This window comes from Mycetohabitans sp. B8, assembly GCF_021991875.1.
Lineage (GTDB): Bacteria > Pseudomonadota > Gammaproteobacteria > Burkholderiales > Burkholderiaceae > Mycetohabitans.
In genome coordinates this window covers 570325-666522 of sequence record NZ_JAHLKR010000016.1, presented here as the reverse complement: position 1 = coordinate 666522, position 96198 = coordinate 570325, and the positions used below count along the sequence as shown (strand labels likewise).

Sequence of the window (96198 nt, the reverse complement as noted above, 5' to 3'; positions counted from 1 at the left end):
CCAGAATACAAACTCCATTATACGATGCCTGTGCGGCCCTCCCCACCGGCGACGCGGGACAACACCCGCGTCGCCGGTGGGGAGGGCCGCACAGGCATCGTATAATGGAGTTTGTATTCTGGAGAGTCGAATGAAAATCGCGAAGAACACCGTCGTTTCTGTCGCCTACAAGCTGTCGGATGCGCAGGGCAACCTGATCGAGGAAAGCGACGAACCGATGGTCTATCTGCACGGTGGCTATGATGGCACGTTCCCAAAGATCGAGGAAGTGCTAGAAGGCCACGAGGCGGGATTTTCGACGCAGATCCAGCTCGAGCCCGTCGACGCGTTCGGCGACTACGATCCTGAACTGGTCAAGATTGAACCTCGAGAACGCTTTCCCGAGCCGCTCGAAGTCGGCATGCAATTCGAGGGGACGCCCGAAGGTGGGGACGATGAGGTCGATACACTGATCTACACGGTGACGGATCTCGCTGAGGACAAGGTCGTGCTCGATGGCAATCATCCATTGGCCGGCATGGCCTTGCGCTTTTCGCTGACGGTCAGGGACGTGCGTGAGGCCACTGCCGACGAGGTCGAACACGAGCATGCGCATGGCGCCGATGGACTCGAAGTCATCGATCTGAACGAGGATGGCGGCCAGGACGATGACGGCTCGTCTCCGGCGGCCGGCAAGACGCCGACGCTGCATTGATCGTGCCGGCATTGCACTGACTGGCTTGACCGGCGACGTTTACCCCGGTGTGCGGTGGGATGTCAGTTGGCGTGTTGGCATGCGTCAGGGCGGACAGGGGCGGGTCCAGATCGCGGCGCGCCGGCTGACGTGTGTCCTGACGTCTCGGTGTGGGGCCGCGCTGCAGGTGTATTGTCCGGCATGTCGTCATTTGACGAGTCGGCTGGCGTCGTGGTTCTGCCCGGCATCCATAGCCCGTTGGTTGGCGTCGTGGTTTCGCCTGGTATCCATAACCCGTTAGCCGGCGCCGTGCCCTCGCTCGGCAGCCACGGTCCGCTGGCCGGCGTCGCGTCCGATCCGCGCTCGGGTGCGGCGGTCGCGGCGCCTGGCGGCTGCGCCGCCGCGCTGGCGCCGACGTTGCTCGGTGACCATACCGAGCCCGGCGGGCCGGACGCGGGCGGTACTGCCGCGAACCGTGCTGCATCCGGCCATGCACGTTCGCTGACGTGGAACACCGGCCAATGTGCCGGTTGGGCCCGGATATCGAGCCACTGTGGATAATGGCCGGCTCGCGCGATCGCGATTCGGGTGAAGTTCTTGATACGCTCGCCGCGGTCATCGTGCAATGGTTGGTCGATTCGCACGTGCGGCAACATGTCAGGGCTCGCGCCGTGAATCAGCACGACCGCGCCGCTGAAGCTGCGCGACAGCTCGACCAGCGTCCGCTTGAATTCGATATACCCATCGCGCGGCAAGCCGCGACCCCATCTCAGCCAGGCAAAGCGCTCACGTTGCTCGTAGCGCTCAAAGTGGGGATCGGCGTCGATCAATACGCCGATCGCCTTAAGCTTGCGGCGCTTTGCATATTCCCCGGCGTGTCGCAGCCAGAATGCATTGGCGACCGCCCGATCCTCGAATTCGCCGTTGCGTCCGCCGGCACTTGAATAGTGATTGTTGCTGTCCGGCACGTTCAGTGTCACGAAGGCGATACCCGCTGTTTCCCAGCGCAGGTTCTCGCCATACTGTTGGAAGCGCGGCAGCTCGCCTTGCCGCACCACATGCATTGCCCTGCTGCCGAGCGAGTGCGGCTGGTCGAAGAACGTCTGACGCACGAAGTCGAGTCGCTCGACTGGATCAAAGCCCCCGGCGGACTTGCCGTCGCAGTCCTCCCAGTCGTGGCGGCCCGGTATCACGACGAGGGGTACCGCGGACGTGTCGAGCAGCGCGCGGCGCGCGGCGAACAGCGCGTCGACGCACGGCTCGCCCGGCCGGCGCAGCGCGCCGTCCCATACCGCGAACTGCAGCCTCGGCGTGCGTCGCAGCATGTCGAGGAGCGCCCGTGTGGCTGTGTCGCTTGGCAGCGACGGCGGCAGGCCCGTGATCACGGCGAAGCGCACGCTATCGACCACGGACGCACCAGGAGCCGCCTGTGCGCCCGGCCCACGCACAGCAAGCAGCACGACTAGCGCAGACGCGAGCGTGCGTATCGCCACCGCCGTGCAATGCTTTCGTGCGTGATGGGGGGGCATGCGCGGTGAGCGCTCAGCGGGACTCACGATCCGCGCGTTTGGCAAGCTCGCGCAGTTCATACAGCAATTCGAGTGCATCACGTGGGCGCAGCGCATCTAGGTCGAGCTCGCGCAACCGCTCGACTGCGGCGTGGGGCGCTTCGGGCCGCGCCTGCGGCGTGGCGAGCTCCGCCGCGCCTGCCGGTTGCTCGCAGCGCGGCTCGCTCGTTTCATCGATCGCGAGCGACGCCGGGGCAAATAAATCGAGTTGCGGCGCTGGCTGGCCGGCCGTTTGCTGTTCGAGCAGCAATAGGTGACGGCGGGCTGCGCGAATTACCGGCTGCGGGACGCCGGCCAGTTGCGCGACCTGTAATCCGTAACTTTGGTTCGCCGGACCTTCGTTGACCGCGTGCAGGAACACGATCCCATGGTCATGCTCAACCGCGGACAGGTGCACGTTTGCTGCCGTCGGGCATTGTGCCGGCAACTGCGTGAGTTCAAAGTAGTGCGTGGCGAATAGCGTATAGCTCTGGTTGTGCGAGATCAAGTGGCGCGCGATGGCCCACGCGAGCGCGAGCCCGTCAAAGGTCGATGTGCCTCGACCGATTTCGTCCATCAACACCAGGCTGTGTGGCGTCGCATCATTCAGAATCGCGGCGGCTTCGGTCATCTCGACCATGAACGTTGAGCGGCCACCCGCGAGGTCGTCGGAGGCGCCGATTCGTGTGAAGATCCGGTCCACGGGACCGAAGCAGGCCCGCTTTGCCGGCACATAACTGCCGACATACGCCATCAGCGTAATCAGCGCCGTTTGCCGCATGAACGTCGACTTGCCGCCCATATTCGGCCCGGTGATCAACAGCAGCTTGCGTGCCGCGCCGAGTTGGCAATCGTTCGCGATGAACTGTTCGACCTGGGCCTGGACGACCGGATGCCGTCCTTGCTCGATCTCGATACCGGCCTGTGCGTCGAACGATGGCGCGACCCACTCCAGCGCACGTGCGCGGTCGGCGAGTGAGGCGAGCACGTCGAGCTCGGCCAGCGCGCACGCTACGCGCTGGCAATCGCCGATGTGGGGTAACAACGCCTGCAATAATGCGTCGTACAACGCACGTTCGCGCGCGAGCGCGCGTTCTTGTGCTGACAGTGCCTTGTCCTCGAACGCCTTGAGTTCCGGCGTGATATAGCGCTCTGCATTCTTCAATGTTTGGCGCCGCCGGTAGTCTTCCGGCACTTTGTCGGTCTGCCCGCGCGTGACCTCAATATAAAAGCCATGAACCTTGTTGTATTCGACACGCAGATTCGCAATGCCGGTGCGGGTGCGTTCGCGGTTTTCTAGATCGACAAGGAACTGTCCGCAGTTCTCCGAGATGTCACGCAACTCGTCCAATTGAGCATCGTAGCCGCGGGCAATGATGCCGCCGTCGCGCACCATCGCGGCGGGCTCGGCCGCGATCGCCCGCTGCAGCAGGTCGGTGCATTCAGGCGGAGCATACAGCGATGCATTGAGCTGCTGCAACGATGCCGAGTGCGCGATGACCGGCGCGATCCGCTCGCGCAACTCAGGCAGCTTGCTGAATGTATCGCGCAGGCTGGCCAGATCGCGAGGCCGTGCGCTGAGCAAGGCGAGTCGGCCTGTGATGCGCTCGACGTCGGCGATCTGCCGCAATGCGTGGCGAAGCGCGTCCAGATCGTTGCCTGGCGGGCCGTCGAGCAATGCGCCAATCGCTTGCTGGCGGGCACGCGCGACAGCTGGATTGCGCGGCGCATGGTGCAGCCAGTGGCGCAGCAGGCGGCTGCCCATCGACGTGCAGCATGCGTCAAGCAGTGAGAACAGCGTCGGGGAATCCGTGCCGCGCAGCGTTTCGGTCAACTCGAGGTTGCGCCGCGTTGCCGGATCGAGCCCGATGTACTCGGACTCGTGCTCGATCTTTAGCGAGCGGATGTGCCGCAGCTGCTGCCCCTGTGTTTGTGCCGCGTACAGCAGCAACGCGCCGGCCGCGCCACATGCGGCGCCCAGCGTTTGCGCGCCGAATCCGTCGAGACTGGCGACCGCCAACTGTTCACATAGGCGTTGCGTGCCGGAGGCGGGGTCGAAATGCCATTCAGGGACCCGTGTTAGCGTGCCCACGCTTGTGGGCAGTGTGAGCGCTTGCGCGGCGCTTTCGCTCACTAGCGTCTCGGCTGGCCGGATGCGCTCGATTGCGGCCGCCACCTGGTCTGCGCCGACCTCGGTCAGCCGCAGTGCGCCACTTGCCAAATTCAACCACGCGAGCCCGACCCCGGTTAACGTGCCGCGACGGTTGCGCGCGGGCGCGAGTGCGAGCAGGTACGCGTCACTTTTATCGGCGAGCAGCGCCGCGTCGGTCAGCGTGCCGGGTGTGACGATGCGTACGACCTTGCGCTCGACCGGGCCCTTAGAGGTGGCCGGATCACCGATCTGCTCGCAGATGGCCACGGACTCGCCGAGCTTCACGAGCTTGGCCAGGTACTGCTCGAGCGAGTGATGCGGCACCCCGGCCATCTTGATCGGGTTGCCTGCCGACGCGCCGCGCTGCGTGAGCGTCAAATCGAGCAGTCGTGCCGCTTTTTCTGCGTCCTCATAGAACAACTCGTAGAAGTCGCCCATTCGGTACAGCACGAGCGTGCCGGGGTGCTCGGCCTTGATGCTAAGGTATTGGCGCATCATCGGCGTATGGTTGCCGATTTGTGCGAGGGCAGCCGGTTTCGGCGCTTGGCCGTTGCTCAAATCCACGTTGGATTGGCTCCCGGGCGATTCGGGGTGGTTCCGCGTGTGTTCACCAACGGGCACGTTTTCCATCAGTCATGCAAGCAGTCTGTCAAATTTCAGAATATCGACCGTACGGCGGTTTCCTGCCGTGGCGACGCGACCTTGAAGACGCTAGTTTACGTGTATTACGCCGGTTAGTGACGACAAAGCCCTAATCCGTTTGGGCAACGTGCGTGTGTGAGTGCGATGGCCGCCGGGCGGTGCCGCCCGTAATCCTTGGGATCGACACGTTCTCGATCGTGATATCGACGCTAGCCATGAACGAGGCGAGACTGAATAGGCGGCATACGCGTGGCCGCGCATACTGTGCATCGCGTTGCTCGCACGGATAGGGCGAATAGATTCCGTCGGAAACATCGGTACGCCATCTCGCGTCCGCCGCCGCGACGCACATCAAGGTGATTTTCTAGCCGCGCCGGTTCACCGCTGCACGATGATGCCGCCGTCGAGCACGATCGGAGGGCGGCTGCGCAGCGGCATGGCGTTGAGCGGCCCGGCCAGGTTCGTTCCGGCCCGCTCTTTTGGCTGCTTCGTCCAACTGGGCCATGAGCGCGTGCAGTATGTCGGGCGGGACAATGCCGCGGTGTTCGGGATTGCCGGCAGTGCGTTCTTGCCACGTCTTAAAATGACCGACGCGCACCGCAGCCTTATCTGGCGTCGGTGCATGCAGATGAAGCACCCATTTTGGCGCCTTTGTGAGAGAGCCAAGCCGTTGATTCAACTCGTTGGCCCACTCCGGCGACAGGCTGAGCTCATATTCCAACATATAGTTTTCATGCACGGTGTTCTTCGCGACTTTCGTCCAGTTATGCCCGCCCGTTGCCGTTATCCCGCTTGCATCCCAAAGAGCTTTGAATGCACTGAACGAAGGTGCGAGTAGGCATTCGATCGCGTGCGCCTGCTTGAGCAGTGAGTCGATCTCGTGGCTGATGCGCTCCAGATGCCCAATATCGGTATCCGTGACCGTGAGCAGATGACTGAGCCGTTGACGCAATATTTGTTTGGACTCGTTGTCCAGGTCCAGCGATTCGAGTTCGGCTTCTTTCTGTTCGAAGTCCTGCTGGCGTGCGCGAGCCACTGTGGTCATGCCAGTGCATTGCTGTTGGGCTAGGCGAAGCTGTGTAATGTACTTGTCGGTCGTATCGCGTGAGTCAAGGGCCACATCGGCAGCCGTTATTGTCGCAAAGGCGTGACTCATTTCATCTATCAAGCCCTCCATTCCTTCGTGATGTTGATCCATTTGTTTTCGCGCGTCGGCCGGAATGTCATCGGGAAGCTGTTTTTTAAATGCGTCGAATTCGGCGCGTTGCCGCTCAGCCGAGGTGGGCATCGTAGCGGCATTGTCCATGCGTGTGGGCTTGGCTTTACGCGCTTTTTTCTTCTTGCCTTTGGATTTGGACGTTTGCGCGGGCTGTTTGCTTCGCTCCGGTTGGCTATTCTCCAGCCAGTCGTGATCGGCCGATTCGGCATCGTGCGCGTACACGATGGTTTTAAGTATCGTCTGGATCCCGGCCTCGATATCCTGCACGGAGCGATCGGCAAAGTACACAGCCTTGAAAGGCTGTAGCCATCGCCTGAGCAACTCAATTTCGGCTTCCTCGTCGCGTTTGCCGACGCTGCTCCGGGCTGCGCTGACACGGCGCGCCGACTGGCCGGGCCGCGAGACTACGGGTTGTTCTGCGATCCATGTCTGCAGCTTTTGGCTGGCGGCATGCGTGTGGGTGGCGATGCCGTCGAGCATTGCCGTGCAAAATTCGGTATCCTGGTCCGGCTTGTCGTTCTTTTTATCCCGGTTGGCAGCGACGTGCTCCAATAGCGCCGACGCCACCTTGGTTTCCTCGATCAGTCGCAGGACGAACTGCTGTTCGGCTGCAGCATCCAACAGGGGCGGGCGCAGTGGGTTTTCCCATAGCGAGTTCATGATCGAACATAGCAGCGCCGCGTAGCCGGCGCTCCATGTCTCGAGCGAAAGTCCTTCATATCCGTTTGATGCCCGATGGGCGTCGTTTCGCGCGCCGAGATGATAGGCGTGCCAGTACTGGGTCACCATCAGTGCGTTGTGCCGTATCGTGCCAAGGCGGGCGTTGCGATAGCGTCCCATTGACGGTTCACGATTGCCTTGTCCGCGCTGCATCCTTGACGGGGGACGTTGGCTCGTACGCTGAGGCAGTGCAGATTGAGCTATTTCGTCCAATGCAAGTGTCAACTCCTTCACGCACGCCGAGTTCCTTCACGCACGCCGAGTTGTCAGCGAGCCATATTTGTAGCTTAGACCGTAAGGGCGTCGGCAACCGGATGTTGCTGTATGGTGGTTGCCCCTTATCAGAGGCGGCGGGTTTGGGTTCGGCATGCGATGTTTCGGCAAGCGAAAAATTGGGCAGTTTCCAGTGACCATCGAGCGTCCGAGGTGGTGTGGACGAACTGAGGGAAAACGATTTTGTCCAAATGTGAATCGATGTCTGGTCGATTTCTTCCGCTGCGCGGCGGATCATCTCTTCTTTGCCCATGTGCAACGACGTTGCCGCAAAGGGAGGGCGAAACGGATCGGCGCTTGCCATGGCTTGCCCAACCATTGCTTTCCAAAAGGTTGGCGGCAGTTCGCCAAGTAAACGTTGTGCTGCGATCAGGTTTTGTCTTCGCGCCCGCAGCGCACTGATATGCTTGGTTGAGGGCAGCCGGCGATGTTCGTTACGCGGGATGAAGAGGGCGGTATCGAGCCGATATCGCGAAGCGCCGGATTGGGCGTGGGCGCGCGATTGGCCGTGATGCGACCCGGCGTCTGGGTTGAGGGTTGAGCGACGCGGGGTGGAGGGCTAGTGGACTGCGTTGCGTCAGCAAGCGAGTGTCGGCGAATCGTCATGGTTTAGGGGCTACGGCGTGGGCGGCGCGACGTTGAAATACGGAAGCATCACTAGGATGTAGCATGGATGCTTTTCGCGCAGTCGATATCCGAAGCGGTTGGCCAGGTCGCGAACGGGCACTTTTTCGCTCCGGCGCAACGCGCCGAAAGCAGAACGCCGGAAGCAGCGGGTGTACGCGCACCCGCGACTGTTCCCTCTATACGGTTCAGGCCGCCGTTCCCACCCGGCTGTACGGCTTCAAGATCTGCACCATCTGCGCATACTGCTTCGGATTGCCGGCGACGATTTCATGCTGGTACAGGAAGTTCGAATCCCCTGTGTAGTTGCCGATTAACCCCCCCGCTTCGGTGACGAGCAGGCTGCCGGCCGCGACGTCCCACGGTTGAATGCCTTGCTCGAAGAAGCCGTCATAGCGGCCGGCGGCCACATACGCGAGATCTAGCGCGGCTGCGCCCGGCCGACGCAGGCCGGCGCACGCACGCGTCATTTCGTTGAATAGCTTTAGGTACGCGTCCAGGCCGCTCTGATCGCGGAATGGAAAACCGGTGCCGATCAGTCCGTCGGCCAGGCGGTCGCGCCGTGACACGCGGATGCGCCGGTCGTTGAGGAACGCACCGCGGCCACGTGATGCGGTGAATAAGTCGTTGCGTGTCGGGTCGTAGACTACCGCCTGCGTGACGACGCCGCGATGTGCAAGCGCGATCGACACACAGTATTGCGGGAAGCCGTGGATGAAGTTCGTCGTGCCGTCCAGCGGATCGATGATCCACAGATACTCGGATTCGCTGGCGCTAGCCCCAGACTCCTCAGCGAGGAACCCATGGTCAGGGTACGCAGTGTGCAATATCTCAATGATTGCCGCCTCGGCTGCCTTGTCGACGTCGGTGACGAAATCGTTATGCTGCTTTTGGGTCACTTGTAGCAGGTCGATGTCCAGCGACGCGCGGTTGATGATTTGTCCGGCACGGCGCGCGGCCTTGACAGCGGTGTTGAGCATCGGATGCATGAGCTTTTTCCTTGGGCACGAGGCAACTGTTGCGGCGCGATACCGCGCGGCCAGAGCTGACGAATTGATTAAGAACGGCGCGCGCCCGCACGTCGGTCGTGCAGCGGCATGATGAATAAATTATTTTATCAGCAAGCGCCACTGCGCGTTGGCGCATGTTCCGCGTCGCCGCACTCGCGATACCATTGAAGTCCTTGGTCATCGAATTTGAACCGTGAATCACAGTGTCACTCCACTCGGCCCGTCTCCGATAGACCCGTCTTCGATAAGCCCGTTCCCGGCAGGTGCGTCTTTAGCAGGCTCGTCTCCAACAGGCTCGCGCTCAGCCGGCACGCCTGTGCGCATGCGCGGGGACTCGACGTCTTTGGCGGGCGGCTTTACGTCGGTGCGCTTCGTGCTCGTCGAGCCAAGCCATCCCGGCAATGTCGGCGCGGCGGCCCGCGCGTTGAAGACGATGGGTTTTTCCCGGCTTGTGCTGGTTGCCCCACGGCTCGAGGCGGTACGCACCGATCCCGACGCGCAGGCGATGGCCAGCGGCGCCACCGACGTGTTGGCGGCCGCGCATGTCGTGCCTACGCTGGCCGATGCGTTGGTCGGTGTTCACTGGTCCGTCGCGCTGACAGCGCGCGAGCGCGAGTGGGGGCCGCCGACGCTAGCGCCCCGCGCGCTCGCGTTGCGTGCCCGCGGCTTAGCGGCGGCCGGCGACATCGCATTGGTGTTCGGCAACGAGCGCACGGGGCTGTCCAATGCTGACGTCGAGCGCTGCAACGCGTTAGCGCATATCCCGGCCAACCCCGCCTACAGTTCGCTGAATCTCGCGCAGGCGGTCCAAGTGCTCGCTTACGAACTGCGGCTGGCGCTATTAGACACCGCGCAGCAGACGCCGCCCGCCGGCGTGGCCTCGTCGCTGGCGTCTCACGACGAAATCGAGCGCATGTTCGTGCATCTGGAGAATGCGCTGATCGCGCTGGATTTCCTCGATCCCGCCAGTCCGAAGAAGCTGATGCCGCGGCTGCGCCGGTTGTTTGCGCGGGCCGGCCTAGAGCGCGAGGAAGTCAATATCGTGCGGGGTATCGCCAAGCATATTCTGCTGAAATCGCAGGGCTTGCGTAGCGACGATCGGTAGTTGCCGCGTGTCGGATCGGGAGCGCTGCCGGCGCGAAATCTCAATACAATGACCCGCCTATGCTCTGTGAGTTGCCATGTTCGACAGACTTCGCGAAGACATCGCCGCTATCCGCCAGAAGGACCCTGCTGCGCGCAGCATGTGGGAGGTACTGACCTGTTACCCTGGGTTGCACGCGTTGCTGTTCCACTCGGTCGCGCACCGTTGCTGGCAGGCGGGGTGGCGCTGGCTCGGGCGTTTCGTGTCGCATCTGGGGCGGTTTTTTACCGGTATCGAGATTCATCCGGGCGCGACCATCGGCCGACGAGTATTCATCGATCACGGGATGGGTGTGGTGATTGGTGAAACGGCCAAGGTGGGTGACGATTGCACGATCTATCAAGGTGTCACGCTAGGAGGCACGTCGTCGTCGCGCGGCGCCAAGCGGCACCCGACGCTGCAAGCTGGCGTGATCGTCGGCGCGAACGCGCAAGTGCTCGGTAGTTTCACGGTCGGGGCGGGCGCGAAGATCGGATCCAATGCCGTCGTGGTGAAGCCGGTGCCCGCCGGGGCGACGGCGGTCGGCAATCCGGCCCGCGTGATCGTGCCCAACGTGCCATCGCCTGGCACTACGCCCGTCAACAATGGGGCGGGCAGCACGCATGAAGACATGCTACTGAAACAACCCTTTGCTGCGTATGGCATGACGCCGAACGCTGACGACCCGATGTCGCTAGCCATTCACGGACTCATCGATCACGCCGCGCAGCAGTCGGATCGGATCGACGAATTGGTGGCAGCGCTCGAGCGCCTGGGCGCGCGTTTGGAGCAATTCGACGGGTGTCAGACGAGCATCGCGGACCTGCGCAAACTCGGCGAGGTCATTCAGAACAAGTAGCTCGCGTCGTGTCGCCGCAGACATCGAGCGGCAGTGCGCGGATGCCGTCTGCGTCAATCTTCAGATAGCCGCCACGCGGCGTACCGTGGTCCAGCTCCCAGTCCGGCAGTACCCAGCGCGCGGTGCCATGCTGGTGATGGCAAGCGGGCAAATGCGTGTGGCCATGGATCATCGTGCGGGTATGCGTCGCGGCGAACAGGCGTGCGAGCGCGTCGGGTGTCGCGTCGTACCGCGGTGACGGCTGCACCGGTCTGGCGAGGCTCTTGTGCCGCATGCGCTCGCCGACCCTTTCACGCCAGCGCAACGGCAGCGCGAGAAATAGGCTTTGCGCGATTGCAGTGCGCGCGATGCGGCGAAATCGTTGATAGCCGACATCGGCCGTGCACAGCGCGTCGCCATGCGTGAGTACGATGCGCTGGCCAAAGGCGTTGATGACACAGGGATCGGGCAGCGGCATTGCGCCTGCAGCCACCATGAAGCGGCGGCCGAGCAGGAAATCGCGGTTGCCGTGCATCACGTACAACGCGATGCCGCGTTCGGACAGCGTATGCATGAGCTCGGCGATATGTCGTGCAAACGGCGACGCAAGCATGTCGTCGCCGATCCAATACTCGAACAGGTCGCCGAGAATGAATACCGAATCGGCGTCGCGCGCGGTGACGCGGATGAAATGCTCGAACGCATCGACGGTGCGCGGCAGCGCCTCGCTCAGATGCAGGTCCGATATCAGCAGCAGCGCGCGCGATGCGGTGCCGTTATCAGCAAGATTCAACGCGCGCGTTCCAGTCTTAGACGATAACGGCCTTTTCGATCACGACGTCTTCCAGCGGCACATCCTGGTGAAAGCCGCGCGTGCCGGTGCGTACCGCTTTGATTTTGTCGACCACGTCCATGCCTTCGACCACCTTGCCGAACACGGCGTAGCCCCAGCCTTGCGGCGTCGGTGCGCTGTGATTCAAGAAGTCGTTGTCGTTGACGTTGATGAAGAACTGGGCGCTCGCCGAATGCGGATCGTTGGTGCGTGCCATCGCAATCGTGCCGACCTCGTTCTTCAGTCCGTTGTTCGCCTCGTTGTCGATCGGCGCATCGGTTTGCTTTTGCTTCATGCCGGGTTCGAATCCGCCTGCCTGGATCATGAAGCCGTTGATCACGCGGTGGAACACCGTGTTGTCATAGTGGCCCTTTTTCACATAGTTCAAGAAGTTATCGACCGTCTTGGGCGCCTTGTCGGCGTTCAACTCCAGCTTGATGACGCCGTGATTCGTGTGTAGTTCGACCATGTTCGTTCCTTGTGCGTGTCGGTTGGGTGAGGATGAATTTCGGTTGCGCTGCAGCGGCGTGCTTACTTGGACACCACTGTGGCCGATTGGATCACGATCGGCTTTTGCGGCACGTCCGAAAAGCTGCCGCGCGTGGTGGTGGGCGTCGCTTCGATTTTCTTGACGACGTCCAAGCCGGAAACGACTTTGCCGAATACTGCGTAGCCGTGGCCGTCAGGATTCGGGTAATCGAGATTCGGATTGTCCACCGTATTGATGAAGAACTGGGCGCTCGCCGAGTTCGGGTCGTTGGTGCGTGCCATCGCGATCGAGCCGGTCGTGTTCTTCAGTCCGTTACGGCTTTCCAGCGGGATCGGCGCCCGCGTGGGCTTTTGCTCCATCCCCGGCGTGAAGCCGCCGCCCTGAATCATGAATCCGCGAATGACACGATGAAAAATCGTGTTTTTGTATTGGCCCGATGTCACATACTGGATGAAGTTATCGACCGTGCGTGGCGCTTTTTCCGGATACAGTTCGACGCGAACCTCGCCCATCGACGTTTTGAACAGCACGTTCGGATGGCTTGCGCCCGCCTGGCTAGTTCCGGCATTGGATTGCGCATGCACCGGCGCTGACGTGATGAGCGCCGCGCCAAGCAGCGCGGACAGCAGCAGTTTCATGTTTCGGTTCCTGTGTTGGGGGCATCGGTTGAAAAAACACCTCGTGCGCTGCGTGCAGCGCAACACGCCCGCGACGGCGCGGGCTGGGCGGATGGATCAAGGTTGTGTCGTTTGCGGCGCCATGTAGGGCGCGAGCGCAGGCGCCGCGCTGGTGCCCGGGACGATCGTTGGGAAGTTCGACGTCGCGTCCTGCGGTGGCGGCGTGGTTGGCACCGCTACCGCGCGGCCGGCCAACGCATCGCCGTCGTCATGCGGTGTATCGGCGGCGTCAGACCGTGCGTTAGCTGCGCCAGGCCGTGCGTTAGCTGCGCTAGACCGTGCATCGGCGGGCGCCGGCGAGCTCACCAGTTGCCCAATCTGCCGGCTGCGCCGCGCCGAATACGCATCACGTGGATCAAGCGCGCTGGCGCGCTTGAACGACTCCGCCGCCAGCCGCAGATAGAGGTCGCCCAGGTTGGCTTGCGCGAGCGCATAGCCGGGACTGGCGCGCACCGCCGTCTCGAGCGCCACGCGGGCTTCATCCAGTTCGCCGCGCTTCGCATACAGCGCGGCCAGGTTATTGTACGGCTCGGGCAGTTCCGGATAGGTCTGCGTGAGCGCCGTGTACGCGGTCATTGCGTCGTCGTCGCGGCCCAACTGCGTGAGCACATTGGCACGCTTAAAGCGCGCCTGCGCATCGCGCGGGTGCGAGCGAACGCGCTCGTCGAGTTGTGCGAGCGCGCCCGCCCAGTCGTGCTGTACGATCGCGGCGTTGATTTCGGGCGTGCCGTCGGCGACGGCGGGCGAAACCTGCGCGTGCGCTGTGCCGGCGACGACCAACAAGCTCATTGCCGCAAGCGCGATGCGACCGCGGGTCGTGTTCATAGGCTCTTTTCACGGTGTTATACTTCAGCCCATTCTAACAAAACGTCCGGCTGTTCCGAGAACAAGAACAGTCAACGGTCTTCGCGCCACTCGCGGTCGCATCTGACCCAGTCGACTCCCCGAACGCATCACGTCGGCGGCCGTGCGGCCGTATGGCGCCCTCGCGCGAAGCGGGTGGCGTACCGTGTGAGTGTCGCGGCCGGCTGCGTTTGACGGCGCTCGGCGCACGCAACGTTTTTCTATGGATCAGCTCCGTCTATACAATACGCTCAGTCGCAACAAAGAGACCTTCGTTCCCCTGCACGACGGCGAAGTCCGCATGTACGTGTGTGGTATGACCGTCTACGACTATTGTCACGTCGGTCATGGTCGACTGATGGTCGTGTTCGACATGATCCAGCGATGGCTGCGCACCCTCGGCTATCGTGTCACATATGTGCGCAACATCACCGACATCGACGACAAGATCATTCGTCGCGCGGTGGACAACGGCGAGCCGATCCGCGCGCTGACCGAGCGCTTCATCGAGGCGATGCACGAGGACGAGGCGGCGCTGAACATCCAACGCCCGGACCATGAGCCGCGCGCCACGCAATTCATTGCGCAAATGCTGGGCATGATCGACGCGCTCGAGCGCAACGGCTATGCGTACCAGGGCCGTGATGGCGACGTCAATTATTCGGTGCGCAAGTTTGCTGCATACGGCCAGTTGTCCGGCAAGTCGCTCGAGGACCTGCGCGCGGGCGAGCGCGTTGCGCAGAACGACGCAAAGGAGGATCCGCTCGATTTCGTGCTGTGGAAGCGCGCCAAAGAGGGTGAGCCGCCCGACACCGGCTGGGATTCGAAATGGGGCCGGGGGCGGCCGGGCTGGCACATTGAGTGCTCAGCAATGAGTTGCGCGTTGCTCGGCGAGCGGTTCGACCTTCACGGTGGCGGACAGGACCTGCAATTCCCTCACCACGAAAATGAAATTGCGCAGAGCGAGGGCGCGACCGGCCAGCATTTTGTCAACTATTGGTTGCACAACGGGTTCGTCAACGTCGATAACGAGAAGATGTCGAAATCGCTTGGCAACTTTTTCACGCTGCGCGACGTGTTGCAGCGCTATGACGGCGAAGTGATCCGAATGCTGATCCTGCGCGCGCATTATCGCTCGCCGCTGAATTATAGTGACTCTCACCTGGATGACGCACGCGCGGCGCTCACACGGCTCTATACGGCGCTCAAGGAGGTCGCGCCGGATGATCGCGCGCTGGACTGGAGCGAGCGTCATGCGGCGGCATTCCGTGCCGCGATGAACGACGATTTCAACACACCGGTTGCGTTCGCGACGTTGTTCGACTTGGTCACAGACTTGAACCGCACCGGCGATCCCGCGCTGGCGCGCCAGCTCAAGGGGCTGGCCGGCATACTGGGCATGCTCGGGCGTGATCCGCGCGAGTATCTACAGGGGCGCGCGCCCGTTGCGGATGGGCTTGCGCAGCTCGATGCCGCGCAGATCAACGAACAAATCGAAGCCCGAGCGCAGGCCAAGCGCGCGAAGAACTATGCTGAAGCAGACCGGATCCGGGCGGCATTGCTCGATGCCGGTGTCGTGCTCGAAGACAAACCGGGCGGAACGACCGAATGGCGACGCGTGTGAAGCGCGGCGGCGTCGGCATGAGTCCGCAGTCAGGAGGCGAGATGGCAACGGCCAAAAGGGCGGCGCGCAGCACTGAGGCGAAGGTGCCGCCGGATGCGACGGCAGCGGCGGCAAAGCGCGGCGCTGCTCGTACGCATGTGGCGTGCGCCAATGGGCTTGACGAAGACGCTGCGCCGCGCCAAGTCACTCTTGCAGCCTCGAACGCGGAGTCGGCGCGCAACGCGCGTGCGTTGGCGCCCAAGACCGAGCCGGTGTGCAACGCGCGTGCGTCGGTGTCGGGGGCTGATCCGGCGAGCAGGCCGCGTTCGCCCGTGCCGGATGTTGGCCCGGCGCGCAAGGCGACTGCCCCAGCATCCGAGGCGTCGGTTCCGGCCGCATCGCAGGAGCGGGGGGCCGCCGTGTCGCGACCCGAATATTGGGACCGTGCGTGCGCGGACCTGGTCCGTCGCGATCGGATACTGAAAAAGTTGATTCCGCAGTTCGGGCCCGTTCACTTGATGGCGCGCGGCGATCCGTTTGTGACGCTTGCCCGCTCCATCGTCGGCCAACAGATCTCGGTCAGTGCTGCGCAGGCGATATGGGCGCGGCTCGTGGCCGCATGCCCGTCGATTGCGCCGTCGCGCATTGTGAAACTTGGGCAGCCGCGATTGCTCGAGTGCGGATTATCTAAGCGCAAGTCGGAGTACATCCTCGACCTCGCGCAGCATTTTACGTCCGGCGCGCTGCATATCGCATCATGGGTGTCGATGGATGACGAGGCGGTCATTGGCGAGCTCACGCAGATACGCGGAATTGGCCGCTGGACCGCCGAGATGTTCCTGATTTTCAACCTGATGCGCCCGAACGTGCTGCCGCTGGATGACCTCGGACTGATCCGTGCGATCAGTGTCAATTATTTCAGCGGCGAGCCGGTCACGCGCAGCGAAGCCAGGGAGGTTGCGGCGAACTGGGAGCCGTGGCGTACTGTCGCGACATGGTACATGTGGCGCAGTCTGGAACCGCTGAGCGCGCAGGCTTAACCCGCGCCATCGGGCGCGAGTCGGGCATGGTGGCGCAATGCCCGCTTTCGGCATCGCATCGGCAACTATCAAAACGCCGATGCGATAGTTCAAAGCCGGTTCCGGTAGTGCAACACGCGGTTAGAATACGCGCTGCCGGATAGTTCAAGGATTCAAACAAATGAAGACCACCTTTCTGGATTTCGAGCAGCCGATCGCGGAGCTCGAAGCAAAAATCGAAGAATTGCGCTTCGTGCAGGATGATTCGGCCGTCGATATTTCGGAAGAGATCGAGCGGCTGTCCAAGAAAAGCCAGCAACTGACCAAGGACCTGTATGCGCACCTGTCGCCTTGGCAGGTGTCTCAGATCGCGCGGCATCCACAGCGCCCCTATACGCTCGACTATGTGAACGAGTTGTTCACGGATTTCCACGAATTGCACGGTGACCGATCGTTTGCCGATGACCTGTCGATCATCGGTGGCCTGGCACGCTTCAATGGTCATCCGTGCATGGTGATCGGCCAGCAGAAAGGACGCGACACGAAGGAGCGCGCGTTGCGCAACTTCGGCATGTCGCGCCCGGAAGGCTATCGCAAGGCTGAGCGACTCATGCGGGTGGCCGAGAAATTTAACTTGCCGATTTTCACGTTCATCGACACGCCGGGGGCGTATCCGGGGGTGGGCGCTGAGGAGCGGGGTCAGTCCGAGGCAATCGGTCGCAATCTTTATGTGATGGCCGAGTTGAAAGTGCCGACGATCGCGACGATCATTGGCGAGGGCGGCTCCGGCGGCGCGTTGGCCATTGCCGTCGCCGACAGCGTGTTGATGCTGCAATTCTCGACCTATTCGGTGATTTCGCCGGAAGGGTGCGCGTCGATCCTATGGAAGAGTGCGGCAAAGGCGCCCGAGGCGGCAGAGGCGCTGGGCTTGACTGCGCACCGGCTCAAGGCGCTCGGCCTGATCGATAAGATCGTCAACGAGCCGCTGGGCGGTGCACACCGGGATCCAAAAGGCATGGCCGCGATGCTGCGCCGGGCGCTGGCCGACTCGCTGCGACAATTCCAGGGCATGAGTTCAAACGATCTGTGTGCCCGCCGCTTCGAACGGCTGATGAACTACGGCAAATACAAGGCCGGCCCGCTCGGTCATTAACGGCGCGGTGCGGCACGCGCCAGGTGGCATCCATACGGGTAAGCGGATGACGAGTGCAGACGAATCATCGGTCGAGCGTCTGGTTCTCGGGGCGGTGGCAGCTCAGGCCATGGCGCTGCATCGCGGTGAGTCCGTTGCGATCGCTTTCAGCGGGGGCATCGATTCCACGGTGCTGCTGCATGCGGCGACCCGCGTGCTGGGCGCGCGCCGGTGTATCGCGTTGCACGTTCATCATGGGCTCAGTCCTCATGCCGATGCCTGGCGCAGCCATTGCGCCGACGTGGCGTGCCGGCTCGATGTCGTTTTCGATTGCCGTGCCGTCGCCATCGCGCGCGCACCGCAGCACAGTGTCGAAGCCCTGGCGCGTGACGCCCGCTATGCAGCGCTCGAGCAGATGTGCGCGGCTCATCGCGTGCGCGTGCTGTGGCTTGGCCATCACGCGGACGACCAAGCCGAGACCGTGCTGTTGCAATTGCTACGCGGCGCGGGGCTGCCTGGGCTCGCCGCGATGCCGCCGCATCGCTTGCTGCCGAACGGGCTCATCCACGTGCGGCCTTTATTGTCGGTACTGCGGGCTTCTCTCGACGCGTATGCGCGTCAGCATGCACTGTGCTGGATCGACGATGAATCCAATGCAGACACCCGGTATGCGCGCAATGCGATGCGGCGGCATGTGACGCCGACACTGGCCGTTCATTTTCCCGGGTATCGCGACGCGCTGGCGCGAACGGCCCGACATGCCGCCGCCGCGCAGCGTCTGCTCGAGGACTTGGCCATGATCGATCTGCGTGCATGTATGTTCGCCAGCCGGCGTGCCGCCGTCGTGAAGCGATCCGATGCACCGGTGTCCGCGGGACCCACGTTATCGCGGCGTGCGCTGGTTGAACTCAGTCATGAGCGCGCGGCAAATCTGCTGCGTTTCTGGATGCGCAAGGCGGGGCTGGCGACGGCATCCGCGGCGCGCGTCGACGAAATACTGCGCCAATTGCATGAGGCCGGCGACGATGCAGCGCTGCGGATCGAGCACGATGAACATTGCCTGCGCCTATATCGCAACCGGGTCTGGTGGGAACGTCGGGAGGACGAGGTGATCAGCCATGACGCGATGCCGCCGAGCGCCGAGTTGCGATGGTTGGGCCAGTCGGTCTGGCGGCTGCCGGCATGGCGGGGATCGATTGTTTTCGTGCCGTGTGGTGCCGACGATGAGCAGGGGGTGCAGCGCAGCGTTCTCGAATGCGCGCCGCTCACGGTACGCGGCCGGCGCGGCGGCGAACGCATGCGCTTGCGCGCCGGCGGGCCACTGCGCACGTTGAAGAACCTTTTCCAAGAGGCGGCGGTGCCGGCCTGGCGACGCGATGTCCCGCTGTTGTTCGTCGGCGATACGTTGTTGTGGGTGGCCGGGCTGGGCGTCGATCCCAATGTTGCGGGCGGCGGCCGGATGCGGATCGAATGGCGCCCGGACATACTGCTTGCGTGACCCTCGGTCGCTGGCGCCCGGCGCGTGCGGCACGCATTTTCGCTTGTCAAGCGCACCGGCATACGGTAGGGTTACCGGTTTGCTCGTCTGGCTTCCGTTGATTTTCATCGATCGGACAGGCGCGCATGCGCTGGCGGCGCCGCTTCTCGTTTGTGCCCCTTTCGTCGAACGACCCCGCGTGCGCGCCGGCGTGGTTTCCCCTCTAGTTCATAACGACAATGGCACTCATCGTCCATAAATACGGCGGCACCTCGATGGGCTCGGTCGAGCGCATCAGGAATGTCGCGAGGCGCGTCGCGAAGTGGCATAAGGCGGGTCACCGGTTGGTCGTCGTGCCGTCCGCGATGTCCGGTGAAACCAATCGCTTGCTCGCGCTTGCGAAGGAAATTTCGGCGCAGCCTAGTCCGCGCGAACTCGACATGATCGCTTCGACGGGCGAGCAGGTCAGCGTTGGCCTGTTGTCAATCGCGCTACAGGAAGAAGGCGTCGACGCGATTAGCTATGCAGGCTGGCAGGTCGCGGTCAAGACGGACAGCGCGTTTACGAAGGCTCGCATCAGCGCGATTGACGATCAACGCGTGCTGGCCGACCTAGAGGCCGGCAAGGTCGTCGTCATCACGGGTTTTCAGGGCGTGGACCCCAACGGTCACATTACCACGTTGGGCCGGGGGGGCTCCGACACGTCGGCAGTCGCGATCGCGGCCGCGATGCGCGCCGACGAATGCCTGATCTACACGGACGTCGACGGCGTGTACACGACCGACCCGCGCGTTGTCGAAGAGGCGCGCCGGCTTGATCGGGTCACGTTCGAGGAGATGCTTGAGATGGCCAGCCTCGGTTCCAAAGTGCTGCAGATCCGTTCAGTTGAATTTGCCGGCAAGTATCGGGTAAAGACGCGGGTGCTGTCGAGCCTGACTGATCCGTTGATGCCGCTGGACGACGAAATGCGTTCGGGTACCCTGATTACCTTTGAAGAAGACGAGAAAATGGAACAAGCTGTTATTTCCGGCATCGCCTTCCAGCGTGACGAAGCACGCATTGCGGTCATGGGCGTGCCCGACAAGCCAGGCATGGCCTACCAGATCCTCGGGCCGGTCGCCGACGCCAACATCGACGTCGATATGATCATCCAGAATACCAGCGTGGAGGGGAAGACCGACTTCACGTTTACCGTTGGCCGTGGCGATTACCAGCGCGCGATGGACATTTTGACCCATCAGGCCGACGGGCATGTGAACGCGCAGACGGTGCTGGGCGATCCGAAGGTGTCGAAGGTATCGGTCGTCGGCGTCGGCATGCGTTCGCACGTGGGGATTGCCAGCAAGATGTTCCACACGTTGTCGGACGAGGGTATCAATATCCAGATGATTTCGACCTCCGAAATCAAGATCTCGGTGTTGATCGACGAAAAGTACATGGAGCTCGCCGTGCGTGCGCTTCATAAAGCGTTTGGACTCGACCAGACGTGATGGCGCGGTGGCTGTCGCATCGGCGGCTGCCGATCGTGGCATGCTCATTGTAGTGTCTTATGAATTGACGTGATCGTGTAGAGCCGCTATTATCTTGCCTTCGTCGCGTGGACTCCCTACGCGAGCGAAGTTTCGGGAGACGTGGCCGAGAGGTCGAAGGCACTCCCCTGCTAAGGGAGCATCTGGGCCAAAACCCGGATCGAGGGTTCGAATCCCTCCGTCTCCGCCAATACTTCGGTATAGGGTGGTGGAAACCCCGGTTCTTTACGGAGAACCGGGGTTTTATTTATCTGTCGCCTGTTCCGACTGCTAGATAAACCCCAGGCGTGTTACACATGGGCTAGTGAAGAGTCGGATAGCAACACATCTGACGCGGCGCGGCGGCGTCTACTATCTGTGCCGCGGCATTTCCCAAGACCTGATCGACGAACGACACGTCAACGACCACCAAGAGGCTTGACGAAGTACAGCCGAAGTATAGCTGCACGCAAAGCCCGTCCACGGTAGCCGCACGCGCTGGATTCAGCGTGCCACGGCCTATTGCATCGAACAGGACTTACGACTTCCATCGCAGAAGAAGACGGTCGAGATGTCCGTCAAGGGCCAGGTGATAGGCGAGGATGGCAAGACTGGCGCGCGTGGCGGTCTCGTCACCAACGGTTAATTGCTCGCTAACGTGCTCTTTGCCGGCACGTTGTCTGGCGTTGGCAGGGCGATCCAGCAGCCTTCTTCCATTGTGAATTCTGGTGGCCCGTGTACTAGATGGGCATTTATAGAAGCGTTTTGCTCGGGGGCAACTGTCTTGACAATGCGACCATAAGGACCTTATTCAATAAACTCAAAAAGTTTAACTATTTTTACAAATTTCGCAATACTACATAGGTGACTGCACGTCCTCCTCGTTTTACAGGCCAGATTTGGCAAAGCCTAGATCGACGTCGCCGACCAAGCGATGAGGTGTGTCAAAAAATGCGTACATCAGCTTCAGGAGCTGATGATGATGCATAGTCAGATCATCTATTGTGTAAAGTGCAGGGTTTGCGCTAAAATCAATTTGTAATGGAGATTTATGAGTTTGATTATATAAGGTAATCCAAATATCGTCGACTTGGCGATTTCTTAGGTCATAAGTTTTTGATGGATGTTCTCCAAAGTCTGGCCTATGGTCGGGTGGCATAAAATTAATGGATGGGCCGTATAGTCGCTGATTTTTGGGCAATCTAAGTGCACGGCGTAGGTCCTGAGTTCGGTAACGTTGATGAGCCAATATTTCTCGAACATTTTTGGCAGTTTGTTCTCTTAATGCCGATAGGCTCATATCGGGCTGTACAGTCAGTCGAATCGGTAAGCTATTACATACTAACCCAGGGATATGCCGATCTTCGCCAAAGCGAGCTTTAAACACCTTACCTATTACCAGGTCTTGAGAACGGGTAAATTGATGAAGATAAGTGGCCACTGCAGCCGTGATAAGTATGACAAGATCGCGGGCGGGAAGGTCTTTTACGTCGGGCCTATCTACATAAGCTGTTTGATTTAAATAGTCGTTAGAGGCTGGAGCTTGCAAACTTGTAAAGCTTACTGGCTCAGGTAAATGGGCACAATATTTTGTCCAATATGTCTCGTCTTCTGTGTATTGTGAAGAAGTTCTATACGCAGCATCATTTGCCAATAGCCTTGAAATTGGTCCGAAGGGACACGCATTTAAGGCTACGTCTTGGACCAACATGCTATAGATTTGCGCTACGCGCTCTATAATTAGGGAGCGGCCAAAACCGTCAATTACAATGTGATGATACTGGTGGTACCAAAAAAATTGATTTGCTGCAACCTTAATCAGCGCATAACAAAAAAGTGGGCCATGCAAAAGGTTGAACGCTTGTTGGCATTCCGTTTTCATCCAAGCCATAGCGCTAGCGTGTGGGTTGTCTTCGGCACTGACATCGATGATTGGCATGGACCAAACAGGGAAGCCTACCTGCTGTTGAACGTTTTTGTCGTTTTCAATGAATTGAAGACGAAGCGTTTCCGCTTCCATCACGACCTGCCGTAAAGCTTTTTCAAATAAAATGGGATCAACTGCGCCATTGATTTCTGTAAATTGAGCAATATTAAACTGAGAACTGTCTAAGGAAGATTTCTGGATCTGCCACATGCCAAGTTGCAGTGGGGTTAATGGGTAAACCGGTAAATTTATATGAGAAAGTTTGTTTTCCATAAAAAATATTTTATATTTTAAAGGTAAATTTAATGAGCTTGTTAATAAACATAGGAAACTCAACAAACCACCTGAAAACCCCGGTTAAGGGCGCCAACTGTCATAACTTGACGGTGTTCAGCCGACGCTTAAAGCGATTTTTGCTGTCCGCGAGTTAAATGGTCGGCTACACAAATACTGCAACAGGCTTCATGCTGAAGGGCTACGACTGCTGTCGATGCGACGCTATCTGAAACAGTGTGGCATCACTGCGCGAATCATTTGCGAAGATACCGCAGTGTGCATGCCTAGTTTGCCGGCTTGGACAATTTGCGCATTCGTTTTGAGCAGCGACTCAATGTTCATTCCACGCTCCTTTTGCTTTATCTGCTCACCAATTCGCTGATGACTTGATTGGCTAGTCTGAGCTACTGAGGTCTTTATCTATTGCCCTATCTCCAGGTAAGGCGCTTTATTTACGATCTTTGCTTTGGCGGAGATAAAATCAATATGGGGCATTTGTAACCCCATCCCGATACCAATGTAAGCGCCAACTGTACTTTCATTTAACAATGAATTTTTTGACCAATCCACTGTATTGGTATAATCTGCGCAGCCAATTGCAAACTCCATGGCAATCGAGCTGTGCTCAAAATTTCCAAATAGACTCAAATACTTATTTGTCACATCGATGCCACCGATTATGATTTTTTCAGTAATGTTATTTTTGATAATTAGTCGATTGTTTCCCGTGGAGCAGCATTGCATAAAGCGCTGAATCTGACTGCCAAAATTTTCTTTTTGCTCAGCGTTATTGCATAGAAATATAATGCCGTCAAAGCAAAACTCTCCATCTAAGATAAAGCTTGGTTTTTTATTGATAATATTTATTAGCGATGCTTCGAGGAATTCGGTTGCAGAATAGGGGAAGCCAGCTTCCATCACATTTGAGTTATTTACAACCAAAATTTCATCGCCAAATTGACAAGAAATTTTTTCGCCTTGCGATTCAAGCTCAACACACTGTGTTGAAAGCATATTTGCATATGCATCCGAGCGCCTTTTTAGTGTATCGGCAAAGTGCAACGATAAAAGTTTAGATAGGGCATAGTCAATTGTTTGCGGCGAACAGTCTGACTTAACCATTGAAAGATGAGTCACTGTAGATTTACAGATATCCCACAAATTTTCTAATTTTTCATATTTTGAATAAGTGGTAATCAAAAGAAGCGCGGTATTTTGAGGGTTTGAAAAATCAAAATCATCAAAATTTACTGTCTCAAAACCATGTTTTTTTGCAATCTTTGCACTTGCAATTGTATCCGTAACAATCGGTATGCGACGTGCGATTAATTTCTGAAAATAGCGCTCAGCTTCCATTTGTTCCTAAACTCGTCAATTTTCGCTGCTCGTAAAAATAAGCGTGCAATTTATAAATTTAACACGCTAGTCACAACTGATATTAATGTCGTGTATTGAGAATTTTAATTCAATCGCAAGACGTGAAGGATGTGAGCGCAAGTTGGAACCTTTGCACGAAAGGATTGATGATTTGTCTTTGGTGCCAGCCCCGATCATATTTTAAATTTGATTTAAAAATAAGCTTGGCCAAGTATCAGATGTTGTATTCGTTTGAGCATTCGTCCCCAAAAGACCCGTTCAAACTTTTGGTGGATGCATTTTCCAACGAATTGCTCGACTAAACAAACAACAGGATCACGCCCTTCCGGAAGCCCACACATTCCAGAAATTTGTTTGCGAACTACGAGTAGTTATGACTGTTGTCATCGAGCCTCAAATGAATTTACTGCTCTACTACATCAGAGGATAAAGTCACGTCGAGTAAAGGACGATAGTGACTGTTTAGGCTTCGACTGCCCCTACAACCCGTGCTCGTGATGAGATGAAATCGATATGCGGCATTTCCAAACCCATGCCAATGCCAATATGTAAACCTAACGTGCCTTCATTAATCACGGAATTCTGATTCCAGTCTACAGGCTCTGGGTAGTCGACGCAACCAAGCGCGATCTCCATTGCCCTTAAGCCTTGCTCAAGCTTGCTAAACGTGCTGACAAACTGTTCCGTAACGTCCACTCCACCAATTAAAATTTTTTCGGCAATGCTGTCTTTAAAAAAGATAGTGTTATTTCCGGCGGCACAATTTTTCATCAACGGGGTGAGTACATTTCCAAATTTTTGCTTCAGTTCGGCATTGTTACAAAGATAAATCATGCCGTCGAAACGAAATTCACCATTGACAATAAAACTTGTTTCCTTTCCCGCAATATTCACAATGGATGCTTCAAAGAACTCGGCGACTGAATACATCCAACCGGGCTCCATTTTGTCTTCATTGTTGGCGATCAGCACGTCATCACTAAATCTACATATGAATTTTTGTCCTTTCGAATCAAATTCGATGCAGTTTGCACACAGCATATCCGCGTATGCGTTCTTGCGCATGTTGAGCGTGTCTGAAAAAGGCGCGGTCAGAAGCTTGGCCATTGAATAACCGATTGTTTCCGCCGAGCAGTCAAATTTAGCTAATGCCAAATGCGCCACAACAGCTTTTGCTGTATCCCACAAATCTCGTAGTCTCGTATGCGTTTCGTAGGTGGTGATCAGCAGGAAAGCAGTGTTGGAAGGCGATGAGAAATCGAAATCATCAAAGTCAACTGTGGTAAAGCCATGCTTCTTGGCGATTTCCGAGCCAATCGTGCTATCAGTCACAACTGGTATCCTGCGTGCAGCGAATGCCTGAAAATAATCGACAGCATGCATATTACCATCCTATGAATTACTATATAATCATTTGGCTGGAGAGCGAGACCACTCTCCAGCCGTTACACTACCGCACTTGCTTACCAGTAACGGTTTTGTGCGGTGCGACGTTCTTCAATGCTTACCGGACGTACTTTCACTTGTGCTTGGTTCATAGTAACACCTCGTTAAGGTTGTCATGGAATACCTACCAGCTCTTTGCCGGTTAGGCAGTTATAAGGTATGACAAAGATTGCAAACTTGCAAGGCCTGAGATCCATATAGTTGTGGCGATCAATTCCTGTTGATAGGATTTTTCTTTTTACTATAAATTCTGTTCCAAAAAAATTAAATGCTTAACACTTTGTTTAATCTGTCGGAATAATAGGGTCTTGCAAACAGTATAATTTCTAAATATTAACCTTAAATTCAGAATAATAACCATGCGTAGGCTATGGGAATAAACCTTCCCAGTTGAGGAAGACACACGGACGATATGACAGAATTGTTCGCTGAGCGTACGTGACGCGGCCGTGTGCGGTGCAGCGCGCGAGCACCGTGACTACGGCGGCGGCTCAATAGCGCGTCGCCTCAACCCCGGCGTACGTATCGAGAAACGCGCGTTTCGCGGTTTTCCATTCGGCCTGATAGCGCGGGTAATCCTGGTCGGCCGCCTCCAAAATCTGCTTTATCGTTAGCAAACGATCGTCGCAGGGGGCGGCACGCTGGGTCGCAGCGTCCGTCGTCGTTGTTCCGTCGTCATCGTCGCCGTCGTTATCCAGCGCATGAGTTGCCGTGTCAGCAGTGGCGGTCGGCCACTTGACCTTGCGTTCGTCATGGAAGAAGTCTGCGGCAAACGATCGTCGATCGCCGATCGCCGACATTGCCCAGCACGGCGGCAATGACACCCCAGCCGTCGATTGGCTGTCCTTCATCGTCGAAGACTTTCTGCGCGCAGAAGATTTTGCCGGCGCGCGTTGACGTTATCCAGCACGCCAGTCTCGCGAAACGCATGGACGCCGTGCGTGAAGCTCGCTGCCAGGTAGTTGCGAGGCAGCGGTACGCCGTGCTTATTGACGACGAAGGCGGCGAGCCACCGTTGGCCATTCATGCGCTGGATTTTGCGTTCGCTGAGGTCATTGTTGGACAGAATGCCTTGCAGCACGAGGCGGGCTAGGTCGTCCACGTTGGCCACGCCCACGTAGACGCCATGCAGAAACGCATGCTGCTCGGTTGGCGCAAATTCTGTGCGATGCCAGCGGAGCGTGGCCTGAGGACACGGTGGCGCAGCGGACTGACTTTGATTTGCGGAGTATTTTCTCTCGCCGTCGGGGCGGTCGGGATATTGAAGGTTTCCAGGTCGCGCCAAAACCGCAGGACGCGCACAGGTTCGTCGTTCGTCTTGTTCAAGGCCTGCCTCGCGTAGATCCGGGGTGGGGGGCGTGGTGATGACAGGCATGAATGGGTCAAGGACCTGACGCCACATTCAGGCGACTCGCAGGATGCGCGTTGATGTGCAGCATTTCCAGTACCGCTGACAATGGCGCGCATTCGCTGAACTGACTAGCAAGGGCATCCTGCAATGGAAAACACGCTGCAGGGCCAGTTGAAGTGCTGGCGCCGGTATTGGCATCAGAATCCCGAAACCGGCTTCGAGAGCGTTAAGACGTCCGACTATGTGGCGAACCTCCTCCGGACGCTCGGACTGCAGGTGCATCGCGGCATCGGCGGAACGGGTCCCGTCGCCAACCTGGCCGTTAGAGACGAAAAGCGGGCTATCGGCCTGCGTGCTGATAGGGATGCGTTAAACATTACGGAGCATGCACCCGTTCGTGAGCATGCTTCGTGCACAGCTGGAAAATGCATGCGTGCAAGCACGTTTGCAACGTGCTCAGGCGGCATCATGGCCAGTGAAGATCATTTTGTCATTCATGGCAGGGCGCGCGGTACGATTGATTCACGTCACGGCGGCACGTCGTCGTGCAGAATTCTGACGGGAATCGACTTCGCGGCTGGCACCTTGCTTTGCTTGGCATGATGCCACAGTGGCAGTAACACATTGCACTCGGGGTAGTATCCGGCAATGCAGCCGGGCGGCACATCGTAGGCATGCACGCGCAGACCGCTAAGGCGCCGCTCGACGCCATCGTCCGCGAGGGTCTGCAGCGTGATCCTATCATTCTCACGCAGGCCGCGACGGCGGATGTCGTGTGGGCTCATTAGCACGACCATTCGCGAGCCCTGAATGCCGCGGAAGCGGTCATCGTGTGCATAAATCGTTGTGTTGAACTGGTTGTCGCTGCGCAGTGTCATGAGCCGCAGCGCATCCGGCTCGCGCCGCAGCATGTCCGAGTCCTTGTCGAGCGCCGCGGGCACAAGGAATTCGGCTTTGCCCGATGCCGTGGCAAAGTGCCGCTCGCGTGCCGGCAGTGGGCGCGGGAAACCACCCGGTTGACCCATGCGCCGCTCGAAGTCCTTGAACATGTCCGGATACGTTTGGGCGATCTCGCTGCGTACCAGCGCATAATTGTCACGCCACGCGTCCCAGTCGGGCCCCGCACGCGGGTCCAGCGTAGCCTTCGCTATCCCGGCGACGATGTAAGGCTCCGAGCGCAGCTTGTCGCTGGCCGGCTGCGCATAGCCACGGGAGCCGTGAATGCATGCAGTGCTGTCTTCGATCGACACGGCTTGCTCGCCGCTTGCCTGCCGGTCGATTTCGATGCGGCTCAGGCAGGGCAGCACATAGGAAATCGCGCCCGGCAACAGGTGGGAGCGGTTCAATTTGGTGGCGACGTTGACCGTGAGCCGCAGTTTGCGCCAGGCCGGCTCGATGCGCGAGCGGTCTGGGCCGGAGCGCACTAGGTTGCCGCCGAGGTTGAGCACCGCGTCGATCTTGCCGGCGAGCATGGCCTCAAATGTCTCGACGGTGTTCAGTCCTTTTTCGCGAGGTGGGTTGAACGAGAACTGCTTGGCGAGTCGGTCCAGCGGCGCGAGTTCCGGCTTCTCAGTGATGCCGACCGTGCGCTGTCCCTGCACATTCGAGTGCCCACGCACCGGTGAGGGCCCCGCGCCCGGCTTGCCGATGTTGCCGCGCAGGAACAACAGATTGCATAGTAGACGCACATTTTGCACACCCAGCCGGTGCTGCGTAAGGCCCATCCCGTAGTGTGCGATCACCGCGTCGGCCTTCATGTATTCGGCCGCCGCTGCCTGCAGCGCGTCACGCGTCAGCCCGCTGGCCGCCTCGATGTCGGTCCATGCTGTGTTGCGCAGATAGTCGGCGAACGCGTCGTAGCCGCTCGTGTGCTGTTCAATGAACGACACATCGATCGCCCGCGGTGCGCCGCTTTGCCGAGCCTGGTCATCGGCGTCGATCACGGCCTTGCAGATGCCGACGATCGCGGCGCTGTCACCGCCGTTTTTGACCTGGTGGTACTGGGTGCTGATCGACGTGGTGGCCGGGGTGAGCATTTGCGCGGGCGACTGCGGATTGGCGAAGCGGATCAGTCCCGGTTCGCGTAGCGGATTGAATGTAATGATCGGCACGCCACGTTTGCGCGCGTGCTGCAGCGGATGCAGCATACGCGGGCTATTGGTCCCGACGTTCTGGCCGAAGAAAAACATCAAATCAGTCTTTTCGAAGTCCTCGAGCGTGATGGTGCCGACGTCTACGCCGATGGCTTCCTTGAGGCCGACGCTGCTGCTTTCGTGACACATGTTCGAGCTGTCTGGCAGATTGTTGGTGCCAAAAAGACGCGCGAACAGTTGCAGCATGTACGATGTTTCGAGCGACGCCCGCCCTGACGTGTAGAACACCACCCGCGCGGGATCGAGCGCGCGCAATTCGCGGCCGATTTCATCGAACGCCTGCTGCCAACTTACTTCGACGTACTTATCCTGCGTGCGGTCGTAGCGCAACGGCGCAGTGAGGCGGCCCGCTTCTTCCAGATCACGGTCATGCCAGGTAGCCAACTCGCTTATTGTGTGAACGTCGAAGAAGTCCGGCGTCACGCGCTTTTTCGTCACATCCCACGCGGTGGCTTTCACACCGCTTTCACAAAACTCGGCTAGATGCGGCCGCGCAGGCTTTGCCCATGAGCAGCCCACGCACATGTAGCCATTGGGTTTGTTCTGATGGATCAGCAGACCGCTACCCTTGAGCGCGACTTTTTCCTTCGTAAGAATATTGGCGACCGCCTTCAGCGAGCCCCAGCCACCCGATGCATAGGGGTAGGCTGCGGGTTTGAATTCCGGGGCGTCCGGTGTGTCTGACATGATCGATCTCGCTATGCACCGCCGGTGCGATGGGTTGCAAAGCAGCGCAATATGGCGATGCCGGTCAACGCGCCTAGCAGCGCCGTGGCGATCGAGAAGGTGACGGCTGTATCGAGCGCGATGCGTGCTGGCCGGTGCGCCCCGAGTAGTTGGATGCGCCGGCGCGTCATTGCGGCGCCCAGGCTCGCCAACTCGGCTTCGAGCACACGTTCGACACGCGGCAGCAACACCGTTTCTTCGTCGGCGACGTGATGGATCACAGTGCGCATCAATTGCATGAAAAGACTGTCGTAAACAGCGTTTTCCGGTCCCATGCTACGCAGTCGTTCAATCGCCTGCCGTATCGCGTCATGCTCGGGCTTGCTTTTCTTCAGCACGTCATTGTCCGGATCGACGCGTGCGAGTGCTGGGTAAAGAATTTCCTCCTCAAGCTGTGTGTGGATTTCCAGCGCGGTACATGCGGTGCGCACGATCGCGCGCTTGTGCCACCAGGGCGAGTTGTGGCGGTAGCGGTGAAAGGCCGCCAGCACGTGGGTGTGGTCGGCGCGGATCGCAGTGGTAACGGGCAGTGCCGCAAGCGAGGATAAAGCCATAACACCTCCTGGTTACAAAGCTTCATGTATGGCGCATTTGCCATGCCTAGCCGCATGAGCTTGGCGCGGTGAGCGGGCGACGGCGTCGTGGCGGCGACCTTGTTGAAGCCGTGCCGGTGTCCGGGCATGGGCGTTGCGGGATAAGCGAGGCCAGCGCGAGTACACCCGTGCGGCGTATTCCTTAAGAGTTCGATGAAGGAGGCTCAATATGGCACGCAAGACCTTGGAAGACTTGTTTATCCATTCGTTATCTGACATCTACAGCGCGGAGAAGCAATTGACACGCGCGCTCGGCAAGCTAGCGCGTGCTAGCACGAATCCAGAGCTCGCACAGGCCTTCGAGACGCACTTGCAGGAAACGCATGAGCAAGTCGAGCGCATCGATCAGGTGGTCGAGAAATGCGGCATCAAGCTGAAACGGATCAAATGCGTGGCAATGGAGGGGCTGATTGAGGAAGGCACGGAACTGCTGGACGAAATCGAGAAGGGGCCAGTGCTCGATGCAGGGCTGATCGGTGCAGCCCAAAAAGTGGAGCACTATGAGATTGCGTCTTACGGCACGCTGTGTGCGTTCGCAAAGCATCTCGGCAAGGATGACGCGGTGCCGTTGCTCAAGGCCACCCTCGATGAGGAGAAGGCGACGGATCAAAAGCTGACGCAGTTTGCCGAGAAGGTCGGCAATCCGCAGGCTCGCCAAGCCTAAAGGAACCGTGTCACACGTCGGCGCCATGCGGCCGTTGACGCGTGGCAGAGCTCAGACTTGCCGGCTGGGAACGGACGTTTCGTACCCGCAGGCGATGCGGTAGCATCGGACGGCAGCTGGCCTTGCGCGTTGGGTTTGGGGCGTGCCGGAACTATCACAGCGAGCGAACAGCAATACTGCACCATTCGCTGAAACTGCCCCGCCACGGCAATACTGCGAGCCCTCCGTGCGCGCTGGCATGCGGAAAGGCGCTTCTTGCATGAGCAAACTGCGTTTGAACGTCAGCTAGATCGATGTAGTACAGCACACGCTGGCGTCCGTCGGCCGGCGCTTCGGCAAATTGGCGCAGCAGCAGTCGCACCAGCGCGTCCTCGTCCGGGAAACTGTAGCCGACCAGCACGACGACCCTGGACTCGCGCAGCAGCCGCACGGCCTTTGGGAACAGCGCCTGGAAATAGGGCTGGTCGTAGTCTTGAGCGCGCGATGGCAGCATGATGTCCGGCGGGTTGCTGCGCAGTACTTGCGTGTCGCGGCGACGGTAGTCAACTTCAAAATGACCCTCACGCCGATAGATCTCAAACCCTCCATTGAGTTTCAGCAAATAACCGCTCGCAAAGGGCACCGCCACCGCCCGCCCGTGCGTCTCGCCACACCAGGCGAATGGCGTGAAGCCTCGATATAACTCGCGCGAACGGGCACGTCGGAGCGCTGTATCCACCATCGCCTCGATCACGAAGTCGTAGTTTGTCGTCAGGAAATTCACGCCGATGCGGGGTGCGGGCCGCTCGCCAGCCGATGTCGCGCTCGCATGCTCCTGCAGCGCGGCAAACAGTGAACTGATCGCCGTCTGGGCGTCGCTGAGTGGCTGGCCGAACGATAGCGTGTCGCCGACCAGCGTAGGAGGCTTGACATGCTGATGGAACTTGCGAAGTACCGCGTAGCGCAATTCACGTTCCACCAGCTCCAAATAGAACTCGTCAACGTAACGGTTGCGGATCAGCGGATACTTTTTCAACATGCCCACCTGATAGACGATGTCTAGAAACGCGGATCGGCCCAACCCGACGGTGCGATCGATATGCATCATCCGTAGGAAATCTTCCAGGAACGGAGATTCGCTCGCCCAGTCGTCGCCAGTAAAGTCAAACAGATCGGTGCCGGTCGGATAGCGGTTGTCCCATGCATGGGAAAAACCGGCGCCAAGTACGAACGTCACGTTGCTCACTGCAGGATCGCCGTGCCGCGCTAGCGCATGCACGGTCTGCGCAAACTGAATCGGCGCCTGCTGGGCTCGTGACGGGGAGGGCGGGTTGGTGCGTTGGCGCGTGTTGCGTTGCTTGTCGATGTGTTCCGTCATGGGCGGATGAGTCGGGGGACAATGTCCGAGGTCGGGTGGCGTGCTATCGAGCTGCGCCCGCCGCCGTTTTCGTTGCATGCCTGGCGGGGTGCAATACTCGTGCCCGACGTGCCGGGCACGCCCTTTTCGCGCAAGCGTGAATGTCTTTTGTTCTTACGATTGCCGCATCGTGACGGCAGCTTTGCCGAATGGGGACGAGGCTGACGCGCGCAGGAGCGCAGTCGTGTCCCGCGCGCGGATATTGCCGACGGGCGGGACGAATGCGGGTGCGGCTGATAGGCACAAACGAGGCGTGCACGGGTATGGCTCGCGCTTGTCGATGGACAACGCGCGGCGCTTTGCGCTGCCATAACACCGCGCCGAGCCTGCGGGGGGGCGCTGGGCATCTTGGGTGGGCGGCATAGTTTGGGAGCTCGAGCACTCGCGCTCAGGCATTGGCGAGCCGGACGCGGCATGGGCCCGGGCGCTGCGATTGGGACGAAGGGTGGCGCCCGCATGAAAGGCGCGGAACAGCACACCGCTTCAGCGCGATTTGCCTCGGGTGCTCTTGCGGGCAACGGCGGCAAGCGCGATGTCCTTGGTCGATGCCGGGCTCTCGCTATTCAATTGCTCCATCCACGATAAGGTGTCCGCGTACGCGAGGAACTGCTGTAGATATCCGGGTGATAATTCGCGCATCAACAAAAGCGACCGGTGCACGAGACTGCTGGAATTGAGCGGACCGGCATTTTTCGGCACTTGGTTCAGCGATTGCCGAAGCTGCTTTTCAATGCGGACCCTGGCCCAGGTCTTTCTAAAATAATCCAGCGTGGCCGGCCCCAGTTCAGGCACGGGGTGCGGCGCGGCGGCAAGGGCACCGGCGTCGCCGTGCGCGGGTTTGCGTGCAGCAATGTAGTCGAGCAACGCCGCGAGCGTAGGGTTCCCGGGCTCGCGTGATGCCGTTGCGGCCTCTGCGTCGCTGGAGCGCAGAGCCGCCCGCTCGAGATCGGCGGCATACGCATCGAGCAACTCGCCAAGCCGGCGTTCCAGATGACGCCGCACCGCGCCGACGTGACCGGCCGTGCGCCGCTGCAGCGCGTTGATGAAGCGGAAGCGCACTGGGTCCAGGCGATCGGCGCCAGATGCTCGCCATGCGTCGAGCTGGGCTCGCGCATGCGTTTCGCTACGGCTCACGGCGTTCACCGTGGGTGGCGGCGGGCTTTGGCACGGCGGCAATCTCCACGCGCCGGTTCCGGGCCCGTCCAGCGTCATCGGCATTCGAGCTTACCGGCTGTTCGGAGCCGAACGCGGCGGCGAACACCGACGATGCCGGCACGCCTTCCGAGATGAACGCACGCGTCACCGTCAATGCGCGCTGGGCTGACAACTCCCAGTTATCGGCGAAGCGACGATTGCCCGCGTGGACTTGCTGGTCATCGGCGAAGCCGCTCACCATCAGGATTTCGTCTCGGGCGCCCAGGTACGCGCGAAGCGGCTTGGCAAGACTTTTCAACAGCTCGTGGCCTTCGGGTTGCAACTGGTCCGAATTAAGCGCGAATAGTACGCTGCCGCTGATGCCGATACGGCCGTTGACCAGTGTCACGCGTCCGGCGGCCAGCGGCCCGGCCAATGCCTGTTCCAGCGTCTTGCGGCGCTGTGTTTCCATTTGCCGCTGTCGGACTTCGTTCTCAAGCTTGGACGACAATTGCAGCTGCATGCCGATGACGCCAACCAGAATCAGCACGAACGCACCCAACACTACCGACATCATGTCGGCAAACGCGGCCCAGATGGGCGCCGCCGCGTCCACGCCGCCGTCGATGTCGTCGTTCATGGCGCTTCGGCTCCCGCACAAGCCTGCTGCGTGGCGAGCTGTTGCAACTGCTCGACGATCTGCTTCTGCGACATCATGCTTAGATCGATGACTTCCCGCGCCTGCGCGACGTAGTAGGCGAGCTGCTCGTCACTGCGCGTCAGCGATTTGGCGAGCGCCGCTTCGATGCGCTGCAGATGCTCGACCAGCGTATCGTTGGACGCGCCAAAGGACTGGACCGCTGCGCCGAACGCTTCGCCCAAGCTGGCCATCTCGACCGCGCTGCCGGTGAGCTGCGCCGCGGTGGTCTCCAGCTGTTGCGTGCCGGCTCGGACCTCGTCGGTGAACCGGTTGCCGACGCGTTCCAGCAGGCTCGCCGATGTCGTGACCAGTGCGTCGATGGCCGAGCGCTGCTCGTTGGACGCATGGTTGACCGCGTCGAGTAGCGTCGCCAGCGTTTCGAGCACTCGGCCACGTTCCTGCAGAAACGCTGTGTCGCGCTCGAGGCTATCGGACAGTTGCTGGCGCAGCTCGGCGATCACCTGCGCTGCGGCTAGCGGCGCCTGCGACGCGGCCTGCACGAGCTTACCGATTTCTGCGATCGTCTCGTGTGCCTGCTCGTTGGCCTGCGCTGAGATCTGTTGTGCTGTCCGCGCCAGCGTGTCGCAGATCTGTTGCTGCTGCGCCGCTGCGTGCATGCTGGTTTCATCCCATTGATGGCGCAACGTGGCGGCCATGGAAGTCAGCGCCGTGGTCCAGGTGGCCAACCGGTGCTCGTCCTGCGACTGCAGTTCGGTACGCAGCTGTGCCTGCGATTGCTCCATTGCATCCAGCGACGCCATCGAGCGCTGCACAAGCGTCGCAACGGCCGTTTCGAGCGCGTGCTGATGGTCCGCAGCGCGTTGCTCCGCGGACTGCTCCTGCCGCGTTAGCGTCTGCTGACAAGTCTGGGCAAGCGTCGCCACATTGGCTTCCAGACGTGCCGACAGCGTTTGCAATAGGGTCGCGGCGCGTTGTTCGGCCTCCTCTGCGAATCGGTCCGCCGAGACGCGAAGGTGCTCGAGCAGCGCGTCATTGGATTGCTGATGGTCGGCCAATGCCTCGCTCCAGACCGCCGCCACGTTGCGCGTGGTCGCGTCCAGGCTCGTGGACAGCGCATGCAACTGCTGTTGCACGGCGCTGGCGACGGTATCGTGCAGCGATGCCGTATCGCGCGCTAGGCCGGCCATCGTCGCCTGGACGACCGGCTGCAGCGCTGTACCCGCAGCGCGGGCGCTGTCGGCCACGCATTCTGTCAACGATTGCGTCACGGATGAGGTGAGGCGCGCGTGCGCGTGCTCGACCTTGTCGAGGAAGGCTTGCTGCCCGGCGAGTTGTTGCTCGCTCAACGTCCGTGTCTGCCGCTCGATGTGCGTGATCATTGTTTGCAACTGGTTGACCAGTGCAGGCAACGCATCGGCTTGCCGCTGCAAGACCTGCAAAGTCGTCTCACGCTGGTGAGCGCTCGAATGGGCGCGCAATGTCGTCGCAATGGCGGTATCAAGCTGCTGTGCGGCCTCGATGCGCTCGCGGCGGCACAGGGCGGAAAGCAGGCCCAGCATGGCAGATGCCGCCACGCCCGCAATCGATGTGCCGAACGCGAAGCCCAGTGTGCTGACCGGCGCGGCAAGCGACGCCCGGACAGCGTCCAGATCGGTCGCGCTTTGCAGCGCGGCGCCGGTGCCGCGCAATGTCGTCACCATGCCGAGCAGGGTGCCCAGCATGCCGAGTAGCACCAGCAATCCCACCAAGTAGGGCGTCAACACCGGGCCCGGCAACGCGACGCGCTGGCCGTCCAGCCGCAGGCGCACCGCACTGCGCAAGCCGGTAGGCAAGGGTGCCAGCCAGGATTCCAGCGTCGGCAGGGGGCCGGACAGGCTGGCCACGGCACGCGTCAACGTGACAGTGGCCTGTTGGTGACGGCGCAATTCCAATGCACCCGCCAAATAACCGGAGCCGATCAGCAGCGTGACGGCCGAGGCCAGCAGGTTGGAGCCAAGGTAGCCGGCGCCGATCCAGGCTACGACGGCCAGGCCGGCCAAGAAGACAACAACGTTAAGGCGATAGCGGGTCATAGCATGTTGGTTAGCGGGTACGGTAGGCCGACAGCAGTCCCTGCACCGGTTGCAACCGGGCATCGAGTTCGGCGATTAGCACGCTGCGCATATCGTGGCGAAATACGTCCAGCCAGTTGCCAGGCGCGCCCGCAGGCGGCGGCGCGCCAGTTTGAAGCGGAACTTGCGTGCACGCCTGCTGTTGCATTTGCGCCTGTGCCGGCGGCGCGGGCGGATGCGCGGCGTCGCGCAAGCGGGCAAAATGCGCGCCGAGCAACGCGGGCACGTTGGCCAGCAGGTGATGCTCGCGTGCGGCCAGTGCCTGCTCCATGACGGTATCGACCGCGCACAGCCGCGCCCAATCCGGCGCGCGCATCGCTAGCATCGCGCGCAGCCGCCCCCGCAGCGCACCGATAGCCGTTGCCATCGCGTGCTGCACGCTGACGTAGCGGTGGCGAAAATCGGCGTAGTCGGGCACGGTGTCGCCGCTCGCTCCGCGCAGCGCTGCGGGCGGGGCCGTGTGGCGCGCTGCGGTGGCGAAGCCGCAAGCGGCATCGATGCGGCAGATTAGCGACATGCGCACGGCGGCAGTATGCGCCGACGCGTCATTGCCCATGTCCGCTACGCCGGCCGCGTCCGATGCGACGCCGTACGTATTGGCGTTGAGCGCGGTTGACAACGCAATGGCGTCGGTCCAGCCGAGCCATTGGCTCAATTGGTTCGGCAACGATTGTCCGGACTCGGCTACATCGAGTTGCGCGAGCCGCGCAAGTAGACGAACGAGCGTCGGCGCGCCGGACGCCGTTGGCCGGGGGACTTGCACCATACCACCAGAGTCAAAAAGACAGCAGTTTACACGTCTGTGGGATACGCGGGCTGCATCCGGTTCCCGCCTGTCATCATCATCGACGGATTGGACGCCGCGCTGGCGGCGCGGTGCGATACGGCGCGAGCACGCTACGTGGGCGCGGTCATCGCCCGGTAGTGAGGATCGCTGATGGCAAGCCATTGCCGGGAAATCCTGTGGGGATTTGCGTCGGCACGTCAGTTAAAAGCGTCATCGGGCGAGCACGGGCACGTGAGCCGGTGAGATCGTGACGCTGCGCGCACCGCGCGACTCGACGGAGGTAACGCCGGTACTGAGCAGCAAAGCGACGACTGCCTGATTGTGCATGACGCGGTGATCGTTACCGTGCGGCGGTCGGATTCAGCGCTGCAATCTCAGATCGGTCGCTCCATTAAAAAACAGTGGCACTGGTTCGGCGCCAGGTTACGCGCCAAAGCGTCGGAGCGCTGCTGCTGAATGATCGTTGGCGTAGCGCAATGGCGATTCAATGATGGGCGAGACAATCGAGCTGTTTCATATCATGCGATTGTGCGGGGGGCGCCTGGCGCGCAGCCGTATTTTTCTGTGAGGCAGCCCAGCCTCTGCAGGTCAACGCTTGGCGGTGCTCACGGCAATTTGTCGCATTGAATAAAGGGAATTCGCTTGGATGCTTTCCGGCTAGTGCTTTATAGTGGTTGCTACCTTAGGTGTCAAAGCAGCATATGGCAGTTGGGCACGACGCTTGGATACGTGGTGAGTCGCAGCCAAGTGATGAGATGATTTGCCAGCGAACGGGCGCATCGCAGCGCAGTAACCGTTTTGGCTGAATACAAACGAAGTCTGGAGGGAAGAGAATGAAGAAGTACCCCAGCTTGAGCATCATGGCCTCGCGCCTGCGCGGCACGTCTAATTTTCCTGTTTTATTCTGTTCCCAAACTTTGTCCGCTTAACGTACAGCGAGACGGCTTTGCTGTGAGCGCGTTGTGCGTCATCACGACGTCTTGCTTTCAAGATGGGCAGGTGTTGAGCGCCGTTGTTTGAGGCAATCAATCCTTCGTGTAGCGCGCTCAGTTGGATGGTCGCGGGTGTAACACTGCCCTAACCAAACGTGATTACCCATTAATGGAAAATGATTAGTATAGCTTATCAAGATGAGTTTTTCTATGTTGTTTTCGTCGATTTTTCGACGGTTAATGAGGCCAAGATCGCTTTCGCTTCAGCATTCGAATTGGGAAGTGCAGTGGTTCTAAGGCATGTGCTCACCTTTCCCACCTTATCTCCTTTAGCGTTCTAAAAAGATGGCAGAACTACTCACCTTTCAGTCGGGCAATCCAGACCAACGGCTGCTTGATGCCGGCTATCGCAATGTGTTCGATATCGCATCAATCAGCCGTGCTGCTTTTGTGGAATCTATCCCGTCTCTGACGGCTAAGGATGCTCGTGCGGTGTACCGTCAGGCGCGCCAGCGTGCGGATAACTTGAAAGCCCTTTATCGCGCTTGGCAATTGCGTCAGGAGCCCGTGATAGGCAAACTCGCGAAGCTCAATACCTGGCCGGATGCGCCCGCGCTCAAAGATGCGCTAATCCGCAATATTGGCGGTGATGGCGACTTCTCTGATCTGATGGAGCGCGCCAGCGCGTATGCGGACGCTGCCTCCATTCAATCGCTGTTTTCCCCCGGTCGTTACGCTGCCGCGCTGTACCGCGTGGCGAGTGCACTGCACGGTACGGATTCTCATTTACACATTGATCAACGTCGGCCGGATCTAAAAGACTTGGTGCTGAGCGAAACCACGATGCAGCAACAGGTCACGTCGCTCGATCTCTTGCTGCAGGTGCTGCAATCGGGTGGTGAGCCTATCGACGCATTGTCTGATCGATATTTTCCGATGACGCTGCCCTACGACGACAATTTGGCGCAAATCAATGCCGCGTTGTCGGCTCAGGCGCGAACGTTAAATGGCCTGTGGGACACGCTGACCGATGCCACCGCTCAGGCCGTCTCGCAGCAAGCTTTTATGTTTGGTGCCGCCCGCCGAGTTGGGAGTACGCGGGCAGACGGTGATTACCTGACGGGCAACGTGTTTTATCTGCAGGCGCTAGACGGCAACACAGAGCCCATGGTGTATCTGTCACATTATACAAACGGCAGTGGAGTCATTGGCGCGCAACTGGTGGCGGGCAATGCCGATCATGCAGCCGCAGCCATCGTAGCCCCTCTGGTGTTGACTTGGTCAGTTGAACAACATTGCTATTACTTGGGGGTACCGGATGGGACACAGATGGCAGGTAGCTCCGCCAACGTGTTAAATGGCTGCTTTCTAAGAGGCAATCACAATACCAATCCCGATAAGGACGGCAATTTTGCGCAGATGGCGAGCCGATCGGGTGGCACCGAACCCCAGTCCGGTTTTCATCTGCCGATCACGCTGATACCCGGCAGGCAAAAAAACCAATACTATTTGAAGACCGGTAAAGGGTATGTTGGGGTAGACACTTCCGGTCAGTCCAACTGGAAAGACGCACTGATCGTGACGGCCCCACGGGATAAGGCGCTGTTGGTGACGATGCGCAAAGACGCCGGAGGCCAACCGATCGAAGACGGCTCAACGCCGTTTCCCGAAGTCGTATTTGAGCAGCCCTCACCGCCGGCGCGTGAGACGTTGTCGCTGACGCCGGTGAGCTATCAGCTGATGACCAACCCCGAGCTGAGCGAAACGGATATCGCCGACCACTACGGTATGGAGGACGTCAGTCTGCGCAGTGCGGGCTCGTTAGCGACGACGCTCAATTCAATCGCCACCTTCTGTGAAAAAACTCGCCTGCGCTTTAACCAATTGCTGGAACTGACTGCGCAGTACGCTTACGATGAAAACGGCAAGGAAAGCGGCGCGCGCAGCCGCTTTTTGCGCTTTGGCAAGCAAGAGCCTGTTCGCGTGAACGAGTACGGTGCAGCCTATTTGAATGGTGCACTGGACGACGCTGACGCGGACCCAGCCCGCTACTTGTGGGTACAGAAAGACGGCAAAAACTTGAACTTGACGGACGAGACGGTGGTTGAGTTGACAGGCCGTGCGGAAAAACTGGTACGCCTGTCCAGCTTAACCGGGCTATTGTTTGAGGCGCTGGATTGGGTGATCGTCAATGCGAGTCGCTGTGTGCCGGAACATCACAATAAGCCGGTACTGGACAAACCCGTGCTGGAAGCCTTGGCCGAATATGTGCGGCTGAAACAGCGTTACGGTTTGGACGTCAACACGTTTGTGACTTTTATTGACGCCGCCAATCCGTATGCGCCGGACCAAGTGCCTAGCTTTTATGCGTCCGCGTTCCGCCCGGTCGACGGCGGTGACGCAATTGCGTTAGGCACAACGGTGAACTATGCACGAGATCAGCAGGATGCGCTGTCCGCGATCTGTTGCAAGGCGCTAGGTGTGACCAGCGACGAATTCGAGCGGATTGGTCGCTGGTGCTTTGGAGAAGCGGGCACGTTCACGCTGGATGAACACAGCGCGGGTCAGCTGTATCGCTTTGGCGCCATTCCGCGTTTGCTAGGGCTGACATTTGCACAAACCGAAGTATTGTGGCGCTTGATGGCCGGTGGGCAGGACACGCTGTTGGAACAGCTAGGGCAGCGGCAGTCGCTGGCCCCCCTGGCGATTTTGAGCCGCACGGAAAAGGTCCTGGACTGGATGGCTTCAGTGGGACTGAACCTGTTCCAGCTGCAGGGGATGGTGAGTACCGTTTGGAGCGGCACGGCTACCGCGGAGATGTTTAATTTTCTGAAAAACGTCTGTGATAGCGTCAATCCCCCCAGCACCGCTGCCACTCGGCAGGACGCGCTGGATGAAGCGCTGCAGCAAAAGGTGCTGCGCGCGCTGGCTGCGGGCTTCAATCTGAAAAGCAATGTAATGGGTGGGGTGACCACGTGGCTAGAGAAACTCACAGTAGATACAGAGAATGCATATACGCTGGCTAACTACTGGCATGCCATTCAAACACGGTTCAGTCAAGCCAACGTGAGTTTGGACGACTTGCAAAAGGATACGGCGCTTGTACTGGCGACGCAGCGCCTCAGTCAGCTGGTGCTGATTGCGCAATGGCTGACGTTGACCGAGCAAGACTTGCAGTTGCTCACGAATTATCCGGACCGCCTGGTGGCCGGAGCCGTCACCGTTCCTGCACCGGATATGACACTGTTATTGACGCTGTCGCGCTTCAAGCAGTGGCAAACGCAGGTGGTGGTTTCCCGTGATGAGGCGATGCGCTGTTTTGATCAGCTCAATGTCCAGGAGATGACGTTTGATGCGGCCGCTGCGCTAATCGCGTCGCTGCATAAAATGGACACGAAGACCGTCGCGCAAATGAGTGTCTCATTATTGGGAAAAAACACATGGCCGAAAAGCTTTGATGTGCTGTGGCACTTGCTAACGTGGTTGCGTGCGGGGCAAGCGCTGAACGTTGGGACTACCACGTTGGAGCAACTTCAGACGATGATGCGGGCCGACCCGTCCGCTGAAGACCGTACCTTATTAGCGGCAGTGGCTCAGAACCTAAGTGCAGGGATCAGTGCCCGCCAATAAAAAATTCAAAGGAGCCGAATGATGTCAGCCTCACTATTTTCACAAACTTTGAAGGAAGCGCGCCGCGACGCACTGGTGGATCGCTATATTGCGACGCAGGTACCGGCAGACTTAAAAGACAGCATCCATACTGCCAATGATTTGTACGAGTATTTGCTGCTAGACACTCAAATCAGCGATCGCGTGAGCACGTCACCACTGGCCGAAGCGATTAGCAGCTTGCAGTTGTTTATCCATCGGGCGATGGAAGGCTATGACGGCGAGTTGGCGGACAACGCAAAGTCGTACTTTGCACAGGAGCAGTTTCTGTACAACTGGGACGCTTTTAACCGACGCTATAGCACATGGGCCGGCAAGGAGCGTTTGAAGTTCTATGCGGGCAACTATATTGATCCGACGTTACGCTTGAATAAGACCCAGCTATTTCAGACGCTGGAGCAGGGGGTATCGCAAGGAAAATTAAGCGACGCACTGGTTCAGTCGAAAATAGGCGAGTATTTGATTGAGTACGATACCCTTGCCAACCTTGAGTATATCAATGCAGCCAAAGGTGGGGGCGAAAAGACGATATTCTTTGCGGCACGCACGCAGAGTCAGCCTTATAAATTCTATTGGAGAAAGTTAACACTGGTTGATGAAAATGGTAAATTGGTACCGAATCAGTGGACCGAGTGGCGAGAAATAACGGCTGGGATAGTAGATCCGTACAACGGATTAGTCAATGTTTTTTGGGATAATGAAGGGTTAAATGTTTATTGGTATAGTTTCATAGACAAGGGGGTGAAGGGGGTAAATTGTGAAAAAAATATTTGGTTGCTAAATGAAAATTTTAACTGGGTATCAAAGGAAAAAAATATTGCCTATTGTTACGCATACTTTGATGAGGTTGAGGTCAAAGACGTAACTTATACATTTGAATATCAGCATATAAAAACACAATATGGATCTGATGAAGAGTTTATTTTATCTGGATCTTCTTTTGTCTTAAAAAATGCTAACACGGGGGCAACTCCGAAAACTGGGGTTGTGCTACAAGATAATTACGGTAACACAATAAAAAAATTGGATATTGTCGGGGATTATGAGTTCTCAAATATTCCTTATTATTCAAGCGATACGAAGGTAGAATTTAAAATTACTCATGGAAATAATGATAATTATGTCAGGTTTAATTTCTGCGCTGATTTTAATGATAAAAATGGCAAAAAAATAGAAAATTTTTTAAAGTTTGATAATTATGGTGATTTTACGTCGTCAGAAAAATTCAAGCTACCAAGTGGTGAGGAAATTGCACTGAAGCTGCCAAAAAAAGTCGATTTGGCTAAGCTATTTGCCGACCGGCACGATGCACTATTTAATTATGACGTACAAAAGGATTTGGGCGGCCTACCCGCGTTCAGTGGCTCTTATGGAATGTACGTGTGGGAAATCTTCTTTCATATACCGTTTCTGGTGGCCGTGCGGATGCAAACTGAACAGTGGTATGACGAGGCAAACACTTGGTTTAAGCGTATCTTTAATAGCAGCGGCTACCGTGATGACGAAGGCAAACTGCTTCCCGATGACAACGGCAAACCACGCTATTGGAATGTGATGCCGCTGCAGCTGGATACTGCTTGGGATACGAGCCAACCGGCGACTACGGATCCAGACGTCATCGCGGTGGCCGACCCAATGCACTACAAGCTGGCGATCTTTTTGCATGCGCTGGATTTGCTGATCGCACGCGGCGATCACGCGTATCGAATGCTGGAGCGCGACACGCTGGTCGAAGCCAAAATGTATTACATCCAAGCGCAGCAACTGCTCGGGCCGCGTCCGGATATCCGCATCACGAACACATGGCCTAACCCGACACTGAGCGACGAGGCGGGGGCGCTTGTCGAGCCAACTCGCGGCCATCCATCCGGCGCACTCACCTTCGCGAGCTGGTTGCGCACGGGTGACACGGCCAACATGGGCGATGGCCATTTCCTGCCGCCATACAACGACGTGTTGTTGGGCTACTGGGACAAGCTTGAACTGCGCTTGTATAACCTGCGTCATAACTTGAGTCTAGAGGGTCAACCGCTGAATTTGCCGCTCTATGCGACGCCAGTGGACCCGGCCGAACTACAGCGCCAGCAAGCCGGAGGCGACGGCGCGAGCAGCAGCACGATGAACGGCCAGAGCCATGTGCAGGGCTGGCGTTACCCGCTGTTGGCGGATCGTGCGCGCAACGCGGTGGGTTTGTTAACGCAATTTGGCAGCAGCCTGCAGATGGCGCTTGAGCGTCAGGACAATGAAAAGATGACGCTGTTGTTGCAGACGCAGCAGCAGGTGGTACTGAAACAGCAGACAGACTTGCAGCAGAGCAATCTAAAAGGGCTGCAGCATAGCTTGAGCGCGCTGCAAGCCAGCCGTGACGGCGCAACATTGCGCCAAACTCATTTTCGTAACTTGATTGACGGTAACCTGTCTGAGGCAGAAATCGCTGGGCTGACACTGCGCAGCACCGCGATGACGACCAATCTGGCGGCGACTGGGTTATTGATTGCCGGTGGCGTCGCGAATGCGGTACCGAATACGTTTGGTCTGGCTAACGGCGGGTCTCAATGGGGCGCGCCTGTGCTAGGTACCGCGCATGCCACGCAAGCGGCGGCCGTTGCACAAGATCAAAGCGCGGGCATTTCCGAGGTGACCGCCAGCTATCAGCGCCGCCAAGAAGAATGGCAACTGCAACATGATATTGCCAAAAACGAAGCGACCCAGCTAGACGCGCAAATCAAAAGCCTGACCGAACAAATTGCGATGGCCCAAAAACAAATCACACTGGCTGAAACCGAGCAAGCGCATGCCCAGGCGCTATACGAGCTTCAGACCACGCGTTTTACCGGGCAAGCTTTATATAACTGGCTAGCGGCGCGTCTGTCCGCACTGTATTACCAACTGTACGATGTCACGCTGCCAATTTGCCTGCAGGCAAAAGCGGCGCTTGTGAAAGAGCTGGGCGCCCAAGATACGGATAGTGTGTTTCGGGTACCAGTGTGGGACAACCTGTGGCAGGGCCTATTGGCAGGCGAAGGGCTAAGTGTAGAGCTGCAAAAGCTTGAAGGCGTGTGGCTGGCGCGCGGCGCTAAGGGGTTGGAGGCAACACGCACGGTATCGCTGGATACGTTGTTCGGTGCCGGCACCCTTAGAAAAGCCATTCAAGACGTGTTGGACAACAAAACCGTGTCACCGTCCGGGGGCGTGAGTCTATCGCTGCAGGACAATATTTTCCAAGTCACGCTGGACTTGAGCGTGTTAGGGCTGGACAAGTCCTACAACATGAAAGAAAAGGTGCGTCGGATCAAGAGCGTTGCGGTAACGCTGCCGACGCTGCTGGGACCCTATCAGGACATCGAGGCGACGCTGACATCAGGGACGGAGACGGCGGCGCTCTCGCACGGCTTGAACGATAGCGGTCGTTTTGTCACCGATTTTAACGACAGTCGTTTCTTGCCGTTTGAGGGCATGGATGTCACCCAGGGTGAGCTGTCGCTCAATATTTTCCATGCGGGCAAGGACGATAACGCACAACGAGATGTGGTGGAGAACTTAAACGACATCATCGTGCACCTACATTACATCATTCGAGACGCGTAGTCCCTGCTTTACATTTGCTCACAGGCCCTCGTTGGGCGCGGCCTGGAGGATGAAAAGTACTTTAGTATCTCTCAGGAGTCAGCTATGTCAGTGCAGTCAGCTTCCGATGTCGCCTTATCTGAGCCGACGCTACCCAAAGGCGGTGGAGCCATGCGTGGGCTGGGCGAGGCGTTCGGGCCGGTTGACTCGTCGGGCGTCGCGACGATGACGCTGCCGTTGCCCGTGTCGGCCGGTCGTGGCTACGCGCCGCAACTGGCATTGCGCTATGCGAGCGGCAGTGGCAATGGCCCGTTTGGTGTCGGATGGCAACTCGGGCTGACCAGCATTGGGCGACACACAGCTCGCGGCACGCCGCAATACGGCGACGACGACGCATTCGTCGGCCCTGGCGGCGACGTACTCGAGCCGGAGCGCGATGCCGATGGCGCTGTAGTGCCACCTGCTGAGGTCAGTACCTATAACGGCCTAAGATTAGACGACACCTACCAGGTGGCGCGTTACTTTCCGCGCATCGAGCGCGGTTTTGCGCGCATCGAGCATTGGATTGGCAAAGCGGGCGGCGGTGACTTCTGGCTCGTGCATGACGCGAGCGGTGATCTGCATTGCTTTGGCAAAACAACCGCAGCCCGCATTGCCGATCCAGCGCAACCGTCGCACATCGCGGTGTGGTTGCTTGAAGAATCGGTCTCGCCCAACGGGCAACACATTGGGTATGGGTACAAGCCGGAGGATGACGCCGGTGTCGACCTGCAACGCAGTGAAGCGAGGCGTGACCATACCGCCCATCGCTACCTTGCTCAAGTGAACTACGGCAACGTGTTGGCAGCCGACGCACTGTATCTGTTCACCTCATCGACGCTGGATGATGAGCCATGGTTGTTCTCGCTCGTGCTCGATTACGGCGAGCGTGGCACCGACCCGCAAACCCGGCCACCGTGGTTGGCGACTGCGCATTGGCCGGTCCGGCGCGATGCGTTTTCGCGCTACGACTACGGATTCGAAGTGCGCTGTCACCGTTTATGTCGTCAGGCGCTGATGTTTCATCACTTTCCGGATGAACTGGGCGAGCCCGCCACGCTAGTCGCCCGGCTGCTGTTCGAGTATGACGAGAATCCGGTGCTCACTCGGCTCGTTGGCGTGCAACGGCTTGCTTATGAGCGAGACGGCACGCTGCAATCACTGCCGCCGCTAGAGCTCGATTACACGCCGTTCGACGCTTCGGTGTCATCGGGCCAGTGGCAGCCATCTGAACTCTTTCCCGGATTGAACAACGCGCATCCGTACCAGCTAGTGGATTTGCACGGCGAAGGCATCGCTGGCATCTTGTATCGAGTGGGCTCCCTCTGGTATTACCGGGCGCCAATGCGGGCTAGCGACGGCCGCGATGTGGTGACCTATGACGCGTGGCGACCGCTGCCCGAGATCCCGTCACTGCAGTCATCGGCGATGGCACTGACAGATATCAACGGCGACGGCAGGCTGGACTGGCTTGTTACGCAGCCGGGTCTGGCTGGCTACTTTAGCCTGGCGCCCGACGGCACTTGGTCGACCTTTACGCCGTTCTCGGCGTTGCCCGTTGAGTTTTTCAGCCAGCAGGCGACGCTGGCCGATTTGATGGGCGCGGGGCTGTCCGACGTAGCGCTCATTGGCCCCAAGAGCGTGCGCCTGTACGCGAACAAGCGGCACGGTTTTGCGCCCGGCATCGACGTGGAGCAGGCATCGACACTTCCCATTGCCGGGCGCGATGCGCGGGAGGTGGTGGCGTTTTGCGACCTGCTCGGCTCTGGCCAGCAACACCTGATCCGCATTCGCTGCGATGAGGTGACGGTCTGGCCGAACCTTGGGCGGGGTCACTTTGGACAGCCGTTCATCTTTGCGTCATTGCCGTTCAATGCACAGCAATTTGATCCTGCCTGCGTGTATCTAGCGGATCTGGATGGATCGGGCGCGGCCGATTTGTTATATGCGCAAAGCGACCACATCCGTATTTTCTTCAATCAATCGGGCAATGGGTTCGCACCGCCCGTCGATTTGGCCTTGCCGTCGGGCGTGCGCTTTGACCGGCTCTGTGCGCTCAGCGTGGCGGATATCCAAGGGCAGGGCATGGCCAGCGTCGTGCTATCGGTGCCCCATCCGAGCCCGAAGCATTGGCGCTACGATTTCGCCCGTGCTAAGCCCTATTTGATGAACGTCATTAACAACAACATGGGGATGGCGCACCGGATTGTTTATCGCAGCTCGGCTCAGGAATGGCTTGATGAAAAGCAGCAAGGCACGCGCTCAGCCAGTGGCCTGCCGTTTCCTGTGCACGTGGTGTCACGACACATCCAACTCGATGAAATTTCCGGCAATCAACGGGTCCAGCAATACTGGTATCGTCAAGGTGTCTACGACGGGCAGGAGCGGGAATTTCGTGGCTTTGGCTTCATCGAGACACAAGATACGGGTGACGATGCGAAGTCCGCGGGGCGCAACGTCAGCGAGGCACCGCCGCGGTTGACTCGAACCTGGTACCACATGGGTCGTCAGGATGACGAAACGGTATTGTACGGCGAGCCTTGGCAGGACTCTGACGCTTTCATCTGCCACCCGAGCCGTTTGACGCGATGGGATGCAAACACAAGCCAGGATGTGCTGCTCGACGATTCGGACGCGAAGCGCCGCTGGTGGCTATATCGCGCGTTAAACGGCAGTGTATTGCGCAGCGAAATCTATGGTTTGGACGGTGCGCCCCACCAGCAGGTGCCCTATCGCGTGACGGTGGCCCGTTATCAGGTGCGCGAGGTCCAAGCGGCAGGCCGCGATCACGCGCCGGTCGCCATGCCGTTGCCGCTGGAGCAGCTGGACTATGCATACGAGCGCATTGAGGGTGATCCGCAGGTCAGCCAGACGGTGACGTTGTGCATCGATGCCTATGGTGTGCCGCTGCATAGCGTGACGATCCACTATCCCCGGCGCGCCAAACCGGCGACGTCGCCTTACCCGGATACGTTGCCGCAGACCGCCTGGCACAGTTCGTACGACTCACAGCAGCAGTGCGTGCGGCTCACTGAGCAGCGCGCAAGCGTTTGGCATCTGACGCATCCTCAGCAGTGGCGGCTTGGCCTGCCGTGGCAGCAGCGCAGCAACGCGCTGACCTATGACGCGGCGCGCGTGCCGGTCGGGGGCCTGAATTTTGAAAATCTAAGCCAGGCGGATGGTTTGTTGGGTGAGGACCAGGTACGCGTATTCGGCGGTCAAAGCGTCGTCGTATACCGGGACGCAGACCCCGATGGCATGCCCGATTTTGTGGCGCTCGTTGATCACCACGAAGTCGCGGAGTTGGATCCATCGAGCCTGGCCGCGTACGACGGCTTATTCGATGAGCCGACGCTGACCGCAAAGCTCGTGGACGCCGGCTATCAGGCTTCACCCACCGTACTGGCAGTGCCCAATGCAGCGGAAGCGCCGGTGTGGGTAATCGCTAACGACTATCGCACCTACCGTGGCTCAGACAGCTTTTATGTGCCGAGCGAAGTACAAAAGACTAAGCTCACCGGTGCCACGCAGCTCTCGTACGATCCGTATTGCTGTGTGGTGACGCAGGTACAGGACGCGCTGGACAACATCACGTCGGCGCAATATGACTACCGATTCTTGCAGCCGTGGCGCATGACGGATGTTAACGACAACCACCATGAGGTGCAGTTCGATGCGATGGGCCGCGTGGTGGCAAGCACGTTCTATGGCACCGAGCAGGCGCGCGACGTGGGATTTGATTCCATTACGGTTTCGCCGGTACCCACGGGGCTGACGGTGGAGCAGGCGATCGAGCAAGCCGGGGCCTCGGCGCAGCGGGTGGCGAGCGTTCATGCGGCGGATCTGTTTGCGTGGATGGGACAGGTGTCCCGCTCAGACCTGCCGCCTGAAACGGTAGACGCATGCTGGCCGCAGCTGATCGCTGAGCGGCTGATCACGCCCCAGGGCTATATCCGTGTAAAAGGCAGGCTCGGGATACCGGCGCACTTTGCCGAACCCGTGCACCAAGCGCTTGCTCGCGCTGCACGCAATCCGGTCCACGCCGTGACGCTGACTGCTGACCGATACCCGAATGACACGGAGCAGCAAGTGCGGGTGGCCATCGCGTATACGGACGGCTTCGGCCGTGCGCTGCAGGGCTGCGCCAAGGTGCCCGGCGGGTTGGCGTGGCAGCGGACTGCCGACGGCGAGATCGTCGTCGATGCCGATGGCAAGCCCAACGAAGTGGATACCGGTTCAGCACCACGCTGGGCGGTGTCGGGGCGGATCGAGTACGACAACAAAGGTCAGCCGGTGCGCCGCTACCAACCCTACTTTATGAATGACTGGGCGTATGTCGTGGATCGCGCGATGCGCAGCTGTGGTTATGCGGACACCACCTACTACGACCCGATCGGGCGGGCGGTGCGCGTTGTGACCGCGAAGGGGTATGAGCGAAGGACGGGTGTTTATCCGTGGTTTGTCGTCAATGAAGACGAAAACGACACGGCCGGTTAATCTTGCCACGGCACGGTGGACCAACACGAAAGGTATGCGATGAACGAAACCAACTGGGAAAACGTCTGTCAAGGCACGCCGGTGATACAGGTGATGGATAACCGCGGGTTGGGCATTCGCACGCTTCACTACAATCGCGACAGCAGCACGTCGGCGTTGGACGAGCGCGTGAGTGTGGCGCAATACACGGAAGGGGGACATCTGCTGTCGATGGCCGATGCGCGTTTCTTTGACGCGCAGCAGCACGATCCGATGGTGGCCCCGAATGTGCGCTGCGTCAGCTCATTGAGCGGTCGTGCGTTGCGTCGTGACAGTGTGGACGCGGGGTTGAGCGTCGCGCTGTTCGGCGTGGAAGGGCATATGGCCTGGAGCCAGGATGGTCGTGGCACCCGATGGCGGCAGGTCTGCGACGCGTTGGGGCGCCCCGTGGCCAAGTATGTTCAGGCTTCAAACGAGGCCGAGCGGTGCCACGAGCGCATCCTCTATGGCGAACAGGCGCCGCAGGCATCAGCGCATAACCTCAAAGGCCAGGTGGCATGCTATTACGATGCGGCGGGTCAGGTGCGCACCGCAGGGTACACCGTCACTGGGAAGTCATTGCAGGATACCCGGCAGTTGCTGGCCAATCGAGATATCCCGGCCAATTGGGCGGGCGAAGACGAAGCGGCGTGGGCGGCTCAACTATCGGCCGACGCGTGGACCACCGAGCGACAATACGATGCGCTGGGCGACACGGTCTGGCAAACGGATGCGAAAGGTAACCGGCAGCGCTTTCGTGTCGACGTGGTGGGTCGGCTACAGATGAGTTGGCTAAAACTAGCCAACGCGCATGACGAGCAGATCATTGTGGGTGACATCCAGTACACTGCCGCCGGTCAGCGGCTCAGCCAGACAGCCGGCAACGGCATGGTCACGACCTACGACTATGAAGCCCAAACGCAACGCCTGCTGTGCACGAACACGCGCCGCGACGATGGTACGCCGCTGCAAGCGCAGGAATATACGTATGATCCGGTTGGCAACATCCTGAGCGTCGGCGACGCCACACAGCCAACCCGCCACTTTCGCAACCAGCGAGTCGAGCCGCTGCACACATACCGCTACGACGCGCTGTACCAATTGCTGGCGGCCAGCGGACGAGAGAACGCCCCGGCTGGCCGTCAGGGGCTGGGCCTGCCGACACCGCAGCGCGATTCGATCAATTTAACCCACTACACCCGCAGCTATACGTACGATCGGGGAGGCAACCTTACCGCGATCCGGCATCAAGGCCAGGGGGCCAACGCTTATCGCAACGACATCGTGATCGCGACCCGAAGCAACCACGGTGTCGCGCAGACTGAACAGGGCAATTTGCGCCCGGAAGACATCGACAATGGCGATTTTTTTGATCGTAATGGCAACGGTTTGCAATTGCAGCCGGGCCAGTCCATTGGGTGGAACGAGCGCAACCAGTTGAGGCAGGTGACGATCATCGATCGCGGCAGCGATGATGATAACGACCGGGAAACATACGGCTACGATGGCAGCGGGATGCGAGTGTGGAAACAGCGTCGCACGAAGGCCGGTAGCACATGGCGGACCGAAGAGGTGATCTACCTGCCGGGCTTGGAGCTTCGCACGACACGCGTGGGCGAGAACGTCGAAGAGGCACTGGACGTGGTTTCTGCTGCAGACGGCGCGGTGCGCGTGTTGCACTGGCGTGCCGGGCAGCCCACACAGATACCGAACGACCAGTACCGCTGGAGCGTGAGCAATCCGATCGGCTCGGTGAACCTGGAGTTGGACAGTGACGCGCGCATTCTGACGCGTGAGGAATACTACCCGTATGGCGGCACCGCGGTGTGGGGCGGCAACGATTACGAAGTGAAATATAAGTTCGTCCGCTACTCCGGTAAGGAGCGCGATGCGACGGGCTTGTATTACTACGGCTACCGCTATTACCAGCCGTGGTTGGGGCGCTGGGCGAGTGCCGATCCAGCAGGACCGGTTGATGGTCTGAACCTTTACGCGATGGTTAGAAATAATCCCATCAACCATGCGGATCCGAATGGGTTAAAGGCGTCGAATTGGCAGCTATTTAAAACAGCGGCAAAAAAACATCTTCCGAAACTAGGGGGGTGGGCCGCCCCGATAGCAGGGGCTGGCCTCTTGGCGTTGGGCGTGTCTGCCCCAATTGTCGGCGGGATCATGACTGCTGCGGGAGTGATTTACGGAGGCTATCAAATCTATAAAGCCGTACAGCGATTCAGACGCGGCGACGCAGGGGATGCGACCCGGCGTAGCCAGGAAGCTGTCATTGCGACGGCGTCCCCCAAGCAACTGAGTTTCTTGGGCAAAGTCGGCAGGGCATTGCGCTGGGGAGGGGCTGCTGCCGCGGTGGCGGGGGGCATTGCCGCGTTGGTCGGCGCAGCGCCGCTTGTTGTGGCGGGCGTGGGTGTTGCCGCGGCCATTGGCGGTGCGGTATTTGCAGTGAGGGCCGCCTCACGGCTTGCACGAAGACATGCGGCTCATCAGGCTCACCAGATCCAACGGGAGGGTGGCGGTATCGTAAGTTACGGCGCTCGTTCTGCGGCCACCACGTTTGTGTCAGCCGAGATGCATGGTGCCTCGCATACTGGGGCCGCGGTGGCGATGGCCGGTACCGCGCCGATTTCAGTTTTAGGGTGGGCGGAACAGAACCCTGAAGCGAGCATAGCCGGTGCGCATGCGGGCGGTGTGGCTGTGGGGGAATATGAAAGTATTTCACGAGCCGTTGGCGTGAGCACAGCTTCTGATATACCGGCGCTCGTTGGCACGGCATTGGGCGGTGGCGCAATGGGCTATCTACACGGCCAGCTTGAGGGGGCCACAGAAGTGGGGCAGGCGGCTGGAGCGATGGCACGCCAAACGCGGGCTCGGCTTTGGCTGGGATTCGATGCCATCAATGCGTACACCCGGAGTTTGGGCGAATCCATATTCGATACCGGGGTTTCGTTGGTTCGAGATGTCGCCCATTCTATGGGGCTGACTGGTGGGCGCTCATGGGGAGGACGGGCTGCCCAATTCGGGTGGCGTGTGACAGGCTGGTTGCTGGGGAACCGGATCAGGGCGGCGGCAGGATACGCGATTGGCGGTGCCGTTTTAGGTGCAGTGGGAATCGGTGCGCTCCCAGCGAGCACCGGTGCGATAACATTTGCCACTGCAGCGGGCGGGGCCGCTTACGGAGGGTATCACGCCCTGCCTGAGGGCGGGTTGGTCTCAGGTATGCGACGCATGGCCACCGGAGCGATCAATAGGGTGACGACTCAGTGGCTGACGTTTCCTAACCTGGGCACCAGTTCAATAGCTTGAAATCGAGTCGTTAGCCGGAGGAATTTATCTTCACGATCTCTTTGATAGGGTCTACATTAACGTAGTCATACGGATTAAGTGAAAGCATGGCAACGACGACTGTTGTATTACGTGGCTTGAGTGGGAACTTCAGCGGTTCAAGTCGGCCGCCGAAGACGTGTTCCGCGTCGACTTGAAGGCGACGGATGGCACCACCAGCGGCGCAATCCTCACTCAGGGCGAATCGGACCTCGCGCGCCAGTGGTTTCCGGGGTGGGATGAACCGGCGTTCCGGCCAACCTATGAAGTGAGCGCCGACGTGCCGAGCAATTGGAGGGGCGTGTCCAATGCGGCAGAGCGGCCGCCGATGGACATTCCTGGAGATCGCGGCGGGCCTGAAATCATCGGCATTCCCGGTTCAGCCCAACTTCAATGCGTACGCGTCCAATGACTTCATACTGGGTGCGGGCACGTTTGTCTATGATAAGGGCGGCCAGGTGCTCAAGATGATCGAGGGCTATCTGGGCGAGCAGGTGCTGCGCGGCGCGTTGCAGTCCTATTTGGCCGATTTCCGACGCGCCTGACTAACCTGAAGCTGGAAGCCAAGTTGCTCGTGGAGGCAAGACTGGCTGATGTTTCGCGCCAAACCAGCATCGATTCGATTGGGCCCGCGCCGGCGGCACAGCTGCTGCGTAGGCTGCGCCGTGACACGGCGGGCTTTGCGCAGCCGCGCGTTGAGCGTCGCGTGCCGCGCTTGCTGGGTCCGGTCAAGCCGCGGCCCAGCGTCCGATAGGCGGCAAAGTAGCCCCTAGCCGTTGGCCGGGGGGTAGGGTTGCCCGGGCTCAGGACGTGCGCGTCATGCCGTCATGGTGAAAGGCGGCATGACGCACCGTGTTCTCGGACAACCTTAAGCTTCTGCCGATTGGTCACCCTGGTCGGTCGGCTCGGTTGCTTCGAATCAATGTGCTTTGGGCTCGGTCACGAACCCGATCTTGGCCAACCCGCTCGATTGCGCATAGGACATCACGTCGGCGACACGCTCGTATGCGACTTTGCGATCGGCTCGCAGATGCAGTTCCGGCTGCGGGTTGGTCTGCGCGACGGCGGCGATCTTGCGTTGTAACTCAGCGTCGGACACTCTGACGTCATCCCAGAACAGGGTGCCATCGGCATTGACCGACACCGTGACGTGCACGGGCCGCACGTCCTGCCGCTGGCTGCTTGCGTGCGGCAGGTCGAGCTTGACTGCGTGCTGGATCGCCGGAATCGTCACAATGAAGATGATCAGCAGCACGAGCATGACGTCGACCAACGGCGTCATGTTGATCTCGTTCATCAGCCCGTCGTCAGCGTCGTGCGCAAAGGGAGTCATTGCCATTGTCGTACCCCGCTCATTTGCCAGCGGTGGCCAGCCGCGGGCCTTCGCTGCGCTGGAGCGTCGAGGACAATCGTTCGCCTGTTACGAAGTACGCGTGCAGTCCATGCGCGAAGCGATTCAGCTTGGTCACCACGGCCTTGTTCGAGCGGGTCAGCGCGTTGTAGCCGAGCACCGCGGGAATCGCGACGAACAGACCGAATGCCGTCATGATCAGCGATTCGCCCACCGGTCCCGCAACCTTGTCGATTGACGTGTCGCCGGTCGCCCCGATCGTCAGCAGCGCATGATAAATGCCCCATACGGTGCCGAACAGGCCGACGAATGGTGCGGTGCTGCCGACCGATGCGAGGATCGCCAGCCCACTCTGCATCTGGGCGACGCAGTCGTCCATGGTGTCCTTTAGGCAGCGCGTTATCCAGTCCGAAAGGTCCATCCGGTCATGCAGGTGAGGCTGGCTCTTGTGGTGATGGTCGGCGGCTTCCTTGCCGGACAGCGCGAGTGCGACGAACGGGTTATCGGCAGCGCTGGAGCCGGTCGAGCCGAGCTTCATGAGACCTTCGGTGAAATTGTCGGAATGCCAGAACTGCTGCTCGATGTTACGCGTCACGCGTCGCAACCGCAGCGCGTTCCATCCTTTGATTAGGATCACGCTCCACGACAGCACTGACATGATCAATAGCGTGACCGCGATGCCGCGCGTGACGAAATCTCCTTGTGCCCACACGTGGGCCATACCGTAGTTCTGCATAGTGTTTCCTTCGTATCCTCGTTATCAGTGACGCTGTTGAGCGGGCGGACTCGGCAATGGGCACCGTCGGCGCGGCATCAGCCATCGCGGTGCTGCTCAGTCGCTCAGATTGAACACGTACGGCTGGTCGGCCGTGACCCGAATCGGTTGCCCATTTTCGATGTACGGCCGGCACGTGCTGGCTAGCGCAGCGTTGCGCGCGGCGTCATCCAATCGATCATAACCGCTGCTTTTCTTGATCGTGGCCCGCTCCACCTTGCCGTCCAGACCGACGACCAGGTTGATGATCACCGTGCCCGTTTCCTCGCGTCGTCTGGACAGCACGGGGTAATCGGGCCGCACGATTTGGCAGTCGAGCTTGGCGACGCCCTTGGGTGCGCCTTGCGCGACGACCGAGTGAGGGCTCGGCGCGGGTGACGCGGGTTCGGCGACGGGTGCTGGTGCGGGCGCTGCCGGGGACGCCGGCGCTGTAGGTACCGATTGCGATGGAGTATCACGTACCGGCATCGGCGGCGTAGGTGCCGGCGCAGGATTTTTGACAACGGGCTTGGGACTGGGCCGCGGCATGACCACGGACTTGGGCTGGGGCTTCGGGTTGGGGGCGGGCGCAGGCGTCGGCGTGGATTGCACTGCGACCGGTGCCGGCGGGGCCAGCAGTTCGGCCATGATCGGCCGGGACTCGACCGTCACGGTCGGGACGGTATCGGCACGCCCATAAGCTAGCCACGCGATCACGCCGGCATGAAGCAGTGCCACTGCGGCGAGCGTGCTCGTGTAGTGCACGACGGGGCGCGATTTTATCGGCGAGGCTGCACTGGAGCGCAGTGCTCTAGCCGAACTGGGGGAAACCCGCATATTAGCGTTGGCCGATGACAGATACACGGGGGGCACGACGTGGACAATGGCCGGCTTTGCTTCGACGCGGGCTGCAGTGTGCCGGGCTCAGCGTCGGAAAATCAGAAAAGAGATGCATAGCGTTGTCGCGAATCCAAGCAGCAGTTCCATGAAGCCCTCCGGGCGCAAGGCGAGGTAGCGAGGTAACGTGGCTGGCTCGCGCGTCGCGCTGGCTTGCACGGAGAAGGACGGACCCAGGCAGAACCGACGCGGCATCGGGCCGCAGCCCAGCACGGCATCAACCCGCGTCAGGCCGCCTTGCGTTCGTAAAACGCAACCGGTACCGGTGCCATATGACGTGCCGGGTGAGCGCCGGGGCCGCACAGGCTTGGGCACGCGCCGCAGGCGGCAACCAGGTCGCGCACGGTTTCCTCACACTTGCCGCAGCACGTTGCCACGCCCAACTCGAATTGCAACTCGTCGAACGTCGATGCACCGGACTCCAGCGATGCACGGATAGTACGATCGGAAACAGACTTGCACACGCAGACGATCATGATGCGCTGACAGCTAACGTTAATGCGAATTATTATCATTCTTTGTGGCGACGTGCGCAAGCGCGATCGATGATTTTTTGTAACAGCAGTCGGCTGGCCTTGCGTCAGGCTGGTGCGTCGAAATAAATCGGTTTCGACGCTATTTCGACGTGTTCGGCGGCCACATCGACGCCGAGCAGTTGCCAAGCGATGCGGGTCAATTGCGGGGCGTCGCCTGTGGTGACGAGTCGCAACGGCGCTGGCGCAAGTGTCGGCTCGGCGTGCGCAGCGGCCGGGCCAGCGTGGATCAGCAACTGCAAGTCGGTCAGCCGCCGCACCAGTTGACGCGCGATCGCGTCGCCGGTGTCGATGATGTGGAGCCGGTCGGCGGTGATCATACGCACCGCATCCAGCAGAAATGGATAATGGGTGCAACCCAGCACCAGCGTGTCGGCGCTGGCGTCCAAGATCGGCTGCAGACACGCGGACAGACGCTGCATGACGACCGGCGAACCGATGTCGCCCGCCTCGATGGCATCGACCAGGCCATGGCCCGCCTGGCACACGAATCGGCAATCGCTGCCGTACTGGGCGAGCAGCGCGTTGAAGCGCGCGCTCTTGAGCGTGCTGGCGGTCGCCAGTACGCCGGCCACGCGGGTGCGCGACTGCAATGCGGCAGGCTTGATGCCTGGCTCGACGCCGATGATCGGCAGCTGCAGCCGCTCGCGCAGCATCGATACGGTATGCGCGGTGGCGGTGTTGCAGGCCACCACAATCGCCTTCACATGTTGCGTCGCGAGCCACCGGCCGATGCTCAGCGTGCGCGCCGCGATGAACGTGTCGTCGCGCTCGCCATACGGCGCGTAGCGGGAATCGGCGCAATACAGCAGCGCCTCGTTCGGTAACGCCGCACGGATCGCGCGCAGCACCGACAAGCCCCCGACTCCGGAGTCGAACACGCCGATCGGCGCCGCGTTGCGCATCGTCATCCTCACCGTGCTGGTGGCGGCCGCAGCTTACGATTGGACGGCCGCCATCATGGACTGCTGGTAATTCTGGATGCCCACCTTGTTGATTAACTCAAGTTGTGTCTCGAGCCAATCGATGTGCTCTTCCGTGTCGTCCAGGATGCGGCGGAAGATTTCGCGTGACACATAGTCCTGCACGGACTCGCAATACGCGATCGCTTCCTTGCAGGTCGCTTGCGACGCCAGTTCGAGCTTCAGGTCGCATTCAAGGATTTCCTGCGTAGTCTCGCCGACCAGTAGCTTGTGCAGATCCTGCAGATTCGGCAAGCCATCGAGCATGAATACGCGCTCGATCAGCCAGTCGGCGTGCTTCATTTCACCGATTGACTCGTCGTATTCGTGCTTGCCTAGTTTGTCCAGCCCCCAGTGCCGGTACATCCGCGCATGCAGAAAGTACTGGTTGATCGCTGTCAGTTCGTTCTTCAACTGAGCGTTCAGATATTCGATGACTTTTTTGTCGCCTTGCATGATCGGTTCCTTGTTGGGGACAGGCACGGACGGTGTGCAAGTCATTGATCGAACAGAGCAGTCCGTTGCCTGCTAAATGTGAAGCTGCGCCGCTGCGCGGCCCGCCGATCCGCTACGCGGCCGCAATTGAAAACTTGCCGATCCTGGCCTGCCATTCCTTCGGGCCAGTCTGATGGACCGATGTACCGTTGGAATCGACCGCCACGGTGACCGGCATGTCCTTGACCTCGAACTCGTAGATGGCCTCCATCCCGAGATCCTCGAACGCGACCACGCGCGAGTTGCGGATTGCCTTGGACACGAGATACGCGGCGCCGCCGACCGCCATCAGGTAAGCAGCTTTGTGCTGCTTGATCGCATCGATCGCGATCGGGCCGCGCTCGGCCTTGCCAATCATCGAAATGAGGCCGGTCCGCGCGAGCATCATCTCGGTGAACTTGTCCATCCGCGTCGCGGTTGTCGGGCCGGCGGGGCCGACGACTTCGTCGCGCACCGGATCGACCGGGCCGACATAATAAATCACGCGGTTCGTGAAGTCGACCGGCAGCGGCTGGCCGTTGGCCAGCATGTCCGCAATGCGCTTATGCGCGGCATCGCGTCCGGTTAGCATTTTGCCCGAGAGCAACAGTGTCTGGCCCGGTTTCCAGTTGGCGACTTGCTCGCGCGTCAGCGTATCGAGGTCCACGCGCTGGCTGGTCTCAGTGTTCGGCTGCCAACGCACATTGGGCCATGCATCCAGCGGTGGGGGGACCAGCCGCGCGACGCCGGAGCCGTCGAGCGTGAAGTGCGCATGGCGGGTCGCCGCGCAGTTCGGGATGATCGCGATCGGCTTGCTGGCCGCGTGCGTGGGCGCCGCCATGATCTTCACGTCCAGCACAGTCGACAGGCCACCCAGCCCTTGTGCGCCAATGCCCAGCGCGTTGACCTTCTCGTGCAACTCGATGCGCAGTTCCTCAATCCAGTCGCGTGGCCCGCGGGCGATCACATCTTGAATGTCGATCGGACCCATTAGCGATTCCTTCGCCATCAACACTGCCTTCTCGGCGGTGCCGCCGATGCCGATGCCGAGCATGCCCGGTGGGCACCAGCCGGCACCCATCGTCGGTACAGTCTTGAGCACCCAGTCAACGATCGAATCGGACGGGTTCAGCATCGCCAACTTTGACTTGTTCTCTGAGCCGCCACCCTTGGCTGCCACCTGCACGTCGAGTGTGTCGCCTGGAACGATCTCATAGTGGATTACTGCTGGCGTGTTGTCTCGGGTGTTCTTGCGCGCACCTTCGGGCGGGTTGACGATCGAGGCGCGCAGCACGTTGTCCGGGTGCGTGTAGCCGCGCCGCACGCCTTCGTTGATCATATCCGTCACGCTCATCGTCGCGCCATCCCAGCGTACGTCCATGCCGACCTTGACGAACACCGTGACGATGCCGGTGTCCTGGCAGATTGGGCGGCGCCCCTCAGCGCACATCCGGCTGTTAGTGAGGATCTGCGCGATCGCGTCCTTCGCTGCCGGGCTTTGCTCGCGCTCGTAGGCGCGGCCCAGCGCCTGGATATAATCCAGCGGATGGTAGTAGCTGATGTATTGCAGCGCATCGGCAATGCTTTGGATCAGGTCTTCCTGCTTGATGACTGTCATGGTGCTTTTCTCATGGGGGCCGCATCGGTTGGCGGCGGAATCAACGCTCAATCGTGGGTCGAAGCGGCTACTGAAACAGGAACATGCGGCGCGTGCGATGTGAGCCGGTCCACCCAGGCCATCACGAGCGCCGACAGCAGGAACGCGGCGTGGATTAGCACCTGCCACATCACCGCCTGCGACGAATGCTGGTCGGGATCGATGAAGGTCTTGAGCAAGTGGATCGACGAGATGCTGATCAGCGCCATCGATAGCTTGACCTTCAGCACGCCGGCATTGACGTGGTCGAGCCACTCCGGTTCGTCCGGGTGGCCCTCCAGACCCAGTCGCGACACGAACGTCTCGTAGCCGCCGATGATCACCATGATCAGCAAATTCGAGATCATCACGACGTCGATCAGCCCGAGCACCACCAGCATCACATTGGTCTCGGTCAGCGACGCCGCGTGCGATACCAGGTGCCAAAGCTCCTTGAGGAATAGGAACACGTAGATGGCTTGTGCGAGGATCAGGCCCAGGTACAGGGGCAGTTGCAGCCAGCGGCTGAAGAAGATCAGCGATGGCAGCGCGCGCATACGGCGCGGCCCAGACGGCGAAAATGGCGGGTGACTGGAAGGCATCGTGCAGCTGAATAAACGGTGTCGCACTGCCCGTGCACGCGCGCGGGCAGGGGCGAACGCCAGGGTGGGACCAAAAACGCAGTCATTGTACCGCGTCGCAGTAGAATTGCCGCGGCGCGCCCGGCTTGGCCGATTGGCGCGGCACGCTTGGCTCACGCGCGGGCGACGGGGCACGACGCGATCGACGGGACGTGAGCTGGCCACATGCTGGCCAACGCCATGCCGGCGACCACGCATACCAGCGCGCGCCCGTGCGCTGCGCTCGGACGCTCGCCAAGAAAGGCGAGCTCGTATGCATCGTCCAGAGCACGCCGATCGCGCTTATGAACCGCCGTAACGCGAAGACCGGCACCGGAACGAATGCGATGACGCTCTTGCGAATGTCAACATGGGTGCCGACGAGTAGCTTCGCGGATAGCGGCAAGCGTGCGTAGCGGTTCACTGCGGGAACACGGCGAATCTGATGCCGTTTAGCTTCTTCTTAATTGAGCAAGCATTGTAGAGTTCTGGGTAAGCGCTAGCAAGCACGTGGGTCGATGCGGTGCAGCGACCGTCTTTGCTGCGGTGCAGCAGCGTCAGTTGTGAGTAAGGCGATAGGCTTATCGTAAAGTGCGTATGACTTTGCAGGCCGGGCGGCAGCGCGACACTGCGCCGCCCGGCCGCTGGTCACAGGCGGGGGCGGAGACACTCACGCCGATGTGTGGCAATGCGGCGGCGCGCGGCGGCTTGTCCGGTGCGTTGCGACAGCGATGCGATACGGCGGCACACGACAACGATTTTTTTCATTCCATTATCAGGAGATAGTTTGATGTCTGCCATTGAATCGGTCCTGCAAGAGCAGCGCGTGTTTTCTCCCTGTGCACAGACCACGGCCGCGGCGGCCGCCATCGCCGGCATGGATGCCTATCGGGCGCTGCTCGCCGAAGCCGAGCACGACTACGACGGATTCTGGGCTCGTCTGGCGCGCGAGCACCTGGCGTGGCACAAGCCGTTCACGAAAGTGCTGGACGAATCCAATGCGCCGTTCTACACGTGGTTCGAGGACGGCCAGCTCAACGCATCATACAATTGCCTGGACCGGCAGATCGCCGCGGGCCACGCGCAGAAGAACGCAATCGTGTTCGAGGCTGACGATGGCACGGTCACGCCTGTCTCATACGGCGAACTGCACCGGCGCGTGTGCCAGTTCGCCAATGCGCTGAAGTCGCGCGGCGTGCGCAAGGGCGATCGCGTGGTGATTTACATGCCGATGTCGGTTGAAGGCGTCGTCGCGATGCACGCCTGTGCCCGGATCGGCGCGACGCATTCAGTCGTGTTTGGCGGGTTTTCGTCGAAATCGCTCAATGAGCGGCTGATCGATGTCGGCGCCGTGGCGCTGGTCACTGCCGACGAGCAGATGCGCGGCGGTAAGGCGCTGCCGCTCAAGCGTATTGCTGACGAGGCACTGGCGATGGGCGGATGCGACGCGGTGAAGGATGTCATCGTCTATCAGCGCACCGGTGGCAAGGTTGCCTGGCACGAAGGGCGCGACCATTGGCTGCATGAACTGGTGGCCCAACAGCCTGAGCAATGCGAGCCGGAATGGGTCGGCGCTGAACATCCGCTGTTTATTCTGTATACGTCGGGTTCTACCGGCAAGCCGAAGGGCGTGCAGCACAGCACCGGCGGCTATCTGCTGTGGGCCGCGTTGACGATGAAATGGGCGTTCGATATCAAACCGCACGACGTGTTCTGGTGTACCGCCGACATCGGCTGGATCACTGGCCATACGTATATCGCGTACGGACCGCTTGCGTGCGGTGCGACCCAGGTGGTGTTCGAGGGTGTGCCAACCTATCCGAATGCGGGCCGTTTCTGGGACATGATTGCACGCCACAAGGTGACCGTATTTTACACCGCACCCACGGCGATCCGCTCGCTGATCAAGGCGTCCGACGTGGACTCGAAGTGCCACCCGAGCGCGTACGATTTGTCCTCGCTGCGTATCATCGGCACGGTTGGCGAGCCGATCAACCCGCAGGCGTGGGTCTGGTATTACGAGCAGATCGGCGGCAAGCGCTGTCCGGTGATCGACACGTGGTGGCAGACTGAGACCGGCGGCCACATGATCGCGCCGTTACCCGGGGCCACGCCGCTGGTGCCCGGCTCCTGCACGCTGCCGCTGCCGGGCATCATGGCGGCGATCGTCGACGAGACCGGCCAGGATGTGCCAAATGGGCAGGGTGGGATCCTGGTGGTTAAGCGTCCGTGGCCATCGATGATCCGCACGATCTGGGGCGATCCCGAGCGCTTTAAGAAGAGCTACTTCCCGGAAGAGTTGGGCGGCAGGCTGTACCTCGCAGGGGACGGCAGCGTGCGGGACAAGGACACCGGCTATTTCACGATCATGGGCCGCATCGATGACGTGCTGAACGTCTCCGGCCACCGCCTTGGCACGATGGAGATCGAGTCGGCGCTGGTCGCCAATCCGATTGTCGCCGAAGCGGCGGTCGTCGGGCGGCCCGATGATACGACCGGTGAGGCGGTGGTTGCTTTCGTCGTGCTCAAGCGCGCCCGCCCGCAGGGCGACGAGGCGGTGCAAGTAGCGAATGAATTGCGTGCATGGGTGGCCAAGGAAATTGGGCCGATCGCCAAGCCGAAGGACATCCGGTTTGGGGAGAACTTGCCCAAGACCCGCTCCGGCAAGATCATGCGGCGGCTGCTGCGCTCGCTTGCCAAGGGCGAGACGATTACGCAGGACGTGTCCACGCTGGAGAACCCGGCGATCCTCGAACAGTTGAACGAGGCCCGCTGAGCGATACAGCGCGTGGCGCGCGCAGTCGCGCCGGCGCTGGTGGCGTGGCGTTTCGTCGGCTTCCACTTGCCGTTCTATATATCCGTTCGTGATGCGGCTGACCGGTTTCAGCGGGCCACTCTGGTTCGGCGTTGAGCCGGTCAACTCAAGCGTGTTCGGCGTACCGGCTGGCTGCGTTGTCGCGATCGCCGTCAGCTTGCCGGATTGGAAGCCGCATGCCTATGCGCGCGCGTCGGTCGACTCTATCCGGCATCCGTGAGCGCCAGAACAACAAACGTTTGGTCAGGCTCCCGTACGCAGGCGTGCGATATGGTCCAGTGTCGACTGCGACACGATACGATTCAGTGTTGGCCGCGATAGAGGGCGCGCGTCGGATTCCGAGTTGCCGGTCAGGTTCCTTAGCCGCTGCACAAGCCGAGATCGCTCCTCGTCCGCCGTCGCGTCTTCGGCGCCTACGCTATGCTTGTCGCCGTGACGGCGGGCTTCGCCTATTGCCTGTCCGAGCAAGCTGACGAACGTGTGCAGCGGCAGGTCTTTGGGCCGCCATGCGATGATGGCAGTGCATATCTCGATGTCGGGATTCTCCAACGCATGCTGATCGCGCTCACCGGCGAGCATGGCGGCCTCGCCGTCGGAAAAACCGTAGTTCAGCAAATGAATGGCGTAGTTGCGGTTCGATATCCCGACATTTCCGTTGTGGATTCGCGGAAACACTCTTTCGACCGTCATCGCTTCCTTGCCTTGCAATCCGATGATCCGTATCAGTGCCGGTGCGCGTTCGCCTTCCGGCAGCGCTTCTATTTGCGACTTTAGGTGGTGCAGCAGGGCGCGACGTTGCAGTTCGCGTGCCGACGCGTTATCACCCGACGGCAAGCTGCCGTCCTGCTCGTTGTGGTGTGCCGCGGACGACGCGCGGTCATCGGAGCACATCACATGGTCGATCATCTGGTCTAGCACGTCCTTCCTGTCCCGCGGCGCCAGCCATTTGAGTTCAAAGGACTGAATGACCGAATCTAGTTCGGCACGACTGTGCTCGAGCCGTTCCAGTGCCACCGTCCATAGCTTTCTTGCTTGATCGTGCTGTTTGGGGCCGGAGGCCAGTTGGCGAACGGCCTGAAGCTTTTTGCTCACGAGAAAGCAATGCCGTTGAGGCAGCAGTATCTGTCGGAACTTGTGGTTGTCCTCGGACAACTGCGCCGTATCGCTGAGCGGAAGGCCGCGGAATATGTTGGCGAGAATCTCCGTTGGCATTTCGTTCAGGCCAGTGGCAATTCGCGGGCCATTGGACGGTTGCTTGGCACTCAGCCCGTCGAGTCGATGTGCCCCATAACGTCGTTGCGCGATGGTGTGACACCCGCCTGCATCGGGCGTGCAAGCCGTTGGGGGAACCGGATCGAATGTCTGCGTGCCTTGGCTGGCACGCGGTGCGACGTTCGAGGAGAGAGGATGTGGCATTCGGTAGTCTTCGAAAACCTCGATTGTCGGAGCAAGCGTGGCGATAGGTCGCACCGGTGCCGAAACGACAATAGAAGAACCGAACTGGCGCGATACGGCGAAATCGGGCAATCTGCGCGCGGTCCGCCACTGACACGATCAGCGATGCTTGTACCGCCCCCACGGCTCAAGCACCCGATGCGCTTCCTCGACCGCGACGACGCAGTAGTCTCCACGGCGCTTCGGGTGGCCAGGCAGCAGCTTGATCGTTCATGACTTGCCTTGATACTCAATTCGGCGGCTGCGGATTGTGATCAGCTGCGTCGCGCAAACCAGCTTGATTATGACGATGGGCCAGGGCTGTCCGATTCACGCTCACGCATGCGCTTCATCGCCTTCAGCGCCCGTTCGCGCGCCTGCTGGTGAGGCACCACCGGCAGCGGATAGTCCTGACCAAGCCGAAACGACGCAGACGCCAGTTGTGAGGGTTGTGCGAGCCATGGCGCATGGACGCATCCGCTCGGCAAGCGCGCGAGTTCGGGCACCCAGCGCCGCACATAGGCGCCCTGCGGGTCAAATTTCTGACCCTGTAGCACCGGGTTGAAGATGCGAAAGTACGGCGCCGCGTCAGCGCCACTGCCGGCCACCCATTGCCAATTCGCAGGATTGCTGGCTTCGTCGGCATCGACGAGCGTGTCCCAGAACCAGGCCTCTCCTTCGCGCCAGTCGATGAGCAGATGCTTGACGAGAAACGACGCCGTGACCATCCGCACGCGATTGTGCATCCAACCCGTATGCCACAACTGGCGCATGCCGGCGTCAACGAGCGGATAGCCGGTGCGGCCGTGCTGCCAAGCGCGCAGATCCGCGGTATCGGCACGCCACGGCATGGTGTCGAATTGCCGTTTGAAATTGACTTGATGCAGCGGCGCACAATGGTAAAGCAGATAGTATGAGAACTCGCGCCAGCCAAGCTCATCAAGGAACTTATCGATGCCGCTGCTCACGGTGCACGCGCTGCGCGCATTGCCGCAGCGGCGCCCGACGTGCGCTGCAGACAGTGCTGCATGCCATACTTGCCGTGCCGAGAGATTGCCGAAGCGAAGATACGGAGATAGCCGGCTGGTTGCCTGCATCGCGGGAACGTCGCGTCCGCTCGCGTAGCGGGTCAGCGCATTCGAGAGAAAATCGTCCAACTGCATCTGTCCCGCTTGCTCGCCGCATTGCCACGTTTTGCGCAGTCCACTGGCCCAGTTGGGGGGGCGAGGCTGGAGCGCCAGTGTAGACAGATTTTTCACGCGTACCGCCACGACGACGTTTTCCGGCACTGGAAAGAAGTCGATTCGCTTAGGTGCGGACCGCGGTGCTTCAGGGGAATACTCGTGGCGCGCGGCGCGCCAGTACGCGCCGAAAACTTGAAACGGACGGCCATCTCGCGTGGCCACGGTCCACGGTTCTCGCAGCAAGTGTCCGTTGAAGGCGAAAGCCGCAATGCCGCGTCCTTTGAGCGCCGCCTTGATCGCGGTGTCGGTTTCGCGTTGCGCCGCCGAATACCTGCGATTCCAGCACACCTTGATCGCGCCGATTGCCACGGCGAACGCTTCGATGGTCTGCGACTCGGAGCCATGAAGGACAGTCAATTCGCCGCCCAACGCTACGAGCGCAGCATTGAGCGCGCTTAGAGATTCATGGAGCCACCAGCGCACAGCTGCGCCCGGCGGACGCGTATTTTGTGGCGCCGGGTCGTGAATGTACACGCATACGACAGGGTGGCCCGTGGCAATGGCGTATTCGAGCGCGGGATTGTCGGCTAGGCGTTGATCGTCGCGAAACCATACGACGACGGGGGATAGCGAGCAGGGTGGCGAAGATGGCGGCATTGAGAAGTCGCGAAGCGGGCGGCCAAGACAATCTCCATAATACGGGTTCCCGCTCGGATAGCTGTTGGGATTTATCAACAGCGTCGCGTCGTTTCCTGCAGGCTCGCGTGTATCGCCTCGATTCGGCATTGACCTGGCAGTGCTGGCCGGCATCATTAATACGTCGCCCGGCCGTTGCTGGCCGGTCAGGACTAAGCGCACGGCGGGCGTGCGGGCTGGCGAAGCGCGTCCATGATTGATATGCGTGCCGGCATCGGCCGGCACGGCGCACGTTCTGTTCGCGATGGTGCAGCGCTGCGCGCTGTCCGCCGGCGAACACCTGGCTGACTCAGGGGCAATTTGTCCGACTCGATAATATTTTGGGCGTCTCGCTGCCTGCACACGCCAACTCCCGTGGCGATAGAGCGCCTTCCGGTTGTAGAATGTCACGCCATTGACGCTACCCTGCCGTGTGGCGTTGTCATCGGTGTTTTTAACACTTTTAACACCTCGTCGGCCGAGGGTATTCCTATGCTGTTGCTGTTCGATGTTGCGCTGAGCTAGCCTGTTTCAAGCAGGGTGGTCGAGGGGCCCGGCGCGTTTCGTCAAGCAAGAAAAAGAAGTGGTCGGCGGCAGTAGACAGGCTATGGGCGGGCCAATATCTCGCGGGTCTTTTTTCAGTCGCGTTGATTTTGTCGGAATCTATTGGATCACGCATGCGCATCGAGCATCAATCACGTGGTTTCGAGTTGGGCAAAAGACACTTTTACACGGATTTGAGCAATTGAGTAAAGAAGCGGGCGTAGGGCCGTTTGATTTAGTTTGCGAGCAAAGGAAGCAGAATAGGACGGTGTTAAAAGACGCTCGAACCGTGAGTGGATTGGAGCGCACCAACGCTGCCTTGAAGGATTTAGCTGCTTTTATTAGGCCACTATGTTATAGGATAACCCAGTATGTCGCTGTGATGCTTATCGTTGCTGCGGGGGCATGTGGGGGCGGCGGCGGCAAGTCTGATGATGCCATGGTCCAACGCGTAGTCGTTAAAGAGGCGGACGGAGAACGGGAGCGGGTCCGGTCGCCAATGGATCCCGTACAAGGCCAGCACACCGGTGCCATGGTCGGCTCTCCCGCCTCTACGATACATTCGGCCCATACGACAAATATCATCAACATTACGAGTGTAGGCCAGTTTTATGCAATGGAGGGAACGGTTGAAATTGATGGTCTGAATCACGACAGAGACAGGAAAAGGCGCAGAACTTGGCGGACAGGCCACAGCGTAAGCGAAGCTGTGGTGAACGACTTGAATGTGGGCGCAGTGCGTCCTACGGCCTGCGGCGTGAAGACGAGCGTGGCCAGGCAGGCTGCTCAACGTGTGGACGCGGGCGTAGGCGAGCACGTGGCCCAAAGCGTGGACGTGGGCGTGGGCGAGCACGGAACGCGAAACGCGGACGTTGGCGTACAGACCGAACCCATGGGGGCGCATGGCGCCCAAGGCGTGGATGTGGGCGTAGGCGAACACGGAACGCGAAACGCGGACGTCGGCGTACAGACCGAACCTGAGCTTGCCCCCCAAGTCGCGGACGTCGGCGTACAGACTGAACCCGAGCCTGCTCCCCAAGTCGCGGACGTCGGCGTACAGACTGAACCCGAGCCTGCTCCCCAAGTCGCGGACGTCGGCGTACAGACCGAACTCATGGAGGCGCATGAAGCGCAAGGCCAATACGTCGGCAGCCTATGGGGCAACTACGATTTCACCGCGTTAGTCACCTCGGCGGGCAAGTTTTATGCGATATACGCTTACGGCGACGACATAGGCGAGGCCGTTGTTGGCGATCTCGGCACGGGCAACGGCGGGACCGGGATCCTCTATCTGAAAGAGCGGCTTGCAATAAAGGTCAAATTAAGCACGTCGGTCGATTTCGACCGTTCGCTGCCCTCCCGCGCCGGTTCCGCGGTGGTCTCGGTCCTGGCCAACCAGTTTCCCCGCTGTCAGAGTATTGTCACTCAGGCCGACAACCTGTTGTTCAATCCGCAATCGATCCACATCGTCGCATCCGCCGATGGCCTGCCGCCGTTCCAATTCCGGGGCAATGCCGACATAGCGTTATATACCAAGCCGACTGTGAGCAAAGTGGTCGGGATATACAAAGGCATGTCCAGCAAACGTGATTACCTTGTCAACGAGATCAATATGCCGAGCATAATTGAAATGACGATCGATGGCCGGGGCAGGATTACAGGGAAAGACGGATATTGCTCGTTTGTCGGCAGGATCGTTCCTCGTGAGTGGGGCAATGCCTACGATATCGAGATTAAGTACGCAGACGAGATGATGTGTTCCTACCAAAACTCGACAGTTCGCGGCGTGGGTTTCTACATTGAAAAGGAATACCGGCTTCGTGCGATGATGCAAACGTCGCGCAAGGGCGGCGTGCTGTTCAACGTGGCGCGCGCTGGCGCCCGACAGGGTGGGTCGCCGTTCTAGCCCGGCAGTGCGCGGGCCTGCGCTGGCGCCCGCGGTGCTCAACCCGCTCGAGCATGGGGAGGCGAGCCGCCCCTCCACGCGGGCCGGGCCTCGATGATGGTCGAAGGCGGCTTGCCGGACCCGACGGCGCGGCGGCGCCGATCTATGAACCGGTACAATGCCGGCTGTGACTGTCAATTCATGGCTGCGCGATGTCCGATTCATCGTTCGACTCTCGATCCGGCGGCGCTGCAGCGCACGCGCGACGTGCCGCCGGGCCGGTGGCCGGCCCGCAACCGCCCGCCTCCGTGACTGCTGCTGACCGATCCATGCGCGATCCGGCGCGCGCTTTCCTGCTCGGCCCACTGCTCAAGGGGGTGTCCCGCTCGTTCTACTTGACGCTGCGCGTGTTGCCCGCCGGCATGCGGGACCCGGTGGGCCTGGCGTATCTGCTGGCGCGCGCTGCCGACACGATCGCAGACACGCCGCTGATCGAGCCCGAGCTGCGGCTGAGGATGCTATTGACACTGCGTGCGCACGTGAATGGCGACGAACACGATCGAGGGCCGCTTCGCGAGATTGCCAGACAGTTGGCCGCGCAACAGCAGTCCAACGAGCGGCGGCTGCTGGAATCACTCGAGCCGGCGTTGGCGATCCTGCAGCAGTTGGGCGAGCGCGATCGCGAGGCGGTCCGTGGCATTGTGTCGACGCTCACGCGCGGCATGGAGTTCGATTTAACCACATTTCCGCACGAGTGCTCCGGGCGGATTGTGGCGTTACGTGCATGGCACGAGCTGGATCAGTACACCTACATGGTTGCTGGCTGCGTCGGCGCGTTTTGGACGGAGATGACCTATACGCATCTGCCGCGCGCGCTGAATGGCGACCCCGTGGCGATGTCGGAGCGCGGCGTGCGCTTTGGCAGGGCACTGCAGCTGACTAACGTGCTGCGCGATTGCGCCAAGGACCTGCGGATCGGCCGCTGCTACTTGCCGTCCACGATGCTCGAGCGGTACGGTTTGACGCCGCAGGATCTGTTGACTGCCGAGGCGGCTGGCCGTGCGCGCCCGGTGATGCTGGAACTCGTGCGCCATGCGCTGGAGCAGTTCCGCGACGCAATCGACTATACGCTGGCGATCCGCCGTTCGACGCCACGCCTGAGGCTGGCATGCCTATGGCCGATCGTCATCGGCTTGAAAACGCTGCTGTTGCTGGTCGACAGCGCGAACTGGCTGGTGCCGGAGCCGACCGTCAAGGTTCGACGCCAGCAGGTGTACGGCGTCATCGCCACCTCAATCGTGCTTGTCGGGTCCAATACGCTGCTGCGCGCGTGGCTGGAGCGGTTGATCGCTGCAATAGAGTGCCGGCTCCATTGCACTTCGCGCGACGGCGGTTGAACCGCGCTAGAGTTTGGTATCCTTGACGTGCATTTCGAATCTTGTCCGTCTATGAAACTGCTCGACGCGCTGGTTGAACAGCGTATCGCCGCCGCGGCCGCGCGGGGCGAATTCGACGATCTGCCCGGCAGCGGGTGTGCGCTGCAACTTGATGACGATCTGCTCGTGCCGCATGAGGTTCGCGTGGCGAACCGGATTTTAAAAAACGCCGGTTTTGTGCCGCCGGGCGTCGAGCATCTGAGCGGCCCTTCGACGCGGAGCTTGCATGCACAACAGCAGTTTGTCTGACGCGGGCCCGTTGGCCCGGGATCTGCGTTTCATGGCGTTGGCACGCGCCGCCGCGCGCCACGCTTATGCAATGGGCGAAGTGCCGGTGGGCGCCGTGATCGTGCGGGGCGACGAGGTGATTGCGCAGGGCTTCAACCAGCCGATCAGCACTCACGACCCGTCTGCGCATGCGGAGATGGTCGCGTTGCGAGCGGCTGCACAGGCGTTGTCTAACTATCGGATGCCGGGCTGCGAATTGTACGTAACGCTTGAGCCGTGCCTGATGTGCGCCGGCGCGATCATGCATGCGCGCATCGCTCGAGTGGTATTCGGCGCGCATGATCCGAAGACTGGCGCGTGTGGCAGTGTCGTCGACGTGTTCGCCCAGCCGCGGTTGAATCATCATGCGAGCGTCGTTGGTGGCGTACTGGCCGATGAATGTTCGCACGAGCTGAGCCAGTTCTTCGTCGAGCGTCGCCGGCAGCTGCGCGCGTTGCGCACACTTGGCGACGCCCGTTGATCCCGGTCGACGTCGCGCTGTGTCGGCACGGATTATAGTGCGCGTCGCGCGCTGTCTTTTTCCGCACAGGAGTGTCATGAGGCCCCGCACGATCGAACTGATTGCCCCTTGCGGCTACCCGCCGGATCCACAAGCCGTTGCTCGGGCGCTGGCGCGCTGGGTCGATGCTGGCCATCACATCCAGGGCATCGATACGACCGAGCGGCGCTTCCAGCGCTTCGCGGGCACGGATGCGCAACGGGCCTCGGACCTGAATCGGCTCGCGGACCCTGCGCGGGCGCTGCCGGACATCGTGCTGGCCGTGCGTGGTGGCTACGGCGCGACCCGGCTGCTGCATGGACTGGACTACGCGGGATTGCAACGTCGGCTGGCTGGCGAAGCGGTCGCGATCTGCGGCCATAGTGACTTCACCGCGATCCAGATGGCGCTGCTCGCGCACAGCGGCCTCATCACGTTCGGCGGCCCGATGCTAAGCAGCAACTTTGGCGCGCCGAGATTGAGCGAATTTACAGTCGAGCATTTCTGGACGGCGATTAGCAACCCGGAATTCACGATTGACGAGCCGACGCCGCAGCCTGACGATGTCGACCTACACGGCACGCTGTGGGGCGGCAATCTCGCGATGATTGCCGCGCTCGCTGGTACGCGATACTTGCCGGACATCGATGCGGGCATCTTGTTTGTTGAGGACGTCAATGAACGGCCATTCCGCGTCGAGCGGATGCTGTACCAATTGCATTTGGCCGGCATCCTGCCGCGCCAGCAGGCGCTGGTGCTCGGCGACTTCACCGGGGCGCAGTTGTCGGACTATGACAATGGCTATGATTTTGACGCGATGGTCGAGCAGATCCGCGCGCTGACCGGTATCCCGGTGATCACCGGGCTGCGTTTTGGCCACGGCGCGGATACGGTGACGCTACCCGTGGGCGTGCCCGCGCGATTGAAAGCCGGTGCCGACGGCTTTAAGCTGACCATTAGCGGCCATCCGACCCTGGCGGCGTAATACTACCTGTGGCAGCGGGGCTACCCGACGCTGGGTTGCAGCGAGGCGCCGGGAACCAACACGCGCTGTCTCGCGCCTCAAGCCTCGCGCATGTGCGAGGTGCGCGCGGTGAGTTCCACTTCATGCCGGTCTGCGGCTTGTCGTGCGCGATTGCGGTGATACAGCCGGCAATAGGCGAATGCAACGAAGGTCCACGGTGCAAGGTACGAGAACTCCGGCACCGATACCATCATCATCACATAGGTCGCGACGCAGCACTGTCGTAGCGCGACTGCCTTCGGCGCCCAATCGAGCTTGAATGCCGGATACAGCAATAGCACGCTGAACAGCGCGATGCCCAGCAGCCCATTGTTGACCAGCAGCGTCGAAAACATGTCGGTGGTACGGATGTAGCCGAAGCCGATTCCCACCAACTTGTTCGCAACGGGCGCATTGAGCCAGAAGTCGACGGCGGCCATGAACCCGGCCGAGCGCTCCTGGCCCGATGAATTGGCACCGGTGAGTTTCTTAATCACCACGTCATCCGCCAATTGCACGACTTGCTCGTTAAACACGATGATGATCGCGATGATGACAAGCGCGGCCAGCACCAGCTTGATGATATTGATCCGCGTGTGCATCATCCGGATGCCAAGGTAGCATAGGTAGCCGACCATCGCCGTCGTGGAGGCCGTCATCACGAGCGACGCGCCAATAATGATCGCGGGCCAGCGCGATCGTTGCACGGTGCGGGCGTAGACCCAGAACGGGAACATCGACAGCGCATACATCGACGGTTCGCCCGTTAGCGACTTCAGGCGCTGCATCGAGATTCCACCGACGCCCATTGTCTGAAAGTCGCTGCCCGTGACGACGTCCTTGGGCAGCGGCCGGGCCAGCGTGTTGGTGAACTGGCGATTGGACAGGAAGTCGCCCGGCTGGCCGGTCACAAGATAGTAGAAGCACTCGTAAAGTCCGTACACGGCAAACAGTACGCCGGAGGCAACGATGATGCGATCCCATGCGTCGTCGTAATAGACGTACAGGTAGGTGCCATAGAGCACTACCGCGACGACATAGAGAGATTGCGTGAAAAGCGAAGCGCGCATGACAAACGAATGGTCATACGGATTGACCAGAGACAAGGTGTCGAGGTCAGGCGTATAACCATCGGTTAAATCGGCTAGTTGCGTCAGTGTAAACAGCAATATCCAGACAAAGACTGCTGTTAGAAGGATGCGCAAATAGCGAGTACGCTCGCCGCCTCCATACAGCATAGCGATTGCTAGTGATAAAAAGCACATCAAATAGCCCGGCGTGGTACCTTGCACGCTGGGAAACACCAGCACGGACGTGATCGGCACAAAAAAAGCCCACACCAGATAATAACGATCCACTGCCTTGAAGACACCCCGTGCCCTACTGAAGTCCAATCTTTCACTCCATGATGGGCCGATGACGTGCTGCTCACCGCCGGGGCGCGCTGGTCCGGCATACAGAGTGCGGCCGCGATGGCTCGAATTCGTGTCGTTCATCTCACAGGGTGTTCCGCAATCAATCACTGAGGCAACCGCTGGCTATTGCCGTCATGGCGTCGGATGACCACCGCGGCCTCATGTGACGTACTTGAGCCGGGAAGGGCACATACGCTTTGGTTATTTGGCATAGCATCGCGTACGACCCAACCCGTATCAGTGCGTTGACGTACCATTTCAACCAAAAACGTGCCGGCTTTCGGGAGGAAGGCGCATACTGGGTTAAGGGTGCTTGTTGTCGGTGCGACAGCGATACCAGATGCGCGATGCTGCCCGGCACATTGGGTCAGGCAGGGTAATGGGCTACGCTATGCGCCGTCAGCGCATGCGCAGCGAAACATCCATCTTTTCGAGCACCCGAATCCAGTAGAATGTGCGCTTGTTCTTTCGGCGCATGAAGCGTCATCCTAGTTCTCTTAGCTTTTGCGTGCGGATGATTCGCTCGCTGGCTAGCTTCGGGCTCGTTGATTCGGCTGTCGATTGCCATCCGCACCCTGTGTCACTGTGCGTCCGGCTTTGATCTACCGTTTCGTCACGCGGAAGTCCCATTCCCACAAAGTGCAAGGCGACGCCCAGTGTTCCAGGGGTGCGGTCCTTCGTCGCGTTCAATGCGGCACGGGCACGAAGTGCTTTCATTCAACGTTTGGCGAAGGCACGTGCGTTTCGATTATCGGCCTTTGTATGACTATACATTGAAATTCATGATTTCGAAGAAGAGAAATTCATCTAAAAGTTCCTCTCATTGCGCCTCAAACGTCGATTTGGACTCCCAACGCGGTGCGAAAGGCGCGCTATGCGTGCGACGTGAATTCCTTCGCACACTGGTTGCTACCGCCGGAACGATGGCGCTGGGGGTGTGTGCAAGCAGCGAGGTAGGGGCTGCTAGCGTCGGCCGCACACGCCGCTGGTCCAGCAGCGGCGCGGCTTCGTCAGGTTCAGCAGCATCGACTTCGAGCGCTGCTAGTACTACACCCGTCAGTGTGACGACATCCAGTGTCGCGGCAACACCCAGCTCCATGTCGTCGAACAGCTACAATGCAGTGTCGTCCGGGTTCTTCGGGATCAACGGACACATTAATTCGGGTAATGCGTATGGCACGGCGTTTGCCACGCAGATAGCCTACATGCGCGATCTTGGGGTTTCGAATGTTCGCCAAGACGTTTGGAATACGATCGGGGCAAAGAGCATTGCCTCTTTCGTTGACGCACTGAGGGGTACCGGCATGAGTGTCTCAGTGGTGATTACCCCAAAGCTATTCAATACCGATGAGCCTTCTGCATACAGCAATAGCTTTCAGCTCGCGTACTCCATCGCCAGTATTCTAAAGGGCAAGGTGCTGTTGTATGAGTGTGGCAACGAAATGGAAATCGGTTTCGTATCCCGTGGCGGCAACTTCCGCACCGACTACCGAGTGACGCCGTACTTTATTTATCGCGGGATGGTACGCGGCATGATCGACGGCGTACGCGCCGCAGATCCCCGTGCGGCAGTGGCCGTTACCGCCGGGTGGTTACACTTCGGTATTCTGCAAATGCTGGCCGACGGCACGGATCCACAAGGTGGAACGAGTGGGCCACGCGTCAATTGGGATGTGACCTCCTGGCACTGGTATAGCGATATGGGAGACATCACGAATGCAAACGGTATCAACGTGCTTCATGAGTTGACGCAGCGCTTCCGGCGACCGATTTGGATTTCCGAGTATGGTTATCGACCGTATGGTCAGTCCGAGAACACGCTGCTTCATGCACAAGCGAGCTACCTGGCCGCTCAAATGCAGGAATTCGTCAAGCTTAAATCACAGTACAGTTTGCTGCAGTCGGTCCAGTTGTATGAGCTATTCGATATGTCGGCCGACAATGGCTATGGCTTGATCAAGTCGGATGCTGTCACGAAAAAGCCAGCCTATAGCGTGGTAAAAGAAATCATTGCCCGCGGCAGCGTGTAGCGATGGCGTAGCCTGCGGGCTTCATGCATGAAGGGAAGCTGTGCCAAGGGTAGGGCTGTACTACTCGTATCGTTATGGTCGTGAGGCTCCGGTTTGGTCCACCACGTCGACGTTAGGAACAGAAGTAAGCGCGTGTCCGATACGGATACTGGGCGCTTCGCAAAAGCGAAAGCTGACCCAGGACAATATGACGGCCGGCACCAACGGAGCGACCATGTAGACACCGAGTGGTGCACCGGTCCATTGATAGTGTTTGCATAGCCAGAAAATGAGATACAGCGGCACGCCGTGGAGTAGATAGACCGAATAGCTGATTTCGCCAAGCCATACAAAGGGTCGGTAGTGAACCTTCAGTACCGTGGTGAAACTGATAAACAGGGCGATACCGACAAGATAGCCGATTGACGATGAGACATGGGCGTAATCGTGGCGGTGAAGGTCGTAGAGGGTCATTGTAATGGCAATCAGAGCGATCAGTGCCGTCAGCATGACCAGCGCGCCGCGGTAGGTCACCGACATGCCGACGGCAGCATCCCGGCGTCGCCAGACGACTAACGCCACACCGGGGGTGTCGTATGCGTTGCGGAACACCGCACCCCAGAACATGATAGATAGGTGATACAACATCCCCTTATATTGTCCGGGTGCATCATTGGGAATGACGTGCAATGCCGTAGTCAATATAAACAGCACGGACAATCCGGCGCTTACGGTGACCAGTGAGCGCATCTGGTGCAGCAGGCCGCTCCAAAACAAAAGTAGGCAAAGAATGTAAAAATACAACTCTGTTTCGAGCGTCCAGTAGTGGCCCATGATCGCATCGAAGCCGAACGCAGTCGGAATCATCGTAAGGTTCGCTGCAACGCCGATGCCGCTCATTTTTTGCTGGAACAGGGTCCAGTATACGAGGTACCCAAGCGGTACCGAGAGCCAGAATGCGGGATACAGCCTCATGATCCGACGTATCAAGAATTTGCGCGTACCATCGGCAATTGATCCTCGCAACGAGTTTGGAATCAGCATCCCGCTGATTCCAAAGAACATCACGACGCCGACGCGTCCGAAGTTGACTGAGCGCTGCAGTGTATCCAACCAGTGTTGGGAACCGGCAAGAGGCGCTAGCAGTTCGGCATAATGCGTCCAAATGACTAGCAATACCGCGATTGAACGCATTGCATCAATGTGATCAAAGCGGCCCTTTGCTCGAGCGTGTGTCATTTATCGGTTCCCGATCGGTTGTCGCAATGTGACACAGGTAAGCAGTTCACATCATTAGCGTAAGCGTCGATTTCGCCTGTGGCTTCGCAGCATGGTACTGTGGCCACCTGGGGGCTTTTGATATCCGACGCTACCTTCAGAAACGCCACTGAAACCCAAATGGGTGACTGGCTGTTGAACCATGGTTTTAATCGAGGTGAATATCCGACTGAATAGGCGGGGCAGCCCAGTATGGCATCCAGAACATTATGTTATTTGAGCACTACGATGATGCCTACGAGGGGAACTATGGACTCGTTGGGAGCGATGGCGCGTCGCCCGAGGCACACTATTCGCGATTACAGCAGTTTTTGCTGCGCATCCCGTTGAAAGCATCTTTCGTTCAGCGCAACGACTGTCATTGGCGAGGGGCCACCCGCCCAATCAGCGACACGCCTTGAGCATAAAGAACGTAGGCCAGCGCGGCGGCCACCGCGCTTTCCGCGACCAGCACCGAGGCAGCCGCGCCTTGTTCGGCGAACCACTTCGCGAGCAACGGCAGCAGAGCGACGTTGAGAAAGCCCGAGGAGATCAGCACGCGACTGAACGCGGTCTTCATACCGAGCGGCAGCATCATTTGCACGCCGAACAAATCTGTCATCCCTGCCATAAATGGAATGAACGCCATCCAGCGCAGCACTCCGATCGTCGGCTCGTAGGTCGCGCCGTACAGAATGCGCACGGCAAACGGCGCACCGAAGAAGATGCACAGCGAGATTGCTAACACCATCGCGCTCTGAACCACAAACAACTTGCGTAGGAAGGTCATCGCATCCTCACGCGCATAGTGCATTAGGTAGCTTATGTGCGGGTACGCAGCGGCTTTCATCGGCTGCAACATGCTGATCGCGGCGCGTATGATCTTGTCGCCCGCGGCGAAATAGCCGGCGGCGACGTTGCCTGAGACAAAGCCAAGCAGCACGGTATTAGTGGATGCATAGAACGCGATCGACGTTGACGCAAGGAATACTTGCCAGCCGCCGGCCAGCGCATCAACGATGTCCGTGATGCTCACCCGAACGAATTCAACCTCGCGTCGGATGAACATATAGACGAAGATCGCGATGCCGGAGCCAAGCGGCACGGCGGCATTGACGAGCATCGCGAGCGTGGCGTCGGAGCGCTCGCGCACGAGCAGGAACATCGCGGGGACGCTGAGCGCGCGGCTGATGAACAGTAGCAGGCTCATCGTGCGCAGGTTCTCCATGCCCTGAAAGTACCAACTCGGCGTGAGCGCGGCCCCGACGGTCATGCCGAAGCCGATGATTAGCAGCGTGCGGTCGAGGGCGAAGCGATCGACGATGAAGGTCAATGCGAGCAGGATCACGAATCCGGCCACAGTGATCGCGAGCTGCGCGAGCAAGGTTGCCCAAAACACGCGCGAGCGCTCGGCGCGATTTTCGCGTGTGAGCGCGATGCGCGGCGTGGCGGTTAGATCGAAACTGTAATTGGTGAAATTGATGAAATAGGTGATGACAGCCAGCGCGAACGCAAGCTGGCCGTATCCCTCAGGGCCAAGAACGCGGGTGAGCAACGGCAGCGTAAGCAGCGGTACGACGTAGGTCGATACCTGCAGCGTCATTAACAACAGAAAGTTCTTCTTTACGGACGACATGTCCCGCTCCGGAATAGAAAAAATGAACCGGTGCAGGCCGTGCACGGCCCTTTCGCGCGGGTGTCGCGCTGATCGATCATGCCCATTTGCGTACCGTATCGGGTTCTGCTCTAGCATGCAAATCGAGTAGGGTGCTCAATCGTGACGCATAGTGCTCGCGCGTGTACTGGGACCAATCGTAATGGCGCCGCGTGTCGCGCAAATGCATGCCCAGTGCATCGAGTGCGGCGACCAGGCTGTCGGGCGTGCGCTGGTACTTAATCTTGTTGCCGATTTCATCGCCAAAACTGGCCAGGCTGCCCAGATCGTGCACGAGCACCGGCAGACCGATCATCGCTGCCTCGACGATCACCAATGGTGCGTTTTCAGCCCAGATCGACGGCAGCAGGACCGCATCGTGCGCGCGCAGCGCGTCAAACAACTGCGTGTGGTCGAACCGACCCGCGAAGCGCAATCGGCCGCTGGCGACCAGCGCCGTGTACTTCGCGTGCAGAGCATCGCGTTGCGAACCGTCACCGTAGACGGTCACGCTGCCGAGCCGATGCCATTGCGTGTGGTTGGCCAGTTCGAGAAACGGATCTAGCCCTTTTTCGGGCTCGATGCGTCCGACGAATGCCAGGTCGTAGCGGTCCTTGTCGACGATGCGAGGCGGCGCTTGGGCGATGCGGGTATTGACCGGATTGGGCAGGATCACTGAACGCATCATGCCGCGCCGTGCCAGTGCATCGCGCATGTACGGGCTCGGGCACAGGAACTGGTCGAAGACGGCGGACGGGTTCAGCACCGTATCGATCGCGTGCCAATGAAGCTTTTTCACCGCATCGTGCAGCATGCCGCGCGGACTGGCGCAGGCAAGCAGCCGCCGGCTGTCGCCCAGCGCCTCCAGCGGCAGAGGCTTGGACACGCCCGGCTGCGGATAGGTCAGCAGGTTCGGGTTGTAGAACACCATGTGGTAGTCATGGCAGGTCAGGAAAGTCCGGTAACCGAGCTTGTGCTTGTATCGTTGTATGACCGGCAAAATCGATGGCGACAGCAGGCTGTGATAGTTGTGCACCAACACGCGTTGAGGCTGAACGCGTTCGATTGTGGCGGCCAGCGCGCGCGCTGCAGCAGGATTCCACGCGCGCCGCGCCATGCTATGCGTGGCGGCCACTGACCGTTCGTCGAAGCCTTCAGCGTTCACGCCGGGTAACTCCCGCAGCACGTCCACCGAGGTCCGGTACACTTCCTCCGCCCCGCCTTTGCGCACGAAGTCGTTGATGACCAGCACCCTCATCTCGCGATCGGCGACGGTGGGCCCCGTGGCGCGCACGGTCAACGGCCGGCCTGCCATGTGCCTACGCCGCCGCGCGGCGCGGCCGTGGCGATGGGTGTTCCCCCAGCAAGGGGGGCGGCCGTGGCTGGAGCAGATTGCGCGGCATCGGCGACTCCTACGGCATCGGCGGCTCCCGCTGCATGAGCGGTTGCAACGGGCGTAGTGATGGGCGTGGCGACGGACGCGCCAGGTGCGCCCGCCGCCGGCCGAGAGGCCCGGCCGTACTGGTCGTCCAGCCGCACGATATCGTCCTCGCCCAGATAATGTCCCGACTGCACCTCGATGATCTCCAGCGGCGTCTTGCCCGGATTCTCAAGCCGGTGCACCGTGCCCAGCGGGATATACGTCGACTCATTCTCACTGAGCAGGAACGTCCTGTCGCCGCAAGTCACGCGCGCGGTGCCGCGCACCACGATCCAGTGCTCCGCGCGATGGTAGTGCATCTGCAACGACAGTTGCTTGCCCGGCTCGACAACGATGCGTTTGACCTGGAAACGCTCGCCGTGGTCGATGGAATCGTAATAGCCCCAGGGGCGATGCACCTTACGATGATCTTCGGCTTCGACGTATTGCTCGGACTTGAGCCGCGCCACCACGGCTTTGACTTGCTGCACGTCATGCTTGTTGGCGACTAGCACTGCATCGGCGGTCTCGATCACCACGACGTCTTTCAAGCCAACGCAAGCGATCAGGCGTCCTTCGGAATGCGCGAAGCTGTCCTGCGTGCCCTCGAAGATTACGCGGCCACGCGAGACGTTGCCGGCTGCGTCCTTTGGCATGATTTCCCAAATGGCGTCCCATGAGCCGACGTCGGACCAGCCGGCCGCCAGCGGCACAACGACGCCTTGAATGTCCGGACCCGCTGGATCGGCGAGCCGTTCCATCACGGCGTAGTCGATCGAATCGGACGGGCAGGCATCGAAGGCGGCCGCGTCCGCTTTGAAAAAACCACTGGCTTGTTCTGTGCCGCTTCGCCAAGCTGCGTCGCAGGCGGCATGCATGGGCGGGTTCAGCGCGGCGATCGCTGTGATCCACGTCGACGCGCGTACCACAAAGATGCCGCTGTTCCACCAATATTCACCGGACTGCAGGTATTGGCGGGCCAGTTCCTGATGCGGTTTCTCGACGAAGCGCTCGATTGCGTGGCCGCCTAGCGTGCCATTGGCATGCTGCACCGGCGCACCGATTCGGATGTATCCATAGCCGGTTTCCGCGTGCCGGGGCAGCACGCCGAGCGTGGCGATGGCGCCGGCTTGCGCGTAGCGGGCGGCCAGCGCGATGGCGTCCTGAAACGCCTTCGGATCAGTGACCGCATGGTCGGCGGGCATGACCACCAGCACCGGGTCGCCACGGCGCGCCTGCGCGTCCAGCGCAGCAAGCGTGAGCGCCGGTGCGGTGTTGCGTGCTACTGGCTCCAGCAGGATGCGGGCAGACTTGCCATTGGCGCGCGCCTGCGCGGCGCTCATGAAGCGGTGGTGCTCGCCGCACACGAGCAGCAGTTCGTTGTCTAGCGTTGCACTGCTGATGCCGTCCAGGCGGCGTGCAGTTGCCGTCAGCAATGATTCATCGGTGACCAGTCCAATCAATTGCTTTGGGTGGTGCTCGCGCGACAGCGGCCACAGCCGCGTTCCGGAACCGCCGGCTAGGATCACTGGCAGCAGGTGCGGCGGCGCGTCGGCCGGGACGGAAGACGTGAATGTAGACTCGGTGCCGGTCATCGATTTACTCCGGAATCTGCGGGAAGGCGAGGTGAGAATGCGGAAGTGTCCGGTTCGGTGCGCGCGTCGGCGCGCGCCGCGCGAGTCGGTTTGACGGCGCTGCCCAGCGCGCCGGTCACCGGCTCGACGAGGCCGCGCACGCCGCGCAGCAGGCCGCGGCTGGACAGGGGCGCGTCGCGCATCGAGTGGATCATGCCGATGTACGGCATTCCGTGTTCGAGGAACGGCCCATCGACCTTACGAAAACCAAACCGGCTATAAAACGCTTCGCGGTAGATCGGCGAGTGGATTCGCACCGGCGCGCCTGGCCAACGCTCGCGCGCATGGCCCAATACCCGTCTGAGCAGTTGCTCGGCGGTGTCGTCGTCGCGCCGCGCGGCGCTCGTCAGGAATTTGTCGATGATCGTTTCCAGGTCGATGTCATCGCCCGGCAGCAGGCGCGCGTAACCTTCCACTGATCGCTGCTGCGCGCGCGTATCGATCGCGAAAACGTGCAACGCTTGCTCGTCCTTGCCGTCGATGTCCAGGTGCACGTGGGCGTTCTCGACAACCAATACGGCATTGCGCGCGCGCAGGATCAGATATAGCTCGTCCGAACTCAGTTGCCCGAATTCGCAGCATTTCCAGTCCATGATGTGTTCCTCGTTCGGCCAGCGCGGAAAACGCCAGGCGTGGCCGGATAGCACCGTGCGCCGCCGGCACCGCAATGTTGCAATGCCCAAAGCGGCCGCACCCTATGGAACGAAGGTACTGGCGAGCGCGTGCAAGCTCTGTTCGCAAGCGCACTATTCGATAGGCAGACTTGCGAAGACGTGAGGCTGCGACACCGGCGTTGTGCAGCGCACGATTAATGTGCACTGACCCATTGTTCGGCAGCGAACCGATGGCCGTGCGGGTTTTCGCGTACAACATGCGCTTGCGGTGCCGCACGGCGGTGTTCCCAACCAAACAGCGTCTGCCACGCCGTTTCTATCCGCCCGCAGAGCGCAAAGCGCAGCATCGATCATGCGACACGAATCCCCGCCAAAGGAGTCGAACATGGGTAGTACTAATCTGGAACCGAAGCGGTTCGGCCCTGAAGCCGTGCCGAACGAGCGCGATCGCACGGCGGCTGCTCGCGAATTGAACGACGCAGCGGGTGCCGCCAGTTTTTTAGAGCAGTTATTCGAGCGCGGTTTGCTGATTCCGAGCGACGTCGATGGGCTGTATGGCCGTGGCGCCGTGTTCGAGGACGTCATCGAGCGCATCAGCGACTTGATCGGTGCATGGGGAGTGGAGCGCGGTGCTGACGTGATGCGATTTCCGCCGGCGATGAGCCGCACGTTGCTCGAGCAGAGCGGTTACTTGAAGAACTTTCCGCAGTTGGCTGGCACGGTCTTCAGCTTCTGCGGCAATGATTTCAGCCATCCCCGCTTGCTCGCGTGCCTGGATAAAGGCGAGGACTGGACCGCCGAGCAAAAGCCCACATGCATCATGATGACGCCAGTAGCCTGCTATCCCGTCTATTCGGTGATGGCCAAGCGCGGTCCGGTGCCGGCGCAAGGCCACCTGATCGATATTTTTTCGTATGTTTTTCGTCAGGAACCGTCACTGGAGCCGGAGCGGATGCAACTGTTTCGGCAGCGCGAGTTCGTCAGGATGGGCACGCCCGAGCAAGTGATCGCCTTCCGGCAAAACTGGATGGACCATGCGCGCTGGATGTTCGACGCGCTGGAATTGCCGATGTCGCTGGAGTTGGCCAATGATCCGTTTTTCGGCCGTGGCGGGCGCGTCATGGCGAACAGCCAACGTGCGCTGCAGCTCAAGTTCGAGGCGGCAGTGACCGTGCTCAACCCGAATAAACCGACCGCGTGTGGCAGCTTCAACTACCATATGGACAACTTCGGCAAGACGTGGGACATCCGTACCGAAACCGGCGAAATCGCGCACACCGGGTGCTGCGGTTTTGGGCTTGAGCGGATTGCGCTCTCGCTGTTCAAGTTGCATGGTTTCGATATCGCCGCCTGGCCGCGGCGGGTGCGGCAGACTCTATGGAAGCCGCCATGCGGCCAGTAGCCGCGCGAAAAAGCGTGCGAGCGGTGGAATACGGTCCGAGCAGGGCTGCATAGTGGCGGATGGAGCGCGCAAAGCGGCTCGCCCGTCGTGGTACGCGCGCCGTACTGGAGCGCTCAATGGCTTGATTGTTGCACTTGCGCCGGCTGTGCCACCCGGGCGGCTTTGCGACGCGCGAGCAGTGTTGTCTTAGCGGCGCGCGCGTCGTCGAATTCGTCCGGTCCTTCGAAACGATCCCCGCTCTTGGCCGCGCGTCCGAACGCCATGGCAACGCATAGCGCGATGACTTGGATCGCGAGCACGATGATTACGATATGCAGCATATTATTCATGATCCTACCCTTCAAGCGCACTGTCTCGTTCGGCGCGTCCCCCAAGCCCGACAGTGTGAGGTCCGGCAAAATGCACGCCGTTGCACTTTTGGCCCTCATCGCTGCCTACCGGCAGCACTGGGCGAAACTTGAAGACTCCCTTACATCTAGTGTGAGTCAACCTAGAAGAACGTTCCAGGGGTGACTGGCAAACAAGATGATCGGACTTTTCCCTATTTCGTCGGGAGAAAGCCCGTGATTAAACCCGATACCCGTCTTCGGCGCGCAGGGCAGCGCGAAGGCTGCACACGCATGACGACGCGCATGGCTCGATTGGGTACGTCAGCGCACCGACCCCAACTCTGTGGATGCCGCCTACTAACCGGCGTATCCGTGCCGTGGACGCGTCGTCATGGAGGGGGAGGCCGGCTGGTCCATGCGCTATGGTACGCAGGCGCCGGGTGAAAAAACAAAGAGGGTTAGAGAATGGACACGACGATGTGGCCTGTCTCGTTTGATGGGCATTTCGGCTGGCTTCATGGCGCGCCGGCTGGCGATCCGGGCGACGTGGGTTGGGGCGTGGTGCTGTGCAACCCGCTCGGGCATGAAGCATTATGGTTGTACCAGACGATGCGGCAACTGGCTGAGCGATTGGCGTTGCGGCGCATCCCGGTGTTGCGCTTTGACTATGCAGGCACCGGCGATTCGCTGGATCGTGACACGCGAGTGGAGCCAACCCGATGGGCGGGTGAAGTGGTGAACGCCGTCGAATATCTGCGGCGCGTGACGGGGGTACAACGCATTGCGCTGGTCGGGGCGCGCTACGGCGCGATGGTGGCCGCGCAGGCTGCGCCCCAGGTCGGCGCGCAGCGCGTCGTATTAATGGCGCCCGTCGTCTCGGGCCGGCAGTTTGTTCGCGAACTCAAGGTGCTGCAGCAGACGTGGCGGGAGAAGACGGGATCGCACGTGCGGACCGACGCACCACCGGCTGGCGCATTCGATGTGCTCGGGCATCGTTTCGAGCTGGCCGCGATGGAGCAGGTGGCAAAGTACGACTTGCGCCGCCTTCAGGCACCGCCCGCGTCGTCGGTGCTCATCATGCATGTCGACTCGCATGATCCGAGCCATGCGCTCGCTGAGGTATACCGGTCGCAGGGCGCGCGCGTGGACGCTGGCTTGTTCGCCGAATACCCGGGCGCGATGCAGCCATCCTGGCTCGCCCAAGTCCCGCAGGCCACGCTCGACGTCGTCACGCAGTGGCTGGTAAACGAAGCGGTGACGCCTCAGGCCGCCCCAGCGGGTGCATCGCGTCCCGCATCGTCAGTGCCAGTGTGTGTTGGTGCGTCGCTTCAGACTGACTGGATGGTGGAGCAGCCGATCAAGTTGGATCAAGGCCGGTTGTTCGGCATCCTCTGCGAACCGGCGGGCAGATCGGGCCGTGCGCCGCTGGTTGTGATCCCCAACACGGCCGCCACGCACCATGTCGGGGACGGGCGCTTCAACGTCGAGTTGGCGCGCCAGCTCGCGCGTGCGGGGTTTGCTTCGCTGCGGCTTGACGCGAGCGGGCTGGGGGACAGCGCGGCGGCGGCCACACAGATCGATCCAGGCTCGTTGAGTTTCGACGCGCTGGCTGCCGACACATCCGATGCGGTCGATTGGGCACGCTTGCGCGGCCATCCGGGCATTGCGGTGTTCGGTATTTGCTCCGGTGCGTACCTGGGCTTGCGCGCCGCGCTGGACAACGCAGCGATTCGGGGCTTGATGCTGGTGAACCTGCTCGGTTTTTCGTTTCCCGATGGATTCACGATGCATGACGCCGGCCGAGTGGGTGCCGGATCGACCCGCGCGCATTTGCGCTCGATGTGGCGCGCGCAGAAGTGGGCCCAGGTGTTGCGCGGCGAGGTCAGCTTGCGACCGGTCATCGACACGCTGTGTCGCTATGCGGTGGCGCGCACACGGGGCCTCGCGGCGGCCTGGACGCAAGACATGCGGGATGCGCCGGGCAGCAGCCAGCGGGCGCGTCGCCAGATGAAAGAACTGGCCGCGCGCGGGGTTCGCGTGCAATTGCTGTTCAGTCCGCTGGACCATGGCCTGGACGAACTCGAGGTTCATTTCGGTCATGGCGGCCAACGGCTCGCACGGATCGGCGGTGCGCATGCCTGCGTGATACCTAACATGGACCATGAGGTGCTGAATCCAGCGGCACGCGAGCGTGTAGTGGCATTGTGCGAGGCGTTCCTCATGGAGCTTTTCGCCGACGTACTCGATAAGCAGGCTCGCCCATCGCTGTGCGCCGACCTCGCCCGTGCGTCGTACGCGCCCGCGCATGTGCCGGCAGCCACGCCGGCGCTGCCGTCCGAAGAGGCGATGCTGTAGCGGGAACGGCGCGATCAGCACAGCGTCGTGACGCAGAACCTTGTCTTGACCGGTTTGCCGGCGGCGTCGAGCAGTGGCGGGCCGGCGCACAGTCAAACCGCACGTTGTCAGCTGGTGCGAACTCGGCGTCGGTGGCGACGATGCCGCCCGAGGAGGCGGCTGGCGGGCGTCAGCCAGCGCGCGTGAACGGGTTGCCGTGATGCGCGAGGTTGTCCACGGATGCGAAACCCTTAGGGTTGCGGGGCTGATCGCGGCGCACTGCATGGCCTGCTGCAGCAGCGCGTGTCAGCAATGGCGTTGTGATCCCCGGTGCAGCCGGCTCGCCCAGTTGCGTGGTGGCGACGGCTGGCTGATTCGGCAGGATTACATACGGCGGCATGTCGCGGCGCGCCGGATCGCTGATCGGCGACGCCAATTCAGCTTGCAGCCGCTGGTAGCCTTCCATGACCAGGTTGGAAAACGCGGCGCGGAAGCGATCCGCAGAAAAGCGTTGTGCGTTGGCGCGGCATGCGAGCGGCTCGAACGTGCCGTGGGGCAGTGCCTCGAACCGCTCGACGGCATCGATCAACGCGGGCGTGGTTTGCGTATCGAAGAACAAACCGGTGGGCCGTGCGCCGGTATCGGCGCGCACCGATTCGAGCGCGCCGCCCTTACCGTAGGCGATGACGGGCGTGCCGCATGCCTGTGCTTCAACCGGTGAGATGCCGAAGTCTTCCTCGGCGGCAAACACGAAGGCCTTGGCACGCTGCAGGTGCGAATGCAATACGTCGAAGGGTTGATAGCCGAGCAGCGTCACATTCGGGCCTGCCAGCGCGCGGATCTTGGACATCTCCGGACCATCGCCGATGACGACCAGCTTGCGCTGTGGCATCCGGGAAAAGGCGTTCACGATCAGGTCAATGCGCTTGTAGGGCACCATCCTGGATGCGGTCAGATAAAAGTCCTCTTTAGCAGTATTCAACTGCAGGTGCTCGACGTCCACCGGCGGATAAATCACCGTCGATTCGCGACGATAGACCTTGCGCACGCGCCGCGCGACAAAACGCGAGTTTGCCGCGATCAGGTCCACGCCGTTGGCTGAACGCGCGTCCCAGTTGCGGATGTAGTGCAGTAGCGCGCGCACGAGCATCGATTTCACGCCGTGCGTGAGCCCCGCCTCGCTCAAGTACTGGTGCTGCAGATCCCATGCGTAGCGTACCGGCGAATGCACATAGCTCACGTGTAGCTGGTCGGGCCCGTTCAGCACGCCCTTGGCCACAGCGTACGAACTGGACAGGATCACGTCGTAACTGGACAGATCGAATTGCTCGATTGCCAGCGGAAATAGCGGCAGGTAGCCGCGGTACTTGCGCCGGGCCATGGGCAGTGTCTGGATGAACGAAGTATGGACCGGCTTGCCGCGCAGGCACGAGCGCTCTTCCAGGAAGTCGACCAGGCTGAAGATGTCTGCTTGCGGGAAACAGTCAATCATCTGGGCGAGCACCCGTTCGGCACCGCCATGGACGACCAGCCAGTCGTGAACAATCGCTACCTTCAAGCGTGGGTCCTCTCGGATTGGGTTTCGGCCTTGCGGCCGACGCGGTGTCGATGCCGCGTGCGCCCTGCGCATCATAGCTGTTGGGGCCATTATCGGCAGCACTTGGCATAGTCTATGTACGGGGGCGCACAATAATGTGCACTGGGCACAACGGTGCGTGAAGCGTGCGCTGCTGCGGCAGTTGACCTGTGCATCGAAATGAATGGCAACAAACCTTCGGTCCCGAGCGGCAGGATTCAATTTTGTTATACATTTCGGCTGTGTGAAAATTGCAATGAGCGCTGCCTAGACGGTGCGGCCGTTAAGGGCTGACCCAACGAGCGTGGATGCTCGCCAACGCGAGCGGCAACCAAGTATTGCAGCAAATGACGCCTGTCGTATGTGCAGCGCTGTCGACGCTGGCACCGTTGGTCCAGTCCACGGCCGGGCTGGCCGAACGCGCGCGCAAGCTGCACGGGCGCGTGGTCGAGGCGATCGAGGTTCGCGATGCCGTTGCGGCCGAGGCCGCGATGGTCGCGTTAATCGCGTTCACGAAGGAGGAGATTCTTTGGGAAATCGACGGTGCGCACTGAGCGCATAGCCGCTCAGTGCCGCGTGGGCAGTGCGAGGTAGCGTTCGAGCCGGTGCTGGAGCCCCTCGAGCAGGTGGCACAGTACCCAGTACACGCCTGCCGCGCCGATATAAAGCGGCAGCGGCTGGTAGGTGGCCGCGATCACTTCCTGCGCGCTGTGTAGCAGTTCGGTCACCGTGATCACCGACACCAGTGAGGTGTCCTTGACCAGGCTGATGAGGCTGTTGGACAAACTCGGCACCGCGATACGCAGCGCCTGTGGCCCGACCACGTAGCGCAGCGTCTGCTGGCGCGACAGGCCTAGGCTGTACGCGGCGAGCCACTGGCCGCGCGCGATGCCCACGATTGCGCCGCGCATGCTCTCGGACAGGTACGCGGCGACGTTTGCGGACAACGCCAGCACGCCGGCCGGCGTCGGGTCCAACTCGATTCCCACGCTCGGCAGGCCATAGTAGACGACGAAGATCTGCACCAGCAGCGGCGTGCCGCGCAGGAGGCTGACGTATGCGCGTGCGGCGCCCACCGGCCAACGCCGCTCGCTGATGCCCATTAGCGCAATGAGCATGCCGCCGGCTAGCCCAAACGCCATCGATAGCAGTGCGAACTTGATCGTCAGCAACGCTCCCGCGGCGAGCGCCGGCGCGGACTGCAACAGCAACGTCAACGGTGACATTAAGGTAGCGGCTTACTTCAGCGGTCGGGTCACGTCGATGCCGAACCACTTATCGGAAAGCTTCGGCAGCGTTCCATCAGCGTCAAGTTGCGCAATGGCGTCGTCAATGGCCTTGGCGAACTTGGGGTTGCCTTTCTTGAACGGGATTCCAACCTTTTCCTGCTGGCCCAGCGTGCCGCTCGAACGCAATGGCAGCGCGGTGGTCTTGATCAAATACGCGAGCATCAGCCGGTCGTTGAGCGCCGCGTCAATGCGGCCCGCCGCCAGATCGCGCAGATACTCGGGCGCACCCGGGTAGGTCTTCACCTCGATGCCGGGCACCGACTTGGCCATGTCGTTGTAGTTCGAGCCCAGGCTCACGCCGAGTTTCTTGCCCTTCAGGTCGTCAAGCGATTGGAACGGGCGCGAATCATCCTTGCGCTGGATCAGTTGGGCGACCGAGTACGTATAGGGCTGCGAAAAGTCGAACGCTTGCTGCCGCACTGGCGTAATACCGACCTGATTCACGATTACGTCGAACTTGCCGGCTTGCAGCCCAGCGATAATGCCGCTCCACTCAGTGGTGACGAACTCGGGCCTCACGCCGAGCCGCAGCGCGATCGCCTTGGCCACGTCCACGTCGTAGCCGACGAGCTCGCCATGGGTGTTACGAGCGTTGAATGGCGGATAAGTCCCTTCGAGGCCGATGCGCAGCGTGCCGCGCTCCTTGACCTGGTCGAGCAGGTCGGCGGCGGGTGCGGTCACGGCGGTCGCAGCGAGCGCGCCGCCGACCAGCGTCGCGGCGATCCATTTCTTGAGCAGCGAAAGTTTCATCGTGTTCCCTCTTGGCGGGTAGTGACAGACGGCGGTCATCATAGTGAGGCCGCAATCCAAGCTTAAATAGCATTTGCAAAGGCGCTATATTACGCGCGAGTCATGATGGCCAGCGGTGGCGCGCACGCATTCAGCCACTAGAGCCGGGCCGCGGTAGATCAGGCCGGTATAAAGCTGCACTAACGATGCACCGGCGGCAAGCTTTGCGTTTGCGTCCTCGCCGCTGAAAATCCCGCCCACGCCGATGATCGGCACCGCGTCGCCCAATTGCGCGTGCAATTGCTGGATTACCCGGTTGGACGGGTCGAATACCGGCCGCCCGGACAGGCCACCGGCTTCGCCGCCATGGCGCAGGCCCTGCACCGCGGTGCGCGACAGCGTGGTATTGGTCGCGATCACGCCATCGATACGGTGCCGTAGCAGCGTGTCCGTGATCGACTTGATTTGTTCGTCGTCAAGGTCCGGCGCGATTTTTAGCGCCAGTGGCACCTGCTTGCCATGCAGGTCCGACAGCCGTTGTTGCTTGTCCTTGAGCGCGCCCAGCAGCGCATTCAGTTCGTCGGCGGCTTGCAGCTGTCGCAGGTTCTTTGTATTCGGCGACGAGATATTGATCGCCACATAGCTGGCAAACGGATAGACGCGCTCCAAGCAGTACAGGTAGTCGTCGACCGCGCGCTCGATCGGCGTATCGGCATTCTTGCCAATATTCAGCCCCAACACGCCACGATAGCGTGCGGCTTGTACGTTGGCGACGAACGCGTCCACGCCATGGTTGTTGAAGCCCATTCGGTTGATCAACGCCTCGGCCTGGGGCAGCCGGAACAGTCGCGGGCGCGCATTGCCCGGTTGCGGGCGCGGCGTCACCGTGCCGACCTCGATAAAGCCAAATCCGAGCGCCGCCAATCCGTCGATACAAGCGCCGTCTTTGTCCAGGCCGGCGGCGAGCCCCACCGGGTTGCGAAATGTCAGGCCCATTACGGTGCGAGGTGCATCGGGCGCGTGCGGGGCAAGGCAACGCGCGAGGCCGGTGCGGGCGGCTGTGCCTAGCAGGCGCAGCGTCAAGTGATGGGCGTCCTCCGCATCCATACGGAACAGGTGCGCCCGTGCGAGCGGATAAAGGGAACTGAGCACGGAAGTGGGCTGGGCCGATGGCCCTGAGTCAAAAGCTCGTTATTTTACCGGGCGCGCGAGCTGTGCGATGGTGGCATCGAGCGGCGCCGCGTCGGCCTGTCCAGGCTCCAGATCGCGCCATTGACCCTCGACCAGTCCCTCGAGCGGCTTAAAGTTTGCCTTGTACGCCATCTTGCTGCTTTCGCGAATCCAGTAGCCCAAGTACACGTACGGCAACTTCAGGCTGCGCGCCTGCTCGATTTGCCACAGGATGTTGTAGGTACCAAAGCTCGAGCGCTCAACATCGGGTTCGTAGAACGTATAGACCGAAGACAAGCCATCGCCGAGGATGTCAATCATGCTGACCATGCGCAGCTTGCCCTTGCGGGAATTAGCGCCTTCACGCACCGCGCGTGAGCGCGCCGTGCCGCGTGGCTCATACGGCTCGCGGAACTCGACCAGCCGCGAGTTAATGCGGCTTTGCAACAGGAACTGCTCGTACTGATCGCGGCTGTCGCGATCCATTCCGCCGCCGGCATGCCGCGCAGCTTGATAGCGCATGTACAATGCGTAGTGTTCCTCATCGTAATGCAGCGGCGAGACCGTCGCGAGCAATTCGTGATGCCGGCGCCACACCTTGCGCTGGGTTCGGCTTGCATCGAAGCGCTCGACGGACACGCGCGCCGGCACGCAGGCGCGACAGCCGTCGCAATAGGGTCGGTAAGTGAAGACCCCGGAGCGCCGGAAGCCTGCCTTAACCAATTCGGTGTAGACATCCGAATTGATCAGGTGGCTTGGCGTGGCGACCTGTGAACGCGCAATGCGTCCCTCCAGATAGCTACAGGGGTAGGGCGCTGTCGCATAGAATTGCAGCGCCGACAGCGGCGATATCGGCAGTTCTTTAAGGTAGGTCACGTCAGCCCTTCATACAGCAATCGTTTGCCCAATATGTGGCGACATCAGATCGCTTCGGTGCCGATGGCATGTTTGCGGCGGCCAAATCAAGCTAGCACACGAGGCTGTATCAACGGTATCACGAAATGACGGCAGGTTGTGGCGCAGGCCCCCGAGCGGCATAGTCGAAGGTTTCCACCGTACGCAAGCTCTTGCCAAGCAGCAGGGTGTCCCTTATAGGGCCGCCACTTCAATAAGCTTATCGGACAGCGTGGGCCAGCACGCCGTGCCGCGGCGGGCGCCCAGCTTACAAGTTGCTTTCGACCCCAGCGGCGGGGTTCCGTCGCGCGGTCCGGGCGCACTATTCGTGACTGTCATTCCAGTACCGATGCAGCACTTGTTTGTCGAATTGCCACGGAATTGGCGAGTGCCGTATCGCGTCACGCATGTGGGCGATAAACGCGCGACGCGATACTTCACGCGCACCCAGCGACGCAAGGTGAGCGGTGTTTTGTTGGCAATCGACCAGGTCGACCCGGTGCTCGCGCAAATGCGCGACGAGCGCGGCGAGGGCGATCTTCGACGCGTCCGTACGGTGTGCAAACATCGATTCGCCGTAGAACATGCGACCCAAGCTCACGCCGTACAGTCCGCCGACGCGTCGGCCCTCGACCCAAGTTTCGACGCTATGGGCCAGGCCGGCGCGATGCAACGCCTCATAGGCGGCGATCACTTTGGGTGTGATCCACGTGCCATGCTGCCCGGGCCGGTTCACGTTCGCGCACGCATGCATCACATCAGCAAAGCCAGCGTCCACACGGATCTCCCATGAAGGCTCGCGCAAAACTTTTTTCAGGGTTTTGCGCAGCGACATCGACACCTTGAATTCACTGGGCACCAGGATCATGCGCGGATCGGGGCTCCACCACAGTACAGGCTGGCCCTTCGAATACCACGGGAAGATGCCGTGCTGGTACGCATCGAGCAGTTGTCGCGGATCCAGCTCGGCACTCGCGGCGAGCAGGCCGGGTGCGCCGCTGGCTTCGTCCAGCGCGCGCTCAAGCGGCGGGAACGGATCGTCGGGGCTGAGCCAGGAAACCATAGTGAGATCGGCGTGCCGGCACGGGCGTTGCGTCGCGACGCCGTGCGGCGCGTGACCCGCGCGCGGGATTAGCCATCATGCAGTGAGCGGAAGATGTCGCCGGTGTGCAGGCCGAAGCCGCCCGCGACGCGATCGGCAAAGAAAAAGCGCAGCGTTTGCCCAACGGTCGGAAACGCGATTTCGTCCCAAGGAATATCGGCTTCATCGAATAGCCGCACCTCCAAGCTTTCCTCGCCGGCCTGCACATCGATGTCGAGCAGCCGCGCGAGGTAGAACAGGTGCACCTGGTGCACATGCGGCACATTGAGCAGCGTGAACAGCGTTTGAACCTCGACGCGCGCGCCCGCTTCTTCCAGCGTCTCACGTGCGGCAGCCTCCGCCGTCGTTTCGCCGATTTCCATGAAGCCAGCCGGCAATGTCCAGTAGCCATAGCGCGGTTCGATCGCGCGGCGGCACAGTAGCACCTTATTGTCCCAAACCGGGACCGTTCCGACCACGTTACGTGGATTCAGATAGTGGATTGTATTGCAGTTGTCACACACGAAGCGCTCGCGGTTGTCGCCGGGAGGCACGCGCAGACTCACCACGTGGCCGCAGACAGAACAAAATTTCATCGATCGAGGGTCGGTGGGACAATGGTGCGCAGTTTAACATCGGGCGCGTGGCTGACATTTGGCGGTTTTGCATCGCTGACGGTCTAGCCCGCTTGCGGTCGGCCCGCTTGTGTCGAAAATAAAGGCGCGAGGCATGTCGTCCGGCTGGCGTTGGCACTCAATGCAATCCCATTTTATTTCCGTCCCCTGCCGATCATCGACGTGCAGTGACGATTGTTCTATGGCTGCGAAAAACCTTACGCCAACGCGGAAACGGATACGGTTTTTGATAGCACGGGCCCGAACTGCTTTTACGGCATCGGATTGGCGCAATGGCTTGCCGAATTCAGCATGGGTGAATGGGTCTTTCGTCAGACGGACGGCAGATTGCGCATTCTAGCCAATACGTCGGCATTGGGATTAGTTCACTTAGCGTACTCACGACGGGATGTATTTGAAGTGGGATGTCGTCGAGGATGCGCAGAGTGGAAGCTGCCGCAAGCCCGAACAAGCTCGTCGGAGTAACCGCCGCGGGCTCCGGCGTAGACTCATCTTGAGGCTGCGCCGTGTTCAGATTGAGCCGTGCTGCTTGCCGGGGTAAGGGGAGTGGCTACAACATGGCCTCGCCGGAAAATAAAAATCCCGGGTTTCATACGAAACCCGGGATTTTCGGAATTTGGTTGCGGGGGTAGGATTTGAACCTACGACCTTCGGGTTATGAGCCCGACGAGCTGCCAAACTGCTCCACCCCGCGTCCGTCAAAGAAATAAATTATACACAGATCCGTTCTGCGGTGCAAGGACGTGAAACGCGAAATGTCAGCGCAACGTGAGACTGATTGGTTTGCGAATGCACTGCGCAGCGCCGCCATGCCGGTAAAATGATGACTTATCCGAGAGTTTGCGACTTCGTTGGCTTCAACTTGGTCGGTCTTACCGGCTTTTTATTCACCGGCGGCGTTGCTGGCCGGACCCATTGCCCATGGACATCACTCGAGACCTGCAGCACATTGCCCTTCAGGAAAAGACGCTCGTCGCGCCACGCTTTGACGCGGATTTTGGATGGCAGCTCGGCACACACTTGCATGAGCTTGCTAAGGCGAGGGCGCATGCCGTCGCGATCGACGTGCGCACTTTCGGCCATCCGGTGTTTTACTGCGCGCTGCAGGGCGCGACACCGGACAATGCGCGGTGGGTGCGCCGCAAGAGCAATACGGTGGAGCATTTCCGGCGTAGTTCGTACGCGGTGGGCCTGCGCTTGGCACAGTCCGGCGCCACGCTGGTCGACAAGTACGGCTTGTCGTGCGCCGACTACGCGTCGTACGGTGGCGCGTTTCCATTGACCGTGCAGGGTGCGGGCGTAATCGGTTCGGTGACCGTGTCGGGCCTTGCACAACGCCAGGACCACGAACTCGTAGTCGAAGCGCTCTGTGCGTTGCTCGGGCATGATTACAGCGGATTGGCGTTGCCACACGACTGAATGGGCGTCTAGCTATCGGCTGACTTGGCTGGCTATGCCGTGGCTCGCTAGAATGGGAATCCACGTCCGATTCCCGAGGCTGGCATGCAGATTGATTTTCCCGCTGAAGCCGGAGCTTACCGCGACAGCAACCTGACCGTGGAGTTCGATGCCATTGTCAATGGCGAACGGGTACGTTGCGCCATCTCCGTTGAAGCCCTGGAGGATCACTTCGGTGTGGTATCGAACGACCGCGACGGCTGGATTCGCGCGTTCGACCGGGGCCGCGCGCGCATCCTCGAAACAGCGCGCGAGCATCTGAAGCGCTGCGACGGACACCCGGTGCTGCTCAAGAGCGGTCATTTCCCTCCTGGCGACGCGTTACGAACTGACCGACGTGAACCGCCGGGCCGCGGGCCGCACGGTGGCCTTGCCGACTCCGGATGATCCGCCGCGTCGCTGTCGCGGCCCGCCGCATCGTCGTGCTGCGCGGTCGGGCGGGATTTCGGCCCGGCTTGCGCGCCGCAGGCGGTTTATGACGTCTCGCCCTTGTCTGTCATGAACGCACGCATGAATACCAGCGCGCCGAATCCCCACATCGCATTGACGACGAAACCGAACGCGAGGCGCGGCAGCATGTTGCCGTTTGGCCAGGTACCGCGGATCGGGTCGAGCACGAACACCGTCGTTGCGGTCAGTACGATGCCGCCGAACACGCATGAGCCGAGCCACGGCGCAGGCCGTTGCGGATCGACGCGCAGCAGCCACGCCAGCACGATGTCCCATAGCGCGCCGAGCAGCGCGGTGAGCAGGAACTGGGGGACGCCGAGGGGCGCGAACGGCGTGGTCGAGAACGGCAATTGTTCGGTCAATTCGGCCGCGTGCAGCAACGCGATCGCTGCCTCGTGAAAAACAGCACGGCGAGAAAGCCGGCAATGAACGGCAAAATGACTCTTTGCATGGCGGGATTCACAGAAGGCCGGCGCGTGTTTGCACGCTCAGGATATGCATTATAGTAACCTCACGTGAGGGTTCACGCATATTACGAATCGGCACAACTAAAGCTGAAAAAAGTTGTTCTGTCGGTGCCGCCGGGTCAATAGACTCGCAGTTCAGGGGGCGTCTGGCCCCGTCGATGTAGAAACACCATTCGGCATCGTGACGTCGGGCATCACGACGCGCTCGATCGATGAACTAGATTTGAAGGTTGGCGCTGAAGTGTTGGTGCAGGTCAAATTCACGGAAGTGGCGATCGCACGTCTGTAGCGCGATCCTCGCCGGCGTTCAGTTGCTGCCTGTCGCGCCGGGCTAGCGAGCGATCGCATCGCTTG

The 96198-nt window shown here is 60.3% G+C and carries 68 protein-coding genes, 2 tRNA genes and 7 pseudogenes (1 of these 77 only partly in view); 30 read left to right on the top strand and 47 right to left on the bottom strand.

Features of this window, described 5'->3' with window-relative positions:
• The first annotated feature begins 130 nt into the window (after window positions 1–130).
• A complete protein-coding gene (locus tag KQH60_RS08775; RefSeq protein ID WP_237576065.1) occupies window positions 131–694 on the top strand; it encodes a peptidylprolyl isomerase in 564 nt (187 codons plus the stop codon).
• A gap of 62 nt (window positions 695–756) precedes the next feature.
• Here the strand turns inward: KQH60_RS08775 and KQH60_RS08770 are convergent, their stop codons facing one another.
• From KQH60_RS08770 to KQH60_RS08755, 4 genes are all read right to left on the bottom strand, one after another.
• Window positions 757–2229 (bottom strand): hypothetical protein, encoded by a 1473-nt coding sequence (locus KQH60_RS08770; protein ID WP_237576064.1) that lies wholly within the window; start codon window positions 2227–2229, stop codon window positions 757–759.
• Window positions 2216–4870 (bottom strand): DNA mismatch repair protein MutS, encoded by a 2655-nt coding sequence (mutS, locus tag KQH60_RS08765; RefSeq protein ID WP_237576105.1) that lies wholly within the window; start codon window positions 4868–4870, stop codon window positions 2216–2218. Before mutS ends, KQH60_RS08770 begins: the two co-directional genes overlap by 14 nt.
• Before the next feature lie 508 nt (window positions 4871–5378).
• Entirely contained in the window at window positions 5379–7073 is a 1695-nt protein-coding gene (locus KQH60_RS08760; RefSeq protein WP_237576063.1) for a hypothetical protein, read from the bottom strand.
• A gap of 965 nt (window positions 7074–8038) precedes the next feature.
• A complete protein-coding gene (locus KQH60_RS08755; protein ID WP_237576062.1) occupies window positions 8039–8839 on the bottom strand; it encodes an inositol monophosphatase family protein in 801 nt (266 codons plus the stop codon).
• A gap of 343 nt (window positions 8840–9182) precedes the next feature.
• On the opposite strand from KQH60_RS08755, the gene KQH60_RS08750 reads away from it, so the two are divergent.
• Window positions 9183–9965, top strand: a complete 783-nt coding sequence (locus KQH60_RS08750) for an RNA methyltransferase (protein ID WP_237576061.1) — start codon at window positions 9183–9185, stop codon at window positions 9963–9965.
• A 76-nt stretch (window positions 9966–10041) separates the two neighbouring features.
• Window positions 10042–10842, top strand: a complete 801-nt coding sequence (gene cysE, locus KQH60_RS08745) for a serine O-acetyltransferase (protein WP_237576060.1) — start codon at window positions 10042–10044, stop codon at window positions 10840–10842.
• On the opposite strand, the gene KQH60_RS08740 is transcribed toward cysE, so the two are convergent.
• From KQH60_RS08740 to KQH60_RS08725, 4 genes are all read right to left on the bottom strand, one after another.
• Window positions 10826–11614, bottom strand: a complete 789-nt coding sequence (locus KQH60_RS08740; protein WP_237576059.1) for a UDP-2,3-diacylglucosamine diphosphatase — start codon at window positions 11612–11614, stop codon at window positions 10826–10828. The two genes, cysE and KQH60_RS08740, sit on opposite strands and share 17 nt — an antisense overlap.
• 16 nt (window positions 11615–11630) lie before the next feature.
• Complete coding sequence (locus KQH60_RS08735; RefSeq protein ID WP_237576058.1) at window positions 11631–12122, bottom strand: peptidylprolyl isomerase; 492 nt, start codon at window positions 12120–12122, stop codon at window positions 11631–11633.
• Between the two features lie 62 nt (window positions 12123–12184).
• Entirely contained in the window at window positions 12185–12781 is a 597-nt protein-coding gene (locus KQH60_RS08730; RefSeq protein WP_237576057.1) for a peptidylprolyl isomerase, read from the bottom strand.
• 96 nt (window positions 12782–12877) lie between these two features.
• Window positions 12878–13645: a tetratricopeptide repeat protein gene (locus KQH60_RS08725; protein WP_237576056.1), complete on the bottom strand. Its 768-nt coding sequence runs from the start codon at window positions 13643–13645 to the stop codon at window positions 12878–12880.
• Window positions 13646–13886: 241 nt separating this feature from the next.
• On the opposite strand from KQH60_RS08725, the gene cysS reads away from it, so the two are divergent.
• The 6 genes from cysS to KQH60_RS08695 all read left to right on the top strand — a co-directional run bounded on the left by cysS (window position 13887) and on the right by KQH60_RS08695 (window position 20613).
• Complete coding sequence (gene cysS, locus KQH60_RS08720; RefSeq protein WP_237576055.1) at window positions 13887–15287, top strand: cysteine--tRNA ligase; 1401 nt, start codon at window positions 13887–13889, stop codon at window positions 15285–15287.
• Between the two features lie 41 nt (window positions 15288–15328).
• A complete protein-coding gene (locus tag KQH60_RS08715; protein WP_237576054.1) occupies window positions 15329–16306 on the top strand; it encodes a DNA-3-methyladenine glycosylase in 978 nt (325 codons plus the stop codon).
• Window positions 16307–16466: 160 nt separating this feature from the next.
• Complete coding sequence (locus KQH60_RS08710; protein WP_237576053.1) at window positions 16467–17438, top strand: acetyl-CoA carboxylase carboxyltransferase subunit alpha; 972 nt, start codon at window positions 16467–16469, stop codon at window positions 17436–17438.
• Window positions 17439–17547: 109 nt separating this feature from the next.
• Window positions 17548–18915: a tRNA lysidine(34) synthetase TilS gene (gene tilS / locus KQH60_RS08705; protein WP_237576104.1), complete on the top strand. Its 1368-nt coding sequence runs from the start codon at window positions 17548–17550 to the stop codon at window positions 18913–18915.
• A 218-nt stretch (window positions 18916–19133) separates the two neighbouring features.
• Window positions 19134–20384 carry an aspartate kinase gene (locus KQH60_RS08700; RefSeq protein ID WP_237576052.1) on the top strand — a complete coding sequence of 417 codons (1251 nt, stop codon included), beginning with the start codon at window positions 19134–19136 and terminating at the stop codon, window positions 20382–20384.
• Between the two features lie 135 nt (window positions 20385–20519).
• A tRNA-Ser gene (locus tag KQH60_RS08695) sits at window positions 20520–20613 on the top strand.
• A 675-nt stretch (window positions 20614–21288) separates the two neighbouring features.
• Here the strand turns inward: KQH60_RS08695 and KQH60_RS08690 are convergent.
• From KQH60_RS08690 to KQH60_RS08670, 5 genes are all read right to left on the bottom strand, one after another.
• Entirely contained in the window at window positions 21289–22602 is a 1314-nt protein-coding gene (locus KQH60_RS08690; RefSeq protein ID WP_237576051.1) for a condensation domain-containing protein, read from the bottom strand.
• 423 nt (window positions 22603–23025) lie between these two features.
• The gene (locus KQH60_RS08685; protein ID WP_237576050.1) at window positions 23026–23961 is read right to left on the bottom strand and encodes a hypothetical protein; all 936 of its coding nucleotides are present in this window, start codon (window positions 23959–23961) and stop codon (window positions 23026–23028) included.
• 483 nt (window positions 23962–24444) lie between these two features.
• Window positions 24445–25365: a hypothetical protein gene (locus KQH60_RS08680; protein ID WP_237576049.1), complete on the bottom strand. Its 921-nt coding sequence runs from the start codon at window positions 25363–25365 to the stop codon at window positions 24445–24447.
• Between the two features lie 554 nt (window positions 25366–25919).
• Window positions 25920–26228: a hypothetical protein gene (locus KQH60_RS08675; protein ID WP_237576048.1), complete on the bottom strand. Its 309-nt coding sequence runs from the start codon at window positions 26226–26228 to the stop codon at window positions 25920–25922.
• Between the two features lie 47 nt (window positions 26229–26275).
• Complete coding sequence (locus KQH60_RS08670) at window positions 26276–26803, bottom strand: hypothetical protein (protein ID WP_237576047.1); 528 nt, start codon at window positions 26801–26803, stop codon at window positions 26276–26278.
• 123 nt (window positions 26804–26926) lie between these two features.
• Between KQH60_RS08670 and KQH60_RS08665 the strand changes: the two are divergent.
• Window positions 26927–27274 (top strand): annotated as a pseudogene (locus KQH60_RS08665) (hypothetical protein); the annotation flags it as partial.
• 32 nt (window positions 27275–27306) lie between these two features.
• On the opposite strand, the gene KQH60_RS08660 reads toward KQH60_RS08665, so the two are convergent.
• A complete protein-coding gene (locus KQH60_RS08660; protein WP_237576046.1) occupies window positions 27307–29619 on the bottom strand; it encodes an FdhF/YdeP family oxidoreductase in 2313 nt (770 codons plus the stop codon).
• 11 nt (window positions 29620–29630) lie between these two features.
• Window positions 29631–30212 carry a hemerythrin domain-containing protein gene (locus tag KQH60_RS08655; RefSeq protein ID WP_237576045.1) on the bottom strand — a complete coding sequence of 194 codons (582 nt, stop codon included), beginning with the start codon at window positions 30210–30212 and terminating at the stop codon, window positions 29631–29633.
• Window positions 30213–30420: 208 nt separating this feature from the next.
• Here KQH60_RS08655 and KQH60_RS08650 point away from each other — a divergent pair, with 208 nt between their 5' ends.
• Window positions 30421–30915, top strand: coding sequence for a ferritin-like domain-containing protein (locus KQH60_RS08650; protein ID WP_237576044.1), 495 nt, complete (start codon window positions 30421–30423; stop codon window positions 30913–30915).
• 154 nt (window positions 30916–31069) lie between these two features.
• Here the strand turns inward: KQH60_RS08650 and KQH60_RS08645 are convergent, their stop codons facing one another.
• From KQH60_RS08645 to KQH60_RS08625, 5 genes are all read right to left on the bottom strand, one after another.
• Window positions 31070–32272, bottom strand: a complete 1203-nt coding sequence (locus tag KQH60_RS08645) for an SIR2 family protein (protein WP_237576043.1) — start codon at window positions 32270–32272, stop codon at window positions 31070–31072.
• A gap of 522 nt (window positions 32273–32794) precedes the next feature.
• On the bottom strand, window positions 32795–33454 hold the full coding sequence (locus KQH60_RS08640; protein WP_237576042.1) for a DUF2894 domain-containing protein: 660 nt from the start codon (window positions 33452–33454) through the stop codon (window positions 32795–32797).
• Window positions 33435–34085, bottom strand: coding sequence for an OmpA family protein (locus tag KQH60_RS08635; RefSeq protein WP_237576041.1), 651 nt, complete (start codon window positions 34083–34085; stop codon window positions 33435–33437). The genes KQH60_RS08640 and KQH60_RS08635 overlap by 20 nt, the downstream gene beginning before the upstream one ends.
• Window positions 34082–36178 (bottom strand): DUF802 domain-containing protein, encoded by a 2097-nt coding sequence (locus KQH60_RS08630; RefSeq protein ID WP_237576040.1) that lies wholly within the window; start codon window positions 36176–36178, stop codon window positions 34082–34084. Before KQH60_RS08630 ends, KQH60_RS08635 begins: the two co-directional genes overlap by 4 nt.
• Window positions 36179–36188: 10 nt before the next feature.
• Window positions 36189–36983, bottom strand: a complete 795-nt coding sequence (locus KQH60_RS08625; RefSeq protein ID WP_237576039.1) for a DUF3348 domain-containing protein — start codon at window positions 36981–36983, stop codon at window positions 36189–36191.
• A 1298-nt stretch (window positions 36984–38281) separates the two neighbouring features.
• Between KQH60_RS08625 and KQH60_RS08620 the strand changes: the two genes are divergently transcribed.
• From KQH60_RS08620 to KQH60_RS08600, 5 genes and pseudogenes are all read left to right on the top strand, one after another.
• The gene (locus KQH60_RS08620) at window positions 38282–41566 is read left to right on the top strand and encodes a Tc toxin subunit A (protein ID WP_237576038.1); all 3285 of its coding nucleotides are present in this window, start codon (window positions 38282–38284) and stop codon (window positions 41564–41566) included.
• A 21-nt stretch (window positions 41567–41587) separates the two neighbouring features.
• Window positions 41588–45193 (top strand): neuraminidase-like domain-containing protein, encoded by a 3606-nt coding sequence (locus KQH60_RS08615; RefSeq protein ID WP_237576037.1) that lies wholly within the window; start codon window positions 41588–41590, stop codon window positions 45191–45193.
• Window positions 45194–45277: 84 nt separating this feature from the next.
• The gene (locus KQH60_RS08610) at window positions 45278–49708 is read left to right on the top strand and encodes a SpvB/TcaC N-terminal domain-containing protein (protein ID WP_237576036.1); all 4431 of its coding nucleotides are present in this window, start codon (window positions 45278–45280) and stop codon (window positions 49706–49708) included.
• A gap of 39 nt (window positions 49709–49747) precedes the next feature.
• Window positions 49748–53041 (top strand): RHS repeat-associated core domain-containing protein, encoded by a 3294-nt coding sequence (locus tag KQH60_RS08605; RefSeq protein ID WP_237576035.1) that lies wholly within the window; start codon window positions 49748–49750, stop codon window positions 53039–53041.
• Between the two features lie 142 nt (window positions 53042–53183).
• A pseudogene (locus KQH60_RS08600) lies at window positions 53184–53592 on the top strand (hypothetical protein); the annotation flags it as partial.
• A 386-nt stretch (window positions 53593–53978) separates the two neighbouring features.
• Here the strand turns inward: KQH60_RS08600 and KQH60_RS08595 are convergent.
• The 8 genes from KQH60_RS08595 to KQH60_RS08560 form a co-directional block, all read right to left on the bottom strand.
• Window positions 53979–54398: a biopolymer transporter ExbD gene (locus tag KQH60_RS08595; RefSeq protein ID WP_237576034.1), complete on the bottom strand. Its 420-nt coding sequence runs from the start codon at window positions 54396–54398 to the stop codon at window positions 53979–53981.
• 13 nt (window positions 54399–54411) lie between these two features.
• Entirely contained in the window at window positions 54412–55146 is a 735-nt protein-coding gene (locus KQH60_RS08590; protein WP_237576033.1) for a MotA/TolQ/ExbB proton channel family protein, read from the bottom strand.
• A gap of 96 nt (window positions 55147–55242) precedes the next feature.
• Window positions 55243–55929, bottom strand: a complete 687-nt coding sequence (locus KQH60_RS08585; RefSeq protein WP_237576032.1) for an energy transducer TonB — start codon at window positions 55927–55929, stop codon at window positions 55243–55245.
• Between the two features lie 359 nt (window positions 55930–56288).
• The gene (locus KQH60_RS08580; protein ID WP_237576031.1) at window positions 56289–56537 is read right to left on the bottom strand and encodes a bacterioferritin-associated ferredoxin; all 249 of its coding nucleotides are present in this window, start codon (window positions 56535–56537) and stop codon (window positions 56289–56291) included.
• A gap of 104 nt (window positions 56538–56641) precedes the next feature.
• A complete protein-coding gene (murI, locus tag KQH60_RS08575; RefSeq protein ID WP_237576030.1) occupies window positions 56642–57505 on the bottom strand; it encodes a glutamate racemase in 864 nt (287 codons plus the stop codon).
• A gap of 27 nt (window positions 57506–57532) precedes the next feature.
• Complete coding sequence (gene bfr, locus KQH60_RS08570) at window positions 57533–58012, bottom strand: bacterioferritin (RefSeq protein WP_237576029.1); 480 nt, start codon at window positions 58010–58012, stop codon at window positions 57533–57535.
• A 112-nt stretch (window positions 58013–58124) separates the two neighbouring features.
• Window positions 58125–59648, bottom strand: a complete 1524-nt coding sequence (locus KQH60_RS08565; protein WP_237576028.1) for a fumarate hydratase — start codon at window positions 59646–59648, stop codon at window positions 58125–58127.
• Window positions 59649–59695: 47 nt separating this feature from the next.
• Window positions 59696–60268 carry a TIGR00645 family protein gene (locus KQH60_RS08560; protein WP_237576027.1) on the bottom strand — a complete coding sequence of 191 codons (573 nt, stop codon included), beginning with the start codon at window positions 60266–60268 and terminating at the stop codon, window positions 59696–59698.
• An 808-nt stretch (window positions 60269–61076) separates the two neighbouring features.
• Here KQH60_RS08560 and acs point away from each other — a divergent pair.
• Both acs and KQH60_RS08550 read left to right on the top strand, forming a co-directional pair.
• Window positions 61077–63062, top strand: a complete 1986-nt coding sequence (gene acs / locus KQH60_RS08555) for an acetate--CoA ligase (RefSeq protein ID WP_237576026.1) — start codon at window positions 61077–61079, stop codon at window positions 63060–63062.
• Window positions 63063–63135: 73 nt separating this feature from the next.
• Window positions 63136–63321: pseudogene (locus KQH60_RS08550) on the top strand (hypothetical protein); the annotation flags it as partial.
• A 23-nt stretch (window positions 63322–63344) separates the two neighbouring features.
• On the opposite strand, the gene KQH60_RS08545 reads toward KQH60_RS08550, so the two are convergent.
• Both KQH60_RS08545 and KQH60_RS08540 read right to left on the bottom strand, forming a co-directional pair.
• Window positions 63345–64517, bottom strand: a complete 1173-nt coding sequence (locus KQH60_RS08545) for a hypothetical protein (protein WP_237576025.1) — start codon at window positions 64515–64517, stop codon at window positions 63345–63347.
• Between the two features lie 320 nt (window positions 64518–64837).
• Window positions 64838–66376, bottom strand: coding sequence for a deoxyribodipyrimidine photo-lyase (locus KQH60_RS08540; RefSeq protein WP_237576024.1), 1539 nt, complete (start codon window positions 66374–66376; stop codon window positions 64838–64840).
• A 943-nt stretch (window positions 66377–67319) separates the two neighbouring features.
• On the opposite strand from KQH60_RS08540, the gene KQH60_RS08535 reads away from it, so the two are divergent.
• The 5 genes and pseudogenes from KQH60_RS08535 (at window position 67320) to ldcA (ending at window position 72009) form a co-directional block, all read left to right on the top strand.
• A complete protein-coding gene (locus KQH60_RS08535) occupies window positions 67320–68843 on the top strand; it encodes a hypothetical protein (protein ID WP_237576023.1) in 1524 nt (507 codons plus the stop codon).
• 308 nt (window positions 68844–69151) lie between these two features.
• Window positions 69152–70219: a squalene/phytoene synthase family protein gene (locus KQH60_RS08530; RefSeq protein ID WP_237576103.1), complete on the top strand. Its 1068-nt coding sequence runs from the start codon at window positions 69152–69154 to the stop codon at window positions 70217–70219.
• Between the two features lie 51 nt (window positions 70220–70270).
• A pseudogene (locus KQH60_RS08525) lies at window positions 70271–70453 on the top strand (DnaJ family domain-containing protein); the annotation flags it as partial.
• A 31-nt stretch (window positions 70454–70484) separates the two neighbouring features.
• Window positions 70485–71006 carry a tRNA adenosine(34) deaminase TadA gene (gene tadA, locus KQH60_RS08520; RefSeq protein ID WP_237576022.1) on the top strand — a complete coding sequence of 174 codons (522 nt, stop codon included), beginning with the start codon at window positions 70485–70487 and terminating at the stop codon, window positions 71004–71006.
• A gap of 76 nt (window positions 71007–71082) precedes the next feature.
• A complete protein-coding gene (gene ldcA / locus KQH60_RS08515) occupies window positions 71083–72009 on the top strand; it encodes a muramoyltetrapeptide carboxypeptidase (protein WP_237576021.1) in 927 nt (308 codons plus the stop codon).
• Window positions 72010–72086: 77 nt separating this feature from the next.
• On the opposite strand, the gene KQH60_RS08510 is transcribed toward ldcA, so the two are convergent.
• Window positions 72087–73421, bottom strand: coding sequence for a hypothetical protein (locus KQH60_RS08510; RefSeq protein ID WP_237576020.1), 1335 nt, complete (start codon window positions 73419–73421; stop codon window positions 72087–72089).
• A gap of 758 nt (window positions 73422–74179) precedes the next feature.
• Between KQH60_RS08510 and KQH60_RS08505 the strand changes: the two genes are divergently transcribed.
• Complete coding sequence (locus KQH60_RS08505; protein WP_237576019.1) at window positions 74180–75472, top strand: glycosyl hydrolase; 1293 nt, start codon at window positions 74180–74182, stop codon at window positions 75470–75472.
• Window positions 75473–75544: 72 nt separating this feature from the next.
• Here the strand turns inward: KQH60_RS08505 and KQH60_RS08500 are convergent, their stop codons facing one another.
• From KQH60_RS08500 to KQH60_RS08480, 5 genes are all read right to left on the bottom strand, one after another.
• Window positions 75545–76690: an acyltransferase gene (locus KQH60_RS08500; protein ID WP_237576018.1), complete on the bottom strand. Its 1146-nt coding sequence runs from the start codon at window positions 76688–76690 to the stop codon at window positions 75545–75547.
• Between the two features lie 397 nt (window positions 76691–77087).
• Complete coding sequence (locus KQH60_RS08495; protein WP_237576017.1) at window positions 77088–78344, bottom strand: oligosaccharide flippase family protein; 1257 nt, start codon at window positions 78342–78344, stop codon at window positions 77088–77090.
• Between the two features lie 76 nt (window positions 78345–78420).
• Entirely contained in the window at window positions 78421–79620 is a 1200-nt protein-coding gene (locus KQH60_RS08490; RefSeq protein WP_237576102.1) for a glycosyltransferase family 4 protein, read from the bottom strand.
• Between the two features lie 38 nt (window positions 79621–79658).
• Window positions 79659–81377, bottom strand: a complete 1719-nt coding sequence (locus KQH60_RS08485) for a mannose-1-phosphate guanylyltransferase/mannose-6-phosphate isomerase (RefSeq protein ID WP_237576016.1) — start codon at window positions 81375–81377, stop codon at window positions 79659–79661.
• On the bottom strand, window positions 81374–82009 hold the full coding sequence (locus tag KQH60_RS08480; protein WP_237576015.1) for a GNAT family N-acetyltransferase: 636 nt from the start codon (window positions 82007–82009) through the stop codon (window positions 81374–81376). The genes KQH60_RS08485 and KQH60_RS08480 overlap by 4 nt, the downstream gene beginning before the upstream one ends.
• Window positions 82010–82415: 406 nt before the next feature.
• On the opposite strand from KQH60_RS08480, the gene KQH60_RS08475 reads away from it, so the two are divergent.
• Window positions 82416–83432, top strand: coding sequence for an amino acid--[acyl-carrier-protein] ligase (locus KQH60_RS08475; RefSeq protein WP_237576014.1), 1017 nt, complete (start codon window positions 82416–82418; stop codon window positions 83430–83432).
• Between the two features lie 113 nt (window positions 83433–83545).
• Here the strand turns inward: KQH60_RS08475 and KQH60_RS08470 are convergent, their stop codons facing one another.
• Complete coding sequence (locus KQH60_RS08470; protein ID WP_237576013.1) at window positions 83546–83761, bottom strand: MLO family protein; 216 nt, start codon at window positions 83759–83761, stop codon at window positions 83546–83548.
• A gap of 465 nt (window positions 83762–84226) precedes the next feature.
• Here KQH60_RS08470 and KQH60_RS08465 point away from each other — a divergent pair, with 465 nt between their 5' ends.
• Window positions 84227–86116, top strand: coding sequence for an alpha/beta hydrolase (locus KQH60_RS08465; RefSeq protein WP_237576012.1), 1890 nt, complete (start codon window positions 84227–84229; stop codon window positions 86114–86116).
• A 412-nt stretch (window positions 86117–86528) separates the two neighbouring features.
• Here the strand turns inward: KQH60_RS08465 and KQH60_RS08460 are convergent.
• Window positions 86529–87653: pseudogene (locus KQH60_RS08460) on the bottom strand (glycosyltransferase family 4 protein); the annotation flags it as partial.
• 326 nt (window positions 87654–87979) lie between these two features.
• On the opposite strand from KQH60_RS08460, the gene KQH60_RS08455 reads away from it, so the two are divergent.
• Window positions 87980–88225, top strand: coding sequence for an FCD domain-containing protein (locus tag KQH60_RS08455; protein WP_237576011.1), 246 nt, complete (start codon window positions 87980–87982; stop codon window positions 88223–88225).
• Window positions 88226–88237: 12 nt separating this feature from the next.
• Here the strand turns inward: KQH60_RS08455 and KQH60_RS08450 are convergent, their stop codons facing one another.
• The 7 genes from KQH60_RS08450 to KQH60_RS08420 all read right to left on the bottom strand — a co-directional run bounded on the left by KQH60_RS08450 (window position 88238) and on the right by KQH60_RS08420 (window position 94163).
• Window positions 88238–88897, bottom strand: a complete 660-nt coding sequence (locus KQH60_RS08450; RefSeq protein ID WP_237576010.1) for an amino acid ABC transporter permease — start codon at window positions 88895–88897, stop codon at window positions 88238–88240.
• Between the two features lie 12 nt (window positions 88898–88909).
• A complete protein-coding gene (locus tag KQH60_RS08445; RefSeq protein ID WP_237576009.1) occupies window positions 88910–89710 on the bottom strand; it encodes a cystine ABC transporter substrate-binding protein in 801 nt (266 codons plus the stop codon).
• An 84-nt stretch (window positions 89711–89794) separates the two neighbouring features.
• Window positions 89795–90841: a quinone-dependent dihydroorotate dehydrogenase gene (locus KQH60_RS08440; protein WP_237576008.1), complete on the bottom strand. Its 1047-nt coding sequence runs from the start codon at window positions 90839–90841 to the stop codon at window positions 89795–89797.
• A 39-nt stretch (window positions 90842–90880) separates the two neighbouring features.
• Entirely contained in the window at window positions 90881–91735 is an 855-nt protein-coding gene (locus KQH60_RS08435; RefSeq protein ID WP_237576007.1) for an arginyltransferase, read from the bottom strand.
• A 340-nt stretch (window positions 91736–92075) separates the two neighbouring features.
• Complete coding sequence (gene aat, locus KQH60_RS08430; protein WP_237576006.1) at window positions 92076–92816, bottom strand: leucyl/phenylalanyl-tRNA--protein transferase; 741 nt, start codon at window positions 92814–92816, stop codon at window positions 92076–92078.
• A gap of 68 nt (window positions 92817–92884) precedes the next feature.
• Window positions 92885–93430 carry an NUDIX hydrolase gene (locus KQH60_RS08425; protein WP_104077161.1) on the bottom strand — a complete coding sequence of 182 codons (546 nt, stop codon included), beginning with the start codon at window positions 93428–93430 and terminating at the stop codon, window positions 92885–92887.
• A gap of 656 nt (window positions 93431–94086) precedes the next feature.
• A tRNA-Met gene (locus tag KQH60_RS08420) sits at window positions 94087–94163 on the bottom strand.
• Window positions 94164–94390: 227 nt separating this feature from the next.
• Between KQH60_RS08420 and KQH60_RS08415 the strand changes: the two genes are divergently transcribed.
• Both KQH60_RS08415 and KQH60_RS08410 read left to right on the top strand, forming a co-directional pair.
• Window positions 94391–94888 (top strand): heme-degrading domain-containing protein, encoded by a 498-nt coding sequence (locus KQH60_RS08415; RefSeq protein ID WP_237576005.1) that lies wholly within the window; start codon window positions 94391–94393, stop codon window positions 94886–94888.
• A gap of 84 nt (window positions 94889–94972) precedes the next feature.
• Window positions 94973–95314, top strand: a complete 342-nt coding sequence (locus tag KQH60_RS08410; RefSeq protein WP_237576004.1) for a DUF1488 domain-containing protein — start codon at window positions 94973–94975, stop codon at window positions 95312–95314.
• 86 nt (window positions 95315–95400) lie between these two features.
• Here KQH60_RS08410 and KQH60_RS08405 read toward each other — a convergent pair.
• Window positions 95401–95828 (bottom strand): annotated as a pseudogene (locus KQH60_RS08405) (hypothetical protein).
• A 138-nt stretch (window positions 95829–95966) separates the two neighbouring features.
• Between KQH60_RS08405 and KQH60_RS08400 the strand changes: the two are divergent.
• A pseudogene (locus KQH60_RS08400) lies at window positions 95967–96133 on the top strand (TOBE domain-containing protein).
• 42 nt (window positions 96134–96175) lie between these two features.
• Here the strand turns inward: KQH60_RS08400 and KQH60_RS08395 are convergent.
• A protein-coding gene (locus tag KQH60_RS08395) for a hypothetical protein (protein ID WP_237576003.1) crosses the window boundary here: on the bottom strand, window positions 96176–96198 show its end. The gene runs 334 nt beyond the window's last position; only the last 23 of its 357 coding nucleotides appear in the window; the start codon falls outside the window, past its right edge; it ends in the stop codon at window positions 96176–96178.

Excerpts from the sequence above, each read along its gene's own strand:
- KQH60_RS08775 (WP_237576065.1), top strand. The coding sequence starts at position 131 with ATGAAAATCGCGAAGAACACCGTCGTTTCTGTCGCCTACAAGCTGTCG.
- mutS (WP_237576105.1), bottom strand. The coding sequence starts at position 4,870 with ATGATGCGCCAATACCTTAGCATCAAGGCCGAGCACCCCGGCACGCTC.
- KQH60_RS08760 (WP_237576063.1), bottom strand. The coding sequence starts at position 7,073 with ATGGGACGCTATCGCAACGCCCGCCTTGGCACGATACGGCACAACGCA.
- KQH60_RS08755 (WP_237576062.1), bottom strand. The coding sequence starts at position 8,839 with ATGCATCCGATGCTCAACACCGCTGTCAAGGCCGCGCGCCGTGCCGGA.
- KQH60_RS08750 (WP_237576061.1), top strand. The coding sequence starts at position 9,183 with ATGCGCGGGGACTCGACGTCTTTGGCGGGCGGCTTTACGTCGGTGCGC.
- cysE (WP_237576060.1), top strand. The coding sequence starts at position 10,042 with ATGTTCGACAGACTTCGCGAAGACATCGCCGCTATCCGCCAGAAGGAC.
- KQH60_RS08735 (WP_237576058.1), bottom strand. The coding sequence starts at position 12,122 with ATGGTCGAACTACACACGAATCACGGCGTCATCAAGCTGGAGTTGAAC.
- KQH60_RS08730 (WP_237576057.1), bottom strand. The coding sequence starts at position 12,781 with ATGAAACTGCTGCTGTCCGCGCTGCTTGGCGCGGCGCTCATCACGTCA.
- KQH60_RS08725 (WP_237576056.1), bottom strand. The coding sequence starts at position 13,645 with ATGAACACGACCCGCGGTCGCATCGCGCTTGCGGCAATGAGCTTGTTG.
- cysS (WP_237576055.1), top strand. The coding sequence starts at position 13,887 with ATGGATCAGCTCCGTCTATACAATACGCTCAGTCGCAACAAAGAGACC.
- KQH60_RS08715 (WP_237576054.1), top strand. The coding sequence starts at position 15,329 with ATGGCAACGGCCAAAAGGGCGGCGCGCAGCACTGAGGCGAAGGTGCCG.
- KQH60_RS08710 (WP_237576053.1), top strand. The coding sequence starts at position 16,467 with ATGAAGACCACCTTTCTGGATTTCGAGCAGCCGATCGCGGAGCTCGAA.
- tilS (WP_237576104.1), top strand. The coding sequence starts at position 17,548 with ATGGCGCTGCATCGCGGTGAGTCCGTTGCGATCGCTTTCAGCGGGGGC.
- KQH60_RS08700 (WP_237576052.1), top strand. The coding sequence starts at position 19,134 with ATGGCACTCATCGTCCATAAATACGGCGGCACCTCGATGGGCTCGGTC.
- KQH60_RS08690 (WP_237576051.1), bottom strand. The coding sequence starts at position 22,602 with ATGGAAAACAAACTTTCTCATATAAATTTACCGGTTTACCCATTAACC.
- KQH60_RS08685 (WP_237576050.1), bottom strand. The coding sequence starts at position 23,961 with ATGGAAGCTGAGCGCTATTTTCAGAAATTAATCGCACGTCGCATACCG.
- KQH60_RS08680 (WP_237576049.1), bottom strand. The coding sequence starts at position 25,365 with ATGCATGCTGTCGATTATTTTCAGGCATTCGCTGCACGCAGGATACCA.
- KQH60_RS08675 (WP_237576048.1), bottom strand. The coding sequence starts at position 26,228 with ATGTCGGCGATCGGCGATCGACGATCGTTTGCCGCAGACTTCTTCCAT.
- KQH60_RS08670 (WP_237576047.1), bottom strand. The coding sequence starts at position 26,803 with ATGCCTGTCATCACCACGCCCCCCACCCCGGATCTACGCGAGGCAGGC.
- KQH60_RS08660 (WP_237576046.1), bottom strand. The coding sequence starts at position 29,619 with ATGTCAGACACACCGGACGCCCCGGAATTCAAACCCGCAGCCTACCCC.
- KQH60_RS08655 (WP_237576045.1), bottom strand. The coding sequence starts at position 30,212 with ATGGCTTTATCCTCGCTTGCGGCACTGCCCGTTACCACTGCGATCCGC.
- KQH60_RS08650 (WP_237576044.1), top strand. The coding sequence starts at position 30,421 with ATGGCACGCAAGACCTTGGAAGACTTGTTTATCCATTCGTTATCTGAC.
- KQH60_RS08645 (WP_237576043.1), bottom strand. The coding sequence starts at position 32,272 with ATGACGGAACACATCGACAAGCAACGCAACACGCGCCAACGCACCAAC.
- KQH60_RS08635 (WP_237576041.1), bottom strand. The coding sequence starts at position 34,085 with ATGAACGACGACATCGACGGCGGCGTGGACGCGGCGGCGCCCATCTGG.
- KQH60_RS08630 (WP_237576040.1), bottom strand. The coding sequence starts at position 36,178 with ATGACCCGCTATCGCCTTAACGTTGTTGTCTTCTTGGCCGGCCTGGCC.
- KQH60_RS08625 (WP_237576039.1), bottom strand. The coding sequence starts at position 36,983 with ATGGTGCAAGTCCCCCGGCCAACGGCGTCCGGCGCGCCGACGCTCGTT.
- KQH60_RS08620 (WP_237576038.1), top strand. The coding sequence starts at position 38,282 with ATGGCAGAACTACTCACCTTTCAGTCGGGCAATCCAGACCAACGGCTG.
- KQH60_RS08615 (WP_237576037.1), top strand. The coding sequence starts at position 41,588 with ATGTCAGCCTCACTATTTTCACAAACTTTGAAGGAAGCGCGCCGCGAC.
- KQH60_RS08610 (WP_237576036.1), top strand. The coding sequence starts at position 45,278 with ATGTCAGTGCAGTCAGCTTCCGATGTCGCCTTATCTGAGCCGACGCTA.
- KQH60_RS08605 (WP_237576035.1), top strand. The coding sequence starts at position 49,748 with ATGAACGAAACCAACTGGGAAAACGTCTGTCAAGGCACGCCGGTGATA.
- KQH60_RS08595 (WP_237576034.1), bottom strand. The coding sequence starts at position 54,398 with ATGGCAATGACTCCCTTTGCGCACGACGCTGACGACGGGCTGATGAAC.
- KQH60_RS08590 (WP_237576033.1), bottom strand. The coding sequence starts at position 55,146 with ATGCAGAACTACGGTATGGCCCACGTGTGGGCACAAGGAGATTTCGTC.
- KQH60_RS08580 (WP_237576031.1), bottom strand. The coding sequence starts at position 56,537 with ATGATCGTCTGCGTGTGCAAGTCTGTTTCCGATCGTACTATCCGTGCA.
- murI (WP_237576030.1), bottom strand. The coding sequence starts at position 57,505 with ATGACGATGCGCAACGCGGCGCCGATCGGCGTGTTCGACTCCGGAGTC.
- bfr (WP_237576029.1), bottom strand. The coding sequence starts at position 58,012 with ATGCAAGGCGACAAAAAAGTCATCGAATATCTGAACGCTCAGTTGAAG.
- KQH60_RS08565 (WP_237576028.1), bottom strand. The coding sequence starts at position 59,648 with ATGACAGTCATCAAGCAGGAAGACCTGATCCAAAGCATTGCCGATGCG.
- KQH60_RS08560 (WP_237576027.1), bottom strand. The coding sequence starts at position 60,268 with ATGCCTTCCAGTCACCCGCCATTTTCGCCGTCTGGGCCGCGCCGTATG.
- acs (WP_237576026.1), top strand. The coding sequence starts at position 61,077 with ATGTCTGCCATTGAATCGGTCCTGCAAGAGCAGCGCGTGTTTTCTCCC.
- KQH60_RS08545 (WP_237576025.1), bottom strand. The coding sequence starts at position 64,517 with ATGCCACATCCTCTCTCCTCGAACGTCGCACCGCGTGCCAGCCAAGGC.
- KQH60_RS08540 (WP_237576024.1), bottom strand. The coding sequence starts at position 66,376 with ATGCCGCCATCTTCGCCACCCTGCTCGCTATCCCCCGTCGTCGTATGG.
- KQH60_RS08535 (WP_237576023.1), top strand. The coding sequence starts at position 67,320 with ATGCTTATCGTTGCTGCGGGGGCATGTGGGGGCGGCGGCGGCAAGTCT.
- KQH60_RS08530 (WP_237576103.1), top strand. The coding sequence starts at position 69,152 with ATGCGCGATCCGGCGCGCGCTTTCCTGCTCGGCCCACTGCTCAAGGGG.
- tadA (WP_237576022.1), top strand. The coding sequence starts at position 70,485 with ATGCACAACAGCAGTTTGTCTGACGCGGGCCCGTTGGCCCGGGATCTG.
- ldcA (WP_237576021.1), top strand. The coding sequence starts at position 71,083 with ATGAGGCCCCGCACGATCGAACTGATTGCCCCTTGCGGCTACCCGCCG.
- KQH60_RS08500 (WP_237576018.1), bottom strand. The coding sequence starts at position 76,690 with ATGACACACGCTCGAGCAAAGGGCCGCTTTGATCACATTGATGCAATG.
- KQH60_RS08495 (WP_237576017.1), bottom strand. The coding sequence starts at position 78,344 with ATGTCGTCCGTAAAGAAGAACTTTCTGTTGTTAATGACGCTGCAGGTA.
- KQH60_RS08490 (WP_237576102.1), bottom strand. The coding sequence starts at position 79,620 with ATGAGGGTGCTGGTCATCAACGACTTCGTGCGCAAAGGCGGGGCGGAG.
- KQH60_RS08485 (WP_237576016.1), bottom strand. The coding sequence starts at position 81,377 with ATGACCGGCACCGAGTCTACATTCACGTCTTCCGTCCCGGCCGACGCG.
- KQH60_RS08480 (WP_237576015.1), bottom strand. The coding sequence starts at position 82,009 with ATGGACTGGAAATGCTGCGAATTCGGGCAACTGAGTTCGGACGAGCTA.
- KQH60_RS08475 (WP_237576014.1), top strand. The coding sequence starts at position 82,416 with ATGGGTAGTACTAATCTGGAACCGAAGCGGTTCGGCCCTGAAGCCGTG.
- KQH60_RS08470 (WP_237576013.1), bottom strand. The coding sequence starts at position 83,761 with ATGAATAATATGCTGCATATCGTAATCATCGTGCTCGCGATCCAAGTC.
- KQH60_RS08465 (WP_237576012.1), top strand. The coding sequence starts at position 84,227 with ATGGACACGACGATGTGGCCTGTCTCGTTTGATGGGCATTTCGGCTGG.
- KQH60_RS08455 (WP_237576011.1), top strand. The coding sequence starts at position 87,980 with ATGCTCGCCAACGCGAGCGGCAACCAAGTATTGCAGCAAATGACGCCT.
- KQH60_RS08450 (WP_237576010.1), bottom strand. The coding sequence starts at position 88,897 with ATGTCACCGTTGACGTTGCTGTTGCAGTCCGCGCCGGCGCTCGCCGCG.
- KQH60_RS08445 (WP_237576009.1), bottom strand. The coding sequence starts at position 89,710 with ATGAAACTTTCGCTGCTCAAGAAATGGATCGCCGCGACGCTGGTCGGC.
- aat (WP_237576006.1), bottom strand. The coding sequence starts at position 92,816 with ATGGTTTCCTGGCTCAGCCCCGACGATCCGTTCCCGCCGCTTGAGCGC.
- KQH60_RS08425 (WP_104077161.1), bottom strand. The coding sequence starts at position 93,430 with ATGAAATTTTGTTCTGTCTGCGGCCACGTGGTGAGTCTGCGCGTGCCT.
- KQH60_RS08415 (WP_237576005.1), top strand. The coding sequence starts at position 94,391 with ATGGACATCACTCGAGACCTGCAGCACATTGCCCTTCAGGAAAAGACG.
- KQH60_RS08410 (WP_237576004.1), top strand. The coding sequence starts at position 94,973 with ATGCAGATTGATTTTCCCGCTGAAGCCGGAGCTTACCGCGACAGCAAC.